Annotated in this window: 73 protein-coding genes (1 of these 73 running past the window's edge); 28 read left to right on the forward strand and 45 right to left on the reverse strand. The window is 72.4% G+C overall.

Annotation, left to right across the window (positions count from 1 at the left end; all coding sequences use genetic code 11):
• Positions 1-147, reverse strand: a 147-nt coding sequence (locus tag FXF51_RS39420) for a helix-turn-helix domain-containing protein (protein ID WP_148439869.1), incomplete at its 3' end; no start/stop codon positions are given.
• A 62-nt stretch (positions 148-209) separates the two neighbouring features.
• On the opposite strand from FXF51_RS39420, the gene FXF51_RS39425 reads away from it, so the two are divergent.
• Entirely contained in the window at positions 210-1,340 is a 1,131-nt protein-coding gene (locus FXF51_RS39425; protein WP_148439870.1) for an epoxide hydrolase family protein, read from the forward strand.
• A 63-nt stretch (positions 1,341-1,403) separates the two neighbouring features.
• Complete coding sequence (locus tag FXF51_RS39430; RefSeq protein WP_148439871.1) at positions 1,404-2,510, forward strand: winged helix DNA-binding domain-containing protein; 1,107 nt, start codon at positions 1,404-1,406, stop codon at positions 2,508-2,510.
• On the opposite strand, the gene FXF51_RS39435 is transcribed toward FXF51_RS39430, so the two are convergent.
• Positions 2,503-6,678 carry a serine protease gene (locus FXF51_RS39435; RefSeq protein WP_187414813.1) on the reverse strand — a complete coding sequence of 1,392 codons (4,176 nt, stop codon included), beginning with the start codon at positions 6,676-6,678 and terminating at the stop codon, positions 2,503-2,505. The two genes, FXF51_RS39430 and FXF51_RS39435, sit on opposite strands and share 8 nt — an antisense overlap.
• Positions 6,675-6,992, reverse strand: a complete 318-nt coding sequence (locus FXF51_RS61210; RefSeq protein ID WP_187414814.1) for a CU044_2847 family protein — start codon at positions 6,990-6,992, stop codon at positions 6,675-6,677. Before FXF51_RS61210 ends, FXF51_RS39435 begins: the two co-directional genes overlap by 4 nt.
• Positions 6,993-7,137: 145 nt before the next feature.
• Here FXF51_RS61210 and FXF51_RS39440 point away from each other — a divergent pair, with 145 nt between their 5' ends.
• Positions 7,138-8,145, forward strand: coding sequence for an RNA polymerase subunit sigma-70 (locus FXF51_RS39440; protein WP_148439873.1), 1,008 nt, complete (start codon positions 7,138-7,140; stop codon positions 8,143-8,145).
• A gap of 58 nt (positions 8,146-8,203) precedes the next feature.
• Here FXF51_RS39440 and FXF51_RS39445 read toward each other — a convergent pair whose 3' ends face one another.
• Entirely contained in the window at positions 8,204-8,788 is a 585-nt protein-coding gene (locus FXF51_RS39445; RefSeq protein WP_148439874.1) for a dihydrofolate reductase family protein, read from the reverse strand.
• A gap of 486 nt (positions 8,789-9,274) precedes the next feature.
• On the opposite strand from FXF51_RS39445, the gene FXF51_RS39450 reads away from it, so the two are divergent.
• Entirely contained in the window at positions 9,275-9,967 is a 693-nt protein-coding gene (locus FXF51_RS39450) for a hypothetical protein (RefSeq protein WP_222871648.1), read from the forward strand.
• 46 nt (positions 9,968-10,013) lie between these two features.
• Here the strand turns inward: FXF51_RS39450 and FXF51_RS39455 are convergent, their stop codons facing one another.
• On the reverse strand, positions 10,014-11,399 hold the full coding sequence (locus FXF51_RS39455; RefSeq protein WP_222871649.1) for an MFS transporter: 1,386 nt from the start codon (positions 11,397-11,399) through the stop codon (positions 10,014-10,016).
• Positions 11,400-11,478: 79 nt separating this feature from the next.
• Here FXF51_RS39455 and FXF51_RS39460 point away from each other — a divergent pair, with 79 nt between their 5' ends.
• Entirely contained in the window at positions 11,479-12,048 is a 570-nt protein-coding gene (locus tag FXF51_RS39460; RefSeq protein WP_148439877.1) for a TetR/AcrR family transcriptional regulator, read from the forward strand.
• A 6-nt stretch (positions 12,049-12,054) separates the two neighbouring features.
• Here the strand turns inward: FXF51_RS39460 and FXF51_RS39465 are convergent, their stop codons facing one another.
• Positions 12,055-12,789 carry a dienelactone hydrolase family protein gene (locus FXF51_RS39465; RefSeq protein WP_148439878.1) on the reverse strand — a complete coding sequence of 245 codons (735 nt, stop codon included), beginning with the start codon at positions 12,787-12,789 and terminating at the stop codon, positions 12,055-12,057.
• A gap of 55 nt (positions 12,790-12,844) precedes the next feature.
• Complete coding sequence (locus tag FXF51_RS39470) at positions 12,845-14,092, reverse strand: MFS transporter (protein WP_222871650.1); 1,248 nt, start codon at positions 14,090-14,092, stop codon at positions 12,845-12,847.
• A 57-nt stretch (positions 14,093-14,149) separates the two neighbouring features.
• Here FXF51_RS39470 and FXF51_RS39475 point away from each other — a divergent pair, with 57 nt between their 5' ends.
• Together FXF51_RS39475 and FXF51_RS39480 are read left to right on the forward strand one after the other, a co-directional pair.
• Positions 14,150-15,139: an ArsR/SmtB family transcription factor gene (locus FXF51_RS39475; protein WP_222871651.1), complete on the forward strand. Its 990-nt coding sequence runs from the start codon at positions 14,150-14,152 to the stop codon at positions 15,137-15,139.
• A gap of 203 nt (positions 15,140-15,342) precedes the next feature.
• Positions 15,343-15,822 carry an RICIN domain-containing protein gene (locus FXF51_RS39480; RefSeq protein WP_187414815.1) on the forward strand — a complete coding sequence of 160 codons (480 nt, stop codon included), beginning with the start codon at positions 15,343-15,345 and terminating at the stop codon, positions 15,820-15,822.
• A gap of 47 nt (positions 15,823-15,869) precedes the next feature.
• Here the strand turns inward: FXF51_RS39480 and fusA are convergent, their stop codons facing one another.
• The 3 genes from fusA to FXF51_RS39495 form a co-directional block, all read right to left on the reverse strand.
• Positions 15,870-17,879 carry an elongation factor G gene (gene fusA / locus FXF51_RS39485; protein WP_148439880.1) on the reverse strand — a complete coding sequence of 670 codons (2,010 nt, stop codon included), beginning with the start codon at positions 17,877-17,879 and terminating at the stop codon, positions 15,870-15,872.
• Between the two features lie 82 nt (positions 17,880-17,961).
• On the reverse strand, positions 17,962-18,366 hold the full coding sequence (locus FXF51_RS39490) for a hypothetical protein (RefSeq protein ID WP_148439881.1): 405 nt from the start codon (positions 18,364-18,366) through the stop codon (positions 17,962-17,964).
• A 147-nt stretch (positions 18,367-18,513) separates the two neighbouring features.
• Positions 18,514-19,257, reverse strand: coding sequence for a TetR/AcrR family transcriptional regulator (locus tag FXF51_RS39495; RefSeq protein ID WP_148439882.1), 744 nt, complete (start codon positions 19,255-19,257; stop codon positions 18,514-18,516).
• A gap of 85 nt (positions 19,258-19,342) precedes the next feature.
• Here FXF51_RS39495 and FXF51_RS39500 point away from each other — a divergent pair, with 85 nt between their 5' ends.
• The 4 genes from FXF51_RS39500 (at position 19,343) to pafA (ending at position 23,942) form a co-directional block, all read left to right on the forward strand.
• A complete protein-coding gene (locus FXF51_RS39500) occupies positions 19,343-20,848 on the forward strand; it encodes an MFS transporter (protein ID WP_148439883.1) in 1,506 nt (501 codons plus the stop codon).
• A 53-nt stretch (positions 20,849-20,901) separates the two neighbouring features.
• A complete protein-coding gene (locus FXF51_RS39505) occupies positions 20,902-21,492 on the forward strand; it encodes an NADPH-dependent FMN reductase (RefSeq protein ID WP_148439884.1) in 591 nt (196 codons plus the stop codon).
• A gap of 12 nt (positions 21,493-21,504) precedes the next feature.
• Positions 21,505-22,254: an SDR family oxidoreductase gene (locus FXF51_RS39510; RefSeq protein ID WP_148439885.1), complete on the forward strand. Its 750-nt coding sequence runs from the start codon at positions 21,505-21,507 to the stop codon at positions 22,252-22,254.
• A gap of 329 nt (positions 22,255-22,583) precedes the next feature.
• Entirely contained in the window at positions 22,584-23,942 is a 1,359-nt protein-coding gene (gene pafA, locus FXF51_RS39515) for a Pup--protein ligase (protein WP_148439886.1), read from the forward strand.
• 101 nt (positions 23,943-24,043) lie between these two features.
• Here the strand turns inward: pafA and FXF51_RS39520 are convergent, their stop codons facing one another.
• Positions 24,044-24,865 (reverse strand): hypothetical protein, encoded by an 822-nt coding sequence (locus tag FXF51_RS39520; RefSeq protein WP_148439887.1) that lies wholly within the window; start codon positions 24,863-24,865, stop codon positions 24,044-24,046.
• A 45-nt stretch (positions 24,866-24,910) separates the two neighbouring features.
• Positions 24,911-25,867 (reverse strand): cyclase family protein, encoded by a 957-nt coding sequence (locus tag FXF51_RS39525; RefSeq protein WP_262380120.1) that lies wholly within the window; start codon positions 25,865-25,867, stop codon positions 24,911-24,913.
• 429 nt (positions 25,868-26,296) lie between these two features.
• Here FXF51_RS39525 and FXF51_RS39530 point away from each other — a divergent pair, with 429 nt between their 5' ends.
• The gene (locus tag FXF51_RS39530; RefSeq protein WP_187414816.1) at positions 26,297-27,010 is read left to right on the forward strand and encodes a class I SAM-dependent methyltransferase; all 714 of its coding nucleotides are present in this window, start codon (positions 26,297-26,299) and stop codon (positions 27,008-27,010) included.
• A 45-nt stretch (positions 27,011-27,055) separates the two neighbouring features.
• On the opposite strand, the gene FXF51_RS39535 is transcribed toward FXF51_RS39530, so the two are convergent.
• Complete coding sequence (locus tag FXF51_RS39535; protein WP_262380129.1) at positions 27,056-33,250, reverse strand: RHS repeat-associated core domain-containing protein; 6,195 nt, start codon at positions 33,248-33,250, stop codon at positions 27,056-27,058.
• A gap of 2 nt (positions 33,251-33,252) precedes the next feature.
• Positions 33,253-37,314 carry a LamG-like jellyroll fold domain-containing protein gene (locus FXF51_RS39540; RefSeq protein WP_148439890.1) on the reverse strand — a complete coding sequence of 1,354 codons (4,062 nt, stop codon included), beginning with the start codon at positions 37,312-37,314 and terminating at the stop codon, positions 33,253-33,255.
• 287 nt (positions 37,315-37,601) lie between these two features.
• On the opposite strand from FXF51_RS39540, the gene FXF51_RS39545 reads away from it, so the two are divergent.
• Positions 37,602-41,363, forward strand: a complete 3,762-nt coding sequence (locus tag FXF51_RS39545; RefSeq protein ID WP_148439891.1) for a hypothetical protein — start codon at positions 37,602-37,604, stop codon at positions 41,361-41,363.
• Positions 41,364-41,459: 96 nt separating this feature from the next.
• Positions 41,460-42,797, forward strand: coding sequence for an MFS transporter (locus FXF51_RS39550; protein ID WP_187414817.1), 1,338 nt, complete (start codon positions 41,460-41,462; stop codon positions 42,795-42,797).
• Positions 42,798-42,816: 19 nt separating this feature from the next.
• Here the strand turns inward: FXF51_RS39550 and FXF51_RS39555 are convergent, their stop codons facing one another.
• Genes FXF51_RS39555 through FXF51_RS39570 form a run of 4 tightly spaced genes read right to left on the reverse strand, consistent with a single transcriptional unit; the run spans position 42,817 to position 44,811 of the window.
• Positions 42,817-43,122 (reverse strand): antibiotic biosynthesis monooxygenase family protein, encoded by a 306-nt coding sequence (locus FXF51_RS39555; protein WP_222871652.1) that lies wholly within the window; start codon positions 43,120-43,122, stop codon positions 42,817-42,819.
• A 48-nt stretch (positions 43,123-43,170) separates the two neighbouring features.
• Positions 43,171-43,530: a hypothetical protein gene (locus FXF51_RS39560; protein WP_148439894.1), complete on the reverse strand. Its 360-nt coding sequence runs from the start codon at positions 43,528-43,530 to the stop codon at positions 43,171-43,173.
• Between the two features lie 10 nt (positions 43,531-43,540).
• Positions 43,541-44,413, reverse strand: a complete 873-nt coding sequence (locus FXF51_RS39565; protein WP_148439895.1) for a hypothetical protein — start codon at positions 44,411-44,413, stop codon at positions 43,541-43,543.
• A 32-nt stretch (positions 44,414-44,445) separates the two neighbouring features.
• On the reverse strand, positions 44,446-44,811 hold the full coding sequence (locus FXF51_RS39570; protein ID WP_148439896.1) for a YbaB/EbfC family nucleoid-associated protein: 366 nt from the start codon (positions 44,809-44,811) through the stop codon (positions 44,446-44,448).
• Positions 44,812-45,175: 364 nt separating this feature from the next.
• Between FXF51_RS39570 and FXF51_RS39575 the strand changes: the two genes are divergently transcribed.
• From FXF51_RS39575 to FXF51_RS39585, 3 genes are all read left to right on the forward strand, one after another.
• A complete protein-coding gene (locus FXF51_RS39575) occupies positions 45,176-46,438 on the forward strand; it encodes a sensor histidine kinase (protein WP_187414818.1) in 1,263 nt (420 codons plus the stop codon).
• The gene (locus tag FXF51_RS39580) at positions 46,435-47,130 is read left to right on the forward strand and encodes a response regulator transcription factor (protein WP_148439898.1); all 696 of its coding nucleotides are present in this window, start codon (positions 46,435-46,437) and stop codon (positions 47,128-47,130) included. The genes FXF51_RS39575 and FXF51_RS39580 overlap by 4 nt, the downstream gene beginning before the upstream one ends.
• Positions 47,131-47,201: 71 nt before the next feature.
• Positions 47,202-48,362, forward strand: coding sequence for a sensor histidine kinase (locus tag FXF51_RS39585; RefSeq protein WP_148439899.1), 1,161 nt, complete (start codon positions 47,202-47,204; stop codon positions 48,360-48,362).
• Positions 48,363-48,395: 33 nt separating this feature from the next.
• On the opposite strand, the gene FXF51_RS39590 is transcribed toward FXF51_RS39585, so the two are convergent.
• Positions 48,396-54,641 (reverse strand): RHS repeat domain-containing protein, encoded by a 6,246-nt coding sequence (locus FXF51_RS39590; protein ID WP_148439900.1) that lies wholly within the window; start codon positions 54,639-54,641, stop codon positions 48,396-48,398.
• Positions 54,642-54,783: 142 nt separating this feature from the next.
• On the reverse strand, positions 54,784-60,417 hold the full coding sequence (locus tag FXF51_RS39595) for a LamG-like jellyroll fold domain-containing protein (RefSeq protein WP_187414819.1): 5,634 nt from the start codon (positions 60,415-60,417) through the stop codon (positions 54,784-54,786).
• Between the two features lie 493 nt (positions 60,418-60,910).
• Here FXF51_RS39595 and FXF51_RS39600 point away from each other — a divergent pair, with 493 nt between their 5' ends.
• Complete coding sequence (locus tag FXF51_RS39600) at positions 60,911-61,624, forward strand: nucleotidyltransferase domain-containing protein (RefSeq protein ID WP_148439902.1); 714 nt, start codon at positions 60,911-60,913, stop codon at positions 61,622-61,624.
• Between the two features lie 27 nt (positions 61,625-61,651).
• Here FXF51_RS39600 and FXF51_RS39610 read toward each other — a convergent pair whose 3' ends face one another.
• The 8 genes from FXF51_RS39610 to FXF51_RS39645 all read right to left on the reverse strand — a co-directional run bounded on the left by FXF51_RS39610 (position 61,652) and on the right by FXF51_RS39645 (position 71,305).
• The gene (locus FXF51_RS39610; RefSeq protein WP_148439904.1) at positions 61,652-63,154 is read right to left on the reverse strand and encodes a hypothetical protein; all 1,503 of its coding nucleotides are present in this window, start codon (positions 63,152-63,154) and stop codon (positions 61,652-61,654) included.
• A 10-nt stretch (positions 63,155-63,164) separates the two neighbouring features.
• Positions 63,165-64,976 (reverse strand): flavin monoamine oxidase family protein, encoded by a 1,812-nt coding sequence (locus FXF51_RS39615; RefSeq protein ID WP_148439905.1) that lies wholly within the window; start codon positions 64,974-64,976, stop codon positions 63,165-63,167.
• Positions 64,973-66,496: an amidase gene (locus FXF51_RS39620; protein ID WP_148439906.1), complete on the reverse strand. Its 1,524-nt coding sequence runs from the start codon at positions 66,494-66,496 to the stop codon at positions 64,973-64,975. The genes FXF51_RS39615 and FXF51_RS39620 overlap by 4 nt, the downstream gene beginning before the upstream one ends.
• Before the next feature lie 83 nt (positions 66,497-66,579).
• On the reverse strand, positions 66,580-68,040 hold the full coding sequence (locus tag FXF51_RS39625; RefSeq protein WP_148439907.1) for an ABC transporter substrate-binding protein: 1,461 nt from the start codon (positions 68,038-68,040) through the stop codon (positions 66,580-66,582).
• The gene (locus FXF51_RS39630) at positions 68,022-68,378 is read right to left on the reverse strand and encodes an ArsR/SmtB family transcription factor (RefSeq protein ID WP_148439908.1); all 357 of its coding nucleotides are present in this window, start codon (positions 68,376-68,378) and stop codon (positions 68,022-68,024) included. Before FXF51_RS39630 ends, FXF51_RS39625 begins: the two co-directional genes overlap by 19 nt.
• An 81-nt stretch (positions 68,379-68,459) precedes the next feature.
• Complete coding sequence (locus FXF51_RS39635; protein WP_148439909.1) at positions 68,460-69,530, reverse strand: NAD(P)-dependent alcohol dehydrogenase; 1,071 nt, start codon at positions 69,528-69,530, stop codon at positions 68,460-68,462.
• Positions 69,527-70,339, reverse strand: a complete 813-nt coding sequence (locus FXF51_RS39640) for a VOC family protein (RefSeq protein WP_148439910.1) — start codon at positions 70,337-70,339, stop codon at positions 69,527-69,529. The genes FXF51_RS39635 and FXF51_RS39640 overlap by 4 nt, the downstream gene beginning before the upstream one ends.
• Positions 70,340-70,390: 51 nt before the next feature.
• Positions 70,391-71,305, reverse strand: a complete 915-nt coding sequence (locus FXF51_RS39645; protein ID WP_148439911.1) for a helix-turn-helix transcriptional regulator — start codon at positions 71,303-71,305, stop codon at positions 70,391-70,393.
• A gap of 101 nt (positions 71,306-71,406) precedes the next feature.
• Between FXF51_RS39645 and FXF51_RS39650 the strand changes: the two genes are divergently transcribed.
• Complete coding sequence (locus FXF51_RS39650) at positions 71,407-72,198, forward strand: phytanoyl-CoA dioxygenase family protein (RefSeq protein WP_148439912.1); 792 nt, start codon at positions 71,407-71,409, stop codon at positions 72,196-72,198.
• 18 nt (positions 72,199-72,216) lie between these two features.
• Here FXF51_RS39650 and FXF51_RS39655 read toward each other — a convergent pair whose 3' ends face one another.
• The 3 genes from FXF51_RS39655 to FXF51_RS39665 form a co-directional block, all read right to left on the reverse strand.
• Entirely contained in the window at positions 72,217-73,437 is a 1,221-nt protein-coding gene (locus FXF51_RS39655) for an FAD-dependent monooxygenase (protein ID WP_148439913.1), read from the reverse strand.
• 13 nt (positions 73,438-73,450) lie between these two features.
• A complete protein-coding gene (locus FXF51_RS39660) occupies positions 73,451-73,687 on the reverse strand; it encodes a hypothetical protein (RefSeq protein ID WP_148439914.1) in 237 nt (78 codons plus the stop codon).
• Between the two features lie 84 nt (positions 73,688-73,771).
• The gene (locus FXF51_RS39665) at positions 73,772-74,773 is read right to left on the reverse strand and encodes an ArsR/SmtB family transcription factor (protein WP_187414820.1); all 1,002 of its coding nucleotides are present in this window, start codon (positions 74,771-74,773) and stop codon (positions 73,772-73,774) included.
• Positions 74,774-74,959: 186 nt separating this feature from the next.
• Here FXF51_RS39665 and FXF51_RS39670 point away from each other — a divergent pair, with 186 nt between their 5' ends.
• Positions 74,960-75,589: a TetR/AcrR family transcriptional regulator gene (locus FXF51_RS39670; RefSeq protein ID WP_148439916.1), complete on the forward strand. Its 630-nt coding sequence runs from the start codon at positions 74,960-74,962 to the stop codon at positions 75,587-75,589.
• A complete protein-coding gene (locus FXF51_RS39675) occupies positions 75,586-76,836 on the forward strand; it encodes an MFS transporter (protein ID WP_148439917.1) in 1,251 nt (416 codons plus the stop codon). The genes FXF51_RS39670 and FXF51_RS39675 overlap by 4 nt, the downstream gene beginning before the upstream one ends.
• A gap of 95 nt (positions 76,837-76,931) precedes the next feature.
• On the opposite strand, the gene FXF51_RS39680 is transcribed toward FXF51_RS39675, so the two are convergent.
• Positions 76,932-77,897 (reverse strand): ArsR/SmtB family transcription factor, encoded by a 966-nt coding sequence (locus FXF51_RS39680; RefSeq protein ID WP_148439918.1) that lies wholly within the window; start codon positions 77,895-77,897, stop codon positions 76,932-76,934.
• Positions 77,898-78,108: 211 nt separating this feature from the next.
• Between FXF51_RS39680 and FXF51_RS39685 the strand changes: the two genes are divergently transcribed.
• Entirely contained in the window at positions 78,109-78,624 is a 516-nt protein-coding gene (locus tag FXF51_RS39685) for an RICIN domain-containing protein (protein WP_148439919.1), read from the forward strand.
• A 57-nt stretch (positions 78,625-78,681) separates the two neighbouring features.
• Here the strand turns inward: FXF51_RS39685 and FXF51_RS39690 are convergent, their stop codons facing one another.
• Entirely contained in the window at positions 78,682-79,233 is a 552-nt protein-coding gene (locus FXF51_RS39690) for a TetR/AcrR family transcriptional regulator (protein ID WP_148439920.1), read from the reverse strand.
• A gap of 83 nt (positions 79,234-79,316) precedes the next feature.
• Here FXF51_RS39690 and FXF51_RS39695 point away from each other — a divergent pair, with 83 nt between their 5' ends.
• On the forward strand, positions 79,317-80,054 hold the full coding sequence (locus FXF51_RS39695; RefSeq protein WP_148439921.1) for an SDR family oxidoreductase: 738 nt from the start codon (positions 79,317-79,319) through the stop codon (positions 80,052-80,054).
• Positions 80,055-80,117: 63 nt separating this feature from the next.
• On the opposite strand, the gene FXF51_RS39700 is transcribed toward FXF51_RS39695, so the two are convergent.
• Positions 80,118-80,846, reverse strand: a complete 729-nt coding sequence (locus FXF51_RS39700; protein ID WP_222871653.1) for a phosphatase PAP2 family protein — start codon at positions 80,844-80,846, stop codon at positions 80,118-80,120.
• Between the two features lie 86 nt (positions 80,847-80,932).
• Between FXF51_RS39700 and FXF51_RS39705 the strand changes: the two genes are divergently transcribed.
• From FXF51_RS39705 to FXF51_RS39715, 3 genes are all read left to right on the forward strand, one after another.
• A complete protein-coding gene (locus FXF51_RS39705) occupies positions 80,933-82,306 on the forward strand; it encodes a diacylglycerol/lipid kinase family protein (protein WP_148439922.1) in 1,374 nt (457 codons plus the stop codon).
• 294 nt (positions 82,307-82,600) lie between these two features.
• Positions 82,601-84,061 carry a serine/threonine-protein kinase gene (locus tag FXF51_RS39710; protein ID WP_148439923.1) on the forward strand — a complete coding sequence of 487 codons (1,461 nt, stop codon included), beginning with the start codon at positions 82,601-82,603 and terminating at the stop codon, positions 84,059-84,061.
• Positions 84,062-84,248: 187 nt separating this feature from the next.
• A complete protein-coding gene (locus FXF51_RS39715; RefSeq protein ID WP_148439924.1) occupies positions 84,249-85,703 on the forward strand; it encodes an FAD-dependent monooxygenase in 1,455 nt (484 codons plus the stop codon).
• Between the two features lie 10 nt (positions 85,704-85,713).
• On the opposite strand, the gene FXF51_RS39720 is transcribed toward FXF51_RS39715, so the two are convergent.
• The 5 genes from FXF51_RS39720 to FXF51_RS39740 form a co-directional block, all read right to left on the reverse strand.
• Complete coding sequence (locus tag FXF51_RS39720) at positions 85,714-86,883, reverse strand: SMI1/KNR4 family protein (protein WP_148439925.1); 1,170 nt, start codon at positions 86,881-86,883, stop codon at positions 85,714-85,716.
• 106 nt (positions 86,884-86,989) lie between these two features.
• Entirely contained in the window at positions 86,990-87,403 is a 414-nt protein-coding gene (locus tag FXF51_RS39725) for a hypothetical protein (protein WP_148439926.1), read from the reverse strand.
• Positions 87,404-87,424: 21 nt separating this feature from the next.
• Positions 87,425-87,808 carry a hypothetical protein gene (locus FXF51_RS39730; protein WP_148439927.1) on the reverse strand — a complete coding sequence of 128 codons (384 nt, stop codon included), beginning with the start codon at positions 87,806-87,808 and terminating at the stop codon, positions 87,425-87,427.
• Positions 87,809-88,074: 266 nt separating this feature from the next.
• On the reverse strand, positions 88,075-92,142 hold the full coding sequence (locus FXF51_RS39735) for a DddA-like double-stranded DNA deaminase toxin (RefSeq protein ID WP_148439928.1): 4,068 nt from the start codon (positions 92,140-92,142) through the stop codon (positions 88,075-88,077).
• A gap of 98 nt (positions 92,143-92,240) precedes the next feature.
• Positions 92,241-94,673 carry a S1 family peptidase gene (locus FXF51_RS39740; RefSeq protein ID WP_187414821.1) on the reverse strand — a complete coding sequence of 811 codons (2,433 nt, stop codon included), beginning with the start codon at positions 94,671-94,673 and terminating at the stop codon, positions 92,241-92,243.
• Positions 94,674-94,825: 152 nt separating this feature from the next.
• On the opposite strand from FXF51_RS39740, the gene FXF51_RS39745 reads away from it, so the two are divergent.
• Positions 94,826-95,317 carry an NUDIX hydrolase gene (locus tag FXF51_RS39745; RefSeq protein WP_148439930.1) on the forward strand — a complete coding sequence of 164 codons (492 nt, stop codon included), beginning with the start codon at positions 94,826-94,828 and terminating at the stop codon, positions 95,315-95,317.
• 72 nt (positions 95,318-95,389) lie between these two features.
• On the opposite strand, the gene FXF51_RS39750 is transcribed toward FXF51_RS39745, so the two are convergent.
• From FXF51_RS39750 to FXF51_RS39760, 3 genes are all read right to left on the reverse strand, one after another.
• A complete protein-coding gene (locus FXF51_RS39750) occupies positions 95,390-97,639 on the reverse strand; it encodes a hypothetical protein (RefSeq protein ID WP_148439931.1) in 2,250 nt (749 codons plus the stop codon).
• 15 nt (positions 97,640-97,654) lie between these two features.
• Positions 97,655-107,101 carry a calcium-binding protein gene (locus FXF51_RS39755; protein WP_148439932.1) on the reverse strand — a complete coding sequence of 3,149 codons (9,447 nt, stop codon included), beginning with the start codon at positions 107,099-107,101 and terminating at the stop codon, positions 97,655-97,657.
• Positions 107,102-107,238: 137 nt separating this feature from the next.
• Positions 107,239-107,919: a TetR/AcrR family transcriptional regulator gene (locus FXF51_RS39760; protein WP_148439933.1), complete on the reverse strand. Its 681-nt coding sequence runs from the start codon at positions 107,917-107,919 to the stop codon at positions 107,239-107,241.
• 53 nt (positions 107,920-107,972) lie between these two features.
• Here FXF51_RS39760 and FXF51_RS39765 point away from each other — a divergent pair, with 53 nt between their 5' ends.
• The gene (locus FXF51_RS39765) at positions 107,973-109,130 is read left to right on the forward strand and encodes an FAD-dependent oxidoreductase (RefSeq protein ID WP_148439934.1); all 1,158 of its coding nucleotides are present in this window, start codon (positions 107,973-107,975) and stop codon (positions 109,128-109,130) included.
• On the opposite strand, the gene FXF51_RS61215 is transcribed toward FXF51_RS39765, so the two are convergent.
• The 3 genes in view from FXF51_RS61215 to FXF51_RS39775 are tightly spaced (each overlapping or abutting the next) and all read right to left on the reverse strand, a layout consistent with a single transcriptional unit that may run on beyond the window.
• Positions 109,093-109,260: a hypothetical protein gene (locus tag FXF51_RS61215; RefSeq protein WP_187414822.1), complete on the reverse strand. Its 168-nt coding sequence runs from the start codon at positions 109,258-109,260 to the stop codon at positions 109,093-109,095. The genes FXF51_RS39765 and FXF51_RS61215 overlap by 38 nt on opposite strands.
• The gene (locus tag FXF51_RS39770; protein WP_148439935.1) at positions 109,257-110,366 is read right to left on the reverse strand and encodes a thioester reductase domain-containing protein; all 1,110 of its coding nucleotides are present in this window, start codon (positions 110,364-110,366) and stop codon (positions 109,257-109,259) included. The genes FXF51_RS61215 and FXF51_RS39770 overlap by 4 nt, the downstream gene beginning before the upstream one ends.
• Positions 110,363-115,343, reverse strand: the 3' portion of a protein-coding gene (locus FXF51_RS39775; RefSeq protein ID WP_148439936.1) for a type I polyketide synthase. 2,279 nt of this gene lie beyond the right edge of the window; 4,981 of the gene's 7,260 nt are visible here — the last part of the coding sequence; the start codon falls outside the window, past its right edge; its stop codon occupies positions 110,363-110,365. The genes FXF51_RS39770 and FXF51_RS39775 overlap by 4 nt, the downstream gene beginning before the upstream one ends.

Genomic DNA, 115,343 nt, shown 5'->3' on the forward strand with positions numbered 1-115,343 from the left:
GTAGCCGAGGGTGCGCAGGCGCTCCACGTCGGTACGCACGGTCCGCCCGCTCACCCCGAGGCGCTCGGCGAGTTCGGCGCCGGTCCACTCGCGCGGGGTTTGCAGGAGGGAGAGCAGCCGCAGGAGGCGGGCCGAGGTGTCCAACATTCGTCAAGCATGCCGGACCATTAGGAACGGTATCGTCCTAATGGTCCGGCAGCATCGATGCCATGACCGAGATCGACACGGCCGAGATCCGTGATTTCCGTATCGATATCCCGCAGGCCGACCTGGACGACCTGGCCGAGCGCCTGGCCCGGGTCCGCTGGACCGACGAACTGCCGGGCGCCGGCAACGACTACGGCGTGCCGCTGCCGTACGTGCAGAGCCTGGTGCAGCGGTGGCGCGACGGCTACGACTGGCGCGCGTGGGAGGCGAAGCTCAACTCTCACCCGCAGTTCACCACCACCATCGACGGGCAGAACGTGCACTTCCTGCACGTCCGCTCACCCGAGCCGGACGCCACGCCGCTGCTGCTCACGCACGGCTGGCCGACCACCGTCGTGGAGTACCTCGATGTCATCGGCCCGCTGAGCGATCCGCGAGCCCATGACGGCGACCCGGCCGACGCCTTCCACCTGGTGATCCCGTCCATCCCCGGTTTCGGCTTCTCCGGGCCCACCGGCGAGCGCGGCTGGAACCGGTACCGGATCGCCAGAGCGTGGGCCGAGCTGATGCGCCGCCTCGGCTACGAGCGCTACGGCGCGCACGGCAACGACTGCGGCTCGGAGATCTCGCCGGAGGTGGGGCGCTGCGATCCCGGGCACGTGATCGGCGTGCACGTCACCCAGATCTTCTCCTTCCCGTCCGGCGACCCGGCCGAGCTGGCCGGCCTGTCGGAGGAGGACCGGAAGAAGGTCCAGTTCCTGCAGTGGTGGACGGACAACAGCGGCGCCTACGACAAGCTGCAGTCCACCGCGCCGCAGACGCTGGCCCACGCGCTGGCCGACTCGCCGGTCGGACAGCTGGGCTGGAACGTCCAGCTGCTCGGCCCGAACCTCGACCCGGACTACGTGCTGACCAACACCATGATCTACTGGCTCACCAACACCGCCGCGTCGGCCGCACGCCTGTACTACGAGGACTTCCACGCCAAGGACAAGCCGGCAGAACCCACCACCGTGCCGCTCGGGCTGGCCAACTTCGCCTGGGACTTCCAGTCGATCCGCCCGTTCGCCGAACGCGACCACAAGAACATCCTGTCCTGGAACGTCTACGACACGGGCAGCCACTTCGCCGCGCACGACGTGCCCAGCCTCCTGGTCGACGACATCCGCGGCTTCTTCCGCCAGCTGCGCTGAACCGTCCCGACCGGTTGGTACGCGCGGCGGGCACCACTGAATCGAACTTCCAGGAGTACCGTCATGCAGATCCTGACCCGCCGAGCCCTCAACCGCGCCACCCTCGATCGGCAACTGCTCCTGCGCCGCTCCGACCTCACCCCACTGCAGGCCATTGATCACCTGGTGGGCCTGCAGGCGCAGACCCCGCACACCTGGTACGTGGGACTGTGGAGCCGGCTCGCCGCGTGCCGGCCCGAGGAGGTCGCGGCGCTGCTCACCCAGCGCCGGGCCGTGCGGATCGCCCTCATGCGCTCGACGATCCACCTCGTCGGCACGGCCGATGCGCTCGCGCTGCGTCCGCTCGTGCAGCCGGTGCTGGACCGCGACCTGTTCGCCAACCACACGCACGGGCGGGCGATGCGCGGGCTGGACACCGGCCAGGTGCTGGCCGCGGGCCGGGAGCTGCTCGACGAGCGGCCCCGCACGCCGGGCGAGCTCGGTCGGCTGCTGGCTCAGCGGTGGCCGGACCGCAACCCGGCGAGCCTCGCCTACGCCGTGCGCAACCTCCTGCCGGTCGTGCAGACCCCGCCACGCGGGGTGTGGGGCGCCGGCGGCCGGACCGTCCACGCGCCTCTCGAGTCGTGGGCAGGCGCGCCGCTGCGCGCCGACCACACGATCGACCAGATGGTCCTGCGTTACCTGGCCGCGTTCGGCCCGGCGACCGTACGCGACGTGCAGACCTGGTGCGGCCTGACCCGGCTGGCGGAGGTGCTCGACCGGCTCCGGCCCCGCCTGGCCACGTTCGCGGACGAGAACGGCGCGGAACTGTTCGACCTGCCCGACGCGCCCCGGCCCGATCCGCAGGTCAGTGCGCCCGCCCGGTTCCTGTACGACTTCGACAACCTGCTGCTGTCACACCACGACCGCTCCAGGGTGATCACCGACGGCCTCCGCCGGCAGAACTTCAAACCGCACGGACCCGTCCCTCGCCTGGTGCTCCTCGACGGCTTCACGGCAGCGACCTGGACGTTCGCCACCGCAAACGACACGGCGACACTGACCGTGCACCCGTTCGCACCGCTGTCCGCGCGCGACCGCGACGCGTTGACCGTCGAGGGCGGCGGCCTGCTGGACCTCCTCGCCGCCGAAGCGTCACACGAGATCCGCTTCACCGCCCCCCTCAAGTGATCAGATCCAGCAGGCGAGCACTCTCGGCCGCCCCACCCAGCTCGACGATCGCATAGCGGTACAGCAGCACGTCGGCCAGCACCCCGAACCGGCTGTCATGCGGCAGCTCGGCGGTCCACCGATCCACCGCACGCCACAACCCGGCCCGGCTCAGCTCCGGCCACCTGTCCTGGAAGAGCGACCACAACGATCCGCGATCCGTGGGGTCGTGGAAGATCTGGTGCACCTGCGCCAGCCACTCGCCCAGCTCGGCGGCCGGAAGCTGGGGCAGGATGTCGGCCATGCCGGAGATCCTGAGCAGCTCGCTCTGCCAGCTCGCCCCGCCCACCAGCTCATAAGCGCGCTCGTAGTGCCCGTGCCCGGCCAGAGCCGAACCGATGGCCGTCTCCAGGGCCTTGCGGGTGCTCTCCGACTTGACCTCGGGCTCGCCCCGCCGAAGCGCCAGCAGCGCGTCGAGCTCGGCGACGGTCAGGATCGGGGTGAGCGCCAGCACGTCGTGCGCCCAGTCGTCCAGCCGCAGGTGGTGGTCGCCGAAGAAGTGATGCACGCGCGGCACCCCCTCCAGGTAGCCGCCGTGGAAGAGGATCGGCTTGACCAGCGCGGACGCCTCCGGGGTCAGCATGCGTACGAACGAGGGAGTCCAGTCGCCGATGCCGCGCACCAGCCAGGGGCAGCCGCGGGGAAAGCCGTCCAGGGGATCGTGGGTGGGCGTGCTCTCCCGCAGCGCGCGCAACCTGGCCAGCACCTCGCCGGTCAGCTCAGGCGGCCCGGCGGCGAGCACTGTCAGCGCCGCCCACGGATCCTGCACGCTGCCGGCCAGCTCGGCGACCTCCGCGGCCTCGCGGGCGCGCAGCGCGGTCATGTCCTCGTCCGGCCAGCAGGACATCCCTCCGCGCCACTGCCGCTGCACGCCGGGGAAGGTGCACTGCTGCCACCACGGGCGCCGCAGGGCGGCGCGGCCGTTCGGCTCGAAGACGGGATCCGGCAAGCAGCGACTCAGCAGCCACTGCAACGATCCGGGCAGCCCCTTCCATTCGGTCTTCTCATACAGCAGGTCCAGCGCCCGGTCCGCCTCCGCGGGACCGAACTCCGCCAGCCGGGCCAGCACCCACCTGCGGATCGGGCGTTGCTCGACGGCCGCCGACGGGTCGGGAGCGAACAGCTCCAGCGCCAGCTCCACGTCCGCGGGCGACATCCACGGCGCCAGGTAGTGAACCGGCCAGTAGTCGCGGCTCTCGGCCAGGACACGCAAGGCCTCCCCGACGCGGCCGCGCTCGCGCAGGTACGGCCCGGCCCACTCCCACTGCGGCTCGTCCAGCTTCTTGACCACCGACAGCTCGCGCGGCTCCCACCGGCTTTCGTCCAGCATCGGCAGCAGCTGGAACAGGCACTGCTCGCGGTCGCCGCCGGTCAGCTCGGCGTCGACGAGCTCCGCCGCCCAGGCCGCGTACTCCGGCGGCAGCACGCTGAACAGCCCGTCGTAGTTGAGCGCGGGCAGCAGCCCGGCCCGCAACGGCAGATGAGGCTTGGGGGTGAGCGCCCGGGCCAGGATCTCGTCGAGGTCCTCCCTTGGCAGCCACCGGGCCGCCGCCACGAACTCGCGCTCCCGCAGACTGTCGCCGTACAGGAACGGCGACAGCGCCGCCACCAGGTCGTCCCTGACACCCGCCGCCACCGCCGCTGCCACGGGCACCTGCTTGGTCAGCCGGGTGGCCGCGAACGGCTCAGGCTGGGCCACGACCTGCTCGACCGCGGCGATCAGCGCCTGCTCGGCCAGGCCGGCGGGCAGCAGCGGGATCAGCTCGGCCAGCACCCACACCCGCACCCGCCCGTGATACCGATGGTCCGGCGGCACCAGATCGGCCACCGCCAGAGCCTCCTCAGGCCGCCCCAGCTCCAGCAGCCGACGCGCGTAAGCGGCGCAGGCCACCGTGACGAACTCCTCGTACAGGGCGCTGTCGGCCACCGTCGTCTCCAGGATCCGCCGCAGCGCGGGCAGGTGCTCGACGTCCAGATACCGGACCAGGCTCACGATCCCCGAGCAGCGGTTGTTCGGGAAGTACTCCTGAGTCAGCAGCGACAGCGCCCGGCCCGGCGGCCACCGGCCGTGCCTGACCAGCTGCGCGGCCAGATGATGCGACATCTCCGAGTCCACCGCCGCGCGCTCTCCCGCCAGCGCCGCCGCGCACACCACCTGCTCCGGCAGGCAGGGCAGCGGCTCGCCGGCCTCGAAGGCCCGCTGGTTCGCCGCCCGCGCCCGGTCACGCACGCGCCGCACGTCCGATCGGTAACCGTCCAGGTCGTCGGAGCTGCTCTCCCGCGTCCGCCGCCACAGGGTGTGGGTCAGCCCCATGGCCGTGGCCAGCGGCGCGCGGTGCGATTCTGTCAGGTGCGCGGCCAGGTGCCGCACCAGATAAGCCGGTACGGCGGGCGGCGCCAGCTCCCGCGCCAGCAACGCCTCCAGCACGCTCACCCCCCAGACAACGTAGGCGTCCCGATAGGAGTCCAGCTCCCCGGACTCGGCGAGCCGCTCCCTGATCACCTGGCCGATCAGCGGATGAGCGATCACAAAGCTGTCCGGCTGCCCGCCCTGAAGGACCAGCCGGTCGGCGAAACGCAGCGCCTCGCGCACCCGCTCGCCGTCCATCGCCTTGCCGGTCCTGCCCACCAGCCCCCTGAGCTCGGCCAGGCGCACCGGCCCCTCAGCGGTCGCCAGCACGTTGAGCACCCGCCTCGCGTCCTTGGTTTTCTTACCCGACAGCCTCGGCCACAGCCCCTTCCACCAGGTGTCGAAAAAACCCGCCAGGCCGGGGACGGCGGCGCTGTCGAGCCGGTCCAGGTCACGCAGGTAGAGCGAGGCGGTCACCGGGTCTCCCCGGGACAGCTCCCACAAGCGGGCAGCCAGGACGCCGGCGCCCGGCCGCACCTGCTCGATCAGCTCGCCCAGGTCGCTCTCGGACAGCGGCCCGAGCGTGGTCACGGCGGCGCTGGGCAGGTCGAGCCGCTCCAGCCAGGCGGCGCCCGAGGGCTGCCTGCTCGTGTGGCGCGCCGACAGCACGACCCGCACACCCGCCCCGGTCAACCGGGGAAAGTCGGCCGCGCCCGGCTCCCAGCCCGCCTCGTCCAGCGCGTCGACGATCACCAGCAGCGGCCGGCCGTCCGGCGCCGGCCGGGCCAGCAGCGCCGAGAGCGCGTCGTGCGCCCGCTGCCGGTCGGCGGAGTAGTCGTAGGGCACGCCGTGGATCCGGGCCAGGCGATGCAGCAGGCTCAGATAGACCTCGCCCGCGCCGGTCAGCTCGTAACGCTGGCTGACCGGGACGAACACCGTCCTGCCCGCCGGCCGGGCCAGCGCCCAGCGGGCCAGCAACGTGCTCTTGCCGGTCCCCGCGTTCCCGGTGAGAAGGTGGTACGGCGGGCCGTCCGGATCGGCGAGCCAGGCGTCCAGCGACCGGAAGGCGTCATCGCGCCCGGCGAAGGGCAGCTCACCCGCCCGGCCACGAACGTGGCCGTCCAGGAAGTTGGCGATCCGCAGGCGGTGCGGCGCGTCGGCGTCCCCCGCCAGCTCGGCGGCCCCCTCACGGCCGGCGGCCAGCTGAGGCCAGCGCCGCAGGATCTCCGCCACCGGCGCCGCGTAGACCGTCCCGCCCACCGCGAGCTCCCGATCCTCGTCCTCCTCCTGCATCCACCGGACGACTCCCACGGCGACCTGACCGGCGAGAGTGTCCACCAGGACCGGGCCGCCGCTGAACCCGCGCGGCCGCAGCCGGGCGGCCACCTGCCGGGAGTACAGCTGGATGACCGGCTGGCCGTCATGGATGCTGGTCAGCGGCAACGCCACCTCGGCGGGCAGCGGCATCGGATCGGATCTGGAGGGATTGGACAGCGGCCAGCCCAGCCCGAGCACCTGCCTGCCCGCCACCACGTCCGTGCCGGCACCCAGCGGAACCGGCCGCCACCCCTCCGGAAGGCGGTCCCGCAACTCCAGCAACGCCACGTCCAGCCGACTGTCGTGATCGGCGCACACCACCTCCACGACGACACCCGGCGCGAGGGTGAGAGGGAACGGCAGTTCCTGCCCCGCCACGCAGTGCCAGCACGTCAGCACATGCCGGTCGGTCACGGCGAACGCGCTGCCGCGCGGCAACGCGCCCACAGCGGGCCGGATCACGACCGGTTCCTGGACCACTTGAGCGTCACCTGGAAGGTGCCCGCCGTCTTCACCTTGGCGATCACCACCCCGCTCTCGGCCTCCAGACTCAACGACAACGACAGGCCGACCTCCGACAGCTCCCACGCCGGGCGCGCCTCGGCCGCCAGTTGCTCCTCCAGCGACTCGCGCAGGCGCTCGGCGATGGCGCCGATCGACTCGCCGAGCTCACCGGCCCTGTCCGCGAAGCGTTCCATGACATCGGACGGGCCGAGATTGCCGCGCACGGCGGGGTCGGGAAGCACTTCGACCTTGATGGCGCCCAGCGGATCCATAAGCCATTGCACCGCGCCGAATCCGGGCCTGGCCAGAGCAGTGGCCTCATCCGGACGCCCTCGCCTTCGTCTTCACCGCTCAGAAATCCTCCCCCACGTCGTCAGTTCTCGTAGCCCCTCACCATCCGCGGAAGGATTGACCACCATGACCCACGCCAGACCGCAAGGCGGTGACGAGGCCGCGTTCATCACAGCGGCCCGCTCGAACGACACGGCACAGTTCGCGCTCATCACCGAGCCCTACCGGCGCGAGCTGCAGGTGCACTGCTACCGGATGCTCGCCCACTACGAGGACGCCCAGGACATGACGCAGGAGACATTCCTGCGGGTGTGGAACAAGCGGGAGTCGTTCAAAGGCCACGCCGCACTGCGAACCTGGCTGTACCGCATCGCGACGAACGCCTGCCTCGACTTCCTCGAAAAGCGCAACGACCGCACACCCATGCCCGCCGAACTGCCAGGCGCCGGCTCGGAAGTGCACTACCTGCAGCCCTACCCGGACCGGATGCTCCCGGAGGACCCCCAGGAGTCGGCGGTGGCGCGGGAGACGATCGAGCTCGCGTTCATCGTCGCCGTCCAGCACCTCCCGCCGCGACAGCGGGCGGTCTTCATCCTGCGCGACGTCCTCGGCTGGCCGGCGTCCAAAACCGCCGGCACCCTCGAACTGACCGTCGCATCGGTGACCAGCGCACTGCAACGAGCGCGCGTCACCATGCGCGAGCAACTACCCGACCGCCGCCTCGACTGGCGCAGCCCCGCCACCCACGAACTGTCACAGGACGAACGCGGCGTGGTGAAGTCGTACATCGACGCCCACGAACGCAACGACCTCGACACACTGACGGCCCTGCTACGCGACGACCTGCGCTTCACCATGCTGCCCGACCCTGGCACCCTCGTCGTCACGGCCAAGGACGCGGTGGACGGCTGGGTCTCCGGCGGGCTCTTCCAACGCGGCTACGACGACTGGCGCTGCCTCGCCACCACCGTCAACCTCATGCCCGCCGCCGTCCTTTACCGCCGCACCCCCGACCATCCCGAACACCGGCTGTTCAACATCGCGGTCCTGCACATCGCCGACGGCAGAATCGCCGAGCTCACCGGATTCGACGCCACCGACAAACCCTGGCTGAACCTGCCCGCGACGCTGTGACCGGACAACCCCGCCGGCGTCACCGGCGGGGCAGCTTCACGCCCGCAGAAGGGTCACCTCAACGCCTCGTCTCGTACCGGGCCATCACCACGCCACCGGGGAACGTCCGCGTCTCGACCAGGTTCAGATTCACCCAGCTGTCGATCGCGGTGAAGAACGGCGTGCCTCCGCCCACCAGGACGGGATGGGTGACCACCACGTACTCGTCGATCAGCCCGGCCCGCATGACCGCCCCGGCCAGCGTCGCACCGACGATGTGCATCGGGCCGCCGTCCTCCGCCCTGAGCCGGGCGATCTCAGCGACCGCGTCGCCGGCGACCAGGCGGGTGTTCCAGTCCACCTTGTCGATCGTCGACGAGAACACCACCTTCGGCATGTCCCGCCAGAGGCGCGCGTACTCGATCTCCGCCGGGGTGGCGCCGGGCCGCTGGTCGCCGGTCGGCCAGTAGGAGCTCATCGCCTCCCACAACTTGCGCCCGTACAGCGTCAGCTCGCTCGCCCCCATCTGCTCGTACCACCACTGGAACAGCTCGGCGCCGGGCGACGAGTCCGGCCCCTCCCCGCCGCTCCAGCCGATGTCGTCGCCGGGCGCGGCGATGTAGCCGTCCAGAGTCGCGTTCATACCGTAGATCAGTTTCCGCATCGTGCCAGCCTTCCGTGAGTCGATCTCCTCCATACAGACGGACGCCGCACGGAAACCTAATCGGTTGGTCCTCTACGGTTGGCTGCGTCGGTCGATCAACCTCGCCCACTCGGAGCCGGCATGACGCGCACCACACCCCCACGGCCGGCCGACATCACAGCGGTCCTTGCACAACTCACGCCGCTGGCACGCACGGCGACCCGGTTGCACCCCCGCCCCGGATCACCATCCACTCGCCACAGCTCGGTCGGCGGCCCTCTGCTGTGGCCGGCCGCCGAACCGTGGCCGCGCTGCGACGGCCCCCACGAACTGGACGGGGTGAACCCGCCCACGCCCCTGCCGGACCTGAGACTCGAACGACGGATCCGCGCCGCCGCGCACGGCAGGACCCTGACCCAGCAGGAACGGGAGACCCTCGCCCGAATCCGCCCCGAGCGGGACGGTCCGGTGACGCAACCGCCGGCCCCTCAACCGTACGCCGGTTCGATGGCGATGCTCCCGGTCGCGCAACTCTACGTGCGTGACGTGCCCGGCCTTCGCGCGCCCGCGGGCGCGGACGTCCTGCAGATGCTGTGGTGCCCCTTCGATCACCCCCCGGACCAGTACATGCCCAGGACCGCGCTGTTCTGGCGGACCGCGGCAGAGGTCATCGACATCCTGAGCACGCCCCCGGAGCCGCCCGTGACGCAGTTCGCCGGCTACCTGCCCGAACCGTGCCTGATCGCCCCCGAGCAGGTCACCGAGTACCCCGACCTCATGGAGCTGAACGAGGAAACGCAGGACCGGCTGGCGGACGGAAGCACATGGCAGGCTGCGGGCACCGCTCTGGACAGCTCCTACGCGCCCGCCCCGCAGGAGTTCTACCGCGACGCGCTGTCCGTCGCCCCCGGCTGGAAGGTCGGCGGCTGGGCCTCCTGGGGCCTCACCGACCCCGCTCCGCAACGATGCCCCGCCTGCGACACCGCCATGGAGCCGCTCCTGACCATCACCACGGGCGAGTGGAACGAAAGCACCCACAGCTGGATCCCGTACGAGGACCGAACCGCCGCATCCGCCACCGGCCACGGCCACCCCGACCCGTGCCACCCGACAGCAGTCCAGATCGGCCGCGGCCACAGCCAGCAGCTCTACATCTGCCCGGCCGCACCGGAGCACCCGCACACCGAACTGATGCAGTAGCCAGACGGCCACGCACAACGCCTGGTCCCCATGAACGCTGAGCAGCTCACGACGCGGACCGACCGGCAGGAGCGGTCACCGGCGACTCACCGACTGCCCGGACGCCCGCCGTCAGCCACAGACCGGCGAACACGGCACAGACCAGCGTCACCACACCCGCCACGAGAAAGGCGCTGCTGAGACCGGACGCGAAGGATTCCTGCGCGTGAACGACCGCCCCCAGCACCGCCACACCGAGCACCGCGCCGATCTGCCGGGTGGTACTGCTGACACCCGAAGCCAGACCGCCCTCCCGCGAGCTGACCGCCTGAATGGCCGCCCCGGTCAACGGCGACATGGCCAGAGCGAACCCGGCACCGGCGACCGCCAGCCGCCACCACACGTTCCCGTAACCGGTATCGGCGTGCACGAAGCTCAGCGCCAGCAGCCCCACCCCGGCCAATCCCAGGCCGACACCGACGACGACGCGGAACCCGTACCTCGCCGCCAACCGGCCCGCGTACGGACTGACGATCACCATGGCCAGCGACGTGGGCAGCGTCCGCAACCCGGCGACCAGGATCGACGTGCCCTGAACATGGACGAAGAACTGGGAGAAGAAGAACGACGACCCCATCAACGCGAACCCCACCACGACCATCGCCGCGTTGGACACCGAGAACAACCGCTCACGAAACAGCCCCAGCGGCAGCATCGGCGCCGGCACCCGGCTCTCCACCACCACGAACACAACGACAAGCACCAGCCCGGCAGCGAAACTGCCCGCAATCACCGGCGAGGTCCAGCCCTGGGAACCGCCCTCGATCAGGCCGTAAGTCACAGCGCCCACACCCGCCGCGGACAGAACCGTGCCGGGAACGTCGATCGGCGGCGCGCCCGGATTGCGCGACTCCCCCAGCACCCGCACCCCGGCCAGCAGCAGAACCACCCCGATCGGCACGTTCACCAGAAAGATGGCGGGCCAGCCGGAAACCTCCACCAGAATCCCGCCCGCCAGCGGCCCGGCCGCCAGGCCGAGCCCGCTGAACCCGGCCCACAGCCCGATCGCTCGCACCCGCTCCCCAGGGGCCGGACACGCGGCGGTGAGCAGCGCCAGCGAGGCCGGGCTCAGCGCCGCGGCCCCGATCCCCTGCAACACCCGCCCCGCGATCAGCCAGCCGATCGAGGGCGCGAACGCACACACCACCGACGCGGCCGTGAACACCACCACCCCGGCCAGAAACACCCGCCTGCGGCCGAACCGGTCGGCGAAGACCCCACCCGACAGCAGCAGCATGGCCACCAGCAGCACGTAGGCGTCGACGATCCACTGAAGGCCGGTCAGCCCGACGTGGAGCCGCTCCTGCATGTCCGGCAGGGCGGCCCCGACGATCGTGTTGTCGAGCAACACCATGAACTGACCCGCGCAGGTCAGAGTGAGCAACGCTCTCATGCACATTCCTCCTAAAAGCAGCTATCGACTGCGTTTAGGGAGACTATAACGCAAGCCGCAACTGCTTTAAGGTGAGAGCATGGAAGACCAGGTACGCGCCAGACGACCCGGCGGCCGCAGCGCCCGAGTCCGCGCAGCCGTACACCAGGCCGTCACCGACCTGGTCGGCGAACGCGGCTACGGAAACTTCACCATCGGCGAGATCGCCGCCCGCGCAGGCGTGGCCGACACGAGCCTCTACCGCCGATGGGGCAACCTCCAGGCCCTGCTCAGCGACGTATTGCTGGCCCGGCTCAACGCGCAGTCACCCATGCCCGACACCGGCAGCCTGGCCGGCGACCTGCGCACCTACGCCGCCGCCGTGGCCCGCGAGGTCACCGGGCCCGACGGCCTGGCACTGATCCGGCTGGCCATCGCCCTGTCAGGCGAAGGCCGGCAAGGCCTCCAGGCGCGCGACGCGCTCCTGGCCGACCGGCGCAGACAGTTGCAGGCCATGCTCGACCGCGCCCGCGATCGCGGCGAGGAACCGCCCGACGCGCTGGAGGTGCTGGACCATCTCCTGGCGCCGATCTACATGCGCGTCCTGTTCGACGCGGGCCCGCTCACCCCTGATTACCTCGATGGATTGGTTGATCGGTTGCTCCGTTGATCGAAGTCAGGCCAGGTGCCGGGTGAAGAACCGGATCGAGCTGTCGATCTCGAAGGGCGGGACTCGGAAGTGGCTGCCGGGGTTGGCGTGCAGGGTCTTCTCGGCGGAGCCGAGCGCGTCGAACAGCTTCATGACAGAGTCACGCGGATTGCCTTCATCGTCCCACTGCAGCAGGAACTCGACCGGGACCGTGACCCGTGCCGCGGTGCCGATGAGCCACTCGCTTCCGATGAGGCCGAGGACCGCGGCGCTGATCCGGGGTTCGGCCGCGACGAGGCGGATGCCCATCTCGCCGCCCTGGGACAGGCCGTAGTACCCGACGGGATGGCTGTCGCCGACGGAGTCCAGTTTCCTGAGCGCGTCCAGGGTGGTCTGCCAGTCGGGGATGAGCTGCGCCGCCACGGTCTCGTTGAGGGCGGGCCACGCCGGGCCGAAGGGCTCCCCCGCGGCCTCTCGTTCCTGGATGATCGCGACGAGCCGCCGGACCTCCGGGTGTTCCGGCCTGTCGCCGGTGCCTGGGGCGTCGATCGCGGCGACCGCGAAGCCGCAGGAGGTGACGTAAGGGAAGGCCCGGGAGACGACCTCCCATCCCTTCTTGTGCGAGCCGCCGCCGTGCCCGATCAGGACCAGCGGACGGGGCCCTGCGCTCCCGGCGGGCGTCCAGAGCACCCCGGGGATGTCTCCGATGGTGAAGAGCTGTTCGCGGATGCCGTCAGAGAACGTTTCCGAGGTGATGCGCATGGCGGTATTACATCGGCCTTGCCGCCGGCGCCGCGACTCGATAATCCGTGCGGCCTCAGGTCGTCAGCAACCGGTCCTGACGGGAGGCCGTCCGCGAGGCCGCGTGCCGGGCCACCGCGGCGGCGCCCGTCCCAGCCAGGACGAAGAGGGCGGCCAGGCCGAGCCAGCCGCCGGTGCCGTGCTGCAGTGCCGTGGTGGCGAGGATCGGGGAGAGCATCGCGGCGATCGCGTAGCCGGCCTGGCTGAGGCCCTGGTAGGCGCCGGCGCTGCGCTGGTCGGCCAGCTCGAAGGCCATGCCCCAGCCGCCCGCCTCCCCCAGGATCTCGCCCATCGTGTGAGCGGACGCGGCCAGGACGAGCAGGACACAGGCGACGATCGCGCTTCCGTGACCGGCCAGGGCGTACAGCCCGCAGGCGATCGCCAGCAGCCACGACGCGCGCCTGACCGTGAGCCCGGCCCTGCGCACGTCGTCGGTGCCGCGTGAGGCGCGCACCTGGAGCGCGGCCACGGCCACGGTGTTGAGGACGAGCAGCACGGAGACGATGGCGACGGGCGCGTCGGTGGTGGCCACCCAGAGCGGCATCCCGACGGTCAGCAGGCCGAACTGCATGGCCACGACGGCGTTGCACGCCACGCTCGCGACGTACGTACGGTCTCTGAGCGGCGAAGGCCCGGTGGATTCGGTGCGCTGCTCCCGGACGGCGGTCATGCCGGCGGCGAGTTCGGGCACCCGGCGGCCGAGCCCGGCCAGCGGCACGGCGGCCGCCAGCAGCAGGATTCCGGCGGCGAGCATCGCCGTCCGGTACGCCGCCGCGGTGCCGATCAGCAGTGCCGCGGCGGCGGCCCCCGTGCCCAGGCCGATGAAGACGTTCGTGACCACCCGCATCCGGGCCCGGACCTGGACCCGCTCGGGGCCGAGGTACCAGCGGGCCAGCATCGCCTGTTTCGACGAGGAGCCCACGGAACGCATGATCACGGCCAGGCAGGCGATCAGGGTGAACGCGACGGCGTCCGAGACGAACGAGTAGGCGAGCAGCGCCACCCCGTTGAGCGCCGTCGCCACCGCCTGGACGCGGTGCGCGCCGACCCGATCGGCCAGCCACCCTCCCCCGTACGCGGCCAGCACCCCGGTGGCGCCCGCGATGCCCAGCCCGAGCCCCACCGTCGTCACGCCGAGGCCGATGACGAACGTGAAGTACAGCGTGCTGACGGCATAGAAGACGCCGCTGGAGAGCGCGAACGCCATCGTGCTCAGGGTGAGTGAGCGGGCGACGCGGTCCGACGGGAAGAAGGTCTGAATCACAGGGGCCTTTATCCCCTAATAGGGCCTTTGTCGCCAATTGATGTAGCGTATGGCTTCATGCCGGGGCTGATTGAGTACGAGCTCGCGGGGATGGACGTGGCGGACGTCCGCTTCGCCATCTCGCCGCTCAACGAGCTCACGCTGTCGTTGCGGACGTTCCGCGACCCCGGGCGCTATCCCGTGCACCTGCCCTGGCTGCGCCGCACCGAGCAGGCCCGGTCCACGCTGGACGTGCCCCTCCTCCGGGCGCTCACCAACGACGACATGTGGACGCCCGACTACCTCTCGCCCCGCCCCCACGCCCCGCTCACCCGCATCGACGACGAACTCGCCGCCGTCGCCCGCGTCCCCGCCGACCGGGTGCTCGACGACCTGCGCGCCCTCCACCCCCGGCTCCCCGAGCCACTGCGCGGCGACCCGTCGGCCCGCATCCTGGACGCGCTGCGGGAGTACTGGCGCACCTGCTTCGCGCCCTGGTGGCCCCGGATGCGCGCGGTCCTGCAAGCCGACGTGGTTCACCGCGGCCAGGTCATCTCGGCCCACGGCCTGGCCGCGATGTTCGCCGACCTCAACGAGCGCGTCCAGCTGCGGGACGGCGTCGTCCGCGCGCGCCTGATCAGCGACACCCGCTACCGGCGCTCCACCAACGGCGAAGGCCTCACCCTGGTCCCGACCCTCTTCAGCAGGGCCGCCACCATCCCCATCTCCCCGTCCGAACCGCCGGTGATCATGTACGGGACGCGGGGCGCAGGCACGCTCTGGCAGGCGGAGTCCCGTCCGTCCCCGGCCGTGCTCACGGACCTTCTGGGCGCCACCCGGGCAGGGCTCCTCACCATGCTCGGGACGCCCGCCTCATCGACCGAACTCGCCGGCCGCCTGGGGGTCACCACCTCGGCCGTCAACCAGCACCTCCGCACCCTCCGCGCCGCCGGCCTGCTCGCCAGCGCCCGCCATGGCCGATCGGTCCTGTACCTGCGGTCGGAACTGGGAGACGCTCTGGTCTCCGGGCCGGGGCTGCGCGGCGACCGGCCGGGGCAGGGGGCCTGACCGCGAAGGGGACGCGGTGCGGCCGGCCAAGCCCTGGAGCTGCGTCTTTCGGCGGACGCCGAAACACTCTTACCGCGCCACGGCCGCACGCCGATGCTGGGGATCCGCGACGAGCAGGAGAGGTGACCGCCATGCGCGTAACCCGTAGCAGAAAGCTCCGCCATGCCGTAGTGGCAGCCCTGATGTTGATCGGGGGCCCTATCATGATGGCCTCCCCGGCGGCGGCAGCCCCACCGGCTAACCTGGTCTACCTGATCAACGGCCTTTCGGGTAAGTGCCTGGGCATCAACTCCGGAAGCCATGCGATCGGCGCCCTCGCGATGCAGTGGCAGTGTGCCAATCAACCCTTCTCGGACCAGGGCTGGTGGCTCTTCCAGATCGGCTCGGTGCCCAACGCCTACGAGATACACAACCAGAACAGCTTCCTCTGCCTGGGCATCGATCGGGCCAGTGTGGCCAACGGCGCGCTCGCCATTCAGGCGGCATGCAGTGGGCAGACCTACAACAACCAGACCTGGCTGGAGGAGCCCCTGGGCGGAGGCCGCGTCCAGTTCCGCAACTACAACAGCGGGAGATGTCTGGGCATCAGCGCGGGCAGCAACGCCAACGGCGCGCTGGCCATGCAATGGGACTGTGCGAACAGGGCGTACTCGGACCAGGCGTGGATCTACGATCCCGTGTAGTGACACCCGTCAGCTGGGGAGCGCCGGGCCGGCGCTCCCCAGACGTGTCAGGCGGGCGCGTAGCCCGCGGGGCGCGTGGTGAAAGTCCCCCGCCCCTGCGTACGGCTACGCAACCGGGTCGCGTACCCGAACACCTCCGCCAGCGGCACCACCGCGGTGATCACCACCGCGCCGGCCCGCGTCTCGGAGCCCGAGATGCGCCCGCGCCGCGCCGACAGGTCGCCCAGCACGGCGCCGGCCATCTCGTCGGGCACGGTCACCGTCACCTCCGCCACCGGCTCCAGCACCACCATCGCGCACTGGCGCAGCGCCTCGCGCAGCGCCAGCCGCCCGGCGGCGCGGAACGCCAGGTCCGAGGAGTCCTTGACGTGCGTGGCCCCGTCGGTCAGCGTGACCCGCAGCCCGGTCACCGGATGACCGCCGAGCGGCCCGTCGGACAGCGCTTCCCTGCAGCCGGCCTCGACCGCCCGCACGTACTCGCGCGGCACCCGGCCGCCGGTCACCGTGGAGGCGAAGGCGAAGCCCTCGGCCAGCGGTTCGACGTCGATCACCACGTGGGCGAACTGCCCGGCGCCGCCGTCCTGCTTGACGTGCCGGTACAGCAGCCCCGACACGCCTCGCCCGACCGTCTCCCTGAGCGCGACCTGCGGCCGGCCGACGCTCACGGCCAGCCGGTGCTCGCGCCGCAGCTTCTCCGCCGCCACCTCCAGATGCAGCTCGCCCATCCCGGACAGCACCGTCTGACCCGTCTCGGCGTCGGCGCGCACGGCCAGCGAGGGGTCCTCCTCCGCCAGCCGGGCCAGCGCCGCCGCCAGCCGGTCGCCGTCGGTGCCGTGGCGCGCCTCGACGGCCACGGACACCACCGGCTCGGTCGCGCCCGGCGGCTCCAGCAGCAGCGGGGCGTCCGGCGCGCACAGCGTCGTGCCCGTGCGGGCCGCCTTCGGCCCGACCACGGCCACGATGTCGCCGGCCGCCGCCCGGTCCGTCTCGGCGTGCCGGTCGGCCTGCACGCGCAGGATCCGCGCGATCCGCTCGGTCCGTCCCGTGCCCGCGTCCAGCACCATGTCTCCCTTCCGCATCGTGCCCGAGTAGATCCGCAGGTACGTCAGCCGCCCGGTCGCCGTCGCGTTCACCTTGAACGCCAGCGCGGCCAGCGGTGCCCCGGGATCCGCCGGGCGCCTCTGCCCGTCCTGGCCGCGCACGGCGGGCACGTCCAGCGGCGAGGGCAGATACCGGACGGCGGCGTCCAGCAGCGGCTCGATCCCGCGGTCCCGGTAGGCCGAGCCGCACAGCACCACCACGCCCGCGCCGCTGCCGGTCAGCTCGCGCAGCGCCGCCACCAGCGTCGACTCGGACACCGACGGCTCGGCGCAGAACTCCTCCAGCGCGCCGGGGTGCAGCTCGGCCACGGCCTCCTCCAGCATCCGGCGCCGCCGACGCGCCTCCTCCAGCAGTTCCCCTGGCACCGGGCCGCTCTCCAGGACGCCGTCGTCCCAGGTCAGGGCCCGCATGGCGAGCAGGTCGACCACGCCGGCGAAGCCGTCCTCGCGCCCGATCGGCAGCTGTACGACCAGCGGCGCGGGATGCAGCCTGCGGCGGATCGACTCGACCGCCGCGTCGAGGTCGGCGCCCGCGCGGTCCAGCTTGTTCACGAACGCGATGCGCGGGACCCCGTGCCGGTCGGCGCGCCGCCACACCGACTCGCTCTGCGGCTCCACCCCGGCCACGCCGTCGAACACCGCGATCGCGCCGTCGAGCACCCGAAGGGAACGCTCCACCTCGTCGGAGAAGTCGACGTGGCCAGGGGTGTCGATCAGGTTGATCCGGTGTCCGTCCCAGTCGCAGCTCACCGCGGCGGCGAAGATGGTGATGCCGCGGTCGCGCTCCTGGGGGTCGAAGTCGGTGACGGTCGTGCCGTCGTGCACCTCACCGCGCTTGTAGGTGGCGCCGGTCAGGTAGAGCATCCGCTCGGTGACGGTGGTCTTGCCGGCGTCCACGTGGGCGAGGATGCCGAGGTTCCGGATGTTGTGCAGGACGTTGACAACGTGAGCACGCATGGCTCATGGCCCCTTCGGGGGACGGGATCTGGACAGGACAGCGCGATTCGGCGGCCTGTGAAAGTCCCAGAGAAAGGTCTGGTCAGGGCAGCAACCAGTGACGGCCGCGCAGCCGGCACCGGGTCCCGGAAGACACCAGGATCACCTCGTAACGCGACAGGGAGACGGCGGTGGCGGCGCTGTGGTGGCGCATGGCCGGCTCCCTTCCTGGGTCACGTCTTCGGTGTCGGTTGGTGAGTGTAGTGAGGACGGGCGAGGCACGGGAAACGATTTTTCCGGCCGTGATGGAGAACGAGGCCACGGCGCATGGCCGTCCGGTCGAGCCGGCGCCACCCGCCAGCAGTTCAAGGTCGTCTCGCAGGGCAGCGGCCTCGCGCTCACCAATGGCAAGTGCGTCGAGACGCCCGGCGCCACGGGCCGGCACCCGGCTCCACCAGAACGCCTGCTCGGCCGCCGCCGACCAGACCTGGACGTTCACCGCGTCCACCGCGGCCTCCGGGAAGTTTCGAGCGGGGCTGAAGTCGAGCGCGACACCTCGCCCGTCCTGCGGGTGCAGGGGTCGAGCAGCCCGTCCTGCGCGTCCCCCGCACGTTCGCCACACAGAGGTGACGGCCGCTTCCGCACGCTCTCCGTCTCAGCGGGGACGAAGCGACGGTATGAGCGCGGCGATGGCGTCCAGGATGTGGCCGAGCTCGTGCCGGAACCGCTCCTCAGGGGCGAGGTGGGCCGTGCGGGACTCCAGGATCGACCGGTTGAACAGGGGGAAGGCGCCGGATTCGACGACCTGGCGGACGTACGGCCCCATGTAGTCCCGCTTCCACCGCTCAGGGCCGAAGCCGGTGCGGCGGGCCTCCTCCAGCCAGCCGAGCTCGCGGCGGATCGCGCTGTGCAGGTGGTCGTTCAGCATGGTGACGAGGCCGGTGACGTCGTCGATGCCCAGCCCGAGTCCGTCGAGGGCGCCGAGGGCGAACTCGTGCACGCGCAGCAGGTGGGGGCCCAGCGTGGGGCGGCTGGTGAGCAGGGCGATCAGCCACGGGTGGCGCAGTCCCGTGGCGCGGGTCCGCCCGGCCAGCAGGGTCAGGTCGGCCCGCCAGTCGCCGGACGGGCCGCCGGGGAGTTCGACCTCGCTCATCGCCAGGTCGATCATGAGGTCGAACAGGTCGTCGCGCCGGGGCACGTACCGGTAGAGCGACATGGCGCCGGTGCCCAGCTCTCCGGCGATCCGCCGCATGGTCGCGGCCTCCACCCCCTCGGCGTCGGCGATCCGGACGGCCGTGCGGGTGATCTGCTCGCGGCTGTAGCCGGGGCGCCGTCCGGGGCCGGAGCGTTCCTGCCGCTCCGGCTGCATCCAGATGCTGACGGGTTCCTCGTCGGCCATGCGCGTCCCTCCCTGTCATTTGCGTACATGGTACCTGAATGGTTATGGTCCGTTTCTCGTACGTGGTACGCAAAATGGAGGACAGATGGATCGAACTCTTCGCCGGGGGGTGACCGGCGTGCTGCTGGGCATGATCACCGCCCCGCTGGACGGCATGATGCTCGGCCCCGCGCTCCCGGTGATCGTCCGGGATCTCGGGGGTCTGGAGTACTTCTCCTGGGTGGCCACCGGCTACCTCATCTGCATGGCCGCCTCGACCCCGATCTGGGGGAAACTCGGCGACCTGTACGGCCGCAAGGCGGTCTACATGGCCGCGATCACCGTCTTCCTGCTGGGCTCCGGGCTGTCGGGAGCCGCGCAGGACATGATCCAGCTCGTCGGCTTCAGAATGGTGCAGGGGCTGGGCGCGGGCGGCCTGATGACCGGGGCGCTCGCGCTGATCGGTGAACTGGTGCCGCCCCGGCACAGCGGCAGGCTGATGGGGCTGTTCGGGGTGATGATGCCGATCGCCTTCATCGCCGGGCCGCTGCTCGGCGGCCTGTTCGCCGAGCAGTTGAGCTGGCGGTGGGCGTTCTTCGTCAACCTCCCGATCGGCGTGGCCGCCTTGCTGCTCATCGGCGCCGCAGTGCGGCTGGAGCGGCGCCGGATCAGGGCACGCGTCGACTACCTGGGGGCGCTGCTGCTGACGGTGGCGCTGGTGGCGCTGAGCCTGGTCGCCGGCTGGGGCGGCACCCGGTACGCCTGGGGCTCGGCCCCGATCCTCGCCCTGATCGTCGTCGGGCTGGCGGCGCTGGCCGTCCTGCTGCCGGTGGAACGGCGCGCGGCCGAGCCGATCGTCCCGCTGCGCCTGTTCGCCGACCGCAACTTCACCCTCGCCCAGGTCATCCGCTTCCTCGGCGGCGTCGGCATGGTGGTGGCCGCCACCTTCCTGCCGCAGTACATGCAACTCGTCCACGGCGCCTCGCCGATCGCCAGCGGCCTGCTGATCCTGCCCGCGATGCTCGGCATGGTCGCCGTGCTGATCGGCACCGGCAGGCTGATCAGCCGCACCGGCCGCTACCGCGTCTACCCGATCCTCGGCGGCGCCACCGTGGCCGCCGGCATGCTTGCGCTTCTCCTGCTGCGGCCCGGCGTCAACCTGGCGCTCGCCTCCGCCCTGACGCTGATCGGCGGGCTCGGCGTGGGGCTGCTGATGCAGTCCACCACGATCATCACCATCAACAGCGCCGAGCCGCGCGACATGGGGGCGGCCAGCGGCTCGGTCACCCTCTGGCACACGATGGGCGCCTCGCTGGGCGTGGCCGCCCTGGGCGCCCTGTACACCGCCCGGCTGCAGGACACCCTCATCGACCGCCTCGGCGCGGCGGCCGGCGCCCGGATCGCCGCCGGCGACTTGACGCCCGGCGCGCTCGCCGGGCTTCCCGCCGCCGCGCGGGAGGCGGTTCGCGCGGCCGTCGCCGACGGCGTCCACGCCATGGCACTCGGCGCCGCCGCTCTGGGCGTCCTCGCCTTCGTCCTGGCCTGGTTCATTCGCGAGGTCCCCCTGCACGACCGGGCTCCGTCGCCCGAGCCCGCGCCGGTGGCGGCGTGAGGCGGACGCTCGTGCCGTACCCAACCCTTGATGAACCTCAAAAGGAGAGCACCATGACGATCAATGACCCGCTCCGGCTGGCCGTCATCATCGGCAGCGTCCGCGACGGACGCCTCGGCCCGACCGTGGCCACCTGGTTCGCCGGCCAGGCCGCGGCCCGCCCGGACCTCGACGTGGACGTGATCGACCTGGCCGAGGTGCCGATCGGCGGGGCGGCCCCGTCGATGTCGGCGCCCGCGCCGGTACTGCAGGCCCTGGGCGGGCTGACCCCGCGACTGGCGGCCGCCGACGCGTTCGTGGTGGTGACCCCCGAGTACAACCACAGCTACCCGGCCGCGCTCAAGAACGCCATCGACTGGCACAACCAGCAGTTCCACGCCAGGCCGGTGGCGTTCGTCTCCTACGGCGGCCTGTCCGGCGGCCTGCGCGCGGTGGAGCACCTGCGCGCCGTCTTCGCCGAGCTGCACGCCGTCACCACCCGCGACACCGTCAGCTTCCACGGCGCCTGGGAGTGCTTCGACGCCGACGGGCAGCCGAAGGACCCGACCGGCCCGGCCGCCGCCGCCGACGTCCTGCTGGACCAGGTGAGCTGGTGGGCGCGCATCCTGCGGGACGCCAGGACCACCACCCCTTACACCGCATAGAGAGGCATGATCATGACGACACTGACCGGAAAGACGGCGCTGGTGACCGGCGCGAGCCGGGGCATCGGCCGCGCCATCGCCACCCGGCTCGCCCGCGAAGGCGCCCGCGTCGCCGTCCACTACGGCACCAGCCACGCCGCCGCCAAGGACACCGTCGCCGCCATCGAAGCGGACGGCGGGCGGGCGTTCGCCGTCCAGGCCGAATTGGGCGCGCCCGGCGACGCGCAGACCCTGTGGACCGCCTTCGACGCGCACGCCGACGGGCTCGACATCCTGGTCAACAACGCGGGCGTCCTCGGCGGCCAGACCGAGATCGACGGCGTCACCCGGGAGGCGTTCGAGCGCCTGCTCGCCGTCAACACCACCGCCCCGTTCCTCATCACCCAGCAAGCCCTGCCGCGGCTGCGCGACGGCGGACGGATCATCACCGTCGGCACCATGCTCACCCGGGGAGCGGCCATACCCAGAGCGATCGGCTACGCCATGTCCAAGGCCGCACTCGACGTCATGACCGTCGCCCTGGCCAAGCAGCTCGGGCCGCGCGGCATCACGGTCAACCTCGTGGCCCCCGGCGTCATCGACACCGACATGCACCAAGGACGCCTGGTCGGCGACGCCCTGGCCTGGCTGTCGTCCCAGACGCCCCTCGGCCGGCTGGGCACACCGGCCGACGTGGCCGACACCGTCGCCTTCCTCGCCTCCAGCGACAGCCGCTACATCACCGGGCACCGGCTCGACGTCTCCGGCGGGACGACCATGTAGGGGCCGCGGAGTTCCTCCCGGCCGAGGCGGTCACCATGGCGAGCCGCTGCCCGCGGGCCGCCGTCTCGGGTGACGCGTCCGCGCTGATGATCCATGAGCTTGGACGTGTGAGTGACGCCAGGCCCGCGGGCGCCGGGAGGTCGCCGAGCCGAGGCTGGATGACGCCGGATACCTGAAGCCCGCCGTCTGACCGTGGTCCGATGAAAGCTCCTGTCCAGAACTCATCGCGGCACGATAGCCCAATCGCTCCCAGCCGCCCGCTTCTCGCGGAGAGTGGTTCCACTCCCCGCGGGGCACGTATAACGGACGGAGGAGGGAATGAGGTGGCGATGGACCGTCGCATCTTTGGCCTGGAGAATGAGTACGGGATCACCTGCACCTTCAGAGGGCAACGCAGGCTGTCTCCCGACGAGGTGGCGCGCTACCTCTTCCGGAAAGTGGTGTCCTGGGGCAGATCGAGCAACGTCTTCCTGGGCAACGGAGCGCGCCTGTATCTCGACGTCGGCAGCCACCCGGAGTATGCCACTCCCGAGTGTGACAACGTCGTGGAGCTGGTGACGCACGACAAGGCCGGTGAGCGCATCGTGGAGGGCCTGGCCGTCGATGCCGAGCGGCGGCTGCGCGAGGAGGGCATCGCCGGGGACATCTACCTGTTCAAGAACAACACCGACTCGGCCGGCAACTCCTACGGCTGCCACGAGAACTACTGCGTGGGCCGCCACGGGGAGTTCGGGCGGCTGGCGGACGTGCTGATCCCGTTCCTGGTGACCCGGCAGGTCGTGTGCGGGGCAGGGAAGGTGCTGCAGACGCCGAGGGGCGCCGTGTACTGCCTGTCCCAGCGTGCGGAGCACATCTGGGAGGGCGTGTCCAGCGCCACCACCCGTTCGCGTCCGATCATCAACACGCGCGACGAGCCGCACGGCGACGCCGAGCGGTTCCGCCGGCTGCACGTGATCGTGGGCGACTCGAATATGAGCGAGACCACCACGCTGCTCAAGGTCGGCGCCACCGACCTGGCGCTGCGCATGATCGAGGCCGGTGTCGTGATCCGCGACCTGTCGCTGGAGAACCCGATCAGGGCGATCCGCGAGGTGTCCCACGACATGACGGGCCGCCGCAAGGTCCGGCTGGCCAACGGGCGGGAGGCGTCCGCGCTGGAGATCCAGCAGGAGTACCTGTCCAAGGCGAAGGACTTCGTCGACCGCCGCGGCGGTGACGCGATCGCGCACCGGGTGCTGGACCTGTGGGAGCGTACGCTGCGGGCCGTCGAGACGGGGAACCTGGACCTGGTCTCCCGCGAGATCGACTGGGTGACGAAGTACCAGATGATCGAGCGTTACCGCAGCAAGTACGATCTGCCGCTGTCCTCGCCGCGGGTGGCGCAGCTCGACCTGGCCTACCATGACGTGCATCGCCGGCGGGGGCTGTTCTACCTGCTGCAGCGCAAGGGCCTGGTGGAGCGGGTGACGTCCGACATCAAGATCTTCGAGGCCAAGTCGGTGCCGCCGCAGACCACGCGGGCGCGGCTGCGCGGCGAGTTCGTCCGCAAGGCGCAGGAGAAGCGGCGCGACTTCACGGTCGACTGGGTGCACCTGAAGCTGAACGATCAGGCGCAGCGCACGGTGTTGTGCAAAGATCCGTTCCGGAGTGTGGACGAGCGGGTCGACAGGCTGATCGCCGGCATGTGACCGTGGGTGGCCGCTACCGGTGAGGCGCTCGTGACGACGGTGCGGGCCTGCTTCGGCGCGGGCAGGCCGGGCGCCGTCCAGAACAACCCGGAGGTCAGCGGCTACGCCAGAACGCGCAGAGCTGAGGCGGGGTCGTCGGCGTAGAAGCGGATCGTGGTGACGTGCGCGCGACGGCCGAGGGGCCGGGTGATGGCTATCGGCTCGGTCAGGTGGACGATCAGGTTGGTCTGCGCGTCCACCCCCAGCGTGAGCCGGCCGTCCGCCACCTCGATCGCGCGGCGCGCGTCGTAGTTGCGGCTCGCCTTGACGGAGGCGATCAGCTCGCGCGGGACGCGCAGGTCGAAGTACGCGCCGTAGCGGACGCGCAGTTCGTCCGCGGTCACGACATGCGGCCGGGTGGCGGACGCCGCCCCGAGGGCCAGCACGAACAGGAGCTGGTAGACGTCGGCCGCCATGACGATGGCGCGCAGGCCGGCCTCGGCGTCCGAGACCGCCAGCATCCACTCCAGGGCGACGGCCTGCACGACCACGGCGAACAGCAGCATCAGCAGCAACGGCCGCTGATTCCTCGCATACGCCACGGCGATGCCGCCGGGCGGCACCCCGTCCTGACGCCGGCTGACCCACAGAGCGAAGCTGGCCAGGTTCCTGCGCTCCGCTCGCATGAGCATGCGCACCTGCAGCGGCACCAGCGCATCGGCGACCGTCCGCAGCGCGTCCCATGGCGCGGCGCCGGCCTCACGCGCGGCCCTGAAAAGCCGGTACACGTGCAGGTATCCCACGGTGGACAGGGGCGCGATCAACGCCGCGGCCACCAGCCCCGCCGGCATGGGCGTCAACCGTCCAGAAACGATCAGCACAGCGACGAGCAGGTCCAGGGCCGCCACTGCGCACAGACCGTTCCGGGAGAGGCTGAGCCGCATTCTCATGTCCTTCCATCAGACAAGGATCATGGTAGCTTCCTGCGGTCAGAAGGTGGCGATCGGGTTGACCGGGCTGCCGGACGTGCCCGCGAAACGGACCGGCGCGACAGAGAGGTGGAAGTCCCACTGGCCGAGCTCGGCTGCCGTCGTCGCGCACGCCTCCAGGTCACAGTTGTCGAGCATCCACAACCCCATCGCGACGAGGCTCACGGCGTGCACCGGCATCAGCACGCCGTCGTACCCCGACGGCTGAACGTCCTGAGGGGTGTCGGCGCCGATCAGGGCGACCTCCCGTTCGTGCAGCCACGGCAGGCAGGACGCGTGCCAGCCCGCCTGCTTGAGACCGCCGGCCACACCGGTCTCGTGCCGGACGCGGCCGTGGCCGGTGCGCAGGAGCACCGCGTCGCCGGGTCGTACGCGCACACCCTGGCGGCGTTCGGCCTCCTCGAGGTCTTCGGGGAACACGCCCTCCCCCGGGGCCAGCGACGGCACGTCGCGGACCTTCGCGATGTCCAGCAGGACGCCACGCGTGACGATCCCGTTCGCCGCCGCCGTGACGGCCGCCCACTGCGATCCGTTCGTGGCGTCGACCAGCGAGTGCGGCCGGCCGTTGTACATCTTGCCGTCCCAGAAGATGTGGCACGGCGAGTCGATGTGGGTGATGGTGTTGCCGTGGAAGGTGACGCCGAGCCGTTCCATCGAGAAGCCCCAGCGCCGGTCGTTGCGGAATCCGGGCGCCGGCATGTGCTCGGCGCCCGGCATGTCGGCGGCGCACGGGCACGCCGTCGTCGACCGCTCCATCTCCTTCGGCACGGCGACCTCCCACGCGCACGACACGCTCCTGCCGTGACGCACGGCTTGCGCCGCCGCCAGCCGGACGTCGTCGGTGACGTGGTTGAGAGTGCCCAGCTCGTCGTCTTCGCCCCACCGGCCCCAGTTCGACAACGTGTTGAAGTATTCGAGCACGTCGTCCTGCGTCGGCATCGGTCGCCCTGCGGTCATCCCAGCATCGGCTCCTCCGGTCGCGCGGTTCGAGGCATCAGAGGCGGGATTTCCCGCCCTGTGCCCAGGGTCGCTGAGCCGGGATGGTACTAGGTCGGCGGGCGGGCGGGGAGGGGCCGTTCACGAACATCTGGGCCGCCCGACCGGCGACTAGCGGGAGCGGGGCGCTACGGTTCTTGATCTGGCCGCGCTTGATGGCCCGCCTCAGGTTCGTCGAGGGGTCGGAGCAGTCGCGGAACAAGTAGGCGCGGACCCGTCCGGCGGGTCCGGCCACGGCGATCAGGCTGACGGCGGCGGGGGTGACCAGCGCCATGGCGAGGGCGGAGAGCTTGATGGGGTTCTCCGTTGCCTGAGGCCGGAGTATGCGAAGGTTTTGCTCTCAAGCCGGGCCTCCCGGCCACCCACACGTGCTTACCTGGGACGATGGGCGTGACAAGTTCCTTCGACGATCCCGAGGTCGCCGCCGCGTACGCCAAGTGGCGGGCACGCGACCTGGCCTGGCTGCTGGGCTACCCCTTCCTGTTCCGCGCGCTGGAACCGGAGGGCGACGGCGGCGGAAGCGGCCCGATGCTGGACGTCGGTTGCGGCCACGGCGAGGTGGCGGTGGAGGTGGCCCGCCGGTTCGCGAGCCCGGTGGTGGCGGTGGACGCCTCGCCCGCGATGCTCGAGGTCGCCCGGCGCGAGCACGCCCACCCGTCGGTGACCTACCACCAGGCCGAGGGACGGCGACTCGACTTCCTGGACACGGCCTCCATGGCCGCGGCCTACTCCGCGTTCGTGCTGCTGATGCAGCCGTCGCGGGCGGCCATCCAGGCGCTGGCCGACGAGGTCGGCAGGGTGCTGCGCCCCGGCGCGCGGTTCGCGGTCCTGGACATCGACCATTCGCGCTCCACCGTCCTGGCCCGGCGGCCCGCCGCCGAGGGCGAACAGATCACGGTCCAGGTGGGCGACACCGAGATCCACGACTACTACTGGCTTCCCGGGACCTACACCGAGATCCTGGAGCGAGCCGGGTTCGCCGATGTCGCAGTCGAATGGCTGACCTGGGAGGGGGTCGCCGATCCTGTGCTGTTCTCGTGGCGTGACCGCGCCCCCGGGCCGGTCACCTGCTCCCTCATCGTCCTGTCAGGCACCCGCCGCTGACGGGACGGCCCTGGAGCGGGCGGCCGCCCGCTCCAGGGCCTTCGGTCAGCGGATGCCCAGGTCGGTCCACTTGAGCACGTACCCGGAGTTGACGTTGGCGTTGAGCCAGGCTCCGCCCAGGCTGAAGCGGGCGCCGACGCCATACGACGTCTGGATCGAGTGGTTCAGCTCGCCCTCGAAGTTGGCCTCGGGCGATATCCCCTTCCCGCCGCCGCCGACGCCGACGTACACCTCGCGGCCGTAGTCGAGCGATGTGTCGAACCCGTTGTTGACTTTGGTGGCGTCCTCTGTGTTCAGCCTGGTGGAGACGGCCACGCTGACCCCGGCGCCGAGGTGGAGGCCGATCTTGGCGCCCGTGCTGACCGTCAGCCCCACCCTGTCGAAGTTGACGCACACGTTGGCGGCGACCGCGATGAGGACGCCCTTCGTCGCCTCCACGCAGACCGAGCCCGACTGGTACTTCACCAGGTTCGAGATCTCGATCAGGCCGTGGTCGCCCAAGGTCTGCTGGACGACCTCTGCCTTGCGCTGTTCGGTGCGGCGCGCCGCCTGCCAGCTCGTCAGCCCGCTCGCCGGCCCCCGGCCCGGCTTGTGCAGGCACCCTCGATGGCACTCGCCGTCCGGCGCGTTACCGGTTCTGCCGCGCGCCAGGCCGACCTGCCGGCCGGTGACGCGGCTGGCCGGTCCACGGCCGGGCTTGTAGCGGCAGCCGCGGCTGCACTCGCCGTCCGGGGAGTTGGCCGTGCTGCCCCTGGCCGGGGCGTACGGCCGGTAGTGCAGGGTGCTCGCGGGCCCGGTGCCCGGTTTGTACCCGCATCCCCTGTCGCACTCGCCGTCGGGCGCGTTGCGGAAGGCCAGGCCCTCGGGGTCGCTGAAGGTGACCGGGTTCTGGCCCGCGTAGGCGTACGGCGGGAGCTGCTGCGGGTCACCCGGGTGCAGGAGCGGGTCGGGTGACAGGAAGACGCCGGTGGCGGGGTCGTAGTCGCGCTGACCGAGCCGGGTGAGGCCGGTGGCGGCCTCCTTGGCGCCGTTGACGAAGTCGCGGTCGCCGGGCCAGGACGGCGGTTGCGCGCCGCGCGGGGCGCCGAACGGGTCGAAGCGGCGCTTGGTCGCCGCCCAGGTGACGGAGTCGATGGCCAGCTCCGGCGTGCCGTTGCGGTCGGCCATCGTGTATCTGAGCCCGGCGGCGGTGCGTGCCGCCATGGTGCTGTCGCCGTGCCGGTAGAACCGGGTGCCGGTCAGCTTGCCCGTCGCCTTGTCCAGGCGGAGCATGCCGCCGGGCAGGTGCAGCGTGGCGCCCGCCTCGTCGCGGCTGAGCAGCAGCCCGCCGTCGGGGGCGTACACGCGATCGACGTCGCCGCCGACCGCGCCCTCCTCGGTCACCTCGGTCATCAGGCCCTCGGCGTTCCAGGACAGGGTGCGGTCGCCGGCGGCGCCGCGCCAGCCCACGACGTTGCCCGCGGGGTCGTAGTCGTAGGTGTCGGTCCTGTTCCCGGCCGGGCCGGTGACCTCGACGGACGTCGGGGCGTGCGGCCGGGCCTCGCCCACGTCGGGGTAGTCGGTCCTGCTGACGGTGTCCTGGGCGCCGGCCAGGCCGTGCCGGGTCTCCGTCAGCCGGCGGCCGAGGTCGTCGAAGGTGAAGCTGGACCAGTACGGGGCGGGACCGGCGGTGGCGGCGCCGGGGCCTGCCTCGCAGTCGGCCGCCGGGGTCCACGCCTCGGTGAGCCGCCGGTACCGGTCGTAGCGGAAGCACTGGACGTCGCGGACGCCGCCCGCCGCCGCGTTGTCGATCTTGGTGACGTTGCCTGCGGGATCGTACTGGTAGGCGGTGTCGTCGACCTTGAGCGCGCCCGCCTTCTCCTGCTCCACCAGGGAGCGGGTCAGCCGCCGGGTGGCGGGATCGTAGTACTGCGAGTGCCAGATCAACGGGTTGGCCTTGTCGCCCAGGTGGTACTGGGTGGGCTCGCCGAGCTCGGTGTAGGCCGTCTTGCTCACGTACGTGGCGGCGCCGGTGACGGTGTTGAGCCCGCCCAGCCCGTCGTAGGTGTAGACGAGGGTCTCGGCGCGCAGGTCGCCGATGGCGGGCATGACGACCGAGGCGGTGCTGCCGTCGGCGAGGAAGGTGCTGGTCGTGGTGTAGGTGCCGGCCAGGCCGCCCTCCGCCGCGGGGATGCCGATCGACTGGCCGGTGATGCGGTAGCCCTGGTCGTAGCCGGTGACGGCGTTGACGTAGGCGTCCGTCCCTGCGTACCGGGTGACGGAGGTGAGCCGCCCCTTGGCCAGCGTGTCGTACACCCAGGCGGCGAGCTTGTCGCCCTGCGGCCCGTCGCGGCGGGTGGTGACCGGCCGGCCGAGGTCGTCGTACTCGTGGGCGATCGTCTGGCCGCGCGCGTCCGTGCTGGTCAGCATCCGGCCCGCGGCGTCGTAGGTGCGGGTGCTGTCGCCCTTGTCGGGGTCGTGGGAGGCGATCCGCCGGTGCCGCGCGTCGTAGCCGAAGCGCCATTCGTTGCCGTCGGCGTCACGGATGGCGGCGAGGGCGCCGGCCTTGGTGTACCTGTAGGTGGTGGCGGTGTAGGCGCCGGACGGCTTGCCTGACTCGTACTGGCGCAGCTCGGTGGTCCGCCCCCGGGCGTCGGTGTACGTCGCCGTGGGCGTCTCGCCCGGGGGAGGCGTCACCGCGACGTGGTCGCCGCCGTACTCCGTGGTGGTCTCCGACTGCTTGTGGTTGAACGCCTCCAGCCTGGACAGCACCTCACGCCCGGCGCCGTCGTACTCGGTGACGGTCTGGCTGGGGATGAGCGTGTCGTCCTGGGGCGCCAGCAGCGAGCCGCCGGGCGCCCCCGCCACGTGGTAGCCCGCGTTGGCGCGGGCCACCAGGCCGCGGGCGTTGTAGTGGGTGTCGGTGACCAGCTTGCCGCCGCCCCAGGTGTGTTCCTGGGTCTGGCGGGGCCGCAGGAAGCCGTCGTACAGGGCGTAGGAGGCGACCAGGTTGCCGTTCGCCTTCATGGTCTCGGTCGCCACGTAGGTCGCGGCGTCGGGGCGGACGACGTAGGTGTAGCGCGAGTTCGGGCTCTGGCCCGCGGCGGCGGACCTGCCGGGCAGCCACACCCCTGCCACCCGCCCGAGCGCGTCGTAGCGCAGGTCGGTGCGCCGCTGGTTGGCGTCGACGACGGTCTCGGGCACGCCGAGCAGCCTGTGCATGGTGGTGGTCGTGGCGTGTCCCAGCGGGTTGGTCGTGACCACCGTCCGCGGTGGCCCGGTGGGCGGCTCGTAGGCGGTGGTGGTCTCGTGGCCCAGCGCGTCGTGGGAGGTGACCACCCGGCCGTAGACGTCGTGGGTGGCACGGCTCGTCGTCACGTGGCGCGGCTCTCCCGCCTCGTAGGCCTCGGTCTCCTCGATCTTCGTGACGTCGCCCTTCCCCACCTGGCCGAGGTCCTTGCCGTCGTAGTAGGTCCGCACGTCGGAGATGCCGTCCTCGGGGAACTGCGGCGTCCCTCCGCACTTCGTGCCGTACGTCCGCACCCGGCTCGGCAGGGAGAGCAGCCAGGCGCCGGTGTCGCGGGCGTAGGAGGTCTCGGTGCAGCGGTCGTCCGCGGCGGTGGAGGTGTCGCCGAGGTCGTCCACCTTGACGGGCAGCCCCGCGTCGTCGTACGTGGTGTGCGTCTCGGTCCGCCGCCAGCCGCCCGCCGACAGCGCCGTGCGGGTGGCGGTGCGCTCGATGAGCACCTGGTGGGCCTTGTGCGGGCCCTGCGTGGCGGTCAGGCGGGCCAGCGGGTCGTTGATGACGCCCGAGACCACCGGGCCGTTCACTCCGTCGTAGGTGATCTGCTCGCGCAGGAACCCGGCGAGCTGCGGGTCGTCGGCCAGCGTCCGGCCGGCCGAGTCGGTGATCGACGCGGTCCGCGTGCCGCCGCCGGAGCGGTGGTCGCCGTTCATCCCGCGGAAGAACTGGTAGCGGGTGGCGTTCTCCTTCGGGTCGCCGGGGTCGCGCGGGTCCCCCTGCCGCACGAGGACCTTCTCGTAGCCGCGCCAGCCGGTCCAGGAGCGGTAGTCGGCCTTGACGAACGGGTCGTCGTTGTACGCCCAGGCGGCGGGGCCCTCGTAGTCGTAGCTGGTGAACTCGGTCGCCGCGCCGCCGGTCCGGTCGATCTTGGCGACGTTCGCCACCACGTACTTGTGGAACCAGTCGTCGATCGGGCCGCTCAGCCACGGCGCCCACCGCACGGGGAAACAGCTCTTGCCGTTGCCGTCGGGGGTGGGCAGGGCGTCGGCGGCGCACTCGGCGGAGCGGTACGTGATCACCGTCTGCCCGCCCGACTCGCCGTTGACGGCGTACAGGCGGAACTTCTTCATCGGCGGCAGGCCGTCCTGCGTGGAGTTGACCCGGTTGGCCAGGGCGATGCCGTCGAAGGTGACGGGCGGCAGCGCGGCCTGCCCGCCGGCCAGGCCGGTGCGGGTGACGCCGCTCAGCCACAGCACCGGGCTGGTGCCGTCGTCGGGCTTGGGGTAGGCGTGCGTGAAGGTCCAGCGGTCGACGTCGCGGTAGGCCGTGCCGTCCCACACCTGGCTGGTGACGGAGGCGAGCCGTTTGGTGGACCAGAAGGTCGGGGCCCAGTGGTCGCGGCAGGTGGCCGCCTCGCAGTTCTGGTCCCAGGGGACGTCCGGCCAGCTCTCCTTGGTGCGGGTGGCGCAGTTGGCGCCGGGCAGGCAGCGGTCGGCGGTCGTGAGGACCAGTTGCGCGGGCGCTCTGGTCACGCCGTCGCGGGTGCCGTACTCGATCCGGGTCAGCGTGCCGCCGCGCGTGTAGAGCGCCTTCTCGGCGCCGAGGTTGGCGCCGTAGGCGTTGTCCTCCTTGGCGTAGAAGTAGGTCATCGTGTTGCCGTGCGGGTCCACGACGCGGTCCAGGTTCCACCGCCACGCCTGCGCACAGCGCGAGGTGGCGAAGCTGCCGGACGCGCACGGCTCGCCGGCCTGGTTGCCGTACACCGGCACCGTCCAGGCCGACTGCGTCTCCGGCCGCGAGCCGAAGAAGTACTGGGTGCCGTCCACGGTCGTGACCTTCCAGTGCTCGCCGTCGTCGTCACCGTTGGACGCGCCGTCGAGCCGCTCCACGCGCGTGCCGTCGTCGTCCTTGGGCCGCCACGTCTTGCGGGCCTCGTCGTAGACGAGCACGCCGGAGCGCCCGCTGAGCGACAGTGTGGCGTTCTGGCCGGCCCAGCACTGGTCGTAGGTGGCCGGGCTGCCGCCGGCGGTGTCGTCCGCGCACGTCTTGTAACGCCGCTCGACGAACCCCGGCCACAGGTTCCAGCCCTCCCCCAGCCACGACGGCTGGTTGTTGGTGGTGGACACCCGGCCGTCCACGGCGCTGGAGGCGTACGACAGCGCCAGGTCCGGCTGCAGGCCGCCCGGCACGTCCGGCGCGGCGAGCGGGTAGCTCCAGGAGAAGTCGCCGGTCTGCAGCGACACGTCCCACGACCCCGACGGCGCCAGCGACGTCGCGGTGTAGTCGCCGGAGACGCCGGACGGCGCGGCGGCCAGGGCGAGCGTGGCGTCCTGCGCGCCGGCCTCGGCTCGCACGCGCAGCCGGCCGTTGCGCGGGTCGTTGCGGCCGGGCAGCACGGACGGCCGGCACTCCTCGGACGCCGGGTCGGCCGCCGCGCAGTCCGGGATCCGCAGCACCCGCAGGCGTGCGGCCCAGTCGCCGCCGTACGCCTGCCGGAACCCGGAGTAGTCGAGGGTGAGCGAGACCCGGCCCGTCGCGCTCTGCCCGTCGTTGCGCCGTACCCGCAGCAGCATGCCGGGGACGCCCGCCGCTTCGGCGGCGGCCCGGTCGAGCACCTCCACCCGGACGGCCTTCACGCCGTCGGCGAAGCTCCCCCTGGCCTTGCCCGGCTCGGCTTCTGGCGCGCCTACCGACACCGGCAGGTCGCCGGCCGGCTGTTCGCCCACGGTGGGCACGGTTACGTCGACGGCCCCCGTGGCGGGCCAGGTCACGGACGGGGTGCCGGTCATGGCGTGCTTGGCGACGTTGTCCTCGCCCACGGGCTTGGCCGGCACCGCCACGACGGGGACCGGAGGTTCGCTCTGCGGCGGGGTGGGCTGAACGTCCGCGGCCGCCCGCGCGGCGGACGCCGGCCGCACCGCCGTGATCGTCAGTGAGGCGGGCAGAAGTAACAAGGCGGCCAGTGCCGCCGCCGCCCGGCGAAGGCGGCGGCCGGCGGGTGGTCCAGAGTCGATCATTCTCACGCTCCCAACCGTGTGATGACGTATCCCAAGGTCCGTAAGGTGGTCTGGCCCTCGCAGGCGGCGTCGCCGGACTCGAAGCGCTCGCCGGTCGAGTCGTCCCGGCAGGCGTGGACGGGCGTGCTGAGGGCGTTCGGGGGCGGCTGCTCCCACACGTTGCCGATCCAGAACACCGTCGTCGCGCCCTCGCAGGCGCCGCCCACGTCGAGGTACTCGTCGTCGCCCGCGCGGCAGCGGAGCACGCCCCTGGTGCCGGGCTCGTCCCGCAGGGTCATCAGGCCGAGCGAGTTGCCGACCCGGTAGGTGGCGCCCGGCGACCTCGCCTCGGCGACCCGGCCGCGGGGCGGGTCAGGCTGGCTGTACTGGACGAGGTGGGCGTAGGGCAGGGTGTGGCCGAGGAGCCGTTCCTGGGTGTTGCCCTCGCAGTTCGCCGCCGAGGAGTCGAAGGACAGGCCCGTGATCGGGGACCGGCACCGGTACACCGGCATGGTGGCCACGCCCTCCGGCGGCTCGGCGTACACGTCACCGAGCTCGGCCAGCAGGGTGCGTCCCTCGCATGCCGGGTCGGTGGAGGTGAAGGTGTCGACGCCGGCGGCGCAGGAGTACAGCTTGCGGGTGCCCGGGGCGCCCGGCGGCGCGAGCGTGCCGAGCGAGATCTCCAGGTAGTAGCCGGGAGGCACCGCGTGGGTGCTGGTCAGGCGCTCGAAGTCGTGGTCGGTCCACCTGCTGAGCTGGCCGGGGAAGGGCGAGTCCCGGCGCACGACCGGGTTGAGGTACTCCTCGCTGATCTGCTCTCCGGTGCGCACGCCGTTGTACACGTGCACGTTGTCGATGAGCCCCACCCACAGCTCGGCGGGGGCGCCGCCGATCCTGGACCGGCCGATCTGCAGGCCCCCGGTGGACGGCCAGCCGCCGGTGAACGCCACGTCGCCGGAGATCTCGCCGTTGACGTACAGCTGAAGCCGCCCGGCCGCGGCGTCGCGCACCGCCGTGAGGTGCGTCCACTCGCCGGCCACGGCGGGCTCCGCGGACTCCGCCCGGCTGTAACCCGCGCCGTCGGCGTCCGCGGCCGGCACGCTGATGCTCCACCGGCCGCTCTCGATGCGGTACTTCAGCCCGAAACCGCTTCCCCGCACGCCGTCCTGGGTGAGGATCGCGCGGGTGCCGTCGCCTGTCCGGTCGAGCTTGACCCACGCCGAGACGGTGTAGCTGGCCTCGGTGCGCAGGACGGGGGCCGCGGTCGACAGGTAGCCGGCGCCGTCGAGCCGTACCGCGCGGCCGAGCGTGCCGTCCGCCCAGGTGACGGCGCCCGTGGCGGACAACGAGCGGTGGTTGCCCGACAGGTCGGCGCCGGAGTCCTCCAGCGGCCACAGCCCCTCGTCGGCGGTGGGGGCGGTGGCCAGGTCGTGGATCTCGTCCTGGGTGAGCACCCGGTCGTAGAGACGCACCTCGTCGACGCCGCCCGGCCAGTGGTCGACCGCCTTCCCGTCGTGCTTGGCCCGGCCGATCTGCACGGCCCCGTCGTCGTGCCAGGGAGTGGCGTGCGTCGCCGAGGCGGCCTGTGCTCCGTTGACGTACAGGCGCATCTCCTTGCTCGCGACGTCGAACACCCCGGTCAGGTGGGTCCACACGCCGACGGCGGCCCGGCCGGGCGCCACGGCGCGGTCGGTGGGCGGCGACGTCCCGTCCCGTTGCAGCATCGAGAAGGCCCAGCTCCCGCTCTGCGTGTACTGCAGGTAGAAGCCGCTGCCGGTGGCGGCGTCCTGGCTGACCGCCGTGCGGAACTGCCCGTCCGCGCCCTCCAGGCGCACCCACGCCGAGACGGAGAAGCTCTGGTCAGTCCGGACGGCGGAGCCGCCGGAGGCCGCCATGTGGCCGGTGGAGCCGTCCATGCGCAGCGCGTCGCCGTGCCTGCCGGCGCCCCACGCCGCGCCCCTGGGCGCCGAACCGGTGTTGCTCACCGTGCCGTGCCGTCCGCCGCCCGACACGTCCGGCACCCGGATGTCGGAGGTTCTCCCCTCCATCCGCCAGTGGCCGACCGGCGGGGTGCCCCGGCCCACGGCGAAGTGGTACTGCTTGCGGTACTTCAGGTCGGCGACGTTGCCCGCGCGGTCCATGCTCTGCACGTACAGGTCGTAGGGGCGGGCGCCGGACGGCGTCAGCAGCACGGTGGCGCTGCCGCCCGGCCGGTCGGCGTTGACGAACGCGGGCGGGGCGTCGTCCAGCTGGTACCTGAAGCGGGTGACGTCCGGGACGCCGTTCGCCGACAGGACGAAGGCCGCCGTCCGGCCGGCCGCCCCGCCGATGTCGTCCTCCGGATAGGTGACCGAGCTGACGTGCGGCATCCGGTCGGGCGCCTGCTGGTCCACCGTCACGTCGCACCACTGGCTGTACGGCCCCCAGTCCAGGCCGTCCGAGACCCGGGCCCGATAGGCGATCTTGCTGCCGTGGGCGAAGGCCCCGCCCGGGAGGGTGATGCTGAACGGGCTGCCGGACGGCTTCGACAGCGTGGTCGTCTCGCCCTTCTTCGCGCCGTGGCGGACGTACCACTCGAACTGCACCGCGACCGGGAGGCCGTCGGGGTCCGCCGCCGTGGCCCGCAGCGTCGGCGTGGCGGTGTAGACGTACGGCTCGTTCGGCTCGACGGCGCACCCGCGGTTCTCGGCCGACAGGCCGGTGGGCGCGCCGGGTACCCGGTTGTAGCCGACGACCAGCGAGGCGCTGGAGGCGAACCGCTTCCAGCCCCACCCGTCGTTCTCGTCGCCCGCCAGCACCGCCACGGTGGTCGTGGGATTGGCGTTGTAGACGGAGTTGCGCACCGCGAGGACGGAGTCGAAGCCCAGGTTGCGGGCGGGGCAGGCGGAGCCGTAGCCGTAGGCGACGTTGTGGCTCTGCAGCACCGGGCCACGCCAGGGCTGGTTGTTCCAGGTCAGGCCGCTGTCCACTCGCCCGGCCTCCTGGGCGTAGACCCACCTGGGCTCGCATGAGTAGGAGTGCACCACGGGGATGTTGAACTCCGCGCTGCGCACGACCGCGCCGAACAGGGACGAGACGTCGAACTGGAAGTAGGTGCGGGCCACCTGGACCTTCCCGCAGGTGGAGTCGATGCACCGGCCGGCCTTCGCGAAGCCGTCGCCGTCCCCGCCCCAGGCCCTGGTGTCGTCCAGCCCCTTGTAGACGTTGCCCCAGCCCGAGGGGCCTCTGCCCCAGTCAGGGTCGATGTAGAGGGGGAACCGGGCCTCGGGGTCGGCGAGCAGTTCCTTGTCGGGGATGAGCGTGAGGTGGCCGGCGCCGACCTTGACCGCCACGTCGGCCCGCCTGCCGCCGGATCCGGCCGCGGCGCGGGCCGTCGCGCCGGCTGAGGCGTCCCACATGGTCGCGGGCGTGGCCTGGAAGGCGACGCCGCCGTCCGCGCCGGTGGCCACCAGCGCGCCTGTCCCGGTCACGCCTACCGTGACGCCGCTCGTCCGCAGCCCGAACCTGATCTCGGCGAGCCGCGGGTCGCGGGCGGCCTTCGCCGTCCTGACGACCAGGACGTGGGAGAAGCCGCGCGGCGTCGCCCGCACGACGAGGTCCACCTCGGGGAGCACCTCGCGGTAGGTGGCGGTGTCCCCGTCGAGGACCGGCTCGGGCAGCGGCGCGGGCCAGGCCAGCTCGATCCTTGCGTCCCCGTCGCCGAAGCGGACCAGCGGGCCGTCGCCGCCGCCGCTCAGCCGTAACGGCGTGGCGGCCACGGCCGGTGTCACGCCGCCGTCCCCGGTGACGCTCAGGTCGAGGTCGAGCGGGGCCCATTCGCCGTCCTTACGGCCCCTGACGGGCTCCGCGCTCAGCTCCGCGGTGAGGGTGCCGTCCGGGTTCGCGTACACCATGCGGTCGGGGCCGGTCTCCTCCGGCACCACGACGCGCTCGCCCGAGGCGCGCGCCCGTTCCGCCGGCGACGGGTCGCGTGCCCGCCGGTCCTCGCTCGTCACCGGCGCGGCGGCGGCGGGGCGTGTGATCGCCGGGACCGCCAGCAGCGCCGGGATCAGTAACCAGGACAGGAAGATTCGCCATGAAGTCATGTGACCCCCGCTTCGAGACCGCTCCGGCGCATGCGGGCGGAACGGTCGGTTGATTCGGTGAGTGGTGTACCAGCCGTCGCGGGAGCGCTCTGCCGTTCGGCGGATGAGGCCCCCGTAGCCCCGCGAAAGGTCTGCCGTTCGGCGGATGAGCCCGATGCTAGGCCGTTCCTAAAATTGTCCGAAACAGCCGCTGACCAGCGCCGGACAATGCCGATCTCCGAGGCCGGGCGATCAATGCGGCGGGGTGCTGACCGGTTCAGGGAGCCGAAGTCTGGGGGGCGCGGGGCATGAACGCGGAACGACGGGCGGGCCGGCCGGAAGGGTCGATCGATCCCGACGCGGGGCCGGCGGAGCGCTTCGCCTGGGAGCTACGGCGATTACGCCGGGAGGCGGGCTCTCCCGGCTACCGGCTCCTGGCCAAGCGGGCGCACTACTCCCCGAGCACGCTCGCCGAGGCGGCGCAGGGCAGGCGGCTGCCCACCCTGGAGGTGGCCCTGGCCTACGTCGAGGCGTGCGGCGGGAACCGGGCGGAATGGACGGCCCGCTGGCAGGCCGCCGCCGGCCTCGTGTCCGCGGCCATGCCGCCCATGGCCGGCGAGGAGTGCCCCTATATGGGGCCGGCGGCCTTCCAGGAGCGGGACGCCGACTGGTACTTCGGCCGCGGCGAGCTCGTGGCGGCGCTCACCCGGCAGGTCACGGACGCGGACGGGTCAGGGCTGACGGCGGTGTTCGGGGCGTCGGGCAGCGGCAAGTCGTCCCTGATCAGAGCCGGTCTGCTGCCCGCCCTGCCGCCGGAGTGGCGCGCTGTCGTGCTCACCCCTTCGAAGCATCCCCTCACCGAGCTGGCGACCGCTCTCGCGCCGCTGACCGGCGCGGACGCGGCCGGCGATCCGGACGGGACTCCGGACTGGACTCTGGACGGGAGCCGGGTGCTGCTGGTGATCGACCAGTTCGAGGAGACGTTCACGCTCTGCGCGGACGCCGCCGAACGCGCGGCGTTCATCCGGGCCGTCGTGCGGGCGGCTCAGGGCGGCCCGCGGGTCGTCCTCGCGGTGCGGGCCGACTTCTACGCCCACTGCTCCGGCGTCCCCGAGCTCGTGGCCGCGCTGCGCGAGGGCACGCAGGTGCCGATCGGCGCTCCCGGCGAGGCCGAACTGCGCGACATCATCACCGGCCCGGCGGCCAAGGCGGGCGTCGCGGTGGACGACGACCTGGTCGTGACGCTGATCGCGGACGCCGCCGACCGGCCGGGCGCGCTGCCCCTGCTGTCCCGCGCGCTGCGCGAGACCTGGCGCCGCCGGGAGGGCCCCGTCCTGCGCCTGGCGGACTACCGGGCGGGCGGCGGGGTGCGCGGAAGCATCGCTCAGGCCGCCGAGGCGACCTACCTCAGTGGTGACGCCGCCCGCCGGCGGGCGATGCGCGCGGTCTTCCTCCGGCTGACCGCGCTCGGGGAGGGCACGCAGGACACCCTGCGCCGCGTCGCCCGCACCGAGCTGAGCGGCGTCGCGTCCGTGCCCGGGATGGACGACCTGCTGGAGGACCTGGCCCGCGCCCGGCTGATCGTCCTGGACCGGGAGACGGTGGAGGTGGCGCACGAGGCGGTGATCTCGGCGTGGCCCCGCTTGCGGAGCTGGCTGCTGGACGGCCGCGCCGACCTGCGCCTGCACCGCGACCTGACCCGGGCCGCTACCACCTGGCAGGAGCTCGGCCGCGACCGTGGCGCGCTGCTGCGCGGCGCCCGGCTCGCCGCCGCGCGGGCCTGGGCCGACCGGCGGCCGGAGGACCTCAACGACCTGGAGGCCGGCTACCTCGCCGCCAGCGCCACGGCCGACCGGAGGCGTGGGCGGCTGGCCCGGCAACTGGTCGCGACCATGGCCGGGCTCCTCGTGGTCGCCGTGGTCGCCGCGGTGACGGCCCTGCGCGTGCAGGCGTCGGCCCAGGACCAGCGGGACGTCGCCCTGTCGGAGAAGGTCGCCGGGGAGGCAGCCGCCCTGCGGAAGGTGGACCCCGCGCTGGCGGCGCAGCTCAGCCTGGCCGCCTACCGCCTGTCGCCGACGGTGGCCGCCCGGAGCAGCCTGATGAGCGGGTTCGCGGCGCCCTTCGCCACCCGGCTCGCCCTGAACGTCAACACCGTCGCCTTCACCGGGCGGACGATGGCGACCGGGGGCGACGACCGCGTCATCAGGCTGTGGGACGTGAGCGCCCCGCACCGCCCCGTCCTGCTCGCACAGCTGCCGGGCCAGCCCGGGGACGTCGAGTCGCTCGCGTTCGCGTCCGGCGGCCGCACCATGGTGAGCGCCACCTACGACGGCGAAGTGCGGCTGTGGAACGTGACAGAGCCGCGCCGCCCCACCCGGCTCGCTGCCTTCCGCGCCCATGACGAGGCGGTCTTGCGGGCGATGCCGACGCCTGACGCGCGCACCGTCCACACCGTGAGCGCCGACGGGACCGCCCGCGTGTGGGACGTCTCCCGGCCCGACCGGCCGGTGCGGCTGGCCGAGCTCACCGGCCACGCGGCGGGCATCCTCACGGCGGCGCTCAGCTCCGACGGCCGCACTCTCGTCACCGGCTCCGCGGACGGCAGGACCCGGATCTGGGACGTCGCGGACCCGCGCCACCCGGCGCCGCTGGCCTGGCTGCCCCGGCGCGAGGGCCAGGTCACCGGGGTGGCCCTCGCGCCGGACGGGCGGACGCTCGCCGTGTCCGGCCACGACCAGGAGGTCGCCCTGTGGGATCTCGCCGACCGCGGCGAGCCGGTCGCGCTGGCCAGGCTCAGCGGACACGCGGCGCCCGTTCAGGTGGTCGCGTTCAGCCCGGACGGGCGGACGGTGGCCAGTGGCGGCTGGGACTTCACGGTACGGCTGTGGGACGTCTCCGACCGGCGCCGCCCCCACCCCTCCACCACGGTCTCCGGGCACACCGGCACCATCTGGGGGCTCGCCTTCAGCCCGGACAGCGGCCACCTCGTCTCCGGGGGCGCGGACGAGGCCGTCCTGGTGACCGACGTGCCGGGGGCCGTCCTGGCCGGGCACGGCGGCGCGCTGTCGACCGCCGACCTCAGCCCCGACGGGCGCACGGCCGTCGTGGGCAGCGAGGACTTCTCCGCGCGGCTGTGGGACGTGCGCGACCCCGGCCGCCCCGCGCCGCTCGCCCTGCTGAACGGCCACACCGCCCAGGTCAAGGCGGTCGCGTTCAGCCACTCGGGCCGGCTGGTCGCCACCGGCGGCATCGACGGCCGGGTGCGCCTGTGGGACGTCGCGGATCCGCGGCGGCCCGCCCTGCTCGGGCGGTTCGAGACCGCCGGCGACGTCCGGACCCTCGCCTTCCTGCGAGGCGACGCGCTCCTGGCGACCGGCGGCGGCAGCGCGCCCGGGGCCGAGCTGTGGCACGTGACGGACCCGCGCCGCGTCCGGCGAGCCGGCGTGCTCAAGGAGAACATGGGGGTGCCGGCCCTCTCCGCGAGCCCGCACGACCCGTTGCTCGCGGTCGTCCAGGACCGCGACGTGCACCTGTGGAACCTCGCCGACTCGCGCGCCCCGGCGCGGGTGGCCCGCTTCGCCGCGCACCCGTCCACGGTGCGCCAGGCCGTCTTCAGCCGGGACGGCCGCACTCTGGCGACGGCCGGACTGGACGGCACCGCCCGCCTATGGGACGTCGCCACCCCCGCCAGGCCCCGCCTGCACGCCACCTTGTCCGGGCACGTCGGCGGCGTGCAGTCGGTCGCGCTCAGCCCCGACCGGAGTGCGCTCGCGACGGCGGGCATGGACGGCACGGTACGGCTGTGGCAGGTGCCCGCCACGGGCCGGCCTGAGCTGCGCGCGGTGCTGTCCGGGCACGGCGACCGGGTGCACGCCGTCACCTTCGGCCCCGACGGCCGCACCCTGCTCACCGCCGGTGAGGACCGGACGGCCCGCCTGTGGCCGACCGATCCTGAGCGGGTGGCGGCGCAGGTGTGCGCGCTGGCCCATCCTCGCATCACGGCCGGCGATTGGGCGCGATTCCTGCCGGGCATCGACCATCGCCCCCTGTGCGACCCCGCCACCCCCTGAACAGGCCGCTTGCGCGCGCTCCCGGCCCGCATCATCGTCAACGTCGGGGGCTCGCGAAGGATCGCTCCTGCCCGTTCGATGACCGGGAGAACCGGCATGCCGACACCATCCGGCGAACGCCACGCCAAGGCCGACTCCGCACGCCGCAGAACGGTGGGCGCGGTGGTGATCGGCCATTTCATCGAGGTCTACGACATGGCCCTCTACGGGCTCTTCGTGGCCCCCATCTCGACGGCCTTCTTCCCGGCGGGCAACGCGGAGGCCGCGCTGATCGCGACCTTCGCGGTCTTCGGCGTCTCCTTCCTGTCGAGGTCGGCGGGCAGCCTGTTCTTCGGGGTGATGGCCGACCGGGCGGGCAGGCGTACCGCGATGATGACGTCGATCCTGCTCATCGGGCTGGCGACCGCTGGCATCGGCCTCATCCCCACCTACGAGGCGGCGTCGCTGCTCTCCCCGGTTCTGCTCGTCCTGTGCAGGCTTGTGCAGGGGTTCGCCTCGGGCGGGGAGGCCACGGTCGCCCCGGTGTTCCTCGGCGAGTACGCCTCACGGAGGCGGCGCGGGTTCCTGACGTCGTTCATCTCCGCCGCCGGGAACCTGGGCACCCTGGCCGCGGCCGCCACGGGCGTCGTGATCGGCCTGGCCGTGGACGCGAGCACGTTCGACGCCTGGGGGTGGCGGGTGGCGTTCCTGATAGCCGCGCCGCTGGCCCTCGTGGGCCTGTACTTCCGCTTCGGGCTGCGGGAGCCGCCGGCGTACGAGGCGGCGCGTGCGGGGGTGCGCAACGCCTCGATCGGGACGGCGCTGCGGCGGAGCTGGCGCATGATCCTACGCGTGAGCTGCGTCGGCGCGCTCGGCACCACCTTCTACATCATGTTCGTCTACTACCCGACCTACCTCGTCCGGGAGAGCGGCCTGTCGGCCGGACAGGCCCGCGCGGTGCCGCTGATCCTCATCTCGACGCTCGTGGTGTTCAACCCGCTGGCGGGGCTGCTCGGCGACCGGTTCGGGCGGCGGGTGCCGCTCGTGCTGGGCGGGCTGGCGTCCATGTTGCTCGTGCTGCCCGGCTTCCTGGTCGCCCGCAGCGGCGGCTTCACGGCGGCCGTGCTGGGCGGCATGCTCATCCTGGTGAGCGTCCCGCTGTGCCTGGGCGCGATCCACGCCGCGGCGATGGAGTTCTACCCGACCGAGGTACGGGCGACGGCGGGCGGCATCGCGTGGACCATCGGCGCTTTCGTCTTCTCCGGCCTGCCGCCCCTGGTCGTCAACGTGCTGACCACACGGGCCGGCCTGCCGCTGTCGCCGGCGTTCGTGATCATGGGGACGGCGGCGATCGGGATCGTCGCCGCGTGGGGGCTGCCGGACAGCCGGAGGATCCGGCTGGAGTCCGTGGAAACGTCGATCAGGGAGCAGCGGGAAGCCGCGGCGCCCGGCTGACCGCCAAGGCGGCCTCCGGTCAGGGAGCGCTCGCGAACACCTCGTAGTGCTCCACCGTGGTCTCCCTGTCCACGAGGAACCCGTCGTCGGCCGGGTAGAACACCGCCCGCGCGGGATCGTCGCCCGCGAACGCCCTGATCGCCTCCCACGACTCCCAGAACGAGACCAGGAAGAACTCGGTCCTGCCGCCCTCGACGTCGCGTCGCGTGAACTGCGCGCCCCGGTTCCCCGGCGTGCTGGTATATCCCTTGAAGCCGGTTTCGAGCAGGTACTTCTCGTAGGCGGCCGCCTGGGAGGTCCGGGTCCATCCTCGCCACGTTCGCATGATCACACCATCCATGATGCCGCCTGAGCGGTGTCACGTCACCGGGGCTCAGCCCGTACCCCAGATCGGCCGTTCGGGGTCGGCGGCAGGCAGCTTCGACAGGGTCGCGGCGAGAACGGCCCAGTCGGCCACCCGCACGTTGTCCGCCATGAGCCGCAGGCGTGCGGCGATCTCGTGGTGAGCGTCGAGCAGCACGTCGATCGCCTCGATGATCTGGCCGGTCACCGCCTCGTACCCGCTGCCGCCGCCCTGCCCCTTCAGGAACGTCGCGCCCTCCTGGGTGCCGCCCCAGAAGTCGCCGATGGCGTTCAGGTCCTCGGCCGCCGCGGCGACGAACCCGCGCAGGTCGCTCCGCTCGGTCTCGAACGCGGTCGCCGCCGACCGGAACGGTTTCTGGTGGACCTCCATGCCGTCCTCCTCATCCTCCGGCCGGCTTGTGCGCCATGGTGAAGTACAGCAGCACCCGGCTCAGGGTCTGCTCCCAGGTGGGGACGAGCTCCGTGCCCGACTGCCCGTTCAGCGCCTCGTACGTGGGGCCGTACCCGGCCGATCCGCCGGCCAGGCGGCTCAGGAAGTACTGAACGTCCGGATTCGAGGTCGCCTTCCTGGCCAGGGGCATCGCCGCGTCGAACACCCCGTAGAAGGCGACCGACGCGGCGAACTCCTTCACCGCCTGAGTCGCGTTCTCGCCGAACGAGCCGGGGTCCTCGCCGCGCAGCGCCTTGACGCCCGCAACGACGCCCACGTCCCCCACCGCGAAGAAGACGCTGCCGATCGAGTACTCCGTCAGCTTGCTCAGCACGATCTTGGCGATGCTGTGCTCCAGCAGCTTCGCCAGCAGCCGCGCCTGCGCCCGCCGGATGAGGATCTGCGTGATCTGGTACGCCCAGCCCGCCTGCCAGGGGAAGGTGGTGATGAAGACGAAGCTCGCCAGGTTGGCCAGGGCCAGCGTCCAGTACGCGTCCCTGGCCGCCTTGAGCGTCTCGGCGAACTCGTCGCAGGCCGTGCCGTTGTCGCGGCACCGCTTGGCGAGCCTGGCGGTGAACGCGTTCTCCTCGGCCTGCGGGTAGAGCGCGGCCGTCACCGTCTTCTTGAACTCCTCCACCCCGGCCCCGTCGTTCCCGCGCCACACCGACTGCGCGGCGGAGTAGGTGTGGTCCGGGCTCTGCTCGATCCGGTCGGCCAGACGCTTCCAGACGGCGCCCGCCTGGCGCGCCCTGTCCGGATCGCCCTCGGGGTAGGGCGTGGCGAGCATCTCGAACACGAAGGCCGCGATGCCCAGAGTTCCCAAGCCGTAGATGCTCGCGCGGCCGGGGCTGACGTTCAGCGCCACCGGGTCCCGCCCGTGCCGTCCCCGTTCAGCGGCGTCCCGGCGATGAACGGCGCCACCATGTCGTTCGCCTCCCGCTCGGCGGCGCGCGCCGCCCGCCCGGCGGCCTCCAGGATCGCCGCCGCGAGCTCGTCGGAGCCGAGCCGCATCGCGCGGGGATCGATGCTCAGCCCGGCCAGCGCGCCGGTCTGCGTCACCGTCACCACCACGCGCCCCCCGGCCGCCTCGCCCCGGCCCACGACCAAGGTGATCTGGTCGCGCAGGCCCTCGATCGCCGTCAGCTCCTGGCGGAAGCCCTTCAGCAGCCGGTCCAGCTCTGGGTCGCCGGCGGTGCTGAACGGCTCCGTCGGTGGTGTCATGCCGCCTCCCGGTTGTTCGAGCGAAGAACACAATATACCGTTAAAACAGAGCGGAAATAGAGGTTGTTAGATCTTCCGGAAACCGGCGGGCGGTCTCCTCGGTCCATACGGGCGGGCCCCGCTTCGGCGAGGCGTTGCGCATCGTGCAGGCGGCACTGGCGACGGCGAAGCCCGCGCGGCGAACCGGCCCGTAGGGGTTCCCGCGGTGGTGAGCGTGCCTGGACGGGTCATCCCGTCGTGGTGGAGTGGGCCTGGGCGGGTCAACCTGCTGCGGTACGCCGCCGTGCGCATACCGCACGGGTTGTAGCCGCGCTCATCCGAACGAGTGATGAGCGACCCGGCCGGTCGCGGCTACCATGCGTCGATGCGCGCAAAGGTGCTGTCGTCTCTCAGACGGCTCGCCGTGATGAACCCCTTCCTCTCCGATCTGCTGTTGTGCATCCTCATCACCACCGTCACCCTGACGTTCGGCCTGGTCCTGGGCGGCGGATCGGCCGATCCGGGCTACGCGCGGCGCCCGATGGACCCGGCCGGCGTGCTGCTGACCCTGGTGGTCAATCTGGCGCCGGCCTGGCGGCGGCGTGCCCCGGTCAGCGTGCTGGTGATCTCGTGCGCCGCCTCGATCGTCTTCCACGCCGCCGGTTACGACGCCCGGCTCAACGGGGTGGCGCCGCTGCTGGCGCTCTACACCGTGGCAGGGAAGCGACCGCCCGCCGAGTCCGTGCCGTACGTCCTGCTCCCGGTCGCGGCGCTGTGGCACACGGCGTTCCTCGGCCCGGCGGAGTTCCTGTGGCCGAACCTGGCACAGACGAGCGTCATGCTCGCCATCGCGTGGACGTTCGGCAACAGCACCAGGATGCTGGTGGAGCGCAACAGGCGCCTGGCCGGCCTCAGCGAGCGGCTGCGGCAGGAGCAGGAGGACAGAGCGCGGCGCGCCGTGACGGAAGAGCGGGTGCGCATCGCCCGCGAGCTGCACGACGTGGTCGCCCACCACATGTCGGTGATCGTGATCCAGGCGGGCCTGGCCCGGTACGTCCTCGGCTCCGATCCGGCCACCGCGCGCGGCGCCCTCACCACCATCGCCGACACCGGCAGCGAGGCCATGGCGGAGATGCGACGCCTGCTGGCCATCCTGCGCATCGACCTCAACGACGACACGGGCGACAGCGGGGACGACGACATGGAGGGTTACGATCCCGCGCCCGGTTTGCAGCGGCTCGACCAGTTGGTGGAGCGGCTGCGGTCGGCGGGCCTGCCGGTCGAGGTGGAGATCACCGGCCTGGTACGCCCGCTGCCGCCCGGCATCGACCTGTGCGCGTACCGCGTCGTGCAGGAATGCCTCACCAACGTGCTCAGGCACGCGGGCCCCGCCACGGCCCGGGTCTTCCTGCACTACGGCGCCGAGCTGGAGCTGCGCGTCACGGATGACGGGCGCGGCGCGGACGCCGTCCGGCACGAGGACGGCCATGGCTTGATCGTCATGCGCGAACGCGTCAAGCTCTACAAGGGAACGGTCGCGGCCGGGCCGCAGCCATCGGGCGGGTTCGAGGTCGTGGTCACCCTGCCCTTACCCCTGCCCCTGCCGCCCGCTCACCCCCCTCAGACAGACGGTAAGCCGAAAACATGATCAAGGTACTCGTCGTCGACGACCAGATTCTCGTCCGCGCAGGTCTGGCGGCGCTGCTGCGCGCGGCGCCCGGCATCGACGTCGTCGGAGAGGCGGCGACCGGTGAGGAGGCCATCGCGCAGGCGGCTGCCACGCGGCCCGACATCATCCTCATGGACATCAGGATGCCGGGCATGAACGGCGTGACCGCCACCGGGCACATCCTGTCCGCGTGCGGCGAGCCCCGGCCCCGCGTGCTCATCCTGACCACGTTCGACCTGGACAAGTACGTCTACGACGCGCTGCGCATCGGCGCCTCGGGGTTCCTGCTCAAGGACACCCCGCCGGAGCGGCTCATCGCCGCCGTGCACACCGTCGCCGCGGGCGACATGCTCTTCGCCCCGAGCGTCACCCGGCGGCTGATCGAGGCTTACACCACGCACGCCGACCCGCACGCCGGCCCGCCCGCCGCGCTGCTCTCCCCCGCCCTGCACCCGCTCACCGCCCGCGAGGTGGAGGTGCTGAAGCTGGTCGGGCGGGCGCTGTCGAACGCGGAGATCGCCGCCCGGCTGCGTGTCAGCGAGGCCACCGTCAAGACCCACCTGAACCGGACGATGGCGAAGCTCAACCTCTCCAGCCGCGCGCAGATCGTGGCGCTGGCGTACGAGTCCGGCCTCATCGTCCCAGGCTGGGAAGGCTCCGCACGCACCTGAGGCGATCACCGCGCGCGCCTGAGGCGATCTTCGGCTGGCGCGGCGGGACGTCCCCGCCGTAGCGTTCGACCATGATCCGGCGAGCCCTGGACTGGTGGAGCGAGCATCCTCAGCTCGCCGACGCGCTGCTGGCCGCCGCGGCCTGCACGTTCCTGCTGGTGGAGGTGCCCTACAGCGAGCACACCATCGCCGACCCCGGCCGCCTGCCGGTGACGTTCTGGGGCGACCTGCTGGCCTACGCGAGCCTGGCCCTGCGGCGCACGTACCCGGTGCAGGTGCTGGCTCTGGTGTGGGCGCTGTGGTTCGCGGGCGGCCGGTGGGACATCTGGGCGGAGTGGAACGCCGCCTGGTCGGAGCTGAGCACCCCGACCGCGCTCATGCTCGCGCTCTACACCGCGGGCCGGTGGACGTCGTCGAGCCTGCCGGTCGTCTTCCTGGCGGGCACGCTGCTGCCGGCGCTCGTGACGGTGACGGCCGGGCCGGTGACCGCCGCGCCCCCAGACGACCTGTACGTGGTGTCGTTCGTGACGTGCGCGGCGGCGTGGGGGCTGGGCAGGCTGCGGCGTTCCGAGGCCGAGGCGGTGGCGCGCGCCGCGGCCCGCGCCGAGGAGAGCAAGGCCCAGGCGGCGCTGGCCGAGCAGCGCATGCGCATCGCCCGCGAGCTGCACGACATCGTGGCGCACAACGTGAGCGCGATGGTGATCCAGTCGTCGAGCGCGGGCGTCGCGCTGCTGAACGACGACAGGGCGGCGGCGGGCGCGGCCGTCGAGGCGATCGGGCACGTGGGCCGCACGGCGCTGGCCGAGCTGCGGATGCTGCTCGGCGTGCTGCGGGAGGGCCCGGCGATGCCGCAGCCGGGGATCGAGGCGATCGGCGAGATGGCCGAATGGCTGCCCCTCGACGTGCGATTACGCGTCGAGGGCGGCCCTCGCGAGGTGCCGCCCGAGGTGGGGCGGGCGGCGTACCGGATCGTGCAGGAGGCGTTGACGAACACGCTCAAGCACGCGGAGAAGGACGCCGCCGCGGAGGTGGTGCTGCGTTACGCGGCGGACGGGCTGCACATCCAGGTCACCGACGACGGCGGCGGGGGCGCGGAGCGCGGGCGGGGCGGGGCGGGCGGGTACGGACTGATCGGCATTCACGAGCGCGCCGAGGGGCTCGGCGGGACGGCGTCGGGGGCGCCGCTGCCGGAGGGCGGGTTCAGGGTCGAGGTGTGGCTTCCGTGGGGGTGAGCGCCCGGGCGGCGACCGCCCGGGCGCTCATGCTCAGCCTCCTGGGTGGTAGGACTCCCAGACGAAGCCGCGCATCTTCTCCTGGAACCAGCTCACCGGGTTACGCAGCCGCTTGGACACCGTCCTGCCCCGTTCGGCGGTGACGCCCACGGGGAGCTGGCCCGCGGTCGCGTGGTGCAGGCTCTGCGACACGCCGTAGGTGACGTCGGCGCCGCCGCCCTTGAGGTTGCCCTTGCTGTCGGTGACCGCGTAGCCGCCGCCTCCCCAGCCCTTCTTGGACTCGTACTCGGCCCCGTAGTAGGCGTCCCAGGTGCCCGGTTTGGTGGCCAGGCCCTCGATGGTGGTGTGCTTGTAGAACAGGCCGCCGCTGGCCTCGGCGCCGACCGAGGTGGACATGCCGGTCTTGTAGGTGCCGGCGAGGCCCACGCCCTTCCTGTCGAAGACCAGGCACCCCTCCACGCTGAAGGCCGCGGTCAGCTTGATCCCGAGCCCGCCGCACAGGCCGATGGTGCCCTTCTTCGGTTTGGCCGGCGCCGGCGGCTTGGCCGGTTCCGCCGGTGGCCTGGGGGTCAGGTCGGGGATGCCGGGCTGCCGCAGCAGCGGTTTCTGCCCCGGCGCGACCGGCCCTTGGAGGAAGGCTCGCTGGCGGGCGGCGACGTACCAGTTGCTGACCGCCAGGTAGAAGCGGCTCGTGAAGATGTTCAGGTACACGTGCACCAGGTACAGGTTCTGCCGCATGAGGTAGTTGTAGTTGCCGTACCGCACCCAGAACTGGCGGTAGCCGAGCAGGTAGTAGTTGACGTAGGGGAAGCGGCCGTCCGGGTCGGACATGGTGGCAGGGTTGTTGTCGGCGTAGTTGTAGCCGTTCATCTGCTGCGAGCGGCCCATCTCGATCTCCGGGTCCACGGAGATGAAGCGGCCGGTGTTCGGGTCGTAGCCGCGCGCGCCGAGCGTCGTCAGGTCGGTGGTGGAGTCGACGATGCCGCCGACGAAGCCCTTCTCGTTGCCCGCGGGCCACTGGCCCTTGCTGGCCCGCAGCTGGCCGAACGGGGTGTAGCGGCGGCGGCTCAGCGAGCCGTCGGTCGCGTTGATGGCCAGCTCGGCGGTGCCGTGGTGGTCGTTGACGAGGAAGGTGACGCCCTGGCCGGTGCGCATGGCGTTGCGGTGGTAGCGCACGGCCTTGGCCACGCTCTGCCCCTTGTCCAGGCGCACCTCCATGTCGGGCAGGTAGAGGGTGGTGCCGGCCGGGTCGCGGCGCAGCAGCCGCTCACCGTCGGCGGTGTAGAGGAAGGTGGTTTCTCCCTTCTTGTCGTCGACGACCTTCACCAGCTCGCCTTCGGCGTCCCAGTGGAGCGTCTGGTTGCCGGAGGAGGTTCTGCGCTCGGTGGTGTTGCCGACCGGGTCGTAGCCGTAGGACTCGGCGTCGCCGCTCACGTCGGCGAGCTGGTGTCCCCGGTACTTGGGGTCCACGCCGGGGTTGCCGGCGTAGCGGTAGCCGCGCGTGGCGCTCTGTACGCCGCCGGCGGGCCCGGCGGCGTAGTGGGTCTCCCCCGTCCGGTTGCCGGCGTCGTCGTAGGCGTAGTTCACCCGGTACGGCGCGGGCCCGCCGATCGTGGCCTGGCCGGGGTCGGCCGCGCAGGTGGCGCCCTCCTGGGTCCAGGCGTCGATCAGCCGTTGCAGGTCGTCATAGCGGAAGCACTGGTTGTCGACCCCGTCCCTGGAGGTGTCGACGGCCTGCAGCAGGTTGCCCGAGTCGGTGTAGCGGTACTCGACGCTGCGGTCGGTCCCGGCCGTGCCGGCGTGCGCGGTGGTGGCCTTCTGCAGCCGCTGGGTGCCGTACTCGTAGCTGAAGGTCTGGTCCACCTGCTTGCCGGCGGCGCCGATCGACAGCCGCTGGCCGATCTGCTTGCCGGTCTTGGTGTAGTCGACGCCGACGAGGTAGGTCGAGAGGTTGGAGCCGGTCGCGACGAGCCGGCCGAGGTCGTCGTAGGTGAAGGCGGTGGTCTCGGCCGGCAGGTCGCCGGCGGCCGGGCTGCTCGCGGCCCTGACGCTGCCGTCGAGGTTGTAGGTGGTGTCGAAGACGTAGCCGCCGTCGGGGGCGAGCGCTCCTTCGCTGCCCGGCAGCAGGACGCGCTTGCGCGTGGGCCTGTTCAGGTTGTCGTAGATGTCGACCTGAGTGGTGTACCTGGCCGTACCGACGATGCGGGTGGCGCTGGTGAGCTGGCCCTTGCGGACGGTGTCGTAGACCCATTCGGCGACCTTGACGCCGGGGCTCGCCGTGGTGGCGTCGTACAGGCCGGTTCTGCGGCCGGTGCCGTCGTAGGTGACCGACAGCTTCTTGCCGCGGGCGTCCTCGGTGGAGATGAGCTGGTCCACGTCGTTGTAGCTGAACTTGGTGACGCCCTTGTCGGGGTCGGACGTCTGGATCTTGCGTCCGCGCAGGTCGTAGGTGGTGGTCCAGACGTGGTCGCCGGGCCCGGTGACCGAGGACTCCAGCCCGCGGTGGTCGTAGCGGAACCGGGTGGCGACGTAGCCGCCGGCGCGGTGCTCGCGCACCTCGGTCCTGCGGTCGTGGGCGTCGGTGAAGGTGGTGACGGGCGTGCCGCCCGCCGGTGGGGTCACCCTGGTCCAGTTCCCGCCGTACTCGTAGCGGGTGCGCCACTTCTCCTGGGCGTCGCTGCTGCCCACCAGCAGCCGCTCGGCCGTCGCGCGGCCCTGGCCGTCGTACTCGTGGACGTGCTGGGTCTCGATCTTGCCGGGGTCGGCCACGCCGAAGACCTCGGGTCTGGGCTCGCCGTCGGCGTAGTAGCTCTCGTAGGTGCGGTCCACCTGGCCGGCCGCGTTGTAGAAGGTGTCGGAGACGAGCCGGCCCTTGGTGGCGCCGTCGCGGCCCGCCGCCTGGAGCTGCCGTTGCCGCAGCCACCCGTCGAACAGCGTGTACGACTGTTCCTGGCCGCCTTCGGCGGTGAGCGACTTGGTGGAGACGGCCACCACCGCGTTCGGCCGGATGAGGTAGTCGTACTCCTTGTCCGGCACGGCGGAGGCGGGCCGGTTGCCCAGCCACACCTTGGTCAGGTGGCCGGCGGCGTCGTACTGGACGGTGGTGGTCCTGCCGCCGGCGTCGGTGTCGCTGACGGGGCTGCCCCACGCCGGGTCGAGCACCTTGACGGTGGTGTGCGCCGTGGCGGCGTCGCCGGGCGTCGCGGGCGGGCCGCTCACCTCGACCTTCGTGGTCAGGCCGTGGGTCTGGGTGTACTTCGTGGTGGTGGTCCGGCCCGCCGCGTCGGTGACCGTGACGGGGCGGCCGTAGGCGTCGTACGTGGTGCGGGACGCGGCCAGGGGTGTCACCGCGGTGGCCGTGGCCTCCTTGGCCTTCTCCACCAGGGTGGCGTCGCCCAGGGTCGGCGCAGCCTTGAAGGCGCCGTTGTCGTAGTAGGTGCGCTCCTCGGAGATCAGGTCCTTGGCCAGGTCGGGGGTGTCGGCGCAGCGCCGTGCCACGGTCCTGACCTGGGCGGGCTTGGCGAGCACGCGGGCGCCGTCGGCGGTGAACGTCGTGGTGACGCACTTCTCGTCGCCGGTGACGGCGGTGTCGCCCTCGTCGTCGGTCTGGGCGGGCGCGCCGGTGGTGAGGTTGAACGCGGTGACGCTCGACCTGGTCGCCCGCCAGCCGTCGTCGAGCTTCTTCAGGCCGCGGGTGCCGGCGACGCCGCTCAGGTTGGCGGTGACGGTGATGCTGCCCTTGTCGATCGTGCGGGTGCGTGAGGCGGTCTGGTGGTGCCAGGGCCTGTTCATGCTCTTGCTGACGGGCTCGCCGCCGGCCCTGTCGTAGGTGATCGTCTTGAGGGTGAGGCCCTGCAGCGACTCGTGGTCGGGGTAGGAGCCGCCCTCGCCGTCGCTGACGGTGACCTTCTTGGTGCCGCCGTCGGCGTTCAGGCGGTCGCCGTCCATGCCCTGGAAGAACCAGTGGTCGGTCTGGGACGGGGCGGCGCTGGTGGCGCCGGTGCGGACCCGTACCTTGTCGTAGCCCTGCCACTGCGACCAGGTGCGGTACTTCTCCTTGGTGAGCCCGTCGTCGTCGGTGAAGCGCCAGGCGGGCTCGCCGATGCTGTAGTCGTAGTCGGTGACCATGTCGGGCGAGCCGCCCGTCAGATCGGTCTGGACGAGCTGGGTGACCACGTACTTGTGGAACCAGTCGAGCGTCGGGCTGGCGTCGCCGCTGGTGCGCTCCCACATGACGGGGAAGCAGCGGCGGTGGTTGGCGGGCGGGCTGGGCGTGTCGCCGACGCGGCAGTCGGCCGCGGAGTAGTTGACGTCCAGGACGCCGCCGGTCTCGTTGGTGACGGAGCCGACGCGGTTCTTGATGAACGGGCCCACGTCGTCGCCGAGGGCGTCCACCCGGTTGGCGAGCTGGGTGTAGGCGAAGCTCACCGGCGGCATCACCACCGGCGCGGGCCCGGCGTGGCCGGTGTGCACGATCGACTTCAGCAGGAGCTGCCGGTCCACGTCCGCGGTGCCCCAGTCGTGGGTGAAGGCCCACGAATCGACCGTGCGGTGGCCGGAGCCGTCGCTCTTGATCACCTTCGTGGTGGCCTCGACGACCCGCTTGCGCGTCCAGAACGTGGGCGCCGACGCCCCCTTGTAGTCCTCGCACTTGGTGCCGGCCGCGCAGTTGAGGTCCCAGGGAACGTCCTCCCAGTAGGCGGGATGGTCGTCGATCTTGGACTCGGCGCAGTCGTCGGCCGAGCGCAGGCACCGCTCGGCGACCTTGAAGTCCACCCGGGCCGGGGCGGTGGCCGGGTAGGGATCGGCGGCGTTCAGGCCGTACTCGACGCTCTTGAGGTAGCCGCCCCTGACGTAGGGGGTGTCGTCCTCGGCCCGCAGGTTGCGGCCGTAACGGTTGCCCTCCTGCCCGTAGTAGTAGACGATCGCGTTGCCGTGCGGGTCCTCGACGTAGTCGAGGTTCCACCGCCAGGCCTGCTGGCACCACGAGGTGGCGAAGGTGTCGTCGTGGCAGGGCTCGCCGGAGTCGTCGCCGTAGATGGGCACGGTCCAGGTGGACTTCGTCTCGGCCTTGCCGGAGGCCCAGCCCTTCAGCCGGTTCTTGCCGAAGTGGTAGCGCTTGCCGTCCGGGGCGGTGAGCACCCAGTACTCGTTGTTGTCGTCGCCGTTGGCGGTGTCGGTGGCGGACCCGGACACCTTCTTGATCCGGGTGCCGTCGTCCTTGCGCAGCCGCCACTCGTTCTCGCCCGACTGCACCAGCTCACCGCCCTTGCCGCCGAGCGTCAGCACCGCGTTGTCGTAGCCCCAGCACTGGTCCATCGGGTGGACGTCGTAGGTGCCGTCCTTGGGCACGCCGTCGTCCTTGCACGAGCGATACTTGCGTTCGATGTAGCCGGGCCACAGGTCGAAGCCGTCGCCGACCTGCGAACCCTGGTTGTTGGAGCTGGAGGTGCGCCCGTCGATGGACGACGAGGAGTAGGCCACGCCCAGCTCGGGGGCGAGCCCGCCGGGCACCGGAGGCACCCGCAGGGGATACGACCACGTGAAATCGCCGGTCTGGGTGCCGACCTGCCAGGTGGCCGAGGCCGCCAGCTCGGTCGCCTTGTAGTCGCCCTTGGAGCTCTCCGCGCCCGCGACCGCCGCGACGACGGCCGGTTCCGCGGCGGTCTCGACGTCGGCGGCGACCGTCCTGGCGCGGGTGTCGTTGGACGAGGGCAGCGGCGCGGCCGTCCGGCATCCCGGCAGGTCGGGCGTGGTCAGCGCGCACGCGGGCAGGCTCACCAGCCGCACCCGCGACCCGAACGCGCCGCCGAACGCCTCGGCGAACCCCGAGTAGTCCAGCCGCAGGCCGACCTTGCCCGGCCGGCCGGCCGCCTGCCCGACGGTGAGCAGCACCCCGCTGACACCGGCGCGCGAGGCGGCCGTCCGGTCGAGCATCCGCACCCGCACCTTGCCCGGCTCGGCGGCAGGCCCCTGTGCGGCCGCCTTCGCCTGCGATGCCGATGCGGAGATCCAGACGGGCAGCTCGCCCGCCCGTTGCGTGCCTGTCCGCCGGGAGCTGTTCTGCTCGTCGAGGGTGACCTCGGCCTCTCCCGCGGCCGGCCAGCGGACGACCGGGTCAGGAGCGCGCGGGGTGCCCTTGCGCGGCGTGACCTTCAAGGATGCGCCGGGCACCACGATCTCGTGGTCCACCGGTCTGGGCGGTTCCCCCGCTGCGGCCCGGGCCGTGCCGGTCGCCGGCGTTGCCGCGAGCAGCCCCGCCACCAGGGCCGTGGTCATTGCTAAGTGAAGGAGCCGGCGGACCGGCCCGCTTCCCACCCGCGTTCTCACACCGCGGACAGTCATGCGTCACCTCCGAAGCGCGTCGTGGAGTCAGGCAGCGCGGGGGCCGGCGGCGGTCGGGCCGCCGGCCCCCGCCGGATCAGCCGGGGATCGAGGCGATCTCCGTGGGCACCGCCAGCATGTCGATGAGCTGCTGCGAGGCCACGCCGCGCAGCACCCACACGTCATCGATCACGCCGGCCCAGGCCTTGCCCGCCGGGTAGGCGCCGCCGGACAGGCCGCGGCCGACCTGGAGCGAGGCGATGGGGCCGAAGGGCCTGGTGCGGTGGCGGAAGGACAGGTTGTCCGCGCCGCCGACGGCCTCCTTCACCCCGTTGACCCACAGCGTGACCGTCCCCTCGGTCGCGTCGTAGGTGACGGCGAGATGGTCCCAGTCGCCGAAGTTGCCCTGGTGGAACATGGAGTGCTCCACGCTGGCCGTGGTCGCGCCGGTGCCGTCCTTGTCCGGTACGTCCAGCACGTAGCGCTGCTTGCCCGGGTCGTAGCGCACCGTGATCGCGCTGTTGTGCGATCCGGCCAGGCCGAGCACGGTCATCGCCCTGCTGGGCTCTCCCGGGGTGGACACCCACGCCGAGACGGTGAAGCTGTCGCGGGTGTCGATCACCGGACCGGTCGCCGTGGCGTAGTCGTTGGCGCCGCCCGGCAGCTTCAGCGCCCCGCTCGGGGTTCCGGCCGGGGACTTGACCAGCACCTCGGCGAAGTCGGTGGTGATCTTGGCGGCGCCGTTGAGCGTCAGCGGGTAGGCGACGCCCTGCCCCGTGTCGGGGCTGCCGGGCGGGGTGCCGGTGGCGGCGTTGAGGTGCCACTTGCTCTCCACCACGGGCTTGATCGTGTACAGGTCCCGCACCTCGTCGCCGGTCACCACCCGGTCGAAGACCCGGACGTCGTCCACGACCCCCGGCGTGTAGTTGGCGAACTGCCCGTTGTACAGGCCGCGGCCGATCTGGAAGGCGCCGCCCGCCGCCCAGGCCGCCGTGCTCATGTCGCCCGGCACGCCTTCCACACCGTTGACGTAGAGCCGCAGCTTCTTGGTCACCACGTCCTGCACGCCGACCAGGTGAGTCCACCCGCCGGGCTTGGCCGGCTCCCTGGAGTAGGCGGTGCCCGCTCCGGTGGTGCCGGCGTCGCTCTGGACCCGCCACAGCTTCCACTTCTTGTCGCCCGGGTCGTACTTCAGGTAGAAGGGCGAGTTCTTGGTCGCGGCCTGGCTGGCCACGACGAAGTGGGTGGTGGGCAGCGTGGCCGGCATCTTCACCCACGCCGAGACGGCGAGGTTCTGGGTGGTGTCCACGACCGGGCCGCCGGTGGCGGCGTAGGCGGTGGTGCCGTTCAGCCGCATCGCGGTGCTCAGCGCCCCGGGCGCGCCGAGGGCGGCGCCGCCCTGCGGGGTGGCCGGGTGGGCGCCCTGGGTGTCGGCCAGCCTGGCCGCCCCCGCCGCCTCGTCCAGCTTCCAGTACGCCTTGGGCGCCCTGCCGTCGGCGACCCAGAACTCGTAGGTGCCGGTCGACCAGTTGTTGGCCGCGTCCCACGCCGTCACGTACAGCGTGTTCAGGCCGGCGTGCGTGGGCATCGCCTTGATCGACTCGGTGGCGGTGGTCTTCGTCTTCGCCGCTCCCTCGGCGGGGTCGGTGTTCATCGCCCACGCGTACTTGCTGACCCGGGTGTCGAGGGCGATCGTGAACGTGCCGTACCGGCCCACGCCGTCGGCCGGGACCTGCGCCGGGTCGGCCGGGTCGAGCGCGGGGTAGCCGTCGGCGCCGGTGGAGGTGACCTTCGGCTCGGGCAGCGCCCTGGCGTCGTAGACGAAGTAGCAGGCCGTGGCGTTGCCGTCCCAGCTCCACGGGCTCCACGCCCGCCCGTCGGAGGCGCGCACGCCCCAGTGGGCGACCACGCCCTGCGGGATGAGGTCCTTGGGGATCACCACGCTGAAGGAGGACTTGCGCGGGCCGTTGGCCGACATCTTCTTGACGGTGCCGAGGTTCTTGACCTTCTGGACGCCGTTCTCCGTCCAGATCACCTGGAACTGCGCCTTGAGCTTCTCCCCCTCCACGCCCTTGTTGTCGGGGTCGGTGAGGTTCTTGGCGAACAGGGTCGGCAGCCGGTTGAACGTGGCCGGGGTGGCCGGGCCGCGGCAGGCGCCGCCGGGGCTGGAGGACAGCTGGCTCATCTTCGGCTGCGCGGGCGGGCTGTTGTAGTGCACGCGGACGAAGGCGTTGCGGTCGAAGCGCTTCCAGGCGAGCTGGTCGCCGCCGTCGCGGGCGCGCAGCCCGAAGGTGGTGTTCGACCAGCCCTTCCTGGCCGCCTCCTGGACGGCGCTGGTCACGTTGAACAGCACGTCACCGGCGGGACAGCCGGAGCTCCAGCCCTTGGCGACGTTCCTGCTGTCCAGCCGGCGCACCCAGTTGTCGGAGGTCGAGTTCCAGGTGGAGCCCGTCCCGAAGCTCTTGGCCAGGTAGATGTCCACGACGCGCTTGCGGCACGAGGTGGCGAAGGTCTCCTGGGCGTGGAACTCGGCGGAGATGATCTGCTTGTGCGCGAACCTGGCGGTGGGGACGCGGTAGAACAGCCGCTTCTCGTACCAGCCGTTGCAGTAGCGGCCGGCGGGCGGGTAGTCGCGGGGGCAGCGGCCCATGCCCTCGTTCTTGGTGAAGTTGTACTTCGACCATCCGGCGCTGGAGACCATGAGGCGGGCCGAGGCGCGCGGGGTGTCCCACATGGGGTCGATGTAGAGGGGGTAGGTGGTGTCCGCGCCGGTGAGCAGGGCCGGGTCCGGCTTGAGCGTCATCTCGCCGCCGGTCACGGTCGTGGTCACGGTGGCGATCTTGGAGGTGTCGCCGGGCTGGCTGGCCGAGGCCTCCACGACGCCGTTGTCGGTCAGGTCCTCGCCGGGGTTCTCCCCGCCGTCGTCGGCCGTCGCCGCTCGCATGGCCGACGCCGAGGCCGGCGCGGTCGAGTCCCACATGATCGGCACCGGGGCCTCGTAGACCACGCTTCCGGTGGTCTCGTCGATGGCCTGCTGGGTGCCGTCGTCCGCCGTCCGCACGCTGAGGCCTGGCGCCGACAGGCCCAGCTTGATGGTGGCCAGCCGCGGGTCCGCGGCGGCCGCGGCGGTCTTGACGACGAGCACGTGTGAGAACCCTTCCGGCTCCACCCGCACCCGCAGGTCCACCTCCGCGCCCAGGACGCCGGGGTAGACGGCGGTGTCGCCGTCCAGCCACGGCTTGGGCAGCGTCGTGGGCCAGGTCAGCGACATCGGCCGGCCCGCCCGGTTGATGGTCACCAGGGGGCCGGTGCCGCCGCCGGACAGCTTGATCTCCGTCGGCACCGCGTTCGGCACGATCGACCCGTCGGCCAGCTTGCGCAGCTTGGTGTCGACGGGCGTCCAGACGCCGTCCTTCACCACGCGGACCGGCTGGAAGTGCTCCTTGGAGGTGAAGCTGCCGTCGGGTGTGGCGTACACCTCGCGCGTCTCGCCGCGCTCCGACAGCACCTCGACGAGCTGCCCGCTCGCGGCCGCGGCGGCCAGCGCCTCCGCCTCGCTCTGCTTGGGCTCCTTCGACAGGCCCCAGGTGTTCTCCACCAGGGAGACGTTGTCCAGATGGACGGTGAGCGCGCCCTTGCCGCCGAGCAGGAAGACCACCTCGGCCGCGGTGGTGTCGACCGTGGAGGTGAACGGGAAGGAGTAGCGCTGGCGGCCCGTCTCCAGCTCGACGCTCTGCGCGAGCGCGGCGCTGTGGGGCGCCTCGTCCTCCCGCACCGCCACCTCGACGGCCACGTCGGCCGAGGCGCGGGCGTCGAACGACACCGTGTAGGTGCGCCCGCTGATCAGGCTGCCGGTGAGCTGCGTGACGACGGCGTCGCCGGGCTCGGCCGCGCCGCCGGCGACGACCGCCCGCAGCTCGCCGCCGTCCACGGTGAGCGCCGGGTTGCCCGCCGACCACCACGGCACGATCGACGGCCCGTCCAGCGTCCCGTTGCGGACCAGCTCGGCCTGGGCCGGCTCGGCCGGCCAGGCCAGCGCGCCGAGCCTGACCGGCTCCCCGGCCGGCACGCCGAGGGCCGCGGCGACGTCGGCGGGCAGCGGCGCGCCCGCCGACTCGGCCGGGCTGCCCGGCACCAGCCGGTAGTCGCCGCCGTCGGCGTTGACCACGTAGCTCGTCTCCTGGTAGCGGGAGTTGGCGTCGCGGCCGGTCGCGGCCTGGAACTGCGCCAGCGACAGGTGGTGGATGCTCGAACCGGTCACCCGCGACCACTGCACGAGCGTGGGCGGCGTGTCCGCGCCCGTGCGCGAGTACCCGTTGTGGTGCATCTGCGCGGCCGGGATCATGCCGTCGGCGCCGACCCGGCGCCCGGACTCGCCGGTGTTGTTGTCGGTGGTGTTGACCAGCGGCGCGGTGCTCGTGCCGCCGGCGATCACGTTGTTCATCAGCGTGATGTCGGCGGTGTCCCACGTGATGCCCAGCGCCTTCTCGGCGTCGGTCGGGCAGACGTCCTCGGCGCCGGGGCAGGTCGGCCGCGCGTCCTCCTGCACCGCGATCGCCTGCGCGTTGCCGACGGAGGTGTTGTTGATCACGCGGACGTGGTTCGAGCCCAGCAGGCTCAGCCCGGTCATGCCGTTGCCCGCCAGCACGTTGGAGGCGATCAGCGCCTGGCCCGACACCTTGTAGTGCAGGCCGTGCCGGGAGTTGCCGCGGATCAGGTTCCGGATGATCGTCATGTCGTGGCACGACAGGTCGCACCACAGGCCGACGCCCTGGTTCGCCTCGAACACGTTGTCACGGATCGTCGCGCCGGTCACCCGGGTGGCGTTCATCCCGGCGCCCGCCAGGTGGTAGCCCTGCGACATGCCGAGCTGCTCGGTGTTGTTGCGCACGACCCGGTTGCCCTCGACCGTCAGGTTCGCCGACCGGTGCGCGCCGATGCCCAGATGGCCGTTCCCGGCGATCGCGTTGCCGCTCACCCGCACGTCGTCGGCGTTGACCATCAGGCCCGACGCGGCGTTGTGGATGATCGTGTTCTTCTCGAACACCATGCCCTTGGCCTGCGCGATGACCGCGGCCGGCTCCTTGGTCTGGTTCTGGCTGCTGCCGAAGTGGGCGAACCCCAGCCCCCGCACGATCGACCCGTCGGCGCCGGCGAAGAAGTGCATGCCGCTCTTCCTGGCCGTGATCTCGACCCTGCGCCCGGTCGGGTCGCTGCCGAGGTAGGTCCGGTCGCCCGGCCCGTCGTGGAAGAAGGTGCCCGCCCTGACCTCCTCCCTGGTGGCCACCTGGCGCAGCGGCTCACCGTCGAGGAACACCATCTGCGGGTCCCCGCCGACCGGGTTGTCGTCGTTGAAGTGCAGCGGGTTCATGCACTCGTCGTAGGCGGGCGCGGTGGCCCGGCAGACGCTGCCCGGGTTCCAGCCGTCCAGCCGCCAGGCGTCGCCGTCGGCCGTGAGCTGGCTCTGCTGGATCTCCGAGCTGCCCTTGAACCAGACCTGCTCCCCCGGGTACGGCTGCAGCGTCACCGGCGCGGCGACGTTGCCCAGCCGTTCGCGGTACTCGCCGGCGCGCAGCACGATCGTGGTCATCCTGCCCGCCGCGGCCCTGGCCACCGCCGCCCCCGCGGTCCGCAGCGGAGCCTCCTCGGTGCCGGCGTTGGCGTCGTTCCCGCCGGGCGCGACGAAAACCGCGTCAGCCGGGACGGGATACGACGTCGAAATGATGGACAACGGGGAAACCGCCTCCGCGGCCGGCGCCGACGCCGCGGCGGCGGCCGGTTTTCCCCCGGGGTCCGATAATGTCAGCACGCTCGCGGCGACCATCGTCAGAGAGACGATGACAGCCGCACCCCGTAAACCCATGGATTTTCCTCCTAGGACGGTTTTTCGGCAGGTGGAAGCGTCGTCAGGGGGTTTCGCGAAGGTGAGTGGATGAATGGCGGCACTCGTTTACCGGCGGCCGTGACCGCTTCCGACATTCGGCATCACGATATCGATCGGGCTGTTGCCGGTCGTCCACCCAGGATTTGACGACGACTGTCAATCCGCCGCGGTAGGCGCAGCGGAACTCCACCTCGCGCGGTACGCGCTCAGCCGGCCTGGTTCACCGCGGGCGTCACCGCGAGGAGGACGGACAGGGGGATGGCGATGGGCAGGGGCCGGTCTGGGCGAGGGCGGCTAAAAGGGGTTGCCGCCGCTTCACGCGGGGAGCTGGAATGTCCCGATGAACGCTGCGCCGCCGGCTCCCCGCCTCGCCGGCATCCGGTCCCGCTGGCTCGGCGCCGCGACCGCCGGCCTGCACGACGACCCTGGCGTGGCCGGGGCCGCGCTGGTCGGGTCGTTCGGGGCGGGACGGGCCGACGACTGGAGCGACCTCGACCTGCTGGTGTACGTGGACGACGCCCGCCTCGACGAGTACGCGGCACCAGGCCGCCTGCCCTCCGGCCCCGGGGTGTTGTCGATGGCCTTCGACAGCCGCCACAACGGTCCACGCGGCACCAGGGCGCTCTGGCTGAACCATCTCGCCGACGGGCTTCCGCTTCAGGTGGACTGGTACGTCCATCCGGTCTCGCGGGCAGGGTGGCCCGCCGACAGCGTGCCCGTCCTCGACCGGCGGGGCTTCGACCGGCTCCCGGCGACCTTCGCCGAGCTGCTCGGCGAAGGTGAGCGGGAGCCGCCGACCCCGAAGGGGCCCGTCGAGCGGCAGCTGGGGCGGCTGGCGATGGTCACCGTCGCGGGCAGGCGGATCGCCCGGCGTTCCCCGGACACGGCCCGGATGCTGGAGATCCTCGGGTGCGCCCGCGTGCCCGGCGCCTCCTGGCGGCACCGTCTCACCACGCTGCGCGAGGTGCTGGACGGTTTCGCGGCGCTCGGCCGGCCGGACGACGTCGCCGCCGGGCACGCCTACCTCGGCCTGGTCGAGCAGACCCTCGGCTGACGTGCCCGGCGAGTGTCGCGCGCCGGGTCAGTCGCCCTGGCGGTAGGCGCCGCTGGTGAAGTAGGCCAGCAGCTCGGCGCTGTGCGACGCGACGGCCTCGGGGTGCACGAGCCACAGCCCGTACGCCTCGGCGTACAGTTCCGTCGCGGACTTGTCCTCTTCGAAGAACGCCTTCGTGTAGGGGGTCAGCGCGACGCCGATCTGAGTACGTGTGGCGTGGTCGACGAGGTTCTGCTCGCGGCGGGTGACGAGCCCCTGGCCGCTGGTGTACTTCTTGCGCCACGTGGACGTGGCGATCTGCAGTTCGGCCCAGCGGTTGAGCTCGTCGGTGTAGGTCAGCCAGGGGGTGTGATCCAGCTTCCCGGCCAGCGCGTCCTTGATCTTGGCGTACGCGGGGGGATCGAACTCCTCTCCCTGGCCGCCTCGCACGATCATGTCGCGGGCGTACTCGTACCAGCTCACCAGTTCGGCGTGCTCGCGCTGGATCTCCTTCAGCAGCCGCTCGGCGGGGGCGACGGTGTCAGGGCCCTTCATGGCCTGGACGGCCTGGGCGAACGCCGCGACCTTGCCGCCCAGGTTCCGGCAGGCGGCGATCTTCCCGGTTGCGTCCTGCCTGACCGCCACCAGGTTGTAGGTCTCGCGGACGAGCGCCTCCACCGCGTCGGCGTCCCGGAGGTCCTGGTAGCGCAGCTGCAGGCCCTGCTTGATCGGCGCGTCGTCCGGTAGCGAGCGATCCCGCGGGTAGGCGGGGCGGCCGGAGATCGCCAGGGCCAGTTCGGCGTTCGCCCTGGACTCGGCCCTGCGGACCTGGCTCTCGACGGCGTGGCCGACCTCGTGCAGGATGACCTGCGCGCTCGGCGGGTACACGGCGGAGCCGTCGGCGCCTCCGTAGAAGCCCTTCTCGTCGCCGGTGAACGCCGCGTCCGTCAGGGTGAGCGTGCCCCAGTCTCCCGAGGTCCGTCCCGCCGTGTGCGAGAACCTGCCCTGGGTGTGCGCGCCGTGCTTGTCGGCGCCCAGGTTCGGGACGCGTTCGATGACGACTCCCAGCAGGGCCGGCCGGTCCGCCCCGGGTACGCGGGCCAGCGCGTGGTACAGCTTGAGCACCTGGTCCGGGGTCCAGGTGCCGCCGATGCCCGCGAGCCGGTACTGCGTCCTGATCCGCTCCAGCAGATCCGCGGGTTTCCCGCCCGGGTCATCGCCGCCCATCGGCAGGCCGCGTCCCGCGAGGGTGGCCGTTCCCTGCAGCTTCGGGCCGTACCGCAGGATGATCTGCCCGACGGCGCCGCCGGGCAGGGGCAGGATGGCGTGAAAGGTCATGTCACGCCTGTCGTCCGCGCAGTACTCGGCCAGGAGCCAGAGCATGGCCCGGGTCTCCTGCGGCGTCGTGTCGCTCAGGCCCTTGAGCTGGTAGCCGTTGAGCCGGCTCGCCTTGACCTTGGTCTGGACGGCCTGGTCGTCCAGGTCGGCGGGCAGGCGCACCGGTGGAAGACCGGTGACCTCGTAGTTGATGCGGTTCTGGATGATCTGCATGGTTCTGCCCCTATTTCTTGGCGTCGTGGTTGCGTGGCCTTCTGTGCAGCTCGGCGGGCTGGAGCGGGGCGAACTCCTCCCACAGGTCGCCCGGGCCCGGGTTGGCCCTGGTGTCGGCGCCGAAGACGAGCTTGGCGATGCCCCAGGCGGCGTTCAGGCCCGACTGCAGGGCGTGGTTGACCCAGCCGGCCGACCAGGAGATGTCGTCGCCCGCCAGAAACAGGTTGTTGGCCGGCTCCCCGGTGACCTTGTTCTTCATGAAGTGGGCGAACAGGTTCCACTGCAGCTCGTACTGGCCGGGCCGGTTGAACTTGCACAGGCCGCGGAAGTTGGGCTCGTTCTCCCAGGAGATGGTCACCGAGTTGTCCGGCCGGCAGTTCGACCAGATGGCGTGGGAGAGGCTGGGGTGGATCCTGGCCAGCTCACGGTTGTAGAGGGTCACGCGTTCCGCGAGGTCGGAGGCGCTCACCTTCATCGCGTCCTCGGCCCAGGTGTAGCTGAGCGCGATCGCGGCGGCGTTGCGGCCGGGCGGCACGGGACCGTACTGGCCGTAGTCGAAGACGTAGGCGGCGCGGGGCAGGCTGTCGGAGAGCGTCACGCCCATCCGGTACTCGTTCGCGCCGTTCTTCCAGAACGGGGCCGGCATCAGGGAGAAGGTCTTGGCCGACTGCCAGTAGCTGGTCTTGTGGATGGAGTTCCACAGCTTGTCGCCGAACACGGGGATCTGCCCGGAGGTGGGCGGGAAGTTGCGCGGCAGCGCGATCTGCGTCTCGACGGCGTGCAACTGCGGCGTCAGCAGGACGGCCTGGAAGGTCTCCGTGCCGCCGCCCTCCAGCGTGAGGTCGATCCAGCCCGGCTGCACGCGGCTGCCCTCCATGGCGGTCACCCGGCCCCGCGGCGGGCCGCCGCCGTGCAGGGCGGCCAGGGTGGTGCCCTTGTTCCAGTAGCGGATGTCGGCCGGGGCGTGTGTCCAGAACCCCTGGGCGAACGCGCTCGAACCCTCCACGAGCAGGAGCTGGTCGGCGTCCATGCCGGTGACGAGCATGCGCAGCATCTCCAGCCAGGAGATGTCGTAGAAGGAGTCCCAGCCGCCGGTGCCGAAGCCGACCAGCCCGAAGACGCGGATCTGCTCGCGCGTCATGGTGCCGCTCTCGACGAGGAACTCGTAGAAGCTGGTGCTGTCGTAGCGGCGCACGAGCGGGTTCCACAGCCGCTTGACGGCCGCGGTGTCGCCGCTCTCGATGGCCTTGACCAGGTCGGTGAAGCCGACCTGCTCAAGCGCCTCGTTCCAGGCCTGGCTGATCTGGGCGAACATGGGGAAGCGCCGCTGGAAGTCGTCGATGTCGGCGGCGGCGTACTGCTTGCCGTCGATGTCGACCGTGGTCAGGCCGACGGCGTCCTTGGTGAACGGGTCGGGGAACAGCTTGTACGTCAGGCCGAACTGCTCGGCGTACTGGTGCTGGGTGACGGCCGAGCTGGGGAAGCGCATGCAGCCCATCTCCGCCTTGCCCGGGTCGGCCGGATGCAGGGACAGGGTGTGCATGCGGCCGCCGATGCGCGGCCGGCCCGAGGCGTCCTTGTCGGCCTCGAAGACGACCGGCCGCAGGCCGATGCGCATGAGCTCGTAGGCGGCGCACAGCCCCGCGGCGCCGGCGCCGATGACGGCGACGGGCCTGCCCTGCGCGGCCGGGGGCAGCGCGCCGATGAACTTGCGCTGCCCGCTGCCGTCGGGGGCGAGGTACTGGCCGTAGTCGAAGGGGAAGTCGGGCAGCCGGTCGACCGCCTGAGTGGTGCGGATGGAGCGGGGCCGGGACGGGATCATCGAGGACCTCCTGTGGTGGTGATGGCGGGACAGCCGCCGGACAGCCGCTCGCAGGCGGCGGCGGCGCGGAGCAGGGTGACCTCGTCACCGTGGCGGCCGACCAGCATCAGGCCCACCGGCAGCCCGCCGGACAGCCCCGCGGGGACGCTGATCGCCGGATGCCCGGTGACGTCGAACGGGCAGGTGTTGGGGATCATCTCGAGCGCGCGGGCGACCTGCTCACGCGGCGGCGCTCCGGGGGCGGGCAGCCGGGTGGCGGTCATCGGCAGGGTGGGCAGCGCGAGCACGTCCACCTCGGCCAGGGCTGCGTCGTAGGCGGCGGTGAGCCGGACGGCGAGCTGCCTGGCCATGGCGTAGTGCGCACCGCCACCGGTGTGGATCAGGTGGGCGCCCAGCAGCGTGACCAGCTTGACGGTGGCCGACAGCCGCCCGGCGTGCTCGCGGCGGCCCCGGTGCAGGGCGGCCGCCAGGCCGGGCTCGCAACCGGCGACGCCGCCGCCGGCCAGGTCGATGAGCTGCGTGGTGGCGCCCGCGACGACGATGACGGTCCAGACGTGGGGCGCGTCGCGGTGCTCGGGGACGCTGACGTCGCGGACGTCGGCGTCCAGCCGCCGGGCGAGGGCCCGTACGGTGGCGTCCACGGCGGGGTCGCTGCGTCCCGGCAGGCCGAACCCCTCGGCGAGCAGCCCGACCCGCAGCTCACCGGCATCGCCGTCGAGGGCGAGGCGGTAGTCGGGCACCGGGGTGCGCGGGTCCTGGCGCGGGTCGCGGCCGTCGGGGCCGGCGATGACCGACAGCAGGTCCGCGACGCCGGCCACGGTGCGGGCCATGGGGCCGAGGTGGTCGACGCTGGGCTCGATCGGCACCGACCCGGTGCACGGCACGAGGCCGAACGTCGGCTTGAGCCCCACGACGCCGCACCAGGCGGCCGGGATGCGCACGGATCCGCCCTGGTCGCCGCCGATCGCGAGGTCCACCTCGCCGGCGGCCAGGAGGGCGGCGCTGCCGGATGAGGAGCCGCCGGCGCTGCGGGTCAGGTCGTGCGGGTTGCGTACGGGGCCGGTCGCGGAGGTGTGGCTGCCGCCGGACAGGCACAGGTCCTCGCAGACCGACGTGCCGGTGATCTCGGCGCCTGCGTCGAGCAGCCGGGTGACGACCGTGGCGTCCCGCGCGGGCACGAAGCCCTCCAGCGCGGCCGAGCCGCCCGACATCGGCACGCCGGCCACGCACACGTTGTCCTTGACGGCGACCGTGCGCCCGGCCAGCGGGCCCGTGGGGGCGCCCTTGATCGAGGCGCGCCGTTGCCAGGCGCCCAAGGGGTCGTCGTGCGGGCGGTGGCCCGGGTCGCGGCCGGGGGCGGGCTGCTCGTGGGCGGCCGCCTGGCGTTCGACGGCCGCGTACGACTCGAAGGTCTCGGTGGTCAGCTCGTGGTAGGCGGCCAGGTCCTCGCCCGTGAGGCCGAAGCCGTAGCGGGCGGAGATGGCGGCGAGGTCGGCAGGAGTGGGGGGCTGAGCGCGCATACGGTGCTCCTGGCGGTCGGTTCGACTGCCGGGGACGCTATGTGGAGCGCTCCACACATGTCAATGAGTGGCGACATATTGACTTATAAGCGGCGGGATTTGGGCTCGGCCGTAGCCTCGTGAGCGAACCCGCCCGGAACCGCGCGCACCAGGTGCAGGTCCTGCTCCAGGAGATCGTGCCCGGCCACCCTGATTCGGCCCCTCGGCCCCTGCAGCGTGCTGCCGGGCAGCGCGCGGCCGATCTCGGCGGGCTCGCCGCCCTTGATCCCGCGGGCCGCGGCCGTGTACAGGTGCACGGCCTCGTACACCGACTCGCTGATGCTCGACACCGGCGGGGCCACCGGGCCGTAGCGCTCGCGGTAACGGGCCAGGAAGGCGCGGTTGGCCGCGATGGGCAGCTGCTGGTAGTAGCCGAAGGCGGTGTAGAGCCCCGTTCCCGCCGCGTCTCCGGCGTGCTCGCGGGTCGCCTCGTCCAGCGCGAGCGAGAGCGTGCGCACCCGCGCGCGCAGCCCCGCCGCGTGGCAGGCCCGCTCGAAGAGCGCCTCGTCGGCGCCCACGAACGTGGACACGACCAGATCGGCCCGCGACCGCTCGATCTCCTCGACCAGCGGCTCGAAGCGGCGGGTGCCGATCGCGGCGTACCGCTCCCCCGCCACCTCGCCGCCGGCCGCGCCGATGATCCGCCGCGCCTGCCGGTTACTGGCCCTCGGCCACACGTAGTCGTTGCCCGCCAGAAACCAGCGCCGCCCGCCGCTGTCCCGCATCAGGTACGGCACCGCCAGCGACAACTGCCCCGCCGGCCGCTCCCCGAGCCGCAGCAGCCCGTGCCCGGCGGGCCCGCCCTCGTTCACCGGCGTGTAGATCAGCAGAACGCCGGCCGCGCGGGCGATGGGCTCGATGGCGGCGAACGTGGCCGAGGTGACGTTCGTGAACACGGCCCGGCAGCCCGCCCTCACCAGCCAGCGCATCCGCGTCGCCCCCACGCGCGCGTCGGTGGCGTCGTCGGCCACGACCAGCCGCAGCGGGCCGCCGCACACGCCGCCGTCGGCGTTCGCCTCGTCCACGGCCATGCGGGCCAGGTTCTCGCTGGCCGCGGCGAACACGCTGGCCGAGCCCGACAGGCTGACCAGCAGCCCAACCGGATGCGAGCCAGGCTCGGCGGCCGGGCCCGGCGGCTCGAAGCCGCTTCTGGCCAGCAGCCACGCGATGCCGCTGTCGTCGATCTCGGCCACGACCCTGACCCTGGTGCCGCTCCCGTCGGGGGTCAAGGTGCAGACCACCCGGCCGCGCCAGGGCGTCTCGTGAGCCAGCACCATGCGGCTGCCCGGCCGTACGGAGACGATCCTGCCGGTGGCCTCCAGCGTGCCGTCGCCGCCGCAACCGGCCGGCCAGGGGATGCGGAAACGCACCACGGCGCCCGGCCGCAGCGCGTCGAAGGCCGCGTCGAACAACCACCCGGCGCCCGCGTCCTGCCCGAAGAGGGCGAACACCTCCCCAGGGGGAGCGTTGACGCGGGTCTCCTCGTTCAGGAAGATTCCGCCCACTTCGCCGCCTCGCTCTGCTCGGGCGGAGCGTGCTGCTCCGCCCTGTCCCTGAGCGCGGCCAGAGAGCCCTGATACAGGCCCCGCAGGAAATCCACCATGTCCTCGGCGGGTTTCCTGGCGATGGAGTAATGGCGGAAACGGCCGTCGCGGCGCTCGTCCACGAGGTTGGCCACGCGCAGCACGCGCAGGTGGCTCGACACCGTGGTACGCCCGACGCTCGTGATGGCCTCGGCGATCTCGGAGGCGGTGCACTCACCTCGCTCGGACAGCAGACGCAGGATGCGGCGGCGGGTGCCGTCGGCCAGCGCCTCGAACGCGAGATCCTCGGGGTCAGCCATCTCGTTCCCGTCGTGACGACGCTTGTCGAATCATCGACATGATGGTAGGTCGCCGCCGCGCGGCCCGGCAAGCCGCCCCGCTCACGGAAGGAGGACGGGCTTGACGGTGCCGCCGTCGGCGGAGTCGCGCTCGGCCGCGTCGATGTCGGCGAGCGGGTACGTGCGGATCAGCCGCTCGAACGGGAAACGGCCCTGCTGCCACAGCGCGATCAGCCGCGGGATGAACTGCTGGGGCACGGCGTCCCCCTCGAAGATGTAACGGACGCCGCGGCCGGCCAGCGCCAGGGGGCTGAGCGTGAGGTCGCCGCCGCCCGCGCCGACCAGCCCGCACGTCCCGCCCACCTTCAGGACACTCACGGCCGTCGCCATCACGGCGCTCACCCCAGTGGTGTCGAAGGAGTGCTCCACCTGCCCGACCTGGGCGGCCACCTCCGGGTCGGCGCCGTCCAGCGCGCGGGTGGCGCCGAGCTCCAGCGCCAGGTCGCGGCGGGAGGCGTGCAGGTCAACGGCGACGATGTCGGACGCGCCCGCGACCTTGGCCGCCATCACCGCCGCCAGGCCCACCGCTCCGGCGCCGAACACCGCGACGCCGTCGCCGGGCCGAACGGACAAGGAGTTGAGCATGGCGCCCGCGCCCGTCTGCAACCCGCAGCCCAGCGGGCCGAGCAGGCCGAGCGGCAGCGACGGATCCACCACGACCAGGTTCCGCTCGGTGGCCACGGCATGCGTGGCCAGCGACGACTGGCCGAACCAGCGGGCCGCGACCGGCGCTCCGGTCAGGTCGGTGGCGCCGCTGCTGCCGTCCACGCGCGCGCCGGACAGGTTGCGGGTCATGAACTCGTCGCAGTACGCCGGCGCGCCCGTCCGGCACTGGGCGCACCAGCCGCACGAGTCGAAGCTCATGACCACGTGATCGCCCGGCCGGACCCTGCTCGTCCCCGGCCCGACCGCCTCGACCACTCCCGAACCCTCATGCCCGAAGATCATCGGCATCGGGAGCTGCGGGAAGGCGCGGAAGACCACGTCGGTGTGGCACAGCCCGGCGCCGGCCACCCGGACCAGGGCCTCGCCGGGCCCTGGATCGTGCAGGTGGACGTCCTCGACGGCGAACGGCTTGGCGGTGTCGCGCAGGACGGCTGCCTGGATTCTCACGCGTGACCGCCTCCCGCGCCGGCCGAGGTGCCCAGATCGACGGCTCTGATGCCCAGCTCCGGGATGACGGGCTCGCCACGCGCCGCGGACAGCAGATCGCCGAGCTTCCAGGACGTCGCGCCGTCGCCACGGAAGGCCAGCAGTTCCAGGCCCGGCTCTCCGCCGGCGGTGAGGACGAGGTCGGCCCCCTGCGGCCAGGTCCAGGAGGAGGTCCCGGCCTCCAGCGGCGTCTCGACGCCGCCCAGCACGTCACGCAGCACCCGGCCGGCCGTGTCCAGGTCCGCCACCCGGCCGGTGACGGCGGGCAGGGCGGCGGGCAGGGCGGCGGGCGTGCCCTCGGGCGCCGGCCACGGCGGTGTCCGGTACATGCCCGGCAGGTCGCCGCCCAGGTCCGCGGGCGTCCCCGCCGACTGCGCCACCTGCACCAGGAAGCCCAGCCCCGTCGCCTTCGGATGCAGGAACGCCTCCTTCCACATCTCCGACTCAAGGTTGACCTGGATCGGCTCGAACCCGCACTCCCGCGCCCGGCCGAGGGTCGCCCGGATGTCGCGAACCTTGAAGGTGATGTGGTGCGGCCGCGCCGGCGCCTGCCTGGCGTCGAGGAAACGGCGCACGAACGACGACGGCTCCGCGCCGGGCTCCAGCAGCTCGATCCGCATGCCGTCGGCGTACTCGAGCTGGGCGGGGCTGAAGACCGGCTGTCTGAAGCCGCTGTCCCAGCGGCCTGCGTACCGGCCCGCGAGCACCGGCCCCGCCTGGGCCCAGTCTCGCACCGCGAGAGCGACGTGATCGAGTGCGTACGCGGTCATGAATCACCTTTCGCGGGGTGGGCGACCTGATCCAGTGTGGCAGACGTCTGATCATTCTCCCCAGGGCCGTACGGAGCGGAACGGTTCCTCCTGGCGAGCGCCCGGCTCGAAGGATCGGCTGCGCCGCCGGTACTCGGTGGGCGTCAGCCCGACCAGGGCGCGGAAGCGGCGGGCGAAGTACGTCGGATCGTCCCAGCCGACGGCGGCGCCGACCCGGGCGGCGGGCAGGGCCGAGTGCGCCAGGAGCGTGGCGGCGCGCTCGGCCCGCAGCCGCGCCAGGAAGTCCAGCGGCGTCAGCCCGACGTACCGCCTGAACAGCCGGCCGAGATAGGCGGCATCCAGGTTCACCGCCCGCGCCAGGTCGTCCAGCCGCCAGGAATGGGCGGGCGCCGCCTCGAGCCGGGCGACGGTGGCGGCGACAGCGGGGTGCACGACGGGCGCGGGCTCCTGCCGCTCGGCGGCACGGCCGTCGGCCAGGACGCCGAGCACCGTGACCAGGCGGCCCAGCACCCGGCCCGGCCTGCTCCGATCGGCTCGCAGGTCACGTTCGAGCAGGCCGATCTCCGCGATGGCCTCCTCCGCGGCGGCCGGATCGACGGCGGTGACCGCCACCCCGTGCCTGCCGGAGGCCACCGGATCGGTCCACAACATGCGGCGCGCCATCGCGAGGTCGTACAGCGGCGCCAGCTCGGCCCGCAGCGCCTGGGCCGACAGGCAGCAGTTGGCGACGACCAGGTCGTCGCAGCCGCGGAACCCGTGCCAGGTGCCGGGCCGCAGCACGATGACCTGCCCGTGCCGCAGCGGATGCTCTCCCCGGCTGGTCACGTGCCGGCCGCGGCCCGGCCCGATCACCGCGATCTCCAGGAAGTCGTGGGCGTGCGACTCGACGCCGGCGTCCAGGCGGTGAACGCCTCCCATCACCGGGCCCCCGGTGAACAGCGCGTGCTCGTGCAGCGTGACGGGCATGTCGGGATCGTACGACCACCGGCCGGGATCGGCCTAGCTGCGGGCGGCACCTCACGACGACACTTTCGGTATCGCAACGGCGACAACCCTGGAGGTCAAGAATGGGAACGAGCACGTCCGAGCAGTCCGGCAGCGACGTCCACGCCGACGGCCGGGTGCCGGAAGAGCTGGTGGCGGCCTACCGCGAACACGGTTTCGTCCGAGTGAGAGGAGTGCTCGCGCCGGACCAGGTCGAGCGTTTCCGGGCCGGCGCCGAAGCCTTCCTGGAGGCACACCGCGCCGAGAGCCTGGACAAGCAGGGCGTCTTCAGCCAGCTGGTCAACGTCTGGCAGCACGACGAGACGCTGAGCGAGCTCACACTCGACCGGCGGCTGGGCCGGATCGCCGAACAGCTCGCCGGGTTCCCGCTGCGCATCTGGCACGACCAGCTCCTGGTCAAGGAGCCGCACAACAACGCCGCCACCGAGTTCCACCAGGACCGCCCGTACTGGCCGCACACAGGCGACCGGCTGCCGCTGTCGGCGTGGATCGCGCTGGTCGACGTTCCGCCGGAGCGGGGCTGCATGACGTTCCTGCCGGGCACCCAGCATCGCACCAGCCTGCGCCCCCAGGACCTGCACGACGAGGACGACCTGTTCGCCGCCGACCCGTCCCTGCGCTGGATCCCCCGGGTCACCGTGCCGCTGCGCGCCGGCGACTGCACCTTCCACAGCGGCTACACCGGCCACATGGCGCTGCCCAACCGCACCGGCCAGGCGCGGCTCGCGCACGTCACCATCTACATGGACGAGGCCACCCGCTACAGCGGCAGCGCGCACGTCGTCACCGACCCCCTCGCCGCCGCCGCGGGCGACCGGCTGGACGGCGCCGCCTTCCCCCGCCCCTGGGCGTAGCGGACGGGCGGCTGACCGTCACGTGGAGGCCCCCTGCCGCCGCGGCGGATAGTCATCGACGACCATGGAGTCGTGCAGGCGCGCCGTCTTGCTGGCCAGGCGGGTCAGCGCCCGGCTGGGCCCCGCGGGCAGCGCGGAGATCAGCCGGGCGCCCTGGGCCAGCCCCCACACCCCGAGGCGGGACGCCGGGATCAGGGTGCGGGCCGCGCTCACCGCGACCGCGCGGCTGCCGCGCACGTGCTCCGCCATCGCCCGCTCGTAGGCGGGAAAGGCGCGCTCGTGGTCGCCGCCCGCCCGCGCCAGCTCCCCGGCCAGCACGTACGCGCCGACGACGGCCAGGCTGGTACTGCCGCCGACGGCAGGGCCGGGGCAGTAGCCCGCGTCGCCGACGAGCGTCACCCGGCCGCGCGACCAGGTGTCCATGTGGAGCTGGGTGATCGAGTCGAAGTAGAACGCAGGGGTGCCGTCGAGCGCGTCCAGCCAGCGCTCCACCTCGGGGTGCATGCCCCTGAACGCCTCGCGCAGCAACTCCTTCTGCCGGGGCACGTCACGGTGGTGGCAGTCGAGCGGCCGTTCACCGCGGAACAGGAACAGCACCCGCGCGTCGCCGAGGTGCCGCGCCCCGTACATCCCGGCGGTGCGGCCCACCCCGACGTGGATGCGCAGCTCACCGTCGAGGCCGGACACGCCGGGCAGGGTCAGCACGCCGAAGTGGGCGCCGATGAAGGTGCTGAACGCGGACTCCTCGCCGAAGACCAGGCGGCGCACGTTGGAGTGCAGCCCGTCGGCGCCGACGACGAGGTCGAAGCGGCGCGGCGCGGCGTTCTCGAACCGCACCTCGCCGCCGGCCGAGATGGAGGTGATGGAGTCGCCGAAGAGATACTCCACGTCGTCGCGGGCCGCGTCGTGGCAGATCTCGCTCAGATCGTCCCGCATGATCTCGACGTGCCGCGCGGACGTGGCGCTGAAGATCTTGCCGAGGTCCGCCCGGACGGGACGCCGCGAGCCCTCCCGGTGGACGCTCATCCGGCTCGTGCCCGTGGCCCGCTCCTCGATGCGCGCCAGCACGCCCATCTTCTCCGAGATGTCCACGGCGGGCCGGAACAGGTCGACCGCGTGGCCGCCGGTCTTGCGCAGGGCCGGCGCGCGTTCGACGACGGTCACGGAGAATCCGTGCCTGACGAGCCAGTACGCCAGCACCGGCCCTGCCACGCTGGCGCCGGAGATGAGAATCCGCATGAGACGTCCTTGTCTATCGGGAGGAGGTGAAGGCCAGGAGCGACGCGGCGGTCCGCTGCGGGTCCTCTGAACGCCGTCTCCATCCCCCGCAGGAGGATCCCGTCGGTCCGCGCCCAGTCTCCCCCGCGGCCTGCCCCGCGGCCTCCTGCCGCGACACCAGCACCGCGTTCGCCAGCAGGCCGGCGACGGCGAGCAGCAGGACGAACGCGGTCACGAGGAACTTGCGGTTGCGTCGCGGCAAAACAGCCATGGGGTGAGTGTCGCCGCCCGGACGTGGCGGCGGCTTGAACAAATGTTCCCGGCCAGGGACCGCGCCCGGCGTGGTGAACGGCCCCTAACCGGCACCACGCTCATGACCTCCCCGGGAACGACCGGCGAGCAGCTCCTCGCCCAACGGGCTCAGCGTGTGCAGGACCGTGGTGGCGGTCCGCCGGCTGACGATCAGCCCCGCGTCCCGCAGGATCCCGGTGTGGTGACTGATCGTAGGCAGCGACACCCCGACCCGCAGCGCCAGCTCACTGGTCGTGCTTCCACCGGCCACCCCCCGCAGGGCCGCCGCCCGGGTGTCACCGAGCAGCCGATCCAGCACCACGTCGCGCCGCGCGACCGCCACGGCGGGATGCACCGCCGGATAGGTGATGACCTGCGGCAGCCGGGCGTCGAAGATCGTATTCGGATGCAGCCGCGTGAAATAGGAGGGGATCAGCACCAGCCCGCGCCCACCCAGATGAACATCCCGCCCGGAGGGATGCGCGGGGATCTCCAGCACCGGGGAGTTCCAGCGCATCATCGGCCGGAAACTGTTGAGCAGATCATGCACGCCGCCCTCGCGCAGAGCCTGACGGCGGCGGGCGAGATCGCTGTCCACGCAGGCTCGCACGGCCGGCCAGTGCGGCTCGATCGACAGCCGATGGTAGGCACGCACGGTCGCGCCGAGCTCCGCCAGCGCAGCCGACCGGGCCGCACGCAGATCATCCAGCCAGGCCCCCTGACCAGGACCGCCGCTCAGCCGGCCGATCTCCGTGCATAACCGGCGCCTCGGCGTGCTCAGGATCGCGTCCACGGCCTCGTCCAGGCCCAGCCCGCCCTCCACCGGAGTGAGCAGGTCAGGATAGTAGGCGGCGTGCGGCGTCACCGGGAACAGCCGGTCGCGCACCGGCCGCGCCAGCCCCGCGTCACGCAGGTCGTGGCGGGCCTGCCACCGCCACTGCCCGAACGTCCTCCTCCCGTAGCCCGCCTGCAGCGCCTGCAGACTGCCCACCACCTCCCACATCACATCAGGCCCACTCACCACATGGGTGCGCGCCAGGTCAGCGCGCGTGAAATGAATGCGCATCCGCCCCATCTCCCCGTCTCCGCGCCTGTCCGGCGCGCCTGTCCCCCTAGAAGAACGACGAACCCCCGCCATCGCGTACGGACCGTCCCGGACAGCCTTCTGATACCTCCGGCTTGCCACCCTACCTATTGGTAGGTAGGCTCCCTCTTCACCTTCCGAGAAACCACCGACAGGAGCCGCACGAACGTGACCCCACAGGGCGACACCCGCACCCGCGCCCGCGACGAATTCGCCCGGCTCCTCACCGAACGCGGCTACCTCGGCGTCTCCCTCGAAGAGATCGCCACAACGGTGAACATCAAGAAGGCCAGCCTCTACCACCACTTCCCCGGCGGGAAGGCAGCCCTGTTCACCGCCGTCGCCCACCACTACATCCAGCAGACCAGCACCGCCCTGCGAACCGCCCTGAACTCCGGCGACACCCTGCGCGACCGGCTCCTGGCACTCGCCGGCGCCTACGCCCAAGGCACCTTCGACCCCGCCCTCGGCGACCGCGTCTACGACGCCACCCGCCACGTCGACGACACCACCCGCACCGAGATCTGCCACGCCTACCTGCAAGCCCTGGTCGCCCCCGTCACCGACCTCATGAAACACGCGATCGAAACCGGAGAACTACGCCAGGCCGACCCGGGCTTCCTCGCCATGGCCTTCATGGAACTCGCCGCCGTCGCCCAGCCCGTACCACCGGACATAGCCCTGCCCCCACAGGAACGCCCGGCCCCCACCCCCCGCCGGCAACGAGCCCAGGACGTCGTCGACCTCTTCCTGCACGGCGCCGCACCCGACCACCCCGAGCGGAGAAGAACCAGATGACCCCCACCCACTGGCGGCGCAACGTCGCCCTCTTCCTGACCGGGCAGACCGTGTCACTGCTCGGCTCCATGATCGCGCAGTACGCGGTGATGTGGTGGGTGACCCTGCAGACCCGCTCCGGACTCGCCGTGGCGCTCTACGCTGTGGCCGCCTTCCTGCCCCAGGGACTCGTATCCATCTTCGGCGGAGTGCTCGCCGACCGCATGAACCGCCGCACCCTCGTCATCACCGCCGACGCCGCCATCGCCGCGGCCACCCTGGTCCTCGCCCTCCTCATGGCCAACGGCGTCACCGACCTGTGGATCGTCCTGCTCGCCGTCGGCGTCCGCTCCCTGGGCGCCGGAGTCCAGACACCCGCCGTGCAGGCGATGATCCCCCAGATCGCACCCGACGACCAGCTCATGCGCGTCAACGGCATCTTCCAGACCATCCAGTCGGCGATGGCGCTGCTCGCCCCCGCCGCCGCCGGCGCCATCTTCGCCGCCTACGGCCTCGCCCCCGTCTTCTTCCTGGACGTGATCACCGCCGTCATCGGCATCGGGCTCCTCGCCCTCGTCACCGTCCCCACCCTGGAACGCGCGACCGAAGCCCGCCCCACCTACCGCCAGGACCTCGCCGAAGGCATGCGCTACGTCCGCGCCCACCCCGTCGTCCGCTGGCTCCTCATCGTGTACGCGATCATCTTCCTGCTCACCGTGGCGCCCTCGTTCGTCACCCCGCTCATGGTCGCGCGCACCTTCGGCAGCGAAGCGTGGATGCTGGCGGCACTGGAGATCGCCTTCAGCCTCGGCATGATGCTCGGCGGAGTCCTGATGTCCACGGTGCTGGCCAAGCGCAGCCCCATCGGCCTCATCCTCGTCGCCGTCTACGGCTTCGGCCTGACGACCGTGGCACTCGGGCTGAGCGGCAACCTGTGGGTCTTCTACGCCTTCATGTTCGTGTTCGGGCTGCTGGTGCCGCCGTTCTCCACCCCGTTCATGACACTCATCCAGAAGACCGTCGAACCGGCCATGCACGGGCGCATGTTCAGCTATGTCGGCATCGTGATGGCCCTGGCCACCCCCGTCGGCATGGCCGTGTTCGGGCCGCTGGCCGACGTGGTCAGCGTGCAGGCCCTGCTCATCACCGCCGGGCTCACCGCCATCGTCGTCATCGCGATCGCCAGCCGCCTGCCCTCCGGCCGGGCCACCCTCACCGCCGCCCGCGAACCCGAAGCCCAGCCCGCCGAGAAGACCAGCGGCCACTGAGACTCAGATGAGGCATGGTAACATTCCGTATGCCCATCAACACATAAAGCAATCACCTTATTTCTGGATGAGTCGTACGGGCGAAGCCCGTGCCTTCATGGGTGATTCTGAAGTGGACTGTCTGAACCGGGCGCCTTTACAAAGTAAGTTCGGTCGAGGAGTGTCAGACCGGTCCGGGTGGGATGGTGCAGGGCACCGCCGCGGTGCCGCCGGGTGGTGATCAGGCCCGGCTGGCGCAACACGCCGGTGTGCTGGCTGATGGCCGCTGAGGAGGTTCCCACGCGCCGCGCCAGGGCGCCGGTGCTGCTCACCCCGTCCGCGATGGCCGTGAGGACGGACGCGCGGGTACGCCCGAGCAGGTCGGCCAGCGCCCGCGCCGACGGCCCGCCCGCCCAGATGCCCGCGGCGTGCTCGACGTCGAGCACCGCGGGGTAGATCAGGATGCAGTTCGCCCGGTCCCCCAACTCGTACATCACTCCCGGCATGCGGTGAAAGAACGACGCCACCAGCAGCAACCCCCGCCCGTCGAGGACGAAGTCGTCGTCGAACTGCTCGCCGGCGTCGATGTGGAGGGTCGGCGGCGACCATCGGATGCTCGGGTGCAGGCTGGACAGCAGGCCGTCGACCCCGCGGTCGAGCAGGACGGCGCCGCGCTGGGCGCGCTCGGCGTCGAGGTGCCCGCGGATGCGCGGCCAGTGCGCGCCGACGGCCGCGTGGTGGTACGCCTTCAGCGTGGACAGCACCTCCCGGCGGGCGGCGAGGGTGTCCACGAGCCCGGCCAGCGCGGCCGGCACCCGGCCGTGGTGGCCGGCGTAGAAGTCCAGCTCCGCCCGGACGGCCTGCGGCGGCTTGGCCAGGAACGTCTCGGCGCTCTCCTCCAGGTCGCCGCCCGGCCCGGCGAGCAGGGCCAGGTCGAAGCTCGGCAGTCGCACGGGGACGATGCCGCCCAGGACGGCGAACCGCGGGCCGAGGTGTCCGCGCACCCGGCGGCGCCAGGCGCCGAACACCGCCTCCTCGGCCCGGCCGCGCAGCGCGTACAGGCTGAACAGGGTTTCGGCCATAGGGCCCAAGGTGGGCGCCACCCGCACCCGCGCCAGGTCACCGGCCGTGAAATGAATTCTGTGCATCCGCCCCCCAAGCAGTTTCACAAGGCGCTGAACAGTCCGATTAAGCCAGAACTTACAAGCCTCGCGGCGCGCCATTTCTTCCTGCGACAGTGATCAGGCCGTTCTCCCCTTACCGCGGAAATATCCGAGAAAGGTTCCTGTGAACATGCGTCAACGAATCCGCACCGCACTGATCAGCATGTCCGTCGTGGTCACCGCTGTGGTCGGCACCGGGCTGGCGCCCGGCGCGCCGGCCACCGCCGCCGCGCCGGGCACCGAGACGCTGTCCGGCTTCACCGCGGAGCCGGCGGACGCCACGGCCCAGTCCGTCCAGCTCAGGAACCTGGCCACGCACCGGTGCCTGGAGCAGGCGTACGGCGGCGCGACCGGACACGTCTTCACCGCTCCGTGCCACGGCGGCACCAGCCAGACCTGGACATGGATCGGCGGAGGTGATTTCAAGTCCCTCAGAAACCTGTGGAGCCAGGAGTGCCTGGACGGCACCTCGGCCACCGGCCGGGTGTACACCCTCAGCTGCAACAACGGCGGTTACCAGTGGTGGAAGATGTACGCCAACGGCCAGATCGGGCAATACCAGTCGGGGCACAAGCTGGACAGCAACTGGGAGGGGTCGGTTTACCTTTCCCCGGGTAATACCGGCGACTACCAGAAGTGGTTCTGAGTCGTAGCCGAATCGCGGGTGGGATGCGCCGGGTGGCACATCCTGCCCGCCGTTCTTTCAGGCCCGCAGCCCGGCGAGGGCGAGGCCGAAGATCCGCTCGCGCTGGGCGTCGTCGGCGTACTCGATGGTGCTGATCGCGGCGAACATCCGGAGCAGGTCGTCGATCGTCGGCTCGGGGCGCGCGCTCCCCGCCTCCTGGGCCCGCTCCAGCAGTGGGCCGCCGGCGTCGCGCATCGCCTTGCGGCAGGCCTGGAAGGTGCCGGTGGAGCGGTTGAGCGCGTCGGCGAAGGCCAGCTTCGTCCCGATGTAGTCGGTGAAGCGGCGCAGCCAGGCGGCCAGCGCCTCCCACGGGCCGAGGTCGCCGAGAGCGCCGGCGGCCCGGCACAACTGCTCGACCTCCTCGCGGTGCACCTCCTCCACCAGGTCCTCGCGGGTGGGGAAGTTGCGGTAGAGGGTGGCGATGCTCACCCCGGCCCGCCGGGCCACGTCCTCCAGCGACGCCTGCGCCCCCTTCTCGGCGAACGCGTCGCGGGCGGCGGCGAGCAGGGCGTCGAAGTTGCGGGCGGCGTCGGCGCGCCGGGGCCGCCGCGACGGAAGTACGGGCTGCATCTCGCCTCTCCACTTTGACAACCGTAGGACCCCTACGGTTAAGTGTAGGGGTACTTTCAGTTTCCATTGTAGGAGCCAGAGAGATGTTCACCGACACCATCGCCCTGCTCACAGGCGCCAACAAGGGCCTGGGCCTGGCCACCGCCCGCCGGCTCGCCGAGCTCGGCCTCACCGTCCTGCTCGGCAGCCGCGACGCCGAACGCGGCGAGCGGGCCGCCGCCGGCCTCGCCGCCGACGGGGTCAAGGTGCGGCCCTTGCCGATCGACGTCACCGACGACGAGTCCGTCCGGCAGGCGGCCGAGCTCGTCGAGCGCGAATACGGGCGGCTCGACGTCCTGGTGAACAACGCCGGCGTGCTCCGGCGCAAGGTGCCCGCCGAGGTGACCGCGGACGACCTGCGCCCGGAGTTCGAGACGAACGTGTTCGCCGTCGTCCGGGTCGTCCACGCGATGCTGCCGCTGCTGCGCCGGTCGAAGGCGGCGCGGATCGTCAACGTCTCCAGCGACTCGGCCATTTTCGCCAAGGCCACCGAGCAGGGGTCGATGTTCGCCCGCTCGCACGACTCGTTCGCCTACTCCGCGACGAAGGCCGCGGTGAACATGCTGACCGTCAAGTACGCCAACGCCTTCGCCGACGACCCCGAGCTGGCCCACATCAAGGTGAACGCGGTGACGCCGGGGTATGTGGCGACCGACCTCAACGGGTTCAAGGGGGTGCGCAGCACGGACGAGGGTGCTCGTGCCGCGGTGCACTGGGCCACGGTGGGTGAGGACGGCGGGACGGGCGGCTTCTACGACGAGAGCGGCCGGATGCCCTGGTGACAGCACGTCACGACGGTGACGGCTCCCTGACCCTGCACGTTCCAGGTTTGACCGCCCCGTTGTTCAGACGGCGTCCGCGTCGCGCCGTCTCACCTGTATCGAATCGGGCCGGACGGCTCCGGTCCACGGGACCGCGCGGGCGGTGGGGCGCCCCAACGGATCGGTTGGGTTGGCGGGTCCGGTGTCCATGCCACCCGGCCTGATCGCCTCCCCGTCTGGCTTGAGCACCTCCCAGCCCGGCTTGACCAGCTCCCACATCGCCCGCCGCCGCAGCCGGTTGGCCCCCCACCCGCAGACGAGCCCGATCGCCATGCCGACGGCCACGTCCCCCGGGTAGTGCGCGCCGACGTACACGCGGGAGAAGGCCACCCCGGCGGCGAGCGCCGCCACCGGCGCGGCGACCGGCAGGGGCGCGTGCGCGGCGACCGCCACGGCGAAGGCGACGGCCGAGGCGCTGTGCCCGGAGGGGAAGGACGACGACGTGGGGATCCGGCGGCGGCGGATCGCCGGGATGACGTGCGCCACCGGGCGCTTCCGGCGGAAGGCCTGCTTGGCGAGCAGGTTGGCCGTGGGGCTGGCCAGCGAGATGGCCAGCACGCCGCGCAGCCCGGCCCGTTGCAGGTCCGGCCGGCCGGACATGAGCAGGCCGCCGGTGACCAGCCACCACAGCACCGCCTTGTCGGCGGCCGACGACAGGGAGGGGAGCACCGCGTCCAGATAGGGCAGGTGGGCGCGGGCGATCCGCTCGAAGGCCCACTTGTCCCGGGCGTCGAAGCGTTCGAGAAGTCTCACGTGCTCGATCGTGCCTGCCGGGGCGCGTCGCGCTTCACCTCCGGCGGGTGAAGCGCGACGGGACGTGGTGACGGTGACATCGAGGCATGGGACGTCCCGATGGCAGCGCGAAGATCCCGGCGAGCCGGTTCGACCACGCGCAGGCGTGGACCGCGCGCCTCGCCCTCGCCCTCGCCGCCGCCGTCGTGCCGATCATGCTCACGGCGGCGGGGTTCCACAGCGTCACGCTGCTCGCCCTGGGGCTCGGCGCGCTGGCCGTGGCCGCGGCCGCGGTGTGGATCGCGCTCACGCACCGGGGGCTGGTCCGCGTGCTGGCCGGGACGGTGGCGGTGCTGGCGCCCGTGGGCGCGGTGGTCAGGAGCGCGATGGTCGGGGCGCTGTGGCCGATGATCGTCTCGGCCGGGCTGCTGCTGCTGGCGGCGGCCACCGGACGGGTCGCGCTGGCGATGGGGGCTCCCCCCGCCCGGTTCAAGGGCCGGACGGTGGAACCGCCGAAGCGGCCGTACCTGATCATGAACCCGCGCTCGGGCGGCGGGAAGGTGGACAGGTTCGGGCTCGTGGCCAAGGCGAGCACGCTGGGGGCGGAGGTGCAGGTGCTCGACCCCGATCGGCCGCAGGACGTCGCCGAGCTGGCCCGCGCCGCGCTGGCCAGGGGCGCGGACCTCCTGGGCGTCGCCGGCGGCGACGGCACCCAGGCGCTGGTGGCGGCCGTCGCGGCCGAGCACGACGTGCCGTTCATGGTCATCCCCGCGGGCACGCGCAACCACCTCGCGATGGACCTCGGCCTGGACCGCGACGATCCGAGCACGTCGCTGCGCGCGCTCGACGACGGCGTCGAGATCAGCATCGACCTGGGGCTGGTGGCCGGCCGCACGTTCGTCAACAACGCCTCGTTCGGGGCGTACGCGGCGATCGTGCAGAGCCCCGCCTACCGGGACACCAAACTGCACACGACGCTGGACCTGCTGCCCGAACTGCTCACGCACCGCACCGGCCCGCGGCTGGTGGCGCGGGCGGGCGAGGTCGTCATCGAGGCGCCGCAGGCGGTGCTGGTCAGCAACAACCCCTACCTGGCGGGCAGCGGCGGCGGTTTCGGGCGGCGGCTCCGGCTCGACTCGGGGGTCCTGGGCGTGCTGGGCATCACGGCGGACACGGCGTTGAAGGCCGCCGGACTGGTGTGGGGGCGCAGGTCGGCGGCGCTCACCTCGTTCACCGCCCGGGAGGTGATCGTGGACGCCGACGCGCCGGAGGTGCCGGTCGGGGTGGACGGTGAGGCGCTGATGTTGCCCACGCCGGTGCGGTGCCTGGTCCAGCCGGGCGCGCTGCGCGTCAGGACGCCGAGCGCCAGCGTGGGGCGGGTGCACCGGGAACACCTTCCGGTGCGGTGGCGCACGCTGTGGGGGCTGGCGTTCCCGCCGAGGAGGACGGAGCGGCGGCGGACGCACCGGACGGCCGTCTGACCGTCGCGACAAGCCGGTTGGCGGATCGGACGCCGAGGACGACCAGCACCACCGCGGTCACCTTCCCGATCGCGCGTCTGAAGCGGGTCCCGCGTACGAGGTGCGGGAGCCGGTGCGTTCCGGCTGGTCCGTGGCGGGTGGCAGGGTGGTCGTCTTCCAGGAGGGCGAGTCCCTGGGCAGCCCGCACGGCCACGCGTGGAGCCCGCCGGGTGCCCCTGCCCGGCTCCTGAAAGTCCCGTACGGAAGTAAGCGTTCTGATACCGAACCGCAAGCAACTTTGATCACAATCGACACGTGAGTGACGAACCCCGACGCATCGGCCCGTACACCCTCATCAAACGCCTCGGCCAAGGCGGGATGGGCACCGTGTACCTGGCGCGGCTCGGAGACTCGCCACCCGTGGCGCTCAAGGTCCTGGACCCCGGCACGGACGACGGCTTCGAGCGCCGCTTCACCAGGGAGGTGGAGGCGGCGCGCCGCGTGGCCCGCTTCTGCACCGCCCCCGTCCTGGACGCGGGCCTCGACGGGCGACGCGCCTACATCGTCACCGAGTACGTCGACGGCCCCGACCTGGCCACCGCGATCCGCGACGGCGCCCCCATGTCGGGCGCGAACCTGGAGGCCCTGGCCGTCGGCGTGGCCACGGCGCTCGTCGCGATCCACCAGGCCGGGATCGTGCACCGCGACCTCAAGCCCGCCAACATCCTGCTCAGCTCCATCGGCCCCCGGGTCATCGACTTCGGCATCGCCCAGTTCATGACGCCGGACGCGACCAAGTCGGCGTCCATCGTGGGCACGCCCGCGTACATGTCGCCCGAGCAGGCGGGCGGCGAGCCGGTCACGGCGGCCAGTGACGTGTTCGCGTGGGGCGGCGTGATCGTGTACGCGGCGACGGGCAAGCCGCCGTTCGGCGTGGGCGGCCCGCCCGAGGTGCTGTACCGGGTGGTGCACTACGCGCCGGACCTGAGCAACCTGGACGGCAGGCTGTACCCGCTGGTGGAGCAGGCGCTGGCCAAGGACCCGGTCCGGCGGCCGACATCGCAGCAGCTTCTCGACCGCCTGCTCGGCCGCGAGTCGATCAACGTGGCCGCGGCCACGAACCTGGTCAGCCAGTCCTGGGAGCAGCAGCCCGTGCGGCAGCCGGCGCCCGCTCCGCCGAGGTGGCGATGGGCGCGCCCGGCGGCGGCGATCGCCGCCGCGCTCCTGGTGTCCGCCGTCACGGCCACGGTGCTGTTGCAGTCGAACAGTCCGGGCAGTTCGGGCGCTTCGGGGGGTACGTCCCCATCGGCTCAGACCACCACCGCCGCGCCCGCGCCCACGCACGTCCACACCACCACGGGCCTGGCCGCCCGCGACGCCTACGTCGAGAACGCCAAAGGGCGGCGGATCCCCGTCCACGTCTCGATCGACAAGCTGACCCGCGAGTTCGACGAGACGCGGCTGGAGTGGACGGTCGAGAACATCGGCGCGCCCGGAGACAAGGCCGACCTGGCCCACTTGCTGGGCGACGGCGAGTCGTGGAGCGTGCACGGGATCACGATCCGGCCGGACGGCTCGGACAAGTCGCCCCACCCGGACACCGAGGACGGCGTCTGCTCGTGCACGTACTGGTACAGCTACGCCAACGCGATCGACGCGGGCGAGTCGCTGCAGTTCTTCGCCACCTTCAGCGGGCTGCCCGAAGCCGACAAGGCGGACCTCAACCTGCTGGGCCTCGGCCGCTACCTGGGCGTCCCCGTCGAAGGCTCCTCGTGAGAAAAAGGATTGGACGCGATGATCTCCGGGCTTGTAGCTTGCAGTCGGCCGTGACACCGCCCGAGGAGGTGAGACCCATGAACGCTGTATCGCTGTGGGTGCTCCGCCTCGCCGTCGCGGCCGGGCGATCGACGTAGGTGTCGCCGGGAGCGCCTGACCACCAAGGCACTTCCGAAAGGCAACACCGATGAACTTCGACGTGATCATCGCCGGGTGCGGGCCGACCGGCGCGATGCTGGCCGCCGAGCTGCGGCTGCACGACGTGCGGGTCCTCGTCCTGGAGAAGGAGACCGAGCCCGCGTCGTTCGTCCGCATCGTCAGCCTGCACCTGCGCAGCCTGGAGCTGATGGCGATGCGCGGCCTGCTGGATCGCGTCCTCCAGCAGGGACGGCGGCGTCCGGCCGGCGGCCTGTTCGCCGCCATTCCCGCGCCCGTGCCCGAGGGCCTGGACTCCGCGTACGACTTCATGCTGGGCATCCCGCAGCCGGTCATCGAGCAACTGCTCCAGGAGCATGCGGTCGAGCTGGGCGCGCAGGTCCGGCGGGGTCGCGCGGTCACCGGCTTCGAGCAGGACGACGAGGGGGTGACCGTCGAGCTGGCCGGCGGGGAGAAGCTGCGTTCGCGCTATCTCGTCGGCTGCGACGGCGCGCACAGCACGGTGCGCAAGCTGCTCGGCGTGGGCTTTCCCGGCGAGCCCTCACGCAACGACACGCTGATGGGCGAGATGGAGGTGGGCGTGCCGCCGGAGGAGATCCCCCATCAGCTGACCATGCCCCATCAGCGGTTCTGGCTGCGGCCCTTCGGCGGCGGGAGGTACAGCGTCCTGGTCCCCGCCGAGGGCGTCAGCGACGAGCCGCCGACCATCGAGGCGTTCCGGCGGCAGTTGCGCGCCGTCGCCGGAACCGACTTCGGCGTGCACTCCCCGCGCTGGATGTCCCGTTTCGGCGACGCCACCCGGCTGGCCGAGCGTTACCGGGCCGGGCGGGTGCTGCTGGCCGGCGACGCGGCGCACATCCATCCCCCCATCGGCGGGCAGGGCCTCAACCTCGGTCTCCAGGACGCGGTCAACCTCGGCTGGAAGCTGGCCGCGCAGGTCCGCGGCTGGGCGCCGGAGCCGCTGCTGGACACCTACCACGCCGAGCGTCATCCGGTCGCCGCGGACGTGCTGGACAACACCCGCGCCCAGGTGGAGCTGCTGTCGCCCGAACCGGGCGCGCGGGCCGTGCGCAGGCTGCTCACCGAGCTGATGGGCTTCGAGGAGGTGAACCGCCACCTGGTGGAGAAGATCACCGCGATCGGCATCCGCTACGACTTCAGCGAAGGTGAAGGCGCACGCGCAGGCGAGGGCGCACGCGCAGGCGCGGGCCCCGATCTGCTCGGCCGCCGCCTGCGCGACCTCGACGTCAAGCAGGGCCGCCTCTACGACCTGCTGCGCCGTGGCCGCGGCCTGCTGCTGGACCGCACGGAACGGCTGACCACCGGCGGCTGGTCGGACCGGGTCGACCACCTCGCGGACCCCGCCGTGGAGCTGGATGTCCCGTGCGTGCTGGTACGTCCCGACGGCCATGTCGCCTGGATCGGTGACGATCAGCGGGACCTGGACGTTCACCTGTCCCGCTGGTTCGGCGAGCCCGCCGGCTGACGGATCGGGCTCAGCCTCGGGCCGTGGCCAGGAGTTCGCGTCCGCGCTCCGGCGTGATCAGGCGAGCGGCCCGGGGGTCGGCCAGCAGGGCGATCGGCGCGACCTGGTCCTCGTGCAGCGGCCTCCAGTGCGCGAGGGCCTCGCGCAGCCGCGGCCAGGCCTCGTCGTCGCCGGCGTCGAGCGCGGCGTGCGCGGCCTCGTCGAACTCCGGGTTGCCGAAGCGGATCCGGAACCCCGGCTCCTTCCGCAGCGCCTGGTAACGGCCGATCGGGCGCTTGAGCCACTCGGGCCCGAGATCCCACAGGAGCTGGACGGTGGAGCCGCCGCCGTAACGGTGGGCCTGGTCGTGCGCGACGAACAGCAGCGGCAGGACCTGCTCGGCGAACAGGCCCTCGTCGAGGGTCCACGACGGCTGGGCGTCGGTGTGGGTGAGCAGCCGGTAGAGCGGGTCGCTCTCCGCCTCCTCCCGCAGCAGGGTCCGTAGCTGGAAGGCGAGGAACTCGGCCCGGTCGCGGCCGAAACGGGCGGCCTGCGCGAGGACGTCCAGCGGGCCTTCCACCTCGCCGCGCAGGCTCGCCAGCCGGGCGTCCTCCACCTTGGCGTCCCATTCGCGCCGGGTGTCGCACGCGGGGCGGTCGAGGGCGTGGAATCCGGCGTAGAAGTCGTACATCTTCTCGTAGAACGAGCCGTATCGGTCGGGATCGCTGGCCCGCCACGAGAACACGTCGTAGGCCGCCCATTCGCCGTGCTCGTCCACGTCGCCCGGGTCGAGGTAGACCGCGCCGGAGTCCGCCTCCAGGGAGATCAGCAACGATCGTGCCAGCGGGGACTCGTCGTCCTCGCCGTCCTCGCCGTCCTCATCGTCCTCGTCGTCCCAGTCGGCGTCGGCGTAGGCTTCGACCCACATCGGCTCCAGGTCCTTCAGCCAGCCGAGCTCCTCGGTGCCGCGCAGGCTCCAGACGAAGTTGCCGGCGTGCCGCCAGCCGTTGGTGACGAGTAAGAACTCCCGGAACGACGGGGGCAGCACGCAGCCCAGCCGCGACTCCAGGGCCTGTACCTCTTCCTCGGTGGCGGGCGGGCAGCCGAGCCAGGGGTCGCCGTCGGGCGACAGGTCGGGGTGGGCGAGGTGCCATTCCTCGCTCCAGCGCTGAAGGAACGGCTTCCAGGCGTGACGGTCCACGGCAGGCTCCTACGACGTCGCATGATGATCCGGTCACGCGAAGTCCATCAGATGCCACCGACAGGCCGCGCGCGGGTCGCGCGCGCGGCCACGCCTCGTCGCGCCGTCAGGAGACGGTCAGGTAGAACGCGGTCTCGACGGTCTCGGTGGTCCACAGTGAGCCCGCCTGGCTGTGAACGGCGAACGTCCGCTCGGCCGTGCCGCGGTGCAGGTCGCGGCGGACGCAGGCGCGGGCGCCGCGCTCCACCGACAGCGAGCGCGGGTGGTCGTAGCGGCCGACGGGCGTGACGTGGACGGCCACGTCGTCGTCGAGGTCGACGAGGCGGCTGACGAGGACGCAGTAGACGCCGCGCGACGGGTGCCAGACGTCGTCCACGTGCTTGCTGTGCGTCACCGAGCCGTTCGCCTCGATCTTCGCCGAGGCCTGCGCGAACGGAGTCTCGGCGGACGCGGCCGGCGGCGTGAGAAGCGTGGCGGCGGCGCCGAGGGCCCCGATGGCGAGTCGCCTGATGGTGTTCATGTCGATGTCCTTTCGGCAGGATTACGAGACCAGCAGGTCGAAGCCGCTGTCGGCGAGCCGCCCGGTGTTGGTGCTGTAGACGTTGACGGTGATGGTGTTGTCCAGGCGGCAGGTGGCCGACGGGTGGCGGTAGGCGATGTGCGGCAGGCGCAGCGCGTGGCGCGGGGTGAGCTGGATCAGCGAGTCGCGCGCGTCGATGTAGTGGCTGAGCTGGATGCAGTATCGGCCGGTGGCGGCCCGCCAGGCCTTGACGACGTTCTTGCCCTCGTTGAGTGAGCCGTCCGCGTTGATGATCGCGGCGGCCCGCGAGTACGGGGCTTTGAAGTCGGCATGGGCGGCCGGGGCCGCGAGGACGGTCAGACCGGCGGCGAGCGTCAGGCAGCCCGTGAGAGCACGACGAAGCATGAGGAATCCCCCTGTTTGTTGCGGTTGGATAGGAGCCACAACGAAACGTAAGTTCGCGGGAGCCGCCGGGATGTTCGCCACCCCGTGTCGTCCGGCCAAGGTTTTTTGCCCGGTCGCACGCGAACTTGTGGCCCCTTTCGCGCGTCCCGCTCCGCCCCGGAGCCGGGGGGTGGCCGTGCTGCGAGGCCGTACCCACTGACGTGCCCTTTACCCGGCAAGATCCCGCCCGATCACCCAGGATCGGACGGGATCGCGCAGGTCACCCCTTAGTCGAGCCAGCGGCCGACGCCCTTGACGGTGACCTCCAGCAACTCCGCCGGGTTCGCCGGGTCCGGATAGTAGATGATCATCGTCGTGCCCGCCGGCAGCAGCATCTTGACCGCCTGGATGCACCCCGCCACGGCCTGCCGCTGCGCGTCAGGCCCCGTGCCGGTGATCGGCACCGCGTCGCAGACGCCGCCCCGGTTGTTCATCACCAGCCGCAGCGTGCTGTCCTTCAACGCCACCTCCCGCGTGGCGACGCGATAGGCGAGCTGCGTCTCCAGATGCCACGCCGGAGGCGCCATGGGCACCCCGAACTCCTGCCGGTACAGCAGCCCGAGCCGGTGTTCGAGCGCCGCCAGGTCGTCGTGCAGCCCGCTCTCGACCGTGTACCCCGCCCAGGCTCGCAGATCGTCGACCGGCGGCAGGTTCGCGATCGGCAGCCCGCTCGCGTCCAGCAGCCGGCCGGACGCGTCGACGAGGTAGCCCTGGTTGTTCTGCTGCTTGATCGACGCGCTGACGTTCCTGAGCTGCTCCGCGGTGTCCTCGTACGGGCAATGCCCGCCCTCCTGGACACACCCGATCGGGAGGATCCGCAGCAGCGACGTCGCCAGATCGGTCTCGTACAGCGCCGACAGGATCGTCCGGTCGGACAGGTGCCCGTTCAGGTACATCGTCCCCCAGATCGAGTTGTACTCGGCGAACCGCAGCTCCTCCGGGACGAGCGACTCCACGAACGTCCCCCGCCACTGGCTGGAGTACTTGTCCCAGTCGGGATCCTCGCTCAGCTCCAGCACCCCGATCATGCAGTCGGAGAACTTCTTGGCGGCCTTCACGAGCCCGCCCTTGACGGCGCTGCGGCACTTGCCGACGACCGAGTACTGCGAGGCGGCGTTGAGCAGGTCCAGCCCGAACAGCGTCATGTACTCCTCACCCAGCCGGTGGCTCTCGGTCTCCCGGTCGGCGATGCCCCTGGCCGCGAAGTAGAACAGCGGGCTCATCACGAGGGACATGCAGGCGTCCTGGGCCTTGCCGACGAACTGGCTCCGGCAGTGCTCAATGCGTTCCTGCGCGTACCCGTCCGGGTCGTGCAGCGGCCCCTTCGGGTCGTTGAGGATCTCCTCAACGTAGGCGTTGCAGTCGTTGTACCCCGGCAGGCCGTCCTCGGGCCCCCACTTGCAGTGCCCGTACCAGGTGGCCTTGAGCGCGCCCAGGCGGATCTCGGCGTCCTCCCGGTAATCCTCGAACACCTCGGCGGCGATGCGGGCCGCCTCCGACGCGCTCTGCCCGGCCCTGATCTGCGCCGCGTACGCGGTGTCGTAGGCGGCGAACGCGCTGGCCGCGTCCTGCGCCGCCGAGACGGCCGAGGCCCGCGCCCACCGGGCCGACAGGGACGCCTTCCTCGCCGACTGCTGCGCCTGCTGGGTCGCCGCGGCGGCGGTGCGGACGGCCTGCGCGGCCCGTTCGGCCGAAGCGGCGGCGTCGCGGGCGCTCTCCACGGCGTCGCTGGCGTACTCCCGCGCCCGGCCGGCCGCCGCGCCGGCGTCGTTGGCGTAGCCGACCGCCTGCTCGGCCGCGCCACGGGCCCGCGCCGCCGCCGCCTGCGCGGTGCGCGCGAACTCGACGGCGCTCTGCGCGATCTGCGACGTCTCGATCATCAGGGAGGTGGCGATGTAGTTGTGCGTCGCGGTCGCGTAGTCGCGCTCGGCCGCCTGGTGCCGGCCCACCTCCAGGAACTCGACCTGCATCGCCGTCGTCCCGGCCAGCGCCACCTGGGCGCCGTTGCGCACCTCCGTGCCGTGCGACTCGTCGTCGGCGATCGCGTCCACCTTCGAGCGGACGTCGATCGTGTGCGCGGTGTTGTACGTGGAGTCCAGGAACTTGTCCAGGGCCTCCGGGTCGTCCGAGCGCAGCGCGGCGTTCGCGGCCTGCTCCGTCTCCGCCTTGCCCGCGCCGCGGGCCTCGGCGAGGATCCGGCCGATCCGCTCGCGCAGCTCGGCGGGACGCTCGGGGTAGTCCGGGTCGTCGAGGAACTCGACCACGTCGTTCCAGCCGCCGTCGAGGGCGCTCTGCGCGGCGGTTCGCATGGCGGGGCTGCTGGTGACCATGAGGCCGGTCAGCGTGGTGCGGTCGTCCTGCTCCTCGGCGGCGGCCAGGCCGCGCTTGACGAACTCCAGGACGAGCACGTCGTCGTCCTCGCCGAGGGCGTCCACCGCCGCCGAGCTGGTCCACGTGCCGGGCACGGTCGCGAAGAACCGCGCCACCTGCCGCGCCTTGCCCACCGCCGCCGCGTCGGGCGTCTGCGCGGCGGCGGCCTCGGCGATCAGCTCGTCGATCTGCGGCGTGTGGTAGTCGCGCATCGGCACGTCGAAACCGTGCGCCTCCCCCAGCCGGGCCTCGGCGGCCTGCGCGCTGATGTGCCGCGCGAAGGACAGCTCCAGCTCCAGCTCGTCCTGGAGCCGCTGCGCGTCCGCCTCGCGCGCCGACTTGTAGACGGTCTGGGCCGTCTCGGCGGCGTTCAGCGCGTCCTCCGCCGCCCGGTAGGCGTTGTCCGCGTGCTGCGTCGCCAGCTCCGCCGCGTTGACGGCGTTGCCCGCGTGCGCGGCGGCGCTCGCCGCCGCCGCGGCCGACTGCTCGGCGTAGGAGACCGCGCGCGTCGCCGCGTCCCGCGCCTTGCCTGCCGCCTCCTGGGCGATGTTCGCGTGCCGCACCGTCTCGGCGGTGGCCTGCTTGGCCCGCGCCGCGCTCGCACCGGCCCGCGCGGCGGCGGCGAACGCGGCCTTGGCCTCGGCGCTCGCCTCCCCCGCGTAACGGCCGGCCGCCTCGGCGGCACGCCCGGCGGCCTCCGTGTTCGCCCGCGCCGAGTCGGCGGCGGCGACCGCGGCGAACGCCTTCTGGTTCACGGCCGCGATCTGGTCGATGGGCGACAGCCAGGCCGAGATCGCCGGGCCGATCTGCTGCATCACCCGGTTGTGCGCCTCGGCGTCGGCGGCGGCGTCCGCGTCCAGCTCCGCCGCTGCCGCCGCGGCCCATGCCTCGTCGGACTTCGTGTGCGCCCGCGCCGCCGCGGTCGCCGCGCGCCCGGCGGCCCCGGCCGCGGCGCGCGCCGCCTCCGCCGCCGTCCGCGCCGCCTGCACGGCGACGCGGGACGCCGCCGCCGCCCGGTCGGCCGCCTCGGCCGCCCGCTGCGCCTGCCGCCTGGCCTCCGCCGACTCCCGCCCGGCCAGCGTCGCCAGCCGCTCCGCCTCCAGCGCGTCGTTCTTGGCCGCCAGGGACTCCGCCTCCGCCCGGTCGGCCTGCGCGACCGCGCCGATCGTCTCGAACGCCGCGCGCCGCGTCGCCTCCGTGGCGCTGGTCCGCAGATCGGTCAGCGTCTGGTTCTCGTTGTCCCTGGCCTGCGCCACACCCCAGTCGATCTGGACGAACCGCTCGTGCATCTCCAGGCTGCCGTCCTGCAGCGCCCGGTTCGCCGCGGCCTGCACTTCGGGCCCGCCCTCGGCCATCGCCCGGTTGACGACCGCCCGCAGATCCAGCCGGTACGGCACCCGCCAGCCCGACTCGATGAACTTGCCCAGCGTCTCCCGCGTCCCGTTGCGCAGCACCGCGTTCGCGGCGGCCTTCACCTCGGGCCCGCCGGCCGCCTTCATCTCGTTCACGCTCGCCCGCAGGTCGATCTCCCTGGCGGTCTCCCAGCCACCGCCGAGGAACGCCGTCACGGCGCCGGCGTCGTCCGAGGTCAGGGCGGCGTTGGCCGCCGCGGACACCTCGGCGCCGCCACGCGCCTTGATCCGGCCCACCTGCTCACGATCGTCCTGCGCCGCCAGCCGGGGCAGATTCGCGAGGAAGGCGCAGATCGCCGCCTCATCCCCCAGCAGCGCGTCCTCCGCCGCCGGACGCACGTTCACGCCACCCGTGACCCACGCGTCCAGAACCACCTGACGTTCGCACGCCGGCCCGGCGGGCGGATCCGCCCGCACTGCCCGCGCCGCCGCACCGGCGGGAACGCCGACGAGGAGCGACGAGAGCACGACGCCCACGACACCTGCCGCGCATAACGCGCGCACCACCTTCACCGCAGCCACCTCTCACCCTCTCGGCTGATGCCTCTCCACGAACAGGGCGGGACGGCGCGGCCGGACGGAGGTCGCCCGCCCGGCCGGCCGTCCCGGACTCAGTTGACGACCCGCAGCTCCAGGAGGGTCTCCCGGCAGTTGTCGGGGAAATCGGGATGGTTCTCGTCGCACGTCACGTCCGTGCGCCCGAACTGCTCGCTCTCGTCCCGCTCGACGCGCTTGGTGCGCTCCGTGCCCGACGTCACGTTCACCACCGTCGCGTCCACGTCGTGACCCGCCCCCGGCGACCGGCCGTCGCCCTGAACCTCGTAGACGTTCGGGATCCGCAGCTTCACCACACCCGTCGGCGCGAGCACCTTGAAGCACACCGCCGTCACGCCCAGATGCGGCTCACCGACCTCGGTGTCACCGTTCAGCAGCCCGGGGAACACCTTGATCACGCCGACGCCGTTCTCCGTGGACGCCGTGCACGAGACCCAGATGATCCCGCCGTTCCCGGAGATCAGCTCGAACTTCTGCGCCTCCGCCTCGTCCGTGCCCCAGTCGTCCTGACCGGACGTCCCCGCGAACTCGTGCGACAGGTCCACGGGATAGCCGTAGCCCTCCACCACCGACCCGCCGCTGGCCTGCACCGGGACCGTGGCGGCGTTCCCACCGGCGGGCACGAGATCACCCGCGTACCAGCCCTGTACCTCCACCAGCAGATGCGCGGTGCCCGTGCTGGCGTTCTTGATCCGCACCTTGCCGCCGATCCCCGCCTTGACCACGCTGTGCCCCGCGCGGTCGCCGCCGTCCTTCGGCGCGTAGTTGACCAGTGAGGTGGCGCTCGGCGTGCTGCCCACCGGCCACACGTTGAGCAGCCCGTCCGCCGTGTTGTCGACGACCGTCAGGTTCAGCGCCACCGGGGTGCCCGCGGGCACGCCGAGCGGCACGTCCACGGTGGCGTTGGCCGCGAGAGGCTCACCCTCGCCGACCGACCGGGTGTCCAGCCGGCGCGCCGCCGGCATCGTCCGCAACCTCGTGCCGGTGTCCGCGCTCGCCGTGAAGTAGCCCAGCGCGGTCGCCGCGAAGTGCACCGGCGCGGCGCCGTTGTTCGTGAACGTCGCCCGCCCGTCCGCGCTGAGCTGCACCGCCACGCCGTGCGCGGTCGTCCCTGGCACGTAGTCCATGACGCTGCGGTTGTTGGCGCCGCCCGGCGGGAACGCGCCGACCCAGCCGTCCCTGGTCGCGTCCGTCACGATCAGGTCCAGGTACGCCGTCGTCGCCCCGGCCGGTATCGCGCCGCCCGTCAGCGTGAACGTCCGTGAACCCCGCGACGGCACCGTGCCCGCCGTCCCGCCCAGACCGCTGCGGGTGTCCGCCACCCGCGTGTGATCGACCGCCACGAAGCCCCGCCCCGCGCTGCCCGAGGTCGTGTAGTAACCCTGGACGTCCACCGTGACGTGCGCGCCGGGGCCGTGGCTGTAGACCGCGAGCTTCCCACTGGCCGGCACGGGCACCACCGCGGTGTTGGAGATGATCTGGTTCGCGGTCGCGTTCACCATCGACAGCGCCGGGCGCGGCGCGCCCTCCGGCAGCAACGTCAGGAACGTGGGCGACGAGCCCGCGACGGCCGTCACATCCACCAGCACCGCCGTGACGTCACTCGCAGGAACGCCGCCCACCCCCGTCACCTGGAACGGGGTGAGACTGGCCGCGCCCCGCGGGCCGGCGGTCGTGCCCAGCCCGGAACGCGTGTCGAGAACCTGCGCGCTCGTGGGCAGCCGCACGAAGGCCCCGCCCCGCACGGTCTGCCGCACCCAGTCGCGCACGTCGTCCAGCCGCGCCTCCGTCGCCCCGGTCCGTGTCTCCGACGCGTCCGCCTCCAGACAGCCCGCCTGCCAGGACGTGCTGTTCAGCGCCACCAGTTCGAGGCCCGCCGCCACGCTGCGCAACGCCGGCCCGCCCGCGTCCCCCTTGCAGATGCTCGACGGCGCCGACGGATCACTGGCGATCTCCACGGCCCCCGCGCTGACCGCCTGCACCGAGAAGGGCGCCGTGTGCAGCCGATGCGGCACCCACTGCGTCGCCGTCCGCCCGAAACCCGCGACCCGCAACACTTCTCCCGGCGTCGGCGCGGTCGCGCTCACCCGCACCGGCGCCACCTCCACCACCGGCGCCGCCAGCTTGGCCAGCAGCAGGTCACGGGCCGGATGCGGCACCACGTGCGTGACGCCGCGCACCTCCCCCTCGGCGGCCGTCGTCAGATCCTCCCGGCCCACCGTCACGGTGGTCGCCTGCGACGGCGGACCCGCCGTCACCGGGCTGCTCCCCTCCGCGAAGCAGGACTTGGCCGTCACTATCCACTCCGGATCGATCAGCGCGCCGGAACAACCGCGCACCGCGTCACCCACTCTGACGTCCGCCACGAAACCGTAGCCGTCGGCGGGCGCCGCCGACCCGCCCACGATGCCCAGAGCGGGGAGCGCGGGCAGCATAACGCCCAGCGCCAGCCCCGCAGCCAGAGCACCGCGGCGTAATAACAAACGCATGAATGACCCCTTCTTCCGGCCGGTGGCCGGGAAATCGCAGCACTTCGCACACGTGATCTCGTTGTGCGCAAGCATCGCGGGGGGCGCTTTCACGATCGCTTCACATCTGCGTCATCGACCACCTGCGGGACGACGGCTGAGATCATGCCCCCATGACCGAGCTTGTGGAACGTGTCGACGATCAGGACCGTGTGCTGGGCGTGGTCAGCCGGGACGATGCGATCCGTCACGGCTGGCTGCACCGCATCGCCACCACCGTCTGCCGCGACGAGGCGGGGAGGTTCCTGGTGTGCCGGCGGGCCGAGGGGCTGTCCCGGTATCCTGGCTATTACGAGGTGTGCTTCGGCGGGGCGGTCGGAGTCGGGGAGTCCTACCAGGTGGCGGCGGCGCGCGAGCTCGCGGAGGAGCTGGGCGTGCAGGTGCCGGTGCGGGAGGTGGTCACGTTCCTGTGCCGCGGCGAGATCGGCCCGTACTGGCTCTCGGTGCACGAAGCGGTCATCACCGGCGACGTCTCGCCCGATGCCGGGGCGGTGAGCCGGGTGGGGTGGCTGACGAGCGCGGAGCTGGACGAGGCCGTGAGACGGCATCGGTTCGTTCCGGACGGGCAGGAGGCGCTGCGCCGATACCTCGCGGCAGGCACGTGAAAGGGGCGCCCGTCGCCGGAATGCCGGCTCAGGCGCCCCACCTGGTCACGGACGGCTCAGCGATGCTGAATGTCAGATGCGGGTCAGCAGGACGTTGCCGTCGCCCGCCTTCCTGACCACGACGACCGCGTACAGCCCGGTCACCTTCGGGTCGCCGATGGTGACGCGTTCCAGCTTGTTCGGGCCCCCACTGGCGGACTTGCGGGCGGCCGAGCGGGGCAGGCCCCACGCGGCCGGGTCCGGGGCCATCACGAAGAGGTCGAGGTCCTGGCCGTCGCGCGGGACGACGGTGATCGTGGCGGGCACGCCCTGCTCGATCCACGTGGTGCGCACCTCGGTCAGGCGGCCAGCGGCGATGGGGAACTCCTGCGGCGTGCCGGCCTCCAGGTTGCCCGCGGCCGCCTCGGTGACCTCCATCGCGTACTCCTGGTAGTCGGTGCCGGAGGTGACCGCGTTCACGAACCAGTTGCGGGTGGCGGGGCTGGGCTGGACGGCGACGAAGTCCGTGCTGGTGGCGGTCCAGTCGGCGCTTCTGACGGCGTCGCCGCCCGCGTTGGGGGCCGTGGCCAGGTCGACGTCCGCCCCGTCCGGGACGGTGACCGCGGCCACCACGTGCCACCGGCCGGGCGTGGTGACGAAGGCCGTTCTGAGCGGGACGTTGGCGGGGCGGCGCACCGGGTGCCTGTCGGTCAGGTTCTCGACGTGGTCGGTGTTGATGGCGTTCTGGAACATCGCCCCCTGCGTGAGGTCGGAGTGCTGGGCGCCCAGGGTGCTCAGGAAGTGGTCGAGGTCGCGGGCGGCCACCTTGCCGAACGCGTCCACGATGGCCTCGGGGCCGAGGATACCCAGGTCCCAGTACGGCTCGTCGCGCGGACCCGAGTCGGCCAGATCGAGCAGCACGCCCGCCACCCGGCCCTCGGTCTTGCCCGCGTCCGGGCCCGTCGGCCAGCCGTCGCTGTACCAGCGCGGGCCCTCCAGGTCCAGCGCGGAGGTGGCCCACCGGTAGTGCGTCTCGCCGTAGGTCTGGACGGCGACCCAGTCGGCCCAGCCCTCCTTCCACGCGCACAGCGTGCTGTTCATCGGCGTCGTCATGTAGTGCTTGCCGCAGGCGGTGCCGTCCGACGGCATCGCGCCGTAGGTGTAGTCCATGATGAAGTGCCCCAGCTCGTGGGGGACCGTCATCTTCTCCAGGTGCTCCGACGCGTCCAGATTGATCTGGAAGCGGCCCCGGCAGTCGGTGCCTGCGCCCGCGCAGTAGTACGACCTGGACAGGACCTTGTCCGGAGCCCAGATGAGGGTCGCGGACTGGCAGTTCTGCTCCCCCGGCTTCCAGCAGTCGTCGGCCGGTTCGTTCAGCCAGCCGGTGTAGGCCTTCCAAGTGTCGTAGGCGGCGGAGTGCAGCCGGAACGCCCCCTCCATCGGGTGGCCGCTCGTGCTGCGGTAGTCGATGACGGTGGTGGAGGTGCCGGGGGCCACGTCCGGTGTCGGCGTGCCGGCGTCGGTGTAGATGTCGTCGGCCTTCTCCGAGAAGCCCACGCTCCAGTACAGGTTGACGGGGCTGACCTCGATGACGACGTCCTGGCCTGTGCCGTCCTCCTCGGTGCCGGGGAAGCACAGCCGGTAGCCGCCGGACGCGTCGGTTTCCGTCCAGCCGAGCTTGAGGCGGCCGTTCGTGTCGGTGTCGAACGCGTCCACCTCCGCCATCGGCACGCCGCCGATGGACCCGTCCGTCCTGGCGTAGGTGACGCGTCCCTGCACGCACGTGTCGCCCGCCGCCGAGGTCGCCGCCGAGGTCGCCGCCGACCGTTCCGTACGGCGCGCGCGGCTCTCCCGCGGCATGCCGAACGCCGACGACTTCGCGCCGACGGTGACGTAGGCGAGCCCGTCGGAGCTGGGCCCCGGCCGTCCGTCGCGGGCCTGGACGCGGATCGAGGCCGGGCCGGGCGTGACCGCCGCGACGAGGCCCTCGTACCGGATGGGCCGGTTCGCGCGGGCCCGCAGGGTGCGGGTGGCGCGGTCCACCGGGCTGCGGCCGATCGTCGCGGCGGCGCGGGTGAGCCCGGCGGGCGGGGTCGCCCACCGCAGGGTCTCCGGCAGCTCGATGATCGTGGTGGCGTCGGGTATGTCGTGTTTCGGGGTTATCTCGACCGTGAGTTTCGCGGTCTGCCCGACGGCGGGGGCGCGGTCCAGCGAGACGTTGACGCTGAAGCAGTCGCCCGGGTCGCACGAGGTGGTGGCGGCGGCGGGCACGCCGGCGGCCGTGGTGAGGCCCACGGCCGCCAGCGTGCCCGCCAGGATGGTCGCCAGCGGTCGGCGTGACATCGGCATGTCTCCTGATCAGCCCGCGCAGGCCACGGGCGAGTCGAAATGTCCGGGTGAGGTGGGGTAGGGCGAGCCGCTGTCGCCCGGGGGAACGGCCACCTCACGCGAGCCCGACGGGTCGCCCGCGCTCCGGCCCGCGCCCGCGCCCCAGGCCACCTTGGCCAGGAAGTCGAGCATCGCCGGGGAGTGCTGGCGGACGATGTTGTGCCCGCCGTTGGCCGGGCCGCAGTGGGTGTAGAGGTTGAAGTTGCCGTTCCAGTCGATCATCTTGTCGCCCGGGTTCGGGCCGTTGGCCGTGCGGTCGCCCTGCAGCACGTCGCGGTCCGCGCCGCCGTACTGCCAGTCCACGCCCTGGTGGTGCTGGTCGTCGGCGGTGGCGGCGTTGTCCTTGCCGGTCATGCGGAACCACGCGCACGGGTCCACCACCGTGGTCAGCTCGCCGTCCGGCTTCTTGCCGGGGGCGCACGAGCCCGGGTACGAGCCGCGCGGGTTGTAGTCGAGCAGGTCCGCGCCGGCCCCGCCGAAGACGTGGTCCACGAAACGGTCGCCGGAGCCGCGGGCCGCCGGGTCGAACGCCCCGCCGCTGAGACAGTCCGGGGTGGCCGCGTCCAGGACGGGGTCGCAGCCCTTGCCGCCCCAGATCACGTCCGCGCCGTCGCCGCCGAACACCTCGTCGCCGCCGCTGTCGCCGTTGACCAGGTCGTCGCCCGCGCCGCCGTGGATGCTGTCCCTGCCGGGGCCGCCGCGCATCCGGTCGTCCCCGCCCTTGGCGAAACCGTCGTGCGGCAGGGCGGCGCTCACCCAGGCGTCGCCGTCCGCGTCGTGCAGCAGGTCCGTACGGCGGTCGTACGTGCCCGCCTGGAAGCCCCTGTAGGTCTCCTTCGGCGGGGCGTTGAGGCTGACGGTGAAGCCGAGCCGCTGGGCATCGGCGGCGTCGATGCGCTCGCTGACCACGCCGCCGCGGTCGCCGAGCATGGCGTCCTCGCCGGCGCCGCCGTTCAGCTCGTCGTCGCCCAGCTCGCCGAACAGGTCGTCGTCGCCCGCGCCGCCGTCCAGCTCGTCGTCGCCGTCCTGGCCCCACAGGCCGTCGTCGCCCTCGTCGCCGAACAGGTGGTCGGCGCCGTAGGAGCCGGTCGGCTCGCAGGTGGGCTGGGCCTGGGTGCAGAACCTGGTCGAGCCGCCGCCCGGCGTTGACGGGTCGTGGCTGCGTACGCGGGTAGCGTCGGCGGGTGCCTGGCCTGCGGGGTAGCGCTCGGTGTAGATCTTCTCGGTGTTGCCTGTCATGGTGCGGACGAGGGAGCCGTTGTCGCCGAGGAGGACGTCGGCGGCGCCGTTGCCCTCGATGGCGTCGGACTCGTCGTCGGCGGACTGCTTCGAGGAGCCGCCGATCAGGTCGTCCTGGCCTGGGGTGTTGTCGCCTTCCAGGTCTTCCGGGCCGCCGGCCTCTCCCCTCCAGCCCGGGTCGGTGAATGGGTGGGTCGGGGTTCTGGTGGAGTTCGCCGACAGGGGGAGGTCGCCGCGGATCTGGTCCGCGCCCGGGCCGCCTTCGGCGTAGTCGCCGTGGCCGCCGCCGGAGATGTGGTCGTCGCCGTTCTGACCCCAGAGGACGTCCACGCCGGAGCCGCCCGAGATGTGGTCGTCGCCCGGGTCGGTGGGGAGGAGGGTGATGGCTCGGGGGGTCATGGGGGTGTTCGTCGAGCCTTGGCGGAGGGTGGCTCGGGTGGGGGTGCCTGTCAGGGTGATCAGAGCGTTGTCGCCCGCGATCGCGTCGTCGCCGGGGCCGCCGTAGAGGGCGTCCGGGGTGCCGGGGGTGTCGTCGGTACGGGTGTTCTCGGCCGCGGTGGTGTCGGCCGCGGTGGTGTGGGTGCCGCCCACCAGGTCGTCGTTGCCGTGGTCGCCTTCGAGCCAGTCCACGCCCGCGCCGCCCTCGGCGTAGTCGTGGTCCGCCTGGCCGCGCAGCCGGTCGTGGCCCGCCTGACCGAAGAGGGCGTCGTTGCCCGCGCCGCCGTCGGCCACGTCGGGGCCGGAGCCGCCGGCGAGCAGCTTCACCTGGTGGGTGGCCGTCTGGCCTGGTCGTGCGGCGACCTGCGTCGCCGGGTCGGACCCGGAGGGGGACGGGGTGGCGGTGCTCAGGATCGCGTTGTCACCGGCGATCACATCGGGCCCCTCACCACCCAGCAGCGTGTCACCCCCGTCGGGGTGCGGCCCCGCGGCACCTCCAACGAGCTCGTCCTCGCCTGCCCCGCCAAGCACCCGGTCGCCGCCGACGCCACCCTCCAGGTGGTCGTCGCCCGCGTCGCCGTGCACCTCGTCGGCGCCGATGCCGCCGAAGGCCGTGTCCGGGCCGTCGCCGCCGTGGAGGGTGTCGGCGGCGCCGGCGTCCTGCGGGGTGCCGTCGAGGTCGAACGGGCCGCCGGCGTCGCCGTTGTCGCCGATCAGCTTGTCCGCTCCCGCGTCGCCGTACAGGGCGTCGCCCTGGTCGTCCTTGCCTGCCGTGCGGGTGCCGCCGATGATCAGGTCGTCGCCGTCGCCGCCGAAGGCGCTGTCCTGGCCCGGCTCGCCCGCGACCGTGTCGTCGTGGGCGCCGCCGTACAGGGTGTCGTCGCCCGGGCCGCCGGTCACCTCGTCGGCGCCGTCGTCGCCGAGTGCCGTGTCGGCGCCTGAGCCGCCCGCCACCTGGTCGTCGCCCGAGCCGCCGGAAAGGCGGTCGTCGCCGCGTTCGCCGCAGACGCGGTCCTGGCCGCCGCCGGCCTCGACGCGGTCCGCGCCGCCGCCCGCCGACACGGTCTCCTCGCCCGCGCCGCCGATGACGAGGTCGCGGCCGTCGGCGTCGCCGTCGTGCTCCTCGCACGGTTCGTCGCGGCGGCGGTCGCCGAAGACGGTCGCGCCGCCGTCGCCGCCGACGATGTGGTCGTGGCCGTCGCCGCCGGACAGCCGCTTGGCCGAGGGCTGGACGCCCGCGGGGAGCGGGAGGTGGCGTACCTGCCTGGCGGGGCCGAAGTCGTCGCGGCCCTGGGCCTCGCCGACGTCGGACGGCTCGGCGATCACCCAGTCGTCGCCCGGGCCGCCGGAGATGTCGTCCTTGCCGTGGCCGCCGGCGAGCACGTCGTCTCCGCCGCCGCCGACGATCGAGGTGGTCTCGCCGGGGGCCGAGTGGCCGGCGACCAGGTCGGCGGCCTTGCCGCCGTACACCTCGTCGGCGCCCGCGCCGGTGTCGACGTAGTTCGGGCCCTCGTCGTCGGGGCCCGCTTCGTCGCGGCCGAACTTCTCCTGGGGGCCGGTGTGGATCTCGTCGGCCGCTGAGCCCCCGGTCAGGGTGTCGGCGCCGGGGCCGCCGACCAGGAGGCTCGGCTGCGCGCGGAAGCGGGGTGAGGGGTCGGTGGCCGCCAGGGGGCTGTCGGAGGCGACGGCGATGGTGTCGTCGCCGCCGTTGCCCCACAGCCGGTTCGCGCCGAGCCCGGCCGCGATGCGGTCGGCGCCGTCGTCCGCGCCGTCAGCGGGCGCACCAGGCAGCCCGTTGCCGGAGCCCCCGGCGGGCGCGTCGCCGGAGTCCTCGGCAGGCGCGCCAGGCAGCCCGGCGTCGGGCCAGTCGGCGACCTCGACGTCGCCGACCTTGCGGGTGGCGGGGGTCAGCCGGCCGTCTCCGGCCGCCCAGCCGCCCGCGCCGCCCAAGGTGAGGTAGTCATCGCCGGGCCCGCCCGCCACCACGGCGGCGGCCCCGTCGTACGCGTCGCCGCTGGTGATCTGGTCGTCGCCCTTACCGCCGTCGACCACGTTACGACCGGCCCCGGCCATGATCAGGTCATCGCCGTCACCCCCGAACGCCACCACCGTCCGGCTGAACGGGTGCGGCCCGGCGGTGTCGTCGCCGTACCCCTGGAAGACCAGCCGCAGCGCCCCCTTGGCGCCGCGCCCGTCGGCCAGCACCCGATCCAGGCCCGCGGCGCGGTGCTCCTCGCGCACGCCCAGGGCGCTGACGACGAAGCCCTCGTCGGCGGGAAGCTGGCTGACGGTCCACTGCTCGGGTTCGTCGCCGGGCTTGGCGGTGCTGCCGCCTCTGGCCTTGCGCATGGCGCCGACGTGCAGGACGAGGGCGTCGCCGTCGACGGTCGCGAGTTTCGGCGGGTCCTCGTCGCACTTGGGTCTGGCCGAGAAGTCGAGCAGTTTGGCCTCGACGATCGTCCAGTCGAAGCGTTTCTTGAAGATGGAGATGCCGACCTCGACCCACGCCTTCAGGTACACCTTCAGCTCCCCGTCCACGGAGAACAGGCACAGCGGGTTGCGCAGCAGGACGCCGGCGAACTCGTGGAACCTGAACTTGCCGTCGTTGGTGGGGTCGAGCCAGTTCATCGCGACGGTGAGGAAGATGCCTCCGCTGACGCCCGCCTTGACCAGGACGACGTCCACGGCCGCGCCGGCTTCCAGCCGCCCGGTCAGGGTGATGGCCGGGAGGGGTTTGCCCTGGTCGTCGGTGGTCTTCAGGTAGAGGCTGTCGAGCACCTGGAGGTCGAGCCTGCGCTGTTCGATGGCCTTGCGGATGCCGTAGGTGTCGAAGCCTGCCCTGATGTGCGCCTCGATGCCGGCGGTGCCGGAGATGACGACCATGATGGGCGGCGGCGACCAGACGGGGCCGAAGGACTGGCTGTAGGAGAAGCCGAGGCGCAGCGGCCCGGAGTCGAAGGCGACGAGTTCCACGTCCTTGCCCATCAGCAGGCTGAAGATCGACCGCCCGGCGTTCTGCAGCACAGGGAAGCTGAAGCCTGCCTTGGCGGAGTGTTCCATGGGGCCCTGAGCGGCGGCGCTCTTCGCGCACGACGAGGCGCCCTGGTCGAGCGCCGCGAACAGGTCGTCCGTGGCGGGCGCCACGTCCTTGATCAGCGAGTCGGCCACGTCGGGCGAGTTCTCGGTGTTCAGCGCGCGGTCGCCGGCCACGGTGAAGCTGCCGATGGGGACGTGCAGCTCGCCCTGGCAGTCGGGCAGCGCCGTGACGAGCCTGCCGACCTCGATCATCCGCTCGATGAACTTGGTGGTGCCGCCGCCGGCGACCGTGTTGTACTTCTTGGCGATCGTCATCAGGTTGACCTCGCCGCCGCCCGCGGCCTTGCTGAGGTCCGACAGGACGGGGATGGGCGCGTAGAGCTGGTCGATGACCGGCTTGACGGGGTCTGTGATCTTCTTGACCTGGGTCACCACCGGGCCGAGGACGCTGCGGAAGAAGTCGCCCGCCTCCAGGTTCACGTTGTTGAAGGCGATGTCGAGGTTCGCCGGGTCGGGTGAGCCGCCCTTGGTGAGGTCCCAGTCGAGGTCGAAGTCGCCGAACAGGCCGGGGAACATCGCCGACCCGGCCGTCACCTGGAAGCGCCAGTCCACCGCCACCTTGGCGTGCAGGGAGGTCTCCACCAGGTCGGCGGCGTCGGCGAGCTGGTGCAGGCCGATCCGGCCGACGGGCTTGAGCCCGATGGTGAACGCGCCCGCGAACAGGTCGGGGGCGTTCTGCTCGCGGTTCTTCAGCCGCACGTCGAGGATGGCCAGCCTGGCGTTGATCTCGTCGGGCAGCGAGACGTTCACGCCGACGGTGGCGCGCGGGCGGTTGGCCTCACCGGCGTCGAGGTAGAAGCCGCTGGTCCGGTCCAGGCCGGCCATGACCTCGGCGTGCCAGCCGAGCTCGGCGCGCACGCCCTTGCCGGCGCCCTGCCGCAGCGCGAGGCCGGGGACGCCGATGTCGAGCGGCCGTTCCACTCCGAGGCAGTCCTTGACGCAGCCCTGCTGGGGATCGACGTCGCCCTTGCCGACGCTGACCTTGAACGCGATGCCGGTCAGCTCGCCGCCCTTGGCCGCGTCGCACGCCTCGGGCTTGGCGGGGTCGGGGACGGGCGCCTGCACGCAGGTGATCACGGGTTGCGCGCCCGGCCCGACCTTGGGCGCCAGCTCGTCGTTGTACCACTGGCGCAGGTCGCCGCCGGTGGGCACCTTGCCGCCGTTCGGCAGCTTGCCGATCGCGGCCTTGATCTCCTGCCGCTTGGCGCCGACGAAGTCGGCCCCCTGCTGGAGGTCGGCGCCGACCATGGGCAGCCTGCCCTGGTTGGACGCCATGCGCATGCCGGTCTCCAGTGTGGTCAGGTAGCGGTCGATGCCGTCGCCCAGGTTGGTCCAGTCCAGCTCCAGGCCGGGAGGCAGGGCGGAGAAGTCGAAGGAGGGCAGCTCCAGCCGGTTCACGTCGCCGGGCAGCTTCTTGGTCAGGTCGAACATCTCGGCCAGCGGGGCGGACCTGGGCAGCCGCAGGACGAGCGCGTGCTTGCCGTCCGCGGTGAGCGGGGCGCCGTTGAGGTAGGCGGGCAGCACGGCGCACAGCGCGAGGTCGGTGTCGTCGCGGTGCGGGTCCCTGTCGCAGGCGACGGGGTCGCTCGTCTCGTTCAGCGCCAGGTCGAGCCCGGCGAAGAACGCGCCGGCGGTGACGGCGTCCTGCTGCTCGCCGCCGTAGCGCAGGCTCACGCCGTAGCCGAGCCTGGCCTGCAGCGGGTCGTCGCCGTCCTTGCCGATGGCCAGCGGCAGCGGCCCGACGTCGGCCTGGACGGAGCCGTCGAGCTGCGCCCTGGCCTGGAGGTCGAGGCCGGAGTCCGTCTCGATGAGCAGGTCGCGGGCCAGGTCGAAGTCCCGTTTGAGCGCGACGCGCAGGCCCAGCCGGATCTCGCCCTCGACGGCGGCGTCCAGCGTGGCGGAGCCCTTGGCGGCGACCAGGCCGCTCTCGCCGAAGGAGAACCGCAGCGGCTCCTGCACGGCCGCCTTCTTGTCGTAGGCCAGCGCCAGCCGCAGCGCGCCGTCCTCGTAACCGATGCGCACCTGGCCGCCCAGCGCCTTGTTCAGCTCAGCGACCAGCGCCTGCACGGTGTCGGGCGGGGCGGCGGTCAGGCGGTCGATCGCGTCCCGCAGCGGCGAGCGCAGCGCGTAGGCGGCGCCCGCCTCGGGGACGGACCCGCCGAACTTCTCGGTGAAGGACAGCGTGTGCTCGCCGCACGCGGTCGCGACGGTCAGCACGCGGGTGCCGACGGCGACGCGGCGGCCGAGGTGCGCCTGCGTGAACGTCCTGGAGGGGTCGGTGAGGTAGGCGTTGTCGTTGCCGCAGGCGCCGTCGCCGTAGACGACGCCGGGGCCCGCGCCCATCTCCTCGGCGGCGACCAGGTCGGACAGGGAGCGGCCGAGCAGCGGCAGCTTGGTGTTCATCACCTCGCCGCCGCCTTCGACGCGGTCGAGGTACGTGGCCACCGCGCCGAGCGACTTGACCAGGGCGCCGAACAGCGCCTGCGGGTTGCCGGGGTCGAAGGCGAAGTCCTTGACCTTGCCGATCTGGTCGAAGCCGCGCAGGTGCACGGTGCCGGGCTCGCTGATGTCCGGCATCTCGATCTCGCCGGAGACCTTGCCGCCGAAGAAGTCGGCCAGGCCGGGCACGCCGAGGGTGAGCCGGGCGCGGGCACTCGCGTCCACCTGGGAGGTCAGGACGTCGCCCGGCTTGCTCGCCAGCCGTTCGAACAGGCGGGTCAGCGGCACGTCGCCGAGGTCCTTGAGGCCGACCTTGACCAGGTCGCCGCCGTCACCGCTGCCCATGGTGAGGTCGCCGGTGATCTGGACGCCGAGGTAGCCGGCGACGGCGTTGACGTTCACCGGGGAGAGCACCGAGACGCGGGCGCCGAACAGGTCGCGGCCGGTGCGCAGCATGATCCGGTCGGCGGCTCTGGGCAGCTCGTTCACCACGGTGGCGCTGCCGTCGGCGTTGGCATGCCGGTACGGGCACGCCTTGCCCTGCCCGTCCGGCCGCTGCGCGCACCCCTGTCCCGTCACCGGGTCGCTGAGGTCGAGCACGACGGTGGCCGAGGCGTGGTAGCCGCGCATGACCCCGGCCAGCGCGGCGGTGGCGTTGGCCCGGTCGAGCCCCGCGGCGTCCTTGAAGGCGCCGCCGAAGGAGACCTGCCCGATCATCGGGTCGCTCGCGGAGATCCGGTACGGCGCGCCCGCGGCGGGCACTCCCCCGCGCCAGCCGTCGTCGGCGAGGGTGACGGTGTCGGCGGTGTTGTCCGCCACGATGCCGCTGGAGGCGCCCGCGGTGACGGTCCGCCCGGTGAACTGTCCTGGCGTCCACTTCTGGCCGGTGTGCTTGAGCGTCTTGGCCGTGTACGTGACGCCCGCGCCGGTCCCGCCGGTGGTCTGGCCCGCGGGGTTGAGCGGCTCGGGGGCCGGGTTGACGGTCCGGTCCACCACGAGGGTGAAGGCGATCTTCTTGGCCGCGTCGTCGTAGCCGGCGTCGGCGACCTTGATGATCGCGCCGCCGGGCAGGCCGCGCGCCTGGCCGAGCGCGGCGAACAGGTCCTGGACGGAGGTGAAGGTGGGCTGCCCGGTGTTCCTGTCGACGCTGGCGGCGGCGAAGGCGTGGATGGCCTCGGACACCTGCACGGCATCGGCCAGGGAGCCGCGCATGAACGGCAGGTCGAGGTCGCCTTGCCCGTCCCAGCGGGCGCGCTGGGCGGCGGTGACGGCGTTGGCCAGGTGGGTCAGGCCGTCGAGCAGGTCCTTGGGCGTGAGCGTCTGGAAGCGGTTCAGCCGGTCCAGGTCGGCCTGGGTGACGCTCACGGCCGGCCCGCCGGTCGCCAGGTCGGGCCAGCTCACGTCGATGGCCGCGGTCGCCCCTTCTACCTGGGCGCCGGCGAACGGCTGCGCGGTGACCCGCAGCTTGGCGGTCGCCGAGCCCTTGCGGGTGAAGCCGAACAGACCCTCCGAGCCCAGCTCGCTCAGGTCGAGCCTGCCGTTGCCGTCCGGGTCGGCGGCGGTGGCGGCGAACTCGGCGGCGAAGGAGAGCGCCGAGTCCGGCGACAGGTCCACGCCGAGGATGCCGAACGCGGCGGCGGGCTTGGCCCCGGCGGCCAGCCTCCCTTCGGCCCGCACCGTCACGGCCGCGTCCTTGCCGAGCCAGGCGGACTTGGTGGCGGGGTCGTAGGCGAAGGGCAGCTTCGCGGTGAGCTTGAGCGTGACGTCCACGCCGCCCGAGGTGGTCAGCGAGACCTTGGGCCGGCTGCTGCTGACGGAGATCGGCCGGCCTGCCACCGTCCTGGCGATCTCGAGGGTCAGGTCGAGGTGCCTGGTCTGGCCCTGGGTGCTCGCCTCGGCCAGCAGCCTGCCGGCGCGGGGGCCGGGCACCTCGTACTCGTCCTGGAGGTCGTCCAGGCTGGTGAGGTCCTTGAGCTTGTCGTGCACGGCCACCTGGAACAGGTCGCCGAGGCCGAGGGCGTCCTCCCCGCCGGGCACCAGCCCGGCGAGCGGCAGTTGCTCGCCCATCGGGCCGAGCGTGGCCAGGCCGCCGCTCGCGGTCGTGAACCGTTGCACCGCGGACAGCAACGCCGCGGTCTCGGCGTCCGGTTGCGCGGACGCGGCGGCCGGCGGCGGCACGGCCGCGACCAGACCCGTGGATAACACCCATGTGCAAAGGACACGCGACAATCGCTGGCTCGCCACCAGACCCCCCAGTGCGAAGACACGACACTGGGGACGTATGTAGTGATCACCGCTTGTGGGTCACTTGGAACCGTCTACAAGCGCACCTCAGGAGGGCGTCACGCGAGCTTGGCGGCCACGGCGTCCAGCACCCAGTCGAGCCCGGTCGCGAAGGTCGTCGCGGCGTCCACGTCCGTGCCGTCGTGCACGGCTCTGGCCAGCGCCGGGTAGCGGCCGGTGGCGAGCATCCTGGTCACGTGCGGGCCGAAGGCGCGCTGCCAGTCGCGCTCGGACAGGCCGGTGGCGCGCTCGGCCCGCAGGTTCGCGACCTCGCGCCTGATCGCGCCGATGACGTAGGCGCTGACGGTCTCCACGGCGCGCATGACGGTGTCGAGGTCGGCGAGGCCGTCGAGGGCGGCCAGGTCGGCCTCGGTCACGGCCAGGGCGTTGGGCCCCAGGACGGCACGGCCGCCGAGCAGGTCGGCCAGCCACTGGTGGCGGAGGGTGGCCTGCCTGGTGCGGTGGGCGCGGGTGGCCAGCACCTGCCGCCAGTCGCCCGGCTGCTCGTCGGGCAGGATCTCGGCGTAGACCTCGTCCACCATGAGGTCGAACAGCTCCTCCTTGGTGGAGATGTACCCGTACAGCCGCATCGGGCCGGCGTCGAGCCGGGCGGCGACCTTGCGCAGCGACACCGCCTCTAGGCCGCCCTCGTCGGCGAGCGCGATGGCGGCGGCGACGATGCGCTGCCGGTCGAGCGGCACGGGCCGACTCGGTGGCTCCGGCCTGTCCCACACAGTCATGGCTACATCGTACTGTTGCGATACGCCGCATCGGGCAAATACAGTGTATCGACATGAGCCACCGTATAGCCGTTGTCGGTGCCGGCCCCGCCGGCCTGACGTTCGCGCGCGTCATGCACCGTCACGACCGCCCCGTCACCGTCCTCGAACGCGACCCCTCCCGCGACGCCCGTCCCCCGGGCGGCACGCTGGACCTGCACGAAGGCATGGGCCAGCTCGCCCTGCGCAAGGCCGGACTGCTGGCGGACTTCCTGCCGCTGTCCCGTCCCGAGGGGCAGGCCATGCGCATCCTGGACGTGGACGGGACCGTCCTGCGCGACTGGCCCGCCGATCCGGACGAGCGGGCCAACCCCGAGATCGACCGGGGACAACTCCGCGACCTGCTGCTCGGCTCCATGGACGTGCGATGGGGGCAAGGCGTCACGGAGGTGCTGCCAGGGACGGGCGACGGTGTGCTGGTGCGTTTCGCCGACGGGCGGCAGGAGACGTTCGACCTCGTGGTCGGCGCGGACGGCGCCTGGTCACGGGTCCGTCCGGCGGTCTCGTCCGCGACGCCGCACTACACCGGCATCACGTACGTGGAGACCTCCCTGGACGACGTCGACCACCGCCGGCCGGAGCTGGCCCGCCTGATCGGCGACGGCTCCGTCGCCGTGTACGGCCCCAACCGCGCCCTCGTCGCCCAGCGCAACAGCGGCGGCCACGTCAAGGTGTACGCCCAGTTCCGCGCGCCGCTGGACTGGCAGGCGGACCTCGACTGGGCCGACGCCGACGCGGTGCGGTCGGGCCTGCTGGCCCTGTTCGACGGCTGGACCGCGCCCGTGCTCGAACTCCTCAGGCACGGCACCGCCTTCGTCCGCCGCCCCCTCCACGTCCTGCCCGTCTCCCACACCTGGGCCCACGTGCCGGGTGTGACGCTGCTGGGCGACGCCGCCCACCTGATGCCGCCGCTGGGCGTGGGCGCGAACCTCGCCATGCTGGAGGGTGCGGAGCTCGCCGAGTCCGTCGCCGCCGGCGGCGATCCGGACGAGGCCGTCCGCGCCTTCGAGGAGCAGATGCAGGCACGGGCCGGCCGATGGGCGAAGATGACGGCGGCCTGGCTGGAACGCCTCGTCAGCCCGGACCCCGCCGCCGCTCTCGCCGTCTTCGACGACGTGCACCCCGGCCCCTCGGTCACGACGGCGCCTGGCGGGGCAGGCCGGGCGGGTTGACCCGCGACTCGGGGATCGCCTCGTTGGCCGGCCCCCATCGTTCGGGCACCTGCTGGTACGTGCCGTTCCCGATGACGGTGTTGAGCGCCTCGTTGAGCGGTCCGACCAGGCCGTTGCCCTTCTTGGTCATGGCGGCGATGAGGGATTGCTCAGTTGGTTGATCTTCGGGATATGGCCGCGCTCCGCGATGCCCGCCAGCATCCGGGCGAAGTACGCCTCGTCCAGCGCGGGCTCCGGCAGCGGCGCCACCGACGTGGTGAGCCGCGCGCGAGAGCAGGGAGGCAGGTAGCGCGGCTCGGGCACCACCATGTAGGCGATGCCCGCCCAGCACGCCAGGACCAGCCCGGAGGCCGGCAGGTGGGCGTGGCGCAGCAGCGCCTGCTTCCAGTCGGCCGGGTCGACGGCCGGCAAATCGCAGCCGGCCGCCCGCACCCGGTCGAAGACGTCGCCGACCCGGATCGGCTCCAGGTAGTTGGGGTGGAAGACCCGCCCCGCCGCGCTGGACGACCGGGACAGCTCGACGATCATCGCGGCGGTGTGGTCCACGGGCGCGCCCGGCATGGTGGCCGGGCTGTCCGGGGCCGCGCCCACCTCGACGGCGGCGCGGACCAGCCGGGTCCACAGGTCGGTGTCGGAGAACTGCCAGTCGCGGCTGTGCCCGAGGATGGCGCCCGGCCGGTAGACGGTGACGGGCAACCCTTCCGCGGCGGCCAGGCGCACCTGCTCCTCGCCGTGGAACTTCGACTGGCCGTAACCCAGCCCGCCGCTCATCGCCAGGATCGGCTCCGTGGCCTCGTCCACCTCCGCGCAGCCCAGCTCGCGGGCGGCGGCGAAGACCGCGACGGACGAGACGTGATGGAGCGCCTTGGTCCTGCGGTGGCGGGCGAACCGCACGACCTCCCGCGTCGCGGTCACGTTGCCCGGGACGAGATGCTCGCACGAGGCGGCCAGGTTCACCGTCGCCGCGCAGTGGTAGACCGTCTCCACCCGCTCGGCCAGCCTCGTGTAGACGGCGGCCGGCAGGCCCATGCGCGGCCGGCTCAGGTCGCCGCGCACCACCGTCAGCCGTTCCGGCTCGAACGGGCCGCCCAGCCTGGTCAGATGGGCGCGCAACCGCGCCTCCGCGCCCTGGTCGGTACGGCCCCGCACCACGCAGCAGACCTGCTCCGAGCGCAGCAGCAGCGCGCACAGGTGGCCGCCGAGGAACCCGGTGGCCCCCGTCACCAGGACGCTCACCGGGCACGCAGCCGGGCGAGAACCTGACCGGCCAGCTCACCGGCGCTGGTGCCCGGCCCGATGGCCATGATCGGGATGTCGCAGCCGAGGCGGCGCCAGATCGCCCCCTGCAACTCGGCTCTCATCAGGGAGTCGACGCCCAGCTCGTCCAGCGGCCGGTGCGGCGCGATGCCCGCGGGTTCCGCCTGCAGCACCTCGGCCAGCAGCCGGATGACGGCGTCGGTGACCAGCGGCTCGGCGCCGTCGCCCGCCTTCACCAGCTCGCGCAGGTCCGCGGCCGGCGCGGCCGGGCCGGCGGAGCGCACGGCGGAGAACCTGGGCCCGTCCAGGGAGGGGAACAGCAGGCGGGCGCCGTCCCAGTCGACCGAGCCGACCAGGGCGACGTCCACGTCCTGGGCGAGCAGCTCGCCGATCGCCGGCAGCGCCCTGGCCGGTTTCATCGGGCTGGTCCACCGGGACACGAACTGCTCCGCCTCGCTGGTTCGCGCCAGGTAGCCGACCTCGCCGACCGCTCCCCACGCGACCGCCAGGCCGCTCCTTCCACGTGCCCGGCGCGCCCTGGCCAAGGCCTCGCAGAACAGGTTGCCTGCCGCGTAGTTGGCCTGCCTGACGTTGCCGACCGTCGCCGTCACCGAGGAGAACAGCACGAACAGCTCCGCCGACGGCGCCAGCCGGTCGAGCACCAGCGCCCCGCGCAGCTTCGGCTCCAGCGCGGCCAGCATCAGCTCCGGCGTCAGCTTGGCCAGCGGCACGTCCTGGAGCACCATCGCCGCGTGCACCACGCCCTTCACCTCGGGCCCGACGATCGCGCGCATCGCCTCCAGGTCGGTGACGTCGGCCCGGTGCGCGGTCACCTCCACGCCCAGTGCGGTCAGCGCCGCCACCGCCTGCCGCGCCTCCGGCCCGTCCAGGCCGCGCCTGCCGGCCAGCGCGATCCGCCTGGCGCCCTGCCGCGCCAGCCAGTGGGCCGCCCGCGCGCCGAACCCGCCCAGACCGCCGGTGACCAGGTAGACCCCGTCCGGATCCAGCCCGCGCGCTCGCGTGGCCAGGGCGGACGGCTCGAACTCGATGACGAGCTTGCCGATGTGCCGGGAGTGCCGCATCTGTTCGAAGGCTTCGGTGACGCGCCCCTCCGGGAAGCTCCGGTACGGCAGCGCCCGGTACGTGCCCGCCTCGACCCGCTGCGCGATCTCCGCGAGCTGCCGGTGCGCCACCTGGGGCATTCGTTCGGCGATCTGCTTGAGATCGACGGTGACGAACGAGACGTTGCCGCGCAGCAGACGCAGCGCCAGCCCGCCGCCGGAGAACAGGTCATGCTTGCCCAGCTCGACGAACCGGCCGCGGGGGCGCAGCAGCTCCACCCCCTCGGCCAGGGCGTCGCCCGCGAGCGAGTTCAGCACCACGTCCACGCCCCGGCCCTCGGTGATCGCCCTGACCTCGGCGGCGAAGCGCAGGCCGCGTGAGTCCAGGACGTGGTCCACGCCCAGCGCTTGGAGCAGGTCGCGTTTGCCAGGCGTGCTCGCTGTCGCGATCACCTTGGCTCCGGCCAGCTTGGCGTGCTGGATCGCGGCCAGGCCGACGCCGCCGGAGGCGCCGTGCACCAGCACCGTCTCGCCCTGGGCCAGCCGTACGGGGTCGTCGGCCAGGGCGAGGCGGACGGTGAGGAAGGCGACGGGCAGTGTGGCGGCCTCGGCGTACCCCATCGTGCCGGGGATGCGGGCCAGCGCGTCGCGGTCCAGCACCACGTGCGAGGCGAGGGGGTGTTCGGCGGCGGCGAAGACGCGGTCACCCGGCGCCAGGTCGTGGACCTGCGCGCCGACCGCCGTCACCACCCCTGCGCAGTCGAAGCCGTAGACGCGTTCGTGGCTGGGGCCGCCCGCCGCGTCCGCGGGCAGCCTGCCCAGCGCCCACAGCACGTTGCGGTAGTTGACGCCCGCCGCCCTCACCTCCACCGTCACCTGGCCTGGGCCGGGAGCCGGCATCTCCATGGGCGTCCAGTCGAGGCGGAAGGCCGGGCCCTGGTTGCGCAGCCGCAGGGCGCGGGGCTCGGTCCCGGTCGCGGTGGGCTCCTGGGCGGGGCGCAACCGGGGCACGAACCGGCCCTCGGTGGTCAGCACCACCTCGTCCTCTTCGTCAGGTGCGAGCAGTTCGGCCGCGAGGCGCTGGGCGTCGCTCGCGCCTCGTTCCAGCGAGATCTTCCGTACGGTGAGACCGGGTGTCTCGTTGGACAGGCAGCGGGCGACTCCCCACAGCGCGGCGTCGCCGGGGAAGTCCGGGCGTTCCGGGGCGGGGAACGTGCCTGAGGGGCGGGTGACGAGCCAGAACACGGCATCGGCCGGTGGGGCGGCGGCGAGCGCGTTGAGGGTCGTGGTGGCTGAGACGACGCGCTGCGCGCAGCTCGCCGGGTCGGCGTCCGCTGTGGCGTGGTCGCCGTCGAGGAGGTAGACGACGTGGCGTGCCGGTCGCGGACCGGACGAGACCTCGGCCCTGGCCCCGGCTCGATTCAGCTCGCCCGCCACCGCCTCGGCCAGCGCCCGGTCGCGGCCCGACTCGGTGACGATCAGCCAGTCCCCTGACGCGGCGGGCGCTGGAGGAGCCGCTTCGGCCCTCGGCTCGCGGGTGGCCACGAAGAGCGCCGTGTCGATGCCCACCGGCTCCTCCTCGGCGCGCAGCTCGGCAGGTTCCGCGAGCCCGCAGCGCGGCAGCAGCCGCAGCCAGTCGGCTGTCCGGATCAGCGGGCCACCGGGACGCAGGGCGGTGTCGGTGGCCGACCACCAGCCGTCCAGCAGGCCGAAGATCATGGTCGTCGGGCCCGCGTCGAGGGTCTCGCCCAGCAGCAGGAAGCCGTCGTCGGCCAGCAGGCGGGTGATCCGGCCGAGCGTCGCCTCCAGGTCGGTGGTGGCGTGCGCGACGTTCGCCGCGATGACGACGTCGAAGCCCGCTTCCAGTTCCGCGCAGTCCTCCTCCAGGTCCAGCACCCGGTAGTCGACGAAGTCGAAGGACTTGAAGCGGGCCGCCGCCGAGGTGAGGAAGGCGGGCGAGAGGTCGGTGAAGGTGTAGCGGGTCCGCTCGGGCGGCAGCGTGGGCAGGACGGCGGCGGTCATGCCGCCCGTTCCCGCGCCCACCTCCAGGACGCGCAGGGGGCGGCCGTCGGGCCAGGCGGCGACCAGCTCTTCGAGCACGGATCTGACCAGCAGGTTCGTGGGCCGCAGGACCGGGCCGCTGTCGTAGAAGTGTTCGGCGGCCTGGAGGCCGCCCTGCGGGAAGACGACCTCGACGGGGTCCTTGTCACCGCGCAGCACCTCGGTCAGGTGCCGCCCGCAGTGGCCGAGGAGCTGCAGCTCGGCCGCGTACTCCGGGAAGTCGAACAGGGCGTCGGCGAACAGGGGGTCAGGGTCGCCGGTCGCCCACCGGCTTCCCTCCCCCGTCGGCTCGCACAGCTCGCCGGACTGGGCGCACAGGGTGCGGGCGAGGCGCGTGTACTTCGGCTGCATTCCGGCCTGGACGAGGTCGGCCAGGCTCCAGCTCTCGCCCGCGAGGTCACGCATCGTCCGGGCGGTGTAATGGGCGGCCAGCCTTCGGTAGGCGGTCATGAAGCGGTGGTGCCGGTCGCTGCGGGCCAGCAGCCGGTCGCGCAGGGCGAGGCGGTGCGGTTCCACCCTCGTGAGCAACTCCGTCATGGTGATGGCGGGGCCAGTCGATGGGCCGGGGCGCGGGGCCGCGCGCATCACCGTCACGTGCCGGGCGGGGGCTTCCTCGCCGGGCAGGCGGCGTACCCGGCAGCCGGTCAGCTCCATCACGGGCACGCCGGAGGTGTCGGTGACGGTGAAGTCCACGGTCGCCTCGCGCGGGTCGGTGCGCGGGCGGAGGCCGGCGTGGACCAGGCCCTTGCCTGGTGGTTGGCGCCACAGCCTGACGCGTTCGAAGGAGATCGGGACGTAGGCGGTGGGTTCCTCGCCGAGTTGCCACAGGATGGCCAGGCCCGTTTGCAGGGCGGCGTCCACCAGGGCGGGGTGCGCTTGGTAGACGGTGGTGGACGGCTCGGTGAAGTGGTACCGGCCGAGGGAGCGGGTGCCCGAGATGCGGACGCTTCGCACGCCGCGGAACGCCGGGCCGTAGGTGAAACCGGCTTGGGTGGCCAGGGCGTAGAACTCGTCCGCGCTGAGCTCCACCGCCGGGTCCGCAGCCGGGTCCGCAGCCGGGGCCGCGGCTGGGTCCGCGGCCGGGCTGGGTGTCGGTGGCGTCGTCGGCGAGACGGCCTGGCGTACCCGGCAGCGGGCGTGCACCTGCCACTCCCCCTGCGCGCCGGCCCTGGAGGCGATCCGCACCCCGCCGTCCTCGGACACCGACACCTGAACGTGAGGCGCCTGCCCGTCGGGGATGGCCAGCGGGCTCAGCACCTCCACGTCCAGCACCTCCACCGGCCCGTCGAGCGTCTCCGCACCGGCCGCGAGCGCCATCTCGACGAACCCGACGGCGGGCACCACCACGGCTCCGCCCACCCGGTGATCGCTCACCCATGGCACCCTGGCCAGGTCCAGCGGGGCGCTCCAGGTCGGGTCCAGCGCCTGCGTACGCGCGCCGAGCAGCGGATGCTCCAGCCGGGGCGCCCACCAGTCGGCCTCGCCGTGCCAGTGGCGTTCGCGCTGCCACGGGTAGGCGGGCAGGTCGAGCACCCGTCCGGGGCGGGGGAAGAACGCCGTCCAGTCGGCTTTCGCGCCGGCGGCGAGCAGCCCGGCGGCGGCCGTCCGGAGCGCGGGCGAGCCCGGCGCGTCGCGCCGGAGCGTGGGCAGGACGGTGAGCTGCCGTCCGGCCCGCTTCAGATACGTCTGCAGGACGGAGTGCGGGCCGACCTCCAGGAAGATGCGGAACCCCGCGTCGGCCAGGTGGGCGGCCGCCTGGCCGAACAGCACCGGCCGGCGGACGTTGCGCCACCAGTACGCGGCGTCCAGGGGGCCGTCGATCGGCCGGCCGGTG

Source organism: Nonomuraea sp. PA05 (assembly GCF_008086045.1).
GTDB classification, from domain to species: Bacteria; Actinomycetota; Actinomycetes; order Streptosporangiales; family Streptosporangiaceae; genus Nonomuraea; species Nonomuraea monospora.

What these genes read in the sequence shown, in the direction of transcription:
- FXF51_RS39425 (WP_148439870.1), top strand. Translation starts at nt 210, where the DNA reads ATGACCGAGATCGACACGGCCGAGATCCGTGATTTCCGTATCGATATC.
- FXF51_RS39430 (WP_148439871.1), top strand. Translation starts at nt 1,404, where the DNA reads ATGCAGATCCTGACCCGCCGAGCCCTCAACCGCGCCACCCTCGATCGG.
- FXF51_RS61210 (WP_187414814.1), bottom strand. Translation starts at nt 6,992, where the DNA reads ATGGATCCGCTGGGCGCCATCAAGGTCGAAGTGCTTCCCGACCCCGCC.
- FXF51_RS39440 (WP_148439873.1), top strand. Translation starts at nt 7,138, where the DNA reads ATGACCCACGCCAGACCGCAAGGCGGTGACGAGGCCGCGTTCATCACA.
- FXF51_RS39445 (WP_148439874.1), bottom strand. Translation starts at nt 8,788, where the DNA reads ATGCGGAAACTGATCTACGGTATGAACGCGACTCTGGACGGCTACATC.
- FXF51_RS39450 (WP_222871648.1), top strand. Translation starts at nt 9,275, where the DNA reads ATGGCGATGCTCCCGGTCGCGCAACTCTACGTGCGTGACGTGCCCGGC.
- FXF51_RS39455 (WP_222871649.1), bottom strand. Translation starts at nt 11,399, where the DNA reads ATGAGAGCGTTGCTCACTCTGACCTGCGCGGGTCAGTTCATGGTGTTG.
- FXF51_RS39460 (WP_148439877.1), top strand. Translation starts at nt 11,479, where the DNA reads ATGGAAGACCAGGTACGCGCCAGACGACCCGGCGGCCGCAGCGCCCGA.
- FXF51_RS39465 (WP_148439878.1), bottom strand. Translation starts at nt 12,789, where the DNA reads ATGCGCATCACCTCGGAAACGTTCTCTGACGGCATCCGCGAACAGCTC.
- FXF51_RS39475 (WP_222871651.1), top strand. Translation starts at nt 14,150, where the DNA reads ATGCCGGGGCTGATTGAGTACGAGCTCGCGGGGATGGACGTGGCGGAC.
- FXF51_RS39480 (WP_187414815.1), top strand. Translation starts at nt 15,343, where the DNA reads ATGATGGCCTCCCCGGCGGCGGCAGCCCCACCGGCTAACCTGGTCTAC.
- fusA (WP_148439880.1), bottom strand. Translation starts at nt 17,879, where the DNA reads ATGCGTGCTCACGTTGTCAACGTCCTGCACAACATCCGGAACCTCGGC.
- FXF51_RS39495 (WP_148439882.1), bottom strand. Translation starts at nt 19,257, where the DNA reads ATGGCCGACGAGGAACCCGTCAGCATCTGGATGCAGCCGGAGCGGCAG.
- FXF51_RS39500 (WP_148439883.1), top strand. Translation starts at nt 19,343, where the DNA reads ATGGATCGAACTCTTCGCCGGGGGGTGACCGGCGTGCTGCTGGGCATG.
- FXF51_RS39505 (WP_148439884.1), top strand. Translation starts at nt 20,902, where the DNA reads ATGACGATCAATGACCCGCTCCGGCTGGCCGTCATCATCGGCAGCGTC.
- FXF51_RS39510 (WP_148439885.1), top strand. Translation starts at nt 21,505, where the DNA reads ATGACGACACTGACCGGAAAGACGGCGCTGGTGACCGGCGCGAGCCGG.
- pafA (WP_148439886.1), top strand. Translation starts at nt 22,584, where the DNA reads ATGGACCGTCGCATCTTTGGCCTGGAGAATGAGTACGGGATCACCTGC.
- FXF51_RS39520 (WP_148439887.1), bottom strand. Translation starts at nt 24,865, where the DNA reads ATGCGGCTCAGCCTCTCCCGGAACGGTCTGTGCGCAGTGGCGGCCCTG.
- FXF51_RS39525 (WP_262380120.1), bottom strand. Translation starts at nt 25,867, where the DNA reads ATGACCGCAGGGCGACCGATGCCGACGCAGGACGACGTGCTCGAATAC.
- FXF51_RS39535 (WP_262380129.1), bottom strand. Translation starts at nt 33,250, where the DNA reads ATGATCGACTCTGGACCACCCGCCGGCCGCCGCCTTCGCCGGGCGGCG.
- FXF51_RS39540 (WP_148439890.1), bottom strand. Translation starts at nt 37,314, where the DNA reads ATGACTTCATGGCGAATCTTCCTGTCCTGGTTACTGATCCCGGCGCTG.
- FXF51_RS39545 (WP_148439891.1), top strand. Translation starts at nt 37,602, where the DNA reads ATGAACGCGGAACGACGGGCGGGCCGGCCGGAAGGGTCGATCGATCCC.
- FXF51_RS39550 (WP_187414817.1), top strand. Translation starts at nt 41,460, where the DNA reads ATGCCGACACCATCCGGCGAACGCCACGCCAAGGCCGACTCCGCACGC.
- FXF51_RS39555 (WP_222871652.1), bottom strand. Translation starts at nt 43,122, where the DNA reads ATGCGAACGTGGCGAGGATGGACCCGGACCTCCCAGGCGGCCGCCTAC.
- FXF51_RS39560 (WP_148439894.1), bottom strand. Translation starts at nt 43,530, where the DNA reads ATGGAGGTCCACCAGAAACCGTTCCGGTCGGCGGCGACCGCGTTCGAG.
- FXF51_RS39570 (WP_148439896.1), bottom strand. Translation starts at nt 44,811, where the DNA reads ATGACACCACCGACGGAGCCGTTCAGCACCGCCGGCGACCCAGAGCTG.
- FXF51_RS39575 (WP_187414818.1), top strand. Translation starts at nt 45,176, where the DNA reads ATGCGCGCAAAGGTGCTGTCGTCTCTCAGACGGCTCGCCGTGATGAAC.
- FXF51_RS39580 (WP_148439898.1), top strand. Translation starts at nt 46,435, where the DNA reads ATGATCAAGGTACTCGTCGTCGACGACCAGATTCTCGTCCGCGCAGGT.
- FXF51_RS39585 (WP_148439899.1), top strand. Translation starts at nt 47,202, where the DNA reads ATGATCCGGCGAGCCCTGGACTGGTGGAGCGAGCATCCTCAGCTCGCC.
- FXF51_RS39590 (WP_148439900.1), bottom strand. Translation starts at nt 54,641, where the DNA reads ATGACCACGGCCCTGGTGGCGGGGCTGCTCGCGGCAACGCCGGCGACC.
- FXF51_RS39600 (WP_148439902.1), top strand. Translation starts at nt 60,911, where the DNA reads ATGAACGCTGCGCCGCCGGCTCCCCGCCTCGCCGGCATCCGGTCCCGC.
- FXF51_RS39610 (WP_148439904.1), bottom strand. Translation starts at nt 63,154, where the DNA reads ATGCAGATCATCCAGAACCGCATCAACTACGAGGTCACCGGTCTTCCA.
- FXF51_RS39615 (WP_148439905.1), bottom strand. Translation starts at nt 64,976, where the DNA reads ATGATCCCGTCCCGGCCCCGCTCCATCCGCACCACTCAGGCGGTCGAC.
- FXF51_RS39620 (WP_148439906.1), bottom strand. Translation starts at nt 66,496, where the DNA reads ATGCGCGCTCAGCCCCCCACTCCTGCCGACCTCGCCGCCATCTCCGCC.
- FXF51_RS39630 (WP_148439908.1), bottom strand. Translation starts at nt 68,378, where the DNA reads ATGGCTGACCCCGAGGATCTCGCGTTCGAGGCGCTGGCCGACGGCACC.
- FXF51_RS39640 (WP_148439910.1), bottom strand. Translation starts at nt 70,339, where the DNA reads ATGACCGCGTACGCACTCGATCACGTCGCTCTCGCGGTGCGAGACTGG.
- FXF51_RS39645 (WP_148439911.1), bottom strand. Translation starts at nt 71,305, where the DNA reads ATGCCCGTCACGCTGCACGAGCACGCGCTGTTCACCGGGGGCCCGGTG.
- FXF51_RS39650 (WP_148439912.1), top strand. Translation starts at nt 71,407, where the DNA reads ATGGGAACGAGCACGTCCGAGCAGTCCGGCAGCGACGTCCACGCCGAC.
- FXF51_RS39655 (WP_148439913.1), bottom strand. Translation starts at nt 73,437, where the DNA reads ATGCGGATTCTCATCTCCGGCGCCAGCGTGGCAGGGCCGGTGCTGGCG.
- FXF51_RS39660 (WP_148439914.1), bottom strand. Translation starts at nt 73,687, where the DNA reads ATGGCTGTTTTGCCGCGACGCAACCGCAAGTTCCTCGTGACCGCGTTC.
- FXF51_RS39665 (WP_187414820.1), bottom strand. Translation starts at nt 74,773, where the DNA reads ATGCGCATTCATTTCACGCGCGCTGACCTGGCGCGCACCCATGTGGTG.
- FXF51_RS39675 (WP_148439917.1), top strand. Translation starts at nt 75,586, where the DNA reads ATGACCCCCACCCACTGGCGGCGCAACGTCGCCCTCTTCCTGACCGGG.
- FXF51_RS39680 (WP_148439918.1), bottom strand. Translation starts at nt 77,897, where the DNA reads ATGGCCGAAACCCTGTTCAGCCTGTACGCGCTGCGCGGCCGGGCCGAG.
- FXF51_RS39685 (WP_148439919.1), top strand. Translation starts at nt 78,109, where the DNA reads ATGCGTCAACGAATCCGCACCGCACTGATCAGCATGTCCGTCGTGGTC.
- FXF51_RS39690 (WP_148439920.1), bottom strand. Translation starts at nt 79,233, where the DNA reads ATGCAGCCCGTACTTCCGTCGCGGCGGCCCCGGCGCGCCGACGCCGCC.
- FXF51_RS39695 (WP_148439921.1), top strand. Translation starts at nt 79,317, where the DNA reads ATGTTCACCGACACCATCGCCCTGCTCACAGGCGCCAACAAGGGCCTG.
- FXF51_RS39705 (WP_148439922.1), top strand. Translation starts at nt 80,933, where the DNA reads ATGGGACGTCCCGATGGCAGCGCGAAGATCCCGGCGAGCCGGTTCGAC.
- FXF51_RS39715 (WP_148439924.1), top strand. Translation starts at nt 84,249, where the DNA reads ATGAACTTCGACGTGATCATCGCCGGGTGCGGGCCGACCGGCGCGATG.
- FXF51_RS39725 (WP_148439926.1), bottom strand. Translation starts at nt 87,403, where the DNA reads ATGAACACCATCAGGCGACTCGCCATCGGGGCCCTCGGCGCCGCCGCC.
- FXF51_RS39730 (WP_148439927.1), bottom strand. Translation starts at nt 87,808, where the DNA reads ATGCTTCGTCGTGCTCTCACGGGCTGCCTGACGCTCGCCGCCGGTCTG.
- FXF51_RS39740 (WP_187414821.1), bottom strand. Translation starts at nt 94,673, where the DNA reads ATGCGTTTGTTATTACGCCGCGGTGCTCTGGCTGCGGGGCTGGCGCTG.
- FXF51_RS39745 (WP_148439930.1), top strand. Translation starts at nt 94,826, where the DNA reads ATGACCGAGCTTGTGGAACGTGTCGACGATCAGGACCGTGTGCTGGGC.
- FXF51_RS39750 (WP_148439931.1), bottom strand. Translation starts at nt 97,639, where the DNA reads ATGTCACGCCGACCGCTGGCGACCATCCTGGCGGGCACGCTGGCGGCC.
- FXF51_RS39760 (WP_148439933.1), bottom strand. Translation starts at nt 107,919, where the DNA reads ATGACTGTGTGGGACAGGCCGGAGCCACCGAGTCGGCCCGTGCCGCTC.
- FXF51_RS39765 (WP_148439934.1), top strand. Translation starts at nt 107,973, where the DNA reads ATGAGCCACCGTATAGCCGTTGTCGGTGCCGGCCCCGCCGGCCTGACG.
- FXF51_RS61215 (WP_187414822.1), bottom strand. Translation starts at nt 109,260, where the DNA reads ATGACCAAGAAGGGCAACGGCCTGGTCGGACCGCTCAACGAGGCGCTC.